Origin of the sequence: Streptomyces sp. NPDC000410, from assembly GCF_040300305.1 — a bacterium.
GTDB lineage: Bacteria > Actinomycetota > Actinomycetes > Streptomycetales > Streptomycetaceae > Streptomyces.
The window spans coordinates 1-81,777 of the sequence record NZ_JBEPDM010000033.1 but is presented as its reverse complement, the minus strand read 5'-3'; the positions used below and the strand labels follow the sequence as shown (position 1 = coordinate 81,777).

65 protein-coding genes, 2 tRNA genes and 1 riboswitch are annotated in these 81,777 nt (G+C 71.6%); of the genes, 30 read left to right on the top strand and 37 right to left on the bottom strand.

The genetic code is table 11. The features are described from left to right. Positions 1-125: 125 nt before the first annotated feature. From mycP to ABT342_RS26945, 4 genes are all read right to left on the bottom strand, one after another. On the bottom strand, positions 126-1,292 hold the full coding sequence (mycP, locus tag ABT342_RS26960) for a type VII secretion-associated serine protease mycosin (RefSeq protein WP_351579050.1): 1,167 nt from the start codon (positions 1,290-1,292) through the stop codon (positions 126-128). Further along, positions 1,285-3,186, bottom strand: a complete 1,902-nt coding sequence (gene eccE / locus ABT342_RS26955) for a type VII secretion protein EccE (RefSeq protein ID WP_351579047.1) — start codon at positions 3,184-3,186, stop codon at positions 1,285-1,287. Before eccE ends, mycP begins: the two co-directional genes overlap by 8 nt. A 161-nt stretch (positions 3,187-3,347) precedes the next feature. Continuing rightward, complete coding sequence (locus ABT342_RS26950) at positions 3,348-3,566, bottom strand: zf-HC2 domain-containing protein (protein ID WP_351579044.1); 219 nt, start codon at positions 3,564-3,566, stop codon at positions 3,348-3,350. Between the two features lie 288 nt (positions 3,567-3,854). Beyond that, on the bottom strand, positions 3,855-4,709 hold the full coding sequence (locus ABT342_RS26945; protein WP_351579041.1) for a MurR/RpiR family transcriptional regulator: 855 nt from the start codon (positions 4,707-4,709) through the stop codon (positions 3,855-3,857). Between the two features lie 153 nt (positions 4,710-4,862). Here ABT342_RS26945 and ABT342_RS26940 point away from each other — a divergent pair, with 153 nt between their 5' ends. Next, the gene (locus tag ABT342_RS26940) at positions 4,863-5,288 is read left to right on the top strand and encodes a hypothetical protein (RefSeq protein WP_351579038.1); all 426 of its coding nucleotides are present in this window, start codon (positions 4,863-4,865) and stop codon (positions 5,286-5,288) included. 278 nt (positions 5,289-5,566) lie between these two features. On the opposite strand, the gene ABT342_RS26935 is transcribed toward ABT342_RS26940, so the two are convergent. Beyond that, positions 5,567-6,955, bottom strand: coding sequence for a cystathionine beta-synthase (locus ABT342_RS26935; RefSeq protein ID WP_351579034.1), 1,389 nt, complete (start codon positions 6,953-6,955; stop codon positions 5,567-5,569). Positions 6,956-7,095: 140 nt separating this feature from the next. Between ABT342_RS26935 and ABT342_RS26930 the strand changes: the two genes are divergently transcribed. From ABT342_RS26930 to ABT342_RS26920, 3 genes are all read left to right on the top strand, one after another. Next, positions 7,096-8,169 (top strand): SGNH/GDSL hydrolase family protein, encoded by a 1,074-nt coding sequence (locus ABT342_RS26930; RefSeq protein WP_351579055.1) that lies wholly within the window; start codon positions 7,096-7,098, stop codon positions 8,167-8,169. Between the two features lie 182 nt (positions 8,170-8,351). Then, a complete protein-coding gene (locus ABT342_RS26925; RefSeq protein ID WP_351579031.1) occupies positions 8,352-9,572 on the top strand; it encodes an acetyl-CoA C-acetyltransferase in 1,221 nt (406 codons plus the stop codon). Positions 9,573-10,029: 457 nt separating this feature from the next. Further along, positions 10,030-10,893: a hypothetical protein gene (locus tag ABT342_RS26920; protein WP_502965623.1), complete on the top strand. Its 864-nt coding sequence runs from the start codon at positions 10,030-10,032 to the stop codon at positions 10,891-10,893. A 16-nt stretch (positions 10,894-10,909) separates the two neighbouring features. Here the strand turns inward: ABT342_RS26920 and ABT342_RS26915 are convergent, their stop codons facing one another. After that, on the bottom strand, positions 10,910-11,239 hold the full coding sequence (locus tag ABT342_RS26915; protein ID WP_351579026.1) for a hypothetical protein: 330 nt from the start codon (positions 11,237-11,239) through the stop codon (positions 10,910-10,912). Between the two features lie 99 nt (positions 11,240-11,338). On the opposite strand from ABT342_RS26915, the gene ABT342_RS26910 reads away from it, so the two are divergent. Then, the gene (locus tag ABT342_RS26910; protein ID WP_351579023.1) at positions 11,339-11,569 is read left to right on the top strand and encodes a DUF4287 domain-containing protein; all 231 of its coding nucleotides are present in this window, start codon (positions 11,339-11,341) and stop codon (positions 11,567-11,569) included. A 71-nt stretch (positions 11,570-11,640) separates the two neighbouring features. On the opposite strand, the gene ABT342_RS26905 is transcribed toward ABT342_RS26910, so the two are convergent. Further along, the gene (locus ABT342_RS26905; RefSeq protein ID WP_351579020.1) at positions 11,641-12,519 is read right to left on the bottom strand and encodes a Bax inhibitor-1/YccA family protein; all 879 of its coding nucleotides are present in this window, start codon (positions 12,517-12,519) and stop codon (positions 11,641-11,643) included. Between the two features lie 201 nt (positions 12,520-12,720). Continuing rightward, positions 12,721-12,802: transfer RNA gene (locus ABT342_RS26900), tRNA-Leu, on the bottom strand. A gap of 401 nt (positions 12,803-13,203) precedes the next feature. Here ABT342_RS26900 and ABT342_RS26895 point away from each other — a divergent pair. After that, a complete protein-coding gene (locus ABT342_RS26895; protein ID WP_351579017.1) occupies positions 13,204-13,974 on the top strand; it encodes an ABC transporter ATP-binding protein in 771 nt (256 codons plus the stop codon). A gap of 60 nt (positions 13,975-14,034) precedes the next feature. Beyond that, the gene (locus ABT342_RS26890; RefSeq protein ID WP_351579014.1) at positions 14,035-16,569 is read left to right on the top strand and encodes an ABC transporter permease; all 2,535 of its coding nucleotides are present in this window, start codon (positions 14,035-14,037) and stop codon (positions 16,567-16,569) included. Positions 16,570-16,663: 94 nt separating this feature from the next. Here the strand turns inward: ABT342_RS26890 and ABT342_RS26885 are convergent, their stop codons facing one another. The 17 genes from ABT342_RS26885 to ABT342_RS26805 form a co-directional block, all read right to left on the bottom strand. Then, positions 16,664-17,908: a phospholipase D-like domain-containing protein gene (locus tag ABT342_RS26885; RefSeq protein WP_351579011.1), complete on the bottom strand. Its 1,245-nt coding sequence runs from the start codon at positions 17,906-17,908 to the stop codon at positions 16,664-16,666. A gap of 128 nt (positions 17,909-18,036) precedes the next feature. Then, positions 18,037-19,353 (bottom strand): class I SAM-dependent methyltransferase, encoded by a 1,317-nt coding sequence (locus tag ABT342_RS26880; RefSeq protein ID WP_351579008.1) that lies wholly within the window; start codon positions 19,351-19,353, stop codon positions 18,037-18,039. A gap of 179 nt (positions 19,354-19,532) precedes the next feature. Further along, positions 19,533-20,918, bottom strand: coding sequence for an NAD(P)/FAD-dependent oxidoreductase (locus tag ABT342_RS26875; RefSeq protein ID WP_351579005.1), 1,386 nt, complete (start codon positions 20,916-20,918; stop codon positions 19,533-19,535). Positions 20,919-21,432: 514 nt separating this feature from the next. Continuing rightward, positions 21,433-22,347 carry a Ppx/GppA phosphatase family protein gene (locus ABT342_RS26870; RefSeq protein WP_351579002.1) on the bottom strand — a complete coding sequence of 305 codons (915 nt, stop codon included), beginning with the start codon at positions 22,345-22,347 and terminating at the stop codon, positions 21,433-21,435. A gap of 360 nt (positions 22,348-22,707) precedes the next feature. Continuing rightward, positions 22,708-23,238 (bottom strand): DUF501 domain-containing protein, encoded by a 531-nt coding sequence (locus ABT342_RS26865; RefSeq protein ID WP_351578999.1) that lies wholly within the window; start codon positions 23,236-23,238, stop codon positions 22,708-22,710. Positions 23,239-23,274: 36 nt separating this feature from the next. Beyond that, a complete protein-coding gene (locus ABT342_RS26860) occupies positions 23,275-23,748 on the bottom strand; it encodes an FtsB family cell division protein (protein WP_351578996.1) in 474 nt (157 codons plus the stop codon). A gap of 156 nt (positions 23,749-23,904) precedes the next feature. After that, positions 23,905-25,200, bottom strand: coding sequence for a phosphopyruvate hydratase (eno, locus tag ABT342_RS26855; protein WP_351578993.1), 1,296 nt, complete (start codon positions 25,198-25,200; stop codon positions 23,905-23,907). A gap of 70 nt (positions 25,201-25,270) precedes the next feature. Then, positions 25,271-27,319 carry a zinc ribbon domain-containing protein gene (locus tag ABT342_RS26850; protein WP_351578990.1) on the bottom strand — a complete coding sequence of 683 codons (2,049 nt, stop codon included), beginning with the start codon at positions 27,317-27,319 and terminating at the stop codon, positions 25,271-25,273. A gap of 210 nt (positions 27,320-27,529) precedes the next feature. Then, positions 27,530-28,165: a transglycosylase family protein gene (locus ABT342_RS26845; RefSeq protein ID WP_351578987.1), complete on the bottom strand. Its 636-nt coding sequence runs from the start codon at positions 28,163-28,165 to the stop codon at positions 27,530-27,532. Between the two features lie 3 nt (positions 28,166-28,168). After that, positions 28,169-28,303, bottom strand: a riboswitch (cyclic di-AMP (ydaO/yuaA leader). 292 nt (positions 28,304-28,595) lie between these two features. Beyond that, positions 28,596-29,567 carry a transglycosylase family protein gene (locus tag ABT342_RS26840; RefSeq protein ID WP_351578984.1) on the bottom strand — a complete coding sequence of 324 codons (972 nt, stop codon included), beginning with the start codon at positions 29,565-29,567 and terminating at the stop codon, positions 28,596-28,598. A gap of 113 nt (positions 29,568-29,680) precedes the next feature. Continuing rightward, positions 29,681-30,922, bottom strand: a complete 1,242-nt coding sequence (locus tag ABT342_RS26835) for a cytochrome P450 family protein (RefSeq protein WP_351578981.1) — start codon at positions 30,920-30,922, stop codon at positions 29,681-29,683. 9 nt (positions 30,923-30,931) lie between these two features. Then, positions 30,932-32,863: a tetratricopeptide repeat protein gene (locus ABT342_RS26830; RefSeq protein ID WP_351578978.1), complete on the bottom strand. Its 1,932-nt coding sequence runs from the start codon at positions 32,861-32,863 to the stop codon at positions 30,932-30,934. Continuing rightward, positions 32,860-33,237: a hypothetical protein gene (locus ABT342_RS26825; protein WP_351578975.1), complete on the bottom strand. Its 378-nt coding sequence runs from the start codon at positions 33,235-33,237 to the stop codon at positions 32,860-32,862. Before ABT342_RS26825 ends, ABT342_RS26830 begins: the two co-directional genes overlap by 4 nt. A 10-nt stretch (positions 33,238-33,247) precedes the next feature. After that, positions 33,248-34,225: a nucleoside triphosphate pyrophosphohydrolase gene (locus ABT342_RS26820; RefSeq protein ID WP_351578972.1), complete on the bottom strand. Its 978-nt coding sequence runs from the start codon at positions 34,223-34,225 to the stop codon at positions 33,248-33,250. A gap of 30 nt (positions 34,226-34,255) precedes the next feature. Continuing rightward, positions 34,256-34,909, bottom strand: a complete 654-nt coding sequence (locus tag ABT342_RS26815; RefSeq protein ID WP_351578969.1) for a SurA N-terminal domain-containing protein — start codon at positions 34,907-34,909, stop codon at positions 34,256-34,258. 90 nt (positions 34,910-34,999) lie between these two features. Continuing rightward, a complete protein-coding gene (locus ABT342_RS26810; protein ID WP_351578966.1) occupies positions 35,000-35,425 on the bottom strand; it encodes a GtrA family protein in 426 nt (141 codons plus the stop codon). After that, entirely contained in the window at positions 35,422-36,393 is a 972-nt protein-coding gene (locus tag ABT342_RS26805) for a glycosyltransferase family 2 protein (protein ID WP_351578963.1), read from the bottom strand. The genes ABT342_RS26810 and ABT342_RS26805 overlap by 4 nt, the downstream gene beginning before the upstream one ends. A 124-nt stretch (positions 36,394-36,517) precedes the next feature. Here ABT342_RS26805 and ABT342_RS26800 point away from each other — a divergent pair, with 124 nt between their 5' ends. Together ABT342_RS26800 and ABT342_RS26795 are read left to right on the top strand one after the other, a co-directional pair. Continuing rightward, entirely contained in the window at positions 36,518-38,941 is a 2,424-nt protein-coding gene (locus tag ABT342_RS26800; protein ID WP_351578960.1) for a YfhO family protein, read from the top strand. 22 nt (positions 38,942-38,963) lie between these two features. Next, positions 38,964-39,803 (top strand): class I SAM-dependent methyltransferase, encoded by an 840-nt coding sequence (locus ABT342_RS26795; protein WP_351578957.1) that lies wholly within the window; start codon positions 38,964-38,966, stop codon positions 39,801-39,803. 250 nt (positions 39,804-40,053) lie between these two features. On the opposite strand, the gene ABT342_RS26790 is transcribed toward ABT342_RS26795, so the two are convergent. The 3 genes from ABT342_RS26790 to ABT342_RS26780 all read right to left on the bottom strand — a co-directional run bounded on the left by ABT342_RS26790 (position 40,054) and on the right by ABT342_RS26780 (position 44,427). Continuing rightward, the gene (locus ABT342_RS26790; protein ID WP_351578954.1) at positions 40,054-41,592 is read right to left on the bottom strand and encodes a serine/threonine-protein kinase; all 1,539 of its coding nucleotides are present in this window, start codon (positions 41,590-41,592) and stop codon (positions 40,054-40,056) included. After that, on the bottom strand, positions 41,589-42,218 hold the full coding sequence (locus tag ABT342_RS26785; protein ID WP_351578951.1) for a hypothetical protein: 630 nt from the start codon (positions 42,216-42,218) through the stop codon (positions 41,589-41,591). Before ABT342_RS26785 ends, ABT342_RS26790 begins: the two co-directional genes overlap by 4 nt. Positions 42,219-42,336: 118 nt before the next feature. Beyond that, entirely contained in the window at positions 42,337-44,427 is a 2,091-nt protein-coding gene (locus ABT342_RS26780) for an N-6 DNA methylase (RefSeq protein ID WP_351578948.1), read from the bottom strand. A 268-nt stretch (positions 44,428-44,695) separates the two neighbouring features. Here ABT342_RS26780 and ABT342_RS26775 point away from each other — a divergent pair, with 268 nt between their 5' ends. Continuing rightward, positions 44,696-45,499: a DUF4190 domain-containing protein gene (locus ABT342_RS26775; protein WP_351578945.1), complete on the top strand. Its 804-nt coding sequence runs from the start codon at positions 44,696-44,698 to the stop codon at positions 45,497-45,499. A gap of 123 nt (positions 45,500-45,622) precedes the next feature. Then, complete coding sequence (locus ABT342_RS26770; RefSeq protein WP_351578942.1) at positions 45,623-46,393, top strand: hypothetical protein; 771 nt, start codon at positions 45,623-45,625, stop codon at positions 46,391-46,393. A gap of 92 nt (positions 46,394-46,485) precedes the next feature. Here ABT342_RS26770 and ABT342_RS26765 read toward each other — a convergent pair whose 3' ends face one another. Then, positions 46,486-49,863 carry a tetratricopeptide repeat protein gene (locus ABT342_RS26765; protein WP_351578939.1) on the bottom strand — a complete coding sequence of 1,126 codons (3,378 nt, stop codon included), beginning with the start codon at positions 49,861-49,863 and terminating at the stop codon, positions 46,486-46,488. Between the two features lie 85 nt (positions 49,864-49,948). Here ABT342_RS26765 and ABT342_RS26760 point away from each other — a divergent pair, with 85 nt between their 5' ends. Both ABT342_RS26760 and ABT342_RS26755 read left to right on the top strand, forming a co-directional pair. Next, the gene (locus ABT342_RS26760; protein ID WP_351578936.1) at positions 49,949-50,854 is read left to right on the top strand and encodes a hypothetical protein; all 906 of its coding nucleotides are present in this window, start codon (positions 49,949-49,951) and stop codon (positions 50,852-50,854) included. A gap of 355 nt (positions 50,855-51,209) precedes the next feature. Then, complete coding sequence (locus ABT342_RS26755) at positions 51,210-52,007, top strand: alpha/beta fold hydrolase (RefSeq protein WP_351578933.1); 798 nt, start codon at positions 51,210-51,212, stop codon at positions 52,005-52,007. A 13-nt stretch (positions 52,008-52,020) separates the two neighbouring features. On the opposite strand, the gene ABT342_RS26750 is transcribed toward ABT342_RS26755, so the two are convergent. The 3 genes from ABT342_RS26750 to mfd all read right to left on the bottom strand — a co-directional run bounded on the left by ABT342_RS26750 (position 52,021) and on the right by mfd (position 57,573). Then, positions 52,021-52,785, bottom strand: a complete 765-nt coding sequence (locus ABT342_RS26750; RefSeq protein ID WP_351578930.1) for an HNH endonuclease family protein — start codon at positions 52,783-52,785, stop codon at positions 52,021-52,023. 138 nt (positions 52,786-52,923) lie between these two features. After that, positions 52,924-54,030 (bottom strand): NAD(P)-dependent oxidoreductase, encoded by a 1,107-nt coding sequence (locus tag ABT342_RS26745; protein WP_351578927.1) that lies wholly within the window; start codon positions 54,028-54,030, stop codon positions 52,924-52,926. A 12-nt stretch (positions 54,031-54,042) separates the two neighbouring features. Next, a complete protein-coding gene (gene mfd, locus ABT342_RS26740; protein WP_351578924.1) occupies positions 54,043-57,573 on the bottom strand; it encodes a transcription-repair coupling factor in 3,531 nt (1,176 codons plus the stop codon). 204 nt (positions 57,574-57,777) lie between these two features. Between mfd and ABT342_RS26735 the strand changes: the two genes are divergently transcribed. The 3 genes from ABT342_RS26735 to ABT342_RS26725 all read left to right on the top strand — a co-directional run bounded on the left by ABT342_RS26735 (position 57,778) and on the right by ABT342_RS26725 (position 60,317). Further along, a complete protein-coding gene (locus tag ABT342_RS26735; RefSeq protein WP_351578921.1) occupies positions 57,778-58,290 on the top strand; it encodes a SigE family RNA polymerase sigma factor in 513 nt (170 codons plus the stop codon). Beyond that, positions 58,283-58,828, top strand: a complete 546-nt coding sequence (locus ABT342_RS26730) for a hypothetical protein (RefSeq protein WP_351578918.1) — start codon at positions 58,283-58,285, stop codon at positions 58,826-58,828. The genes ABT342_RS26735 and ABT342_RS26730 overlap by 8 nt, the downstream gene beginning before the upstream one ends. A 70-nt stretch (positions 58,829-58,898) precedes the next feature. Next, the gene (locus tag ABT342_RS26725) at positions 58,899-60,317 is read left to right on the top strand and encodes a DUF2079 domain-containing protein (protein ID WP_351579052.1); all 1,419 of its coding nucleotides are present in this window, start codon (positions 58,899-58,901) and stop codon (positions 60,315-60,317) included. 72 nt (positions 60,318-60,389) lie between these two features. Here ABT342_RS26725 and ABT342_RS26720 read toward each other — a convergent pair whose 3' ends face one another. Together ABT342_RS26720 and ABT342_RS26715 are read right to left on the bottom strand one after the other, a co-directional pair. Further along, entirely contained in the window at positions 60,390-62,963 is a 2,574-nt protein-coding gene (locus ABT342_RS26720; protein ID WP_351578915.1) for an ABC transporter permease, read from the bottom strand. After that, entirely contained in the window at positions 62,960-63,748 is a 789-nt protein-coding gene (locus ABT342_RS26715) for an ABC transporter ATP-binding protein (RefSeq protein WP_351578912.1), read from the bottom strand. The genes ABT342_RS26720 and ABT342_RS26715 overlap by 4 nt, the downstream gene beginning before the upstream one ends. A 366-nt stretch (positions 63,749-64,114) precedes the next feature. Here ABT342_RS26715 and ABT342_RS26710 point away from each other — a divergent pair, with 366 nt between their 5' ends. The 5 genes from ABT342_RS26710 to ABT342_RS26690 all read left to right on the top strand — a co-directional run bounded on the left by ABT342_RS26710 (position 64,115) and on the right by ABT342_RS26690 (position 69,384). Continuing rightward, positions 64,115-65,665 (top strand): MFS transporter, encoded by a 1,551-nt coding sequence (locus tag ABT342_RS26710; RefSeq protein WP_351578910.1) that lies wholly within the window; start codon positions 64,115-64,117, stop codon positions 65,663-65,665. Between the two features lie 135 nt (positions 65,666-65,800). Then, positions 65,801-66,472, top strand: a complete 672-nt coding sequence (locus ABT342_RS26705) for a hypothetical protein (RefSeq protein ID WP_351578907.1) — start codon at positions 65,801-65,803, stop codon at positions 66,470-66,472. Positions 66,473-66,483: 11 nt separating this feature from the next. Then, the gene (locus ABT342_RS26700; protein ID WP_351578904.1) at positions 66,484-67,167 is read left to right on the top strand and encodes an outer membrane protein assembly factor BamD; all 684 of its coding nucleotides are present in this window, start codon (positions 66,484-66,486) and stop codon (positions 67,165-67,167) included. 169 nt (positions 67,168-67,336) lie between these two features. After that, the gene (locus tag ABT342_RS26695; protein WP_351578901.1) at positions 67,337-67,774 is read left to right on the top strand and encodes a DUF485 domain-containing protein; all 438 of its coding nucleotides are present in this window, start codon (positions 67,337-67,339) and stop codon (positions 67,772-67,774) included. Continuing rightward, positions 67,771-69,384 (top strand): sodium/solute symporter, encoded by a 1,614-nt coding sequence (locus ABT342_RS26690; RefSeq protein ID WP_351578898.1) that lies wholly within the window; start codon positions 67,771-67,773, stop codon positions 69,382-69,384. Before ABT342_RS26695 ends, ABT342_RS26690 begins: the two co-directional genes overlap by 4 nt. 76 nt (positions 69,385-69,460) lie before the next feature. Here the strand turns inward: ABT342_RS26690 and ABT342_RS26685 are convergent, their stop codons facing one another. Both ABT342_RS26685 and ABT342_RS26680 read right to left on the bottom strand, forming a co-directional pair. After that, entirely contained in the window at positions 69,461-72,220 is a 2,760-nt protein-coding gene (locus ABT342_RS26685) for an SUKH-4 family immunity protein (protein WP_351578895.1), read from the bottom strand. A 7-nt stretch (positions 72,221-72,227) separates the two neighbouring features. Next, positions 72,228-73,205, bottom strand: coding sequence for an SMI1/KNR4 family protein (locus tag ABT342_RS26680; RefSeq protein ID WP_351578892.1), 978 nt, complete (start codon positions 73,203-73,205; stop codon positions 72,228-72,230). A gap of 238 nt (positions 73,206-73,443) precedes the next feature. On the opposite strand from ABT342_RS26680, the gene ABT342_RS26675 reads away from it, so the two are divergent. Both ABT342_RS26675 and ABT342_RS26670 read left to right on the top strand, forming a co-directional pair. Then, a complete protein-coding gene (locus tag ABT342_RS26675) occupies positions 73,444-73,986 on the top strand; it encodes a YwqJ-related putative deaminase (RefSeq protein WP_351578889.1) in 543 nt (180 codons plus the stop codon). After that, positions 73,986-74,492, top strand: coding sequence for an SUKH-3 domain-containing protein (locus ABT342_RS26670; RefSeq protein WP_502965622.1), 507 nt, complete (start codon positions 73,986-73,988; stop codon positions 74,490-74,492). Before ABT342_RS26675 ends, ABT342_RS26670 begins: the two co-directional genes overlap by 1 nt. A 28-nt stretch (positions 74,493-74,520) precedes the next feature. Here the strand turns inward: ABT342_RS26670 and ABT342_RS26665 are convergent, their stop codons facing one another. After that, positions 74,521-75,834 (bottom strand): sensor histidine kinase, encoded by a 1,314-nt coding sequence (locus ABT342_RS26665; protein WP_351578883.1) that lies wholly within the window; start codon positions 75,832-75,834, stop codon positions 74,521-74,523. A gap of 163 nt (positions 75,835-75,997) precedes the next feature. Here ABT342_RS26665 and ABT342_RS26660 point away from each other — a divergent pair. From ABT342_RS26660 to ABT342_RS26630, 7 genes are all read left to right on the top strand, one after another. Next, positions 75,998-76,072, top strand: a tRNA-Gln gene (locus tag ABT342_RS26660). A 118-nt stretch (positions 76,073-76,190) separates the two neighbouring features. Then, the gene (gene glmU, locus ABT342_RS26655) at positions 76,191-77,639 is read left to right on the top strand and encodes a bifunctional UDP-N-acetylglucosamine diphosphorylase/glucosamine-1-phosphate N-acetyltransferase GlmU (protein ID WP_351578881.1); all 1,449 of its coding nucleotides are present in this window, start codon (positions 76,191-76,193) and stop codon (positions 77,637-77,639) included. Between the two features lie 94 nt (positions 77,640-77,733). Then, positions 77,734-78,708 carry a ribose-phosphate diphosphokinase gene (locus ABT342_RS26650; RefSeq protein ID WP_351578878.1) on the top strand — a complete coding sequence of 325 codons (975 nt, stop codon included), beginning with the start codon at positions 77,734-77,736 and terminating at the stop codon, positions 78,706-78,708. Positions 78,709-78,886: 178 nt separating this feature from the next. Next, on the top strand, positions 78,887-79,483 hold the full coding sequence (locus ABT342_RS26645; protein ID WP_351578876.1) for a 50S ribosomal protein L25/general stress protein Ctc: 597 nt from the start codon (positions 78,887-78,889) through the stop codon (positions 79,481-79,483). Positions 79,484-79,571: 88 nt separating this feature from the next. Beyond that, entirely contained in the window at positions 79,572-80,174 is a 603-nt protein-coding gene (pth, locus tag ABT342_RS26640; RefSeq protein ID WP_351578873.1) for an aminoacyl-tRNA hydrolase, read from the top strand. Between the two features lie 66 nt (positions 80,175-80,240). Then, entirely contained in the window at positions 80,241-80,711 is a 471-nt protein-coding gene (locus tag ABT342_RS26635) for a hypothetical protein (RefSeq protein ID WP_351578870.1), read from the top strand. A gap of 171 nt (positions 80,712-80,882) precedes the next feature. Beyond that, the gene (locus ABT342_RS26630) at positions 80,883-81,590 is read left to right on the top strand and encodes an LAVTG motif-containing sortase-dependent surface protein (RefSeq protein ID WP_351578867.1); all 708 of its coding nucleotides are present in this window, start codon (positions 80,883-80,885) and stop codon (positions 81,588-81,590) included. The last annotated feature ends 187 nt before the right edge of the window (positions 81,591-81,777 follow it).

Sequence of the window (81,777 nt, the reverse complement as noted above, 5' to 3'; positions counted from 1 at the left end):
CGATACCCGCCCCACACGACAACGCCGGTCTCCACGAGCACAACCAGATCGTGGAGACCGACGTCACGCTCGACCCGGATTAACCAACAGCGTCCCGAGCCGGGGGCGGGCCGCCAAGGGGAGGGTCAGGCCCTGCGGGCTCCCAGCCGGGCCACCAGCACGCCCGCCGCGCCCAGCAGGGCGAGGCCCGCCAGGCCCACCAGGAGCCAGAGCGTGCCCCGGCCGGCCGACGGCGCGGTGGACGCGGCCGCCGGCTGAGGCGCGGCAGGCGCGGCGGAAGTCGTGGGCGAGGGCGGCCGCTGAGGCGCGGCGTTGCCGGATTCGCCGGGGACGACCTCCGTCACCGCCTTGAAGGGGTTCACCACACCCCAGCCCACCTGCGGATCGGGCAGCTGCCTGGCCGGGTGGTCGGCCGTCGCCTCGATGCGCCGGATGACCTGGTCCGCGGTCAGCCGCGGGTGGCGGGCCCGTACGAGCGCGGCCGTGCCGGCCACGTACGGGGTCGCGAAGCTGGTGCCCTGGTCGACCTTGTAGCCGGGGCCGCCGGTGCCGAGGCTGAGGATGTCCTCGCCCGGGGCGGCGATGTCCACGAACTCGCCGCTGCGGGAGAAGGCGGCCGGCTGGTCGTCACGCCCGACGGCGGCCACGGCGAGGACGCCGGGGTACGCGGCCGGGAAGCTGACGCCTTCCGTCCGCTGCCCCGGCTGTTCCTCGTTGCCCGCGGAGGTGACGATCAGTACGTCGTTGGCGATGGCGTGCTTCACCGCCGCGTCCAGCTGTTCGCTGCGCACGGGCGAGTTGATGGACACGTTCACCACGGACGCCCCGGCGTCCACCGCCATGCGGATCGCCTTCGCCATGCCGTTGGCGGTGCCGTCCTCGCCGTCCGTGGTCTGCCGCACCGGCAGGATCCGCACACCGGGGGCCACCCCCGCGAACTTCAGCCCCTCGGCCGGCTTCGCGGCGATGATCCCGGCCACGAAGGTGCCGTGGCCGACGCAGTCCGTGTCGCCCCGGCCGCTCGTGCCGACGGCGTCCGAACCGCGCAGGACCTGGCCCCTGAGCTGCGGCACGCTGCCGTCCACTCCGGAGTCCACGACCGCCACGGTCACGCCCTCGCCCTTGGTGAGGTTCCAGGCCTTCTGGAAGTCCAGTCGGGCCTGGGACCAGGGCAGGTCGGGCGTCGTCTGCACCGCGACGGGTGCGCAGTCGGCCGCGGCCGCCACCGGGACGGGAAGCGCGGCCGTGTACACGAGCGAGGTCCCCACGAGAACCACGGCGGCCTTACGCATGGCCGTACCCCAGCGTGGCGAGCAGCCCGTCCTCGACGGGCGTCGGCGCGATGTTCAGCACGTCCGCGCTGCCGGGGACGATGAACGCCGTGGTGTGCCTGGGCAGCATCGGCAACAGCCGCAGCGCCCCGTCGTGGAGTTCGTACGCGGCGCACGCCTCGCGGGTCAGCGGGAGCGTGAGCCGGGGCACGAGCAGCGCGTCGTACCGGCGCAGCACGTCGGTGCGGCCGGCCGGTGGCTTGGGGTGGATGCTCACGCCGAGCTGCCAGGCGCCGAGATCGGCGCGCGGGGCTCCGGTGGTGCCGGTGAACTCGTCGACGACCGCGACCGGGCTCATCGGACCGCCGGGGGGCGGTGTCGTACCGCCGGGCAGGTTGATGACCAGGTGCCGCGGATCGGTGTCCGCGGCCCGCATCAGCGCGGCCCAGGCCTGCGGCTGTGGTGTGCGCACATGCACCAGGACACCGGCGGCGAGGAGCCGGAAGACCAGCAGCAGGGCCTGCTCGCGGGGGACGAAGACGCCGAGTCGCACCGGGTCGCGGCGCAGCAGCGGGACGGTCGCCGGGGTGCCGTCCTGGCGGGTGCCGAGGACGAACCCGGCGGTGCTCAGCGCCAGTTCCGCGGGGACCGGCGCGATGCCCTCGCGTACCCGGCCGCCCGCGCGGCGGCCGAGCGGGAGCGTGGCGAGCAGGCCCGCCGCCTGGTCGCCGTCGAGCCGTTCGAGCCGCAGGCCCAGCTGGGCGGCGGCCGGCGGCAGGGCGCTGTCGGCCTGCGGCGCCGCACCCGACGTACGGACGAGTACGGTGCAGCCGCCGCCGGGCACGAAGGTCACCGACAGGCCGGTGGCGCGGGCGGGGAACGTGGCCAGGAGGTCCTGGAGTCCGGTGAGCCCGGCCGTGGCGGCCTTGAAGTCGCGTATCCAGCAGGTGACGTGGCCGGTGCCGAGCGCGTGCCAGGAGGTCCAGGTCTCCGCGGCCACGGGACGGCCCTCGTCGGAGTCGTCCGCGTGCCGCAGCCCGGCGGCCGCGGCCAGTGCCTCCGTCGCCTCGTCCTCGTCGAGGATGCGGGCCCGTAGTCCCGCGTCCTCCAGCAGTGCCACGGCCCGCACGGCTCCGCGCCGCAGCGCGCGCCTGATGCCGGGCTCACCGCCGCCGCGGGCGGCCACGGCCTCGGGGCAGGCGGCCTCGTCGAGGCGCAGCGCGACCCAGACGTTCTGCCGCAGCGGGGTGGAGTCGGCGTTCAGCTCCTGGTACGCCGCGGCGGCGAGCGGCGACGCGGCCTCGTCGCCCGCCGGTGCGGTGACGTTCTGGATGAGGATCTGTACGGAGTCGTAGGCGATGTCGTCGACCTGGAGCAGGGAGCCGAGCACGGCCGCCGGCAGGACCGCGGGCCCGGAGCCGTCCCCCGGCGCGGGCGCGAACGCGGATCCGGCCGTCGAGGCCGACGCCGACGCGTTCCAGTCCGACGGCTCGATCGCGACGAGCGCCACCCACGCGGCGCCGTCGTGGACGATGCCGAGGCGGACGCGGCTGCGGCCCTCGGCGCGTGCGACGGAGAGCTCGGGCAGCACCGTCCGCAGCGGTGCGAGCCGGTTGGCCGCCGCGCCGCCGCGCACCCTGCGGCGGGAGCGGAAGCGCATCCGGGTCAGGAGCCAGTCGTACAGCCAGCGCTGCTGGACGCGCACCGCGGTGGCGGCGAACAGCGGCACCGCGAGTGCCAGGGCGACGGGCCGCAGCCCGAGCGGACCCAGCAGCCCGACGGCCACCAGCGCCACGACCGCTTCCCAGGCGACCAGATGTCCGAGTCCCACGCCGAGCGGCGGCTTGCTCCGCCCCCGGGACGGACCCTGCGTCCGCCCCTGATCCCGTAGCTGCCCGGACGTGTGCTCTGCCACCGCACTCATCCCTGTCCCATCCCTCCGGTCGGCCCTGCCCGTACGGACGTTGCACGGACGGGGGACCCGGTGCGCTCAATCGGCGCGGAACCGCTGGACCGGGAGGACGGGACCCCCTGGTCCCGGGAGCACGGAATGGCGGAATGACGGGATGACGGGCGTTACGCGGAATCCGGGCCCGGCCCGCCCAGCAGGTCGTCCTCGGTGAGCAGCGCCAGCAAGGACGGCACCTCGGCGACGTCGAGATACGCGTACCGGCACTCCGCGCACTCGCCCAGGTGCGCGGCGACCAGCGCGTCCTCGGCAGGAGTGAGCGCGCCCATCACATAGGCACCGAGCTGCAGTTCGACATGTGCGCCCTCGTGAGGCGGGACGGTCATGGGGTCATGATGCGGGCAACGCTCAGTCATCACAAGGTGATTCCCGAGCCCGCACCGTCACGCACAGCGATCGACCTCGGTGATCCGGCCATGGCTCGCCGGCACCCGTGATCACGACCACGGTCAACAGCGGCTGCCCGCACCGGAGATGACCCGGGAGTGGCTGAGAAGCGCCCCCCGGGGCGGGTCGTAAAGAGTGGCCGATTCCCAGGGGGTGCCTTGTGGATCTTGCCGGGCGCGCGCGCCCTGGCACGGCGCCGTGATCCGGCCTGATCCACAAGAAACCCCCTACTCCACGAACAGGCCGCGCTCCGCCGCCCGCGCGTCGAACTCCTCCAGCCGCGCCTGCGCGTCCGGCAGTCCGTCGCACATCGCCTCCAGCAGCACGCGCCCCAGCAGCATCGGCGCGCACGCCGTGTCGAAGGCCAGGCCGGTGCCGACGGCCGCCGGGATCAGCAGGTCGCTGTGGGCGGCGACCGGCGCGAAGGGGGAGTCGGCGACCGTGACGACGGTCAGCCCGTTCGTACGGGCGTACGCCAGCGCCTCCACGACCTCCTTCGGGTGGCGGGGCAGGGCGAAGCACAGCAGGGCGCTCGCGCCCGCCCGCCGCGCGGCGTCGATCCGGTCGGCGAGCATCGAACCGCTCTCGTCGAGGAGCCGTACGTCCGGGTGGACCTTGGCCGCGAAGTACGCGAAGCCGCGGGCCTGCGAGGAGGCGGCGCGCAGGCCGAGGACGGGGAGGGGGCGGGAGGCGGCGAGGAGCCGTCCCGCCTTTTCGACGGGGGCCGGATCGGCCAGCATCTCGGCCAGGTGTCGCAGGTTCTCGATCTCGGCGTGCACGGCCTGCTGGTACTCGTTGAACGCGTCCTTGTCCGCGCCGCCGCCGGCGGCGGCCGGCTCGGCGGGCGCCACCTCGCGCAGATGGCGGCGCAGCGCCGGGTAGCCGTCGAAGCCGAGCGCGACCGCGAACCGGGTCACGGAGGGCTGGCTGACCCCGGCGAGCTCGGCCAGCTCGACGCTGGACAGGAAGGCCACATCGGCCGCGCGGCGCACCATGCAGTGGGCGATGCGGCGCTGGGTGGGGGTGAGCCGGTGCCCCTCGAAGAGCTGCTGCAGCCGTGCGGCAGGGCCGCTGTCGTTCATGCCGTCCCCCTTTGTCGTCCTTATTCAGCCACTCAGAACTCTGCATGACGATATGCAGGACGGGCAAGGACCGTCTCGGGGGGCGGAACCCCCTGCGAAGAGGGGGGCTAGCCCCACTGACGGCGCCCGCCCCGCTCCCTACCGTGGGGAGGTATGGAAGCCCGCGACCCTGAGCTCACGAAGGAGCTCGACGCCACGCTCCACGCCCGCCGCGAGCTGGGCCCGGAGTACGAGTCGGCGCTGATCGAGTCGTTCCTGGAGAAGGTCGACCAGCGCATGGACGCCACCGTCGACCGACGCGTCCGGCGCCGGCTGGCCGAGCAGCAGATGGCCGTCGCCCGGGGCGAGCGGCCGGAGCGCTCCGGGGAGGTCTCCGGCTTCGGCGAGCGCTTCGGCCTCGCGATCGTCACGATGGTCCTCGCGATACCGCTCTCGGCGATCGGCGTGGTGAACGCGGGCATCGAGGGGCTGTTCGTCACCTGGGCGGGCATCGTCGGGGTCAACGCGCTGCCCGTCCTCCGCGACCGGATACGGGCCGGGGGCGGCCGCGGCCGAGCCGCGTCCGACTGGGCGGACTGACGGCGACGGCTCGGCCGTAGCTTCGCAAAAGTGGTACGAGCGCGACACGTTGGCGCAGCACTCGCTTAACACGCGTCCGGCACATTGAGAGGTGTCGGCGTCACGGACTTCCGGAGCGGCTCCCGGACCTCCATGGACGCCCCGGACGCGGAGCCGGCCCTGACCCGGACCGTGTCCTTCGCGGGGACCGCCGTCGTCCCGCCCCCCGGGTGACCGGGGGTGCGGCGGTCCCCGCGCACCTCCGCCTTCCGGCCCGCTTCCGGCCTACTTGGCCGCGCCTACTTGGCCGCGTTCCGGGCGAGGAACGACAGCAGGTCCTGACGGCTCACCACACCCGTGGGCTTGCCCTCGACCAGCACGATCGCCGCGTCCGCCGCACCGAGCACGGCCATCAGGTCGCCGACCGGCTCACCGGAGCCGACCTGCGGCAGCGGCGGGCTCATGTGCTTCTCCAGCGAGTCGCCCAGCGACGCCCGCTGCGTGAACAGAGCGTCGAGCAGCTCCCGTTCCACGACGGAGCCGATGACCTCGGCGGCCATCACGTCGGGGTGCCCGGCGCCCGGCTTGACGATCGGCATCTGCGAGACGCCGTACTCGCGCAGCACGTCGATGGCCTGGCCGACCGTCTCCTCGGGGTGCATGTGCACGAGCGAGGGCAGCGCGCCCTCCTTGTGCTGGAGCACCTCGCCGACGAGCGGCTCGTCGCCGGCCTGCTCCAGGAAGCCGTAGTCGTTCATCCACTCGTCGTTGAAGATCTTCGAGAGGTAGCCGCGCCCGCTGTCGGGGAGCAGCACGACCACGACGTCGTCCGGGCCGAGACCCTCGGCCACGCGCAGCGCCGCGACGACCGCCATGCCGCAGGAGCCGCCGACGAGGAGGCCCTCCTCCTTGGCCAGCCGACGGGTCATCTGGAAGGAGTCCTTGTCGGACACGGCGACGATCTCGTCCGTGACGGTCGCGTCGTAGGCGGTGGGCCAGAAGTCCTCACCGACGCCCTCGACCAGGTACGGCCGGCCGGAGCCGCCGGAATAGACCGATCCCTCGGGGTCGGCGCCGACGATCCGGACCTTCCCCTCGCTGATCTCCTTCAGATAGCGGCCGGTGCCGGAAATGGTGCCGCCGGTGCCGACGCCCGCGACGAAATGGGTGATCTTCCCCTCGGTCTGCTCCCACAGTTCGGGACCGGTGGTCTCGTAGTGCGAACGCGGATTGTTGGGGTTGGAGTACTGGTCGGGCTTCCAGGCGCCCGGGGTCTCACGGACGAGCCGGTCGGAGACGTTGTAGTACGAGTCCGGGTGCTCGGGGTCGACCGCCGTCGGGCAGACGACGACCTCGGCGCCGTAGGCACGCAGCACATTGATCTTGTCGGTGGACACCTTGTCCGGGCAGACGAAGATGCACTTGTAGCCCTTCTGCTGGGCCACGATGGCAAGGCCGACACCCGTGTTGCCGCTCGTGGGCTCGACGATCGTGCCGCCGGGCTTGAGCTGTCCGCTCTGCTCGGCCGCCTCGATCATGCGCAGGGCGATGCGGTCCTTCACCGAGCCGCCGGGGTTGAAGTATTCGACCTTGGCCAGGACTGTCGCCCGAATGCCCGCGGTCACGCTGTTGAGCTTCACCAGCGGGGTATTGCCAACCAGACTGATCATCGAGTCGTGGAATTGCACCGTTAGTCTCCGGGATCTCCGTAGTGGTGCCGCCAGCGTATGCCGTAGCCGGGCGAGATTGGGCAACGGTCGTTACGGGGCAGTTAGCTCTTGTACGACAGCACGGACGCGGAGGTGCGGGGACGGTGTCGAGGGCGAGGGTGGCGCGGCGCATCGCGGCGGGCGCGGCATACGGCGGCGGCGGAATCGGTCTGATCGGGGCGGCCGCGGTGGGGGTGGTCCTCGCCGAGGTGCAGCTCGCGAAACGGTCGGTGGGCGGCGGGACCGCGCCCGTACCGCCGGCCTCGGACGGGCTGTACGGGACGGTCTACGGGTTCGCGGACCCGCTGCGGCTGGTCCTCCTGGGTGATTCGACGGCGGTGGGCCAGGGCGTGCGCCGGGCCGGGCAGACACCGGGGGCGCTGCTGGCCTCGGGTCTCGCGGCGGTGGCCGAGCGTCCGGTGGAGCTGCGCAACGTGGCGGAGCCCGGGGCCAGGTCCGACGACCTGGAGCGGCAGGTGGAGGAGACGCTGCTGGACCCGACGCGGCACCCGGACGTATGCGTGATCATGATCGGCGCGAACGACGTCACGCACCGGATGTCGGCGACGCAGTCCGTGCGGTACCTGTCGGCCGCGGTGCGCCGGCTGCGTACGGCGGGCGCGGAGGTGGTGGTGGGCACCTGCCCGGATCTGGGCACCATCGAGCCGGTGTACCAGCCGCTGCGATGGCTGGCCCGGCGGGTGTCGCGGCAGCTCGCTGCGGCGCAGACGATCGTGGTGGTGGAGCAGGGCGGCCGTACGGTGTCGCTCGGCGATCTGCTGGGGCCGGAGTTCGCGGCGAACCCGCGCGAGCTGTTCGGGCCGGACAACTACCACCCCTCGGCGGAGGGGTACGCCACGGCCGCGATGGCCATCCTGCCGACCCTGTGCGCGGCCCTCGCCCTCTGGCCGGAGACCGACCGCCTGGACGCCGACCGCGACGAGGGCATGCTGCCCGTCGCCAAGGCGGCGGCGGAGGCGGCGAGCGAGGCCGGTACGGAGGTCACGGGCGCCCGCGCCCCCTGGGCCCTCCTCAAGCACCGCCGTCGCCGTCGCCTGCCGACCCCGGTCTCCCCGGAGCCCTCGTCGGCGCCCGCGCCCACGGCCCACCCGGCGGAGGGTGCCGGGCTCGGACTGACCGCCCGGGTCCGCCCGCGGAGCGCCCCCGGACCGGAGGTGCCGGGCTCGGACTGACCGCCCGGGTCCGCCCGCGGAGCGCCCCCGGAAAGGGCCGGCCCCGCCCCGGGCCGAGGTCAGGCGTAAGCGAGCGCTTAGAAAAGAGGCCCGCATCACACGGTCCGTACGGTGACCTACGCGATACGTAGGGGTAACTTCCCACTCAGCCCCTCTGACAGCCGCACCCCTCTGGAGCTGTGATGCCCGAAGCCGTGATCGTCTCCGCCGCCCGGTCCCCCATCGGCCGGGCCTTCAAGGGCTCGCTCAAGGAACTGCGGCCGGACGACCTGACCGCGACCATCATTCAGGCCGCGCTCGCCAAGGTTCCCGAGCTGGACCCGAAGGACATCGACGACCTGATGCTCGGCTGCGGCCTCCCGGGCGGCGAGCAGGGGCACAACCTGGGCCGGATCGTCGCGGTGCAGATGGGGATGGACCACCTCCCCGGGTGCACGATCACCCGTTACTGCTCCTCCTCCCTCCAGACCAGCCGCATGGCGCTGCACGCGATCAAGGCCGGTGAGGGCGACGTCTTCATCTCGGCCGGTGTCGAGATGGTCTCCCGCTCCGTGAAGGGCACGTCCGACGGGCTGCCCGACACCCACAACCCCCTCTTCGCCGAGGCCGAGGCCCGCACCGCCGCCGTCGCCGAGAGCGAGGGCGCGAGCTGGCACGACCCGCGCGAGGACGGCCTCGTGCCCGACGCGTACATCTCGATGGGCCAGACCGCCGAGAACCTGGCCCGCCTCAAGGGCGTGACGCGTCAGGACATGGACGAGTTCGGCGTACGGTCCCAGAACCTCGCCGAGGAGGCCATCAAGAACGGCTTCTGGGAGCGCGAGATCACCCCCGTGACGCTGCCCGACGGCACGGTCGTCAGCAAGGACGACGGCCCGCGCGCCGGCGTCACCCTGGAGGGCGTCCAGGGCCTGAAGCCGGTTTTCCGCCCCGACGGCCTGATCACCGCGGGCAACTGCTGCCCGCTCAACGACGGCGCCGCCGCGCTCGTGATCATGTCCGACACCAAGGCGCGCGAGCTCGGCCTGACGCCGCTGGCCCGCATCGTCTCAACCGGTGTCTCCGGCCTCTCCCCCGAGATCATGGGTTACGGCCCGGTCGAGGCCAGCAAGCAGGCCCTGCGGCGCGCGGGCCTCACCATCGACGACATCGACCTCGTCGAGATCAACGAGGCCTTCGCGGCCCAGGTCATCCCGTCCTACCGGGACCTGAACATCCCGCTGGACAAGCTGAACGTCAACGGCGGCGCGATCGCCGTGGGCCACCCCTTCGGCATGACCGGCGCCCGGATCACCGGCACGCTGATCAACTCGCTCCAGTTCCACGACAAGCAGTTCGGCCTGGAGACGATGTGCGTGGGCGGCGGCCAGGGCATGGCCATGGTCATCGAGCGGCTCAGCTGAGCTGTAGCGGAGGGTAGGGGTCGCCCGGCCCTATCGCCATGCGGCTCCGCCGCGCGGCGAGGGCGGCACCTGCCCGCAGCGGTAGCGAAGCTGAGCGCGACCGACAACGCGAGCGGCTCAGCTGAGCCGTAGCAAAGCCGAACCGGGGACGGTCCCTCGGAAAGGGCTTTCTCAACCCCGTCGCGTCCCAGCCGTGACCGAATCTCCCCCAGGATGTGACCTATCTCCCGGGGGAGATTCGTTTGCCCAGGTCAGAGACATTCTGCGGGCAAACATACGACCCAAAGTCCTGTCCTTTTCGTGACGTAATGCACTGACACCTCGCGTCGGCTCACGTCAAGCTGATGTAGTAAGTCGAGGAATCCTTGCCGAACCCCGGCCGGCACCCCCGCCGACCGGACCCGGGCAAGTGAGCCCGCGAGTAGCACCTGAACCCGGGAGTACGTCAGTGAGCGCCATGTCCCTCGCCCTGCTGCTGTCCACGGCCGCTGCCACGGCCGTCGGCGCCGCTGCCCTGCACGCCACTCACGGGCTGCGCAAGCAGGTCTCAGCCCTGCGGACGGAGCTGGCCGCCGCCCGCGGCGCCGGCGCCGCCGCGTCGGTGCCGCACGCCCGCACCGCCCCCGCCGACGAGATACGCGCCGCCGTCGCCGAGGCCCTCGCCGAGGAGCGGGAGCGCGAGCTCGCCGAGGCGCGCGCCTTCTGGGCGGCGCAGGAGGCCCGCGACGCCTCCGACGGCCCGACGCTGCTGGGCGGCCTGGGCGGCTTCGGCGGTCCCGGCGAGGACATGCCGCTGTTCATCCCGCGCCAGAGCGACTTCGTGGGGATGGAGGCGATGGACCTGGAGGCGATCGAGGCGCTGGACGACCTCGCCGAGCTGGCGGGTGCCACGGAGCAGGCCGAGTACGCGGAGTTCGTCGAGGACTCCCCCGAGCTGGCCGCCGCCCGCCGCCGGCACCCCTCGCACCCGGACTTCGTCCCGGTCCAGACGCCCCAGACGTCCCAGACGCCCGCGGTCACCGACCACGAGCGCACCGCGGCCCGTCTGGAGGAGCTCGCCGAGACCGGCACGGCCCTGTCGGACGTACGCCCCGGCCCGTTGGGCACCCTCGACGTCTACGTCTTCGCCGACGGCACGACGCTCTGCATGACCCCGGGCCACCGGGAGACGGCGGAGCGCCTCGCCGAGGCGCTGCGCAGCGGGGAGGCGCCGGTGCTGCTGGGCGGCTCGGGTGTGTCCGGCGCGTACGCCCTGACGTTCTCCTGCGGCTCCGGCGAGAACATCTACGTCCTCGCCGACCGCGTGATCGCCTCGCTGTAGCGGCATCGCGCAGCCGCTACAGCAGCGCCCCGAGGCGGACCGCCGCCTCCTCGACGACATCCACGGCCTCGCCCAGCTCCTTCGGCGAGGCCGCTCCCATGCGCAGGGCCTCGGCCAAATCCGATCCCGCGAGTACCAATTGGTCCGCGACCGCGAACAGCCCCGCGTCCGGCATGATCCTCGGGTCCTCGCCCGGAGCCTCGATCCGCTGGGCGCGCACCGCCAACTCCCTGGCCAGCGCCAGCCCTTCGGCCGCGGCGCCACGCTGCAGGCGGCTCTGCGGGGCGGCCCGCAGCCGGTCGGCGATCCGCTCCACCGCGGTTGTCAGAGGGGTCGTATCAAGCACACCGCGACCCTACGCGCCGGTGCGGGACTGTTGCCAATACGCGAACGCTCAGGCACGGTGGCGTGAAGGACCACACGCGCAAAGCGTCCGGAGGCGCCGATGTCCCAAGTCTTCTCCGAAGAGACCCATCGAAATCTGCTCTCCCGCATCCCTCATTGCACCGGTCGTGAAGTGGCCGACTGGCTGCGCACCGTAGAGGAAGGCCCCGCTCTCTTCCGCTTCGAGGAGAAGGTCAGCTGGCTCCGGAGCGAACACAATCTCGCGTACGGACATGCGAAAGCGATCATCCACGAGTTCGATCTGAGGCGAGCAGCCCGCAAGCTGCTCTAGACGTTCGAGACAGGACGGACGAAGGGCCCGTACCGGCGATGCCGGTACGGGCCCTTCGTATGCCGGGTACGTCAGTCGTCGCCCTGCAGGATCGACAGCAGACGCAGCATCTCCAGGTAGATCCACACCAGGGTCATGGTGAGGCCGAAGGCCGCCAGCCACGACTCCTCGCGCGGGGCGCCGTAGGTGATGCCGTCCTCGACCTGCTTGAAGTCGAGGGCGAGGAAGCAGGCACCGAGGATGACGCCGATGACACCGAACAGGATGCCGAGGCCGCCGCTGCGGAAGCCGAGACCGTCACCGCCGCCGAAGACGGAGAACAGCAGGTTGACCATCATCAGGAGCACGAAGCCCATGGCCGCGGCCATCACGAAGCCGTAGAACCGGCGGGTGACGCGGATCCAGCGCATCTTGTACGCGATCAGCACGCCGGCGAAGACCGCCATCGTGCCGAGCACGGCCTGCGCCACCACACCGTTCGCGATGTAGGTGGAGACGGCGCTGGAGATGACGCCGAGGAAGACACCCTCGAACGCCGCGTACGACAGGATCAGCGCGGGCGAGGCCTTGCGCTTGAACGACTGGACGAGCGCCAGGACGAACGCCACGAGCGCGGCGCCGATGGCGATGCCGTACGACTTGCCCAGGCTGGCCGGGTCGACCGGCAGCAGCACCCAGGACAGGATCGCGGTGAGCACGACCGTACCGAGCGTCATGGCGGTGCGCGCCACGACGTCGTCGATCGTCATCACATTGGCACGGGCGGGCGCCTGCTGCGGCGCGCCCAGCTGGGCGTCCGCCGGCGCGTACGGGTTCGTCGCGTACGGGTTGGTCGCGTACGGGTTTCCAACGGCGGGGCCCCCGGCCTGCGGCTGCTGCGCGTTGAAGCCGGCGTAGCCGTTGTCGCGGCTGAACCCCCGTCGCGAGAAGACCGGGTTGCTGCTCCTCATCTCACTCCTCCATGGCCACCCAGCGCGGCCTTCCCACAAGAGTAATGCGAGGGCAAAGGGAACGGCCTAGTGCTGGGGGAGGATCTTTCCTGGATCGTGACAGGTCGCCCCGGGGCCCGGCGGCCCGGCATGCCCGGCAAAAGGCGCGAGCAGGCGTTCAAGTATTCAACGATTCCTGCTCGCGCCGCCGACCACAAGACGTGCCCGGAGCCGGACTCGAACCGGCACGGCCCGAAGGCCAGCGAGGTTTAAGCTCGCCGTGTCTGCATTCCACCATCCGGGCATGGCACGCGGCTCCGCGTTTGACACATGAGCCTATCCGGGCAGATCCCCCGAACAGCGGAACGCTGACCCGATGTTGTCTTATTTTATTGACGTCTGAGGGTGTGTCAGCACAGGTAATGAGCAGATTGCACATGCCGCGCCACGCCCCACGCCACCCCGCCCCCACGCCGGGGAATGACGGAAACTCGCCGCCCCGTCACGTGGCGGATCCCGGAAGCGGTCCCGGATGCGATCCCTGAGCGGACCCCCGGGGCGCCGTCATACCAAAGGAGGACAGGGGAAGCCCGCCGTCCGACCCAAGAGGGCCCCCGGAACGAGCTTCGGGACGGACGATTCGGCGTGGGGCGGGCAGCACGATGGGGTGGTCCCTGAAGAACACCGCGACAGGAGAGTCGTCTCGTGACCACCACCCCCATCGCCCGCCGCGCCACCGCGGTGGCCGCCCGTGCCACGGATCTTTCGAAGGTCTACGGACAGGGCGAGACCCAGGTGGTCGCCCTCGACCGGGTCACCGTGGACTTCAACCAGGGCGAGTTCACCGCGATCATGGGCCCGTCGGGGTCCGGCAAGTCCACGCTGATGCACTGCGTGGCCGGCCTGGACAGCTTCAGCGCCGGGTCCGTGCGCATAGGTGAGACCGAGCTCGGCTCGCTCAAGGACAAGCAGCTCACCCAGCTGCGCCGGGACAAGATCGGGTTCATCTTCCAGGCGTTCAACCTGCTGCCGACGCTGACGGCGCTGGAGAACATCACGCTGCCGATGGACATCGCGGGCCGCAAGCCCGACAAGCAGTGGGTGGAGCAGGTCATCGACATGCTCGGGCTCTCCGGGCGGCTGAGCCACCGGCCCGCCCAGCTCTCCGGCGGCCAGCAGCAGCGCGTCGCCGTCGCCCGCGCGCTCGCCTCCCGGCCCGAGATCATCTTCGGTGACGAGCCGACCGGAAACCTGGACTCCCGCTCCGGCGCCGAGGTGCTGGGCTTCCTGCGCAATTCGGTGCGGGAGCTGGGCCAGACCGTCGTCATGGTGACGCACGACCCGGTGGCCGCCTCGTACGCGGACCGTGTGATCTTCCTGGCGGACGGGCGGATCGTCGACCAGATGATCGCCCCCACCGCCGACGGCGTGCTCGACCGGATGAAGGCCTTCGACGCCAAGGGCCGGACCAGCTGATCCGCTGATCCGCTCCCCCGCCACCGACTTCCGGCCCACCCCACAGGACTGACTCACACCATGTTCCGTACCGCCTTGCGCAATGTGCTCGCGCACAAGGCCAGGCTGCTGATGACCGTACTCGCCGTCATGCTCGGCGTGGCCTTCGTCTCCGGCACCCTGGTCTTCAACGACACCCTCTCCAACGCCTTCCGCAACCAGTCCGCGAAGAGCTACGACGACATCGCCGTCGCCGTCAGCTCGTTCGCCGACCAGAACGACCCCAAGGCGCAGCCCGGCCTCTCCGAGCAGACCCTCGACAAGGTCCGCTCGCTCGACGGCGTCACCGCCGCGCACGGCCGCGTCAGCGGGTTCGCCGGGGTCGCCGACCCCGACGGCAAGCTGATCGGCGTCGGCTGGTCCAACAAGGGCGCGAACTTCGCCCCCGGCAAGGACGGCAAGGACCCGGCCTACACGTTCACCCAGGGCTCCGGCCCGGTGCAGGACACTCAGATCGCCCTGGACAAGGAGACCGCGGCCAAGGGCCGGTACCAGGTCGGCGAGCAGGTGCGCGTCGCGACCAACGGGCCGGTGCGGGAGTACACCCTCAGCGGTGTCTTCACCACCCTCGACGGCGCGGTGAACGCCGGCGGCAGCCTGGTCCTCTTCGACACGGACATCGCCCAGAAGCTGTACCTGAAGCCCGGCTACTTCCAGGACATCACCGTCTCCGCCGCCCCCGGCGCCGACGCCGCGAAGATCCGCGACGCCGTCGTGCCGCTGCTGCCCGACACCGCCGTGGCCCAGACCGGCCAGGCGCTCGCCGACCAGCAGGCCAAGGAGATCGAGGAGGGCATGAGCGCCGTCACCCAGATCCTGCTGGGCTTCGCCGCCATCGCGCTCTTCGTCGGCATCTTCCTGATCTCCAACACCTTCACCATGCTGGTCGCCCAGCGCACCAAGGAACTCGCGCTGATGCGCGCCGTCGGCGCCTCGCGCAGGCAGATCACGCGCTCGGTGCTGATCGAGGCCGCCGTGGTCGGTGCCGTCGCCTCGGTGATCGGTTTCGCCCTCGGTCTCGGCCTGGCGACCGGACTGCGCGCCGGGATGGCCGCGTTCGAGATGAAGGTGCCGAGCGGCCCGCTGGTCATCTCGGCGACGCCGGTGCTCGCCGCGCTCGGTGTCGGCGTGCTGATCACGATGTTCGCCGCCTGGCTGCCGGGCCGCCGGGCCGCGAAGATCCCGCCGGTGGCGGCGATGAGCAGCGTCCACGCGGTGGCCACCACCAAGTCGCTGGTCGTGCGCAACTCCATCGGCGGGGCCATCGCGGGGCTCGGCGCGGCGGCGATCCTGTGGGGTGCCGCGACGGGCGGCGACGGCGGGCGGCTGCTCGTCGGGGCGGGCGCGTTCTTCGCGCTGATCGGTGTGATCGTGCTGATCCCGCTGCTGTCCCGGCCCGTCATCGCGCTCGTACGGCCGCTGCTCGTCGGCGTCTTCGGGGTGTCCGGCAAGCTCGCGGGACAGAACGCGGTGCGCAATCCGCGCCGTACCGGAGCCACCGCCTCCGCGCTGGCGATCGGTCTGACGCTGGTCACCGGGCTGTCGGTGCTGGGCGTCACCCTCGGCAAGGCCATCGACAAGATGACCACGGACAACATCAAGGCCGACTACATGGTCTCGATGGCGAACGGCGGGGCCCTCGACCAGTCGGCGCTGCGCGCCCTGGAGAAGGCGAAGGGCGCCTCGGCGGTGTCGCCGCAGCAGTCCGCGTACTTCGAGCTCGAGGACGACGACTTCGTGTCGGCCTCGGCGGTCACGCCGGGCGCCATCGAGCAGGTCCTGAACGTCCAGGTCACGGACGGCAGCATCGACTCGCTCGGCAAGGGGCAGCTCGCGGTCGCGGAGAAGACGGCCAAGAGCAAGGGCTGGAAGGTCGGCGACGGCGTCCCCGTCACCTTCAACGACAAGAAGAAGGCGACGCTGACGGTCGGCGCGATCTACAAGGACAGCGAGTTCCTCTCGCCCGTCCTCGTGGACACCAAGATCGCGAACGCGCACGAAGCGAAGCCGTACATCATGCAGATCTTCGTGAAGATGGACGGCGGTCAGACCGCCGCCAACGAGAAGGCCCTGGTCAGCGCGCTCGGTGAGAACCCGGCGATCACGGTGATGGACCAGAAGGACATCCGTGACCAGTTCGGCGGCTTCATCAACATGATGCTGAACATCATGTACGGCCTGCTGGCGATGGCCCTGCTCATCGCGGTGCTGGGTGTGGTCAACACGCTCGCGATGTCGGTCTTCGAACGGCAGCAGGAGATCGGCATGCTGCGCGCGATCGGCCTGGACCGCCGCCGCGTCAAGCGGATGGTGCGGATGGAGGCCGTGGTCATCTCGCTCTTCGGCGCGGTGGTCGGCATCGGCCTCGGGGTGTTCCTCGGCTGGGCGGTCGGCCAGACCGTCAAGAGCTCGATTCCGGGCTACGAGCTGGTTCTGCCGTGGGACCGGATCGGGATCTTCCTGGTCCTCGCGGGGCTCGTCGGTGTCCTGGCGGCGATGTGGCCCGCGCGCAGCGCGGCGAAGCTGAACATGCTGAACGCCATCAAGGCCGAGTAGCCGGACGGCCGGTCGGACGTTCCCGTGTCCCCGGCCCGGCCGCCCCAGTGGCGGCCGGGCCGGGGACTCGTCGTATCGGGAGGTTTCCCCCGCGTCAGCTGCCCGTGCAGTAGTTCATCAGCTTGGTGTGGTTGGCCTTGTACTGCTCGTGGAGCGCCGCGTTGTCGATCTTCAGCAGCGTCTCGTCGTTCTGCCGCAGGGCCTGGTACGAGTAGTTGTGGCTGCCGGTCCAGACGATCTTCTTGCCCGCGACGCCGTCGTACGTGCCGTTGACGAGCAGGTACTTGGAGTGGAGCCCGATGTTGCCCTCGCGCCCGGACGGCGGGGTCTCCCAGCACTCCACGCGCTGGGTCAGCTTGCCGGAGATAATGTCCTCGACGGCCTTGCCCATCGAGTTGACGCCCTCGCCCCCGCCGTTCGGGTCGTTGTCGTGCGCCAGGATGACGGAGCAGCCGGCGCTCTTCATCGAGACCAGCTTGGTGGCGATCTGCTCCCGGTAGAACAGATTGGCCGCGATCCGCACCTCGGTGCCCGCCGCGCAGTCGACGTTGTCGAGGATCAGCTTGACCGTGTCCGTCGAGGGGTCGGTCTTCGGGGTGCCGGTCGCCTCCTTCCGGGGGAAGAAGTACGTCTTGTACGCGGGATCGGTGGCGCTGGTCGGGGTCTTGTAATAGTCGCCCGTGCCCGCGCCGGAGGCGTAGGCCACATGGTCGGCGAAGTAAGCCTGGTAGATGTCGTAGAGGCCCTTGTCGACGATCGTCACGGCGTTGTTGAAGAGGCGCTCGCGCTGGAAGGTCGACAGGTTGGCCGAGGTCTGCACCACGACGTTGTCCGCTCCTCCGGTGTGGGAGAAGAGGAAGAACTTGTTGTGGTTGATCGCGTAGTCGGGCGCGCCCGTGGAGGTGGTGAGCACCCGGGTGCCGATGCAGCCCCGGTCCTGACCGCAGTCGAGGGCCCAGGACGGCTTGGTGCGGTCGGTGCCGAGCCCGGCGGCGAGGTTCTCGTACTCCCCGCCGTCGGTCACGGTGCTGGACGACTTGTGGTCGACGACGACCTTCACGGAGACGCCCCGCGTCTTGGCGGCGATCAGCGCGTCCCGGACCGGGTTGTCGGTGAACGTGTACATCGACACGCTGATGCTGCTGCCCGCGGGCGCGTCGTCGATCAGCGAGACGAGGTAGTCGCGGATCTTGTCCTGCTCGGCGGTGGTGCCCGACGGGTCGTTGAAGACGGTGCCCGTGGTGACGGTGACGGCGGCGGAGGCGGTGGTGGGCAGGAGCCCGGTCACGAGACCGGCTGCGGCTGCTCCTGCGAGCAGCCATGAGGTGCGGCGGTGCACTTGGTGGATCCCCCTGACGAGCTACGGAATCGCCATGGCATTCCCATGACAATCCGGGCCGCGAAAGGCGGGGTGCGGCGCGCATCTGGCGCGGCACCCCGCCAGGACAAGCCCGGGGATCGAACGTATCAACGACGGACGGACTCACTCCAGTTACGTGTCCGCAGGGGCAGCCCCGAGCCTCCCTGCTCCGGGGTCTTCACGGCGAGGACCTGGTTGACGCCGATCCGGTTGCGTTCGAAGGACACGGCGGACGCCGCCATGTACAGCCGCCAGACCCGCGCACGGCCCGGCGAGGCGAGCCGTACCGCCCGCTTCCACCCGGCCTCCAGGTTCGCCACCCAGCCGCGCAGCGTGCGCGCGTAGTGCTCACGGATCGACTCGACGTCCCGGACCTCGAAGCCGGCGTCCTCCAGGATCGACACGGTCCGCCCGAGCGGCGCCAGCTCGCCGTCGGGGAAGACGTACGCGTCGATGAACTCGTCCACGCGGTAGACCGCTTCGTCCGGCTCCGGGCGGCGGGAGATCTGGTGGTTCAGCAGCCGGCCGCCGGGCCGCAGGAGGGCGTGGAGCGCGTCGGCGTACTCGCGGTAGCGCTCCGAGCCGACGTGCTCGGCCATCCCGATGGACGAAATCGCGTCGTACGGGCCGTCCTTGACGTCCCGGTAGTCCTGGACGCGGATCTCGATCCGGTCCGTCAGCCCCTCCTCGGCGATGCGCTTACGGGCGTACGCGGCCTGCTCGCGCGAGAGCGTGATGCCGGTGACCTGGGCGCCGTACTCCCTGGCCGCGTGGATGGCCATCGAGCCCCAGCCGCAGCCCACGTCCAGCAGCCGGTCGCCCTCCTTCAGCGCCAGCTTGCGGCAGACGAGGTCGAGCTTGTCGCGCTGGGCGTCCTCCAGAGTGCCGCCGTCCTCCCCCTCCCAGTAGGCGCACGAGTAGACCATCGACGGGCCGAGCACCAGCTCGTAGAAGGCGTTGCCCACGTCGTAGTGGTGACTGATCGCCTGCCGGTCCCTGACCTTGGTGTGCAGCGGCCCCTGGCGCCTGCGCACCTCCTCCGCGGGCGGCGGCAGGGGCAGCCACACGCGGGGTCCGGCGAGCTGGAGGAGCTCCCGGGCCGCGGCGCGCAGCCGTGGGTCGCGTACGGGACGGAAGGCGGGGCCGTCGTCGTGCGGGCGGTCCCAGATCAGCCCGGCGAGCCCGTCGAGGGCCTCGTACAGGTCCCCCTCGACGTCGATCTCCCCGGCCACCCAGCCCCGGGCCAGACCGAGTTCGCCCGGCTTCCAGAGCAGCCGGCGCAGGGCGCGGCGGTGCCGGATGACGAGGACGGGGGCGTCGGGCGGTCCCGATTCGCTTCCGTCCCAGGCGCGGACGCGTACCGGGGGCGGGGCCCCCAGGAGCTCCTCGGCGAGAGTGGTGAGCCGCGAAGCGGCATCGGCCATGGCGCACACCTCCGTGATGGTGGATTGACGGAAATGCCCAACACCACGTAAACACCGTCGGCGTGCGGAAACAGTCCCCTGAGCGGGTAAATCCGAAATGGGGTACGCCGGTACGCCGAAGGGACCGTCCGCACCACGGATGGCGGACGGTCCCTTCGGAAGGATCGCGCTATGAACGCTTAGGAGGCCTTGGCCTTCTCCGGGGCGGCCTTCGCCGCCGTCGGGGCCGGGGCCGGCTTGGCGGCCTCGTAGAACTCCTCGCGCGGCGACTCGATCGCACCGAGCGAGACGACCTCACGCTTGAGGAACATCGCGAGCGTCCAGTCGGCGAAGACGCGGATCTTGCGGTTCCAGGTCGGCATGGCCATGCCGTGGTAACCACGGTGCATGTACCAGGCCAGCCGGCCCTTGAGCTTGATCTTCATCTTGCCCATGACGATCATCGCGACGCCCTTGTGCAGGCCGAGACCGGCGACCGCACCCTTGTTGGCGTGGCTGTACTCCTTCTGCGGGAAGCCCCGCATGCCGGAGACCACGTTGTCGCCGAGGATCCGCGCCTGGCGCAGCGCGTGCTGGGCGTTCGGCGGGCACCAGGCGTTCTCGACACCGGCCTTGCGGGCGGCGACGTCCGGGACCTGCGAGTTGTCGCCCGCGGCCCAGATGTAGTCGGAGCCCTGGACCTGGAGGGTCGTCTGGGTGTCCACGTGGCCGCGCGGGCCGAGGGGCAGGCCGTAGCGGGCGAGCGCCGGGTTCGGCTTCACACCGGCGGTCCACACGATGGTGTTGGAGTCGACCTCGAGGCCGTTCTTCAGCACCACGTGGCCGTCGATGCAGGAGTCCATCGAGGTGTTGAGGTAGATCTCGATACCCCGGCCCTCGAGGTGCTCCTTGCCGTACTGGCCGAGCTTCGGCCCGACCTCGGGAAGGATCTTGTCGGCGGCGTCGACAAGGATGAAGCGCATGTCTTCGCGCTTGATGTTCTTGTAGTACTTGACCGCGTCGCGGGCCAGGTCCTCGACCTCGCCGATGGTCTCCGCGCCGGCGAAGCCGCCGCCCACGAAGACGAAGGTCAGCGCCTTGCGGCGGACCTCCTCATCGGTCGTCGAGTCGGCCTTGTCGAGCTGCTCGAGTACGTGGTTGCGCAGGCCGATGGCCTCCTCGATGCCCTTCATACCGATGCCCTGCTCGGCGAGGCCGGGGATCGGGAAGGTGCGGGAGACCGCGCCGAGCGCGATCACCAGGTAGTCGAAGGGCAGCTCGTAGGCCTCGCCGACGAGCGGCGCGACCGTGGCGACCTTGCGGTCCTGATCGATGGTGGTGACCCGGCCGGTGAGTACCTCGGCCTTGGGCAGCACGCGTCGCAGCGGTACGACGACGTGCCGCGGCGAGATGCTGCCGGCGGCGGCTTCGGGCAGGAAGGGCTGGTAAGTCATGTACGACCGCGGGTCGACGACCGTGACGGTCGCCTCGCCGTAGCGCATCTTCTTCAAGATGCGACGAGCTGCGTACAGGCCTACGTACCCACCGCCTACTACGAGGATCCTGGGACGCTCCGTGGTGCTCATGCCATCGAGTATCCACCCCCCCAGGAGGGGTCGCTCGTGAGCCCCTTCACAAGCACCTGCGGACCCTCTGCTACACTCCGCCGCCCACGTGACCCAGGTCATGGCGCGGATCGGGGACCGGCGTGTAACAGGGAACGTTGTCAACCCCGTCTGAACTGGCCGCACGGCCGTAACCGGAAGCTGGACCAGCGCCTCTCCGCACCCGTGCGTGACCCGGCGGGCACATGCGGGAGTGGGGTCGAGCGGGCCGAGTTGGGCACAAAAAGAGGCCCGGAGGGCCGTCTGATGGCACTTTCGACGGTCGACAGGGCCCTTTTCCTTGTGAAGAACTTCACGAACTTTTTCGCGGGAGTCGCTGTGAGGTGCCTCTCAGGACCCGTGGAGAGGCCTGAGAGGGCTCTGAAAGGGCTGTGAAAGGGCTCCGCGGGGCCCTGGGCGGCGGCCGTGGCAGGGCACGGCCGCCGGGCGGCGCCCGCAGGGCGGCCGCCGGTCCCCGCTAGGGACCTCTCCGGCCCTAGGCGATCGACCAGGCGATTCCGTCCAGGATGTCGTGCTCGCTGACCACGACCTCCTCGATGCCGATCCGCTCCATGATCTCCAGGAGGACCAGCGCCCCGGCGGCGATGACGTCCACCCGCCCCGGGTGGATCACGGGGACGGCGGCGCGCTCGTCGTGCGTGGCGGCGAGCAGGCGGGCCGTGACGTCGGCGACCTGGGCGCGGGAGATCCGGGAGTGGTGGATGGTCTCGGAGTCGTACTCCTCGAGCCCCAGCGCGATCGCGGCGACGGTGGTCACCGAGCCGGCCAGGCCGACCAGCGTCTGCGCCTCGCGGATCGGGACGGTCTTCTCGGCGAGGTCGAGCGCGGCCTTGATGTCGGCGCGGATGGCGGCGACCTCGTCGGCCGTCGGGGGGTCGTGGCGGATGTGCCGCTCGGTGAGCCGTACGCAGCCGATGTCGACGGAGCGGGCCGCCTCGACGTGGGCGTGCCCGACGACGAACTCGGTCGAACCGCCGCCGATGTCGACGACCAGGCGCTCCTCGTGCCCCGGGAGCTCCTTCGTGGCGCCGGTGAAGGAGAACTCGGCCTCCTGGTCACCGCTGATCACCTCGGGCTCGACGCCCAGGATGTCGACGACACCGCGCACGAAGTCGTCCCGGTTCTCGGCGTCGCGGGACGCGGAGGTGGCCACGAAGCGGATGCTCTCGGCGCCGTACGCCTTGATCACCTCGGCGTATTCGCGGCACGCCGCGAACGTCCGCTCCAGCGCCTCGGGCGCGAGGCGGCCGGTCCTGTCGACGCCCTGTCCGAGCCGGACGATCGTCATCCGGCGGTCGAGGTCGACGATGTCGCCCGTCTCAGGGGCGGCGTCGGCGACGAGGAGGCGGATGGAGTTGGTGCCGCAGTCGATGGCGGCGACTCGGGTCATGGCGTGGCGCTCCTTGGGCCTTGTGGTGGCGATGTTCTTTCCCCTCCCTGCCCCTTCCCGCAACTGGGGACTCCGCCCCAGCCCCCGCGCCTCAGACTCCCCCTACGCCCTGGCGGGCGCGGGGGGACCCCAGCGGGGCTGAAAGGTGCGGGGCTGCGCCCCTTACGTCTGGCGGGCATGGGGCCGCTGCGCTGCGACGCATGGGTGCCGGGGCCGGAGCCCCACCCCGCCTGGGGTCCCCCCATGCCCTCAGGGCATAGGGGGGAGCAGGGGAGATCGCAGCTCGGGGCCGGAGCCCGGGCCCCCGCGTTGCCGGGTGGGGGCCGGGGCGGTGGCCCGGATGGGCCGGGATGGGTGGGGCTATTCCGCTTCGTCCGTCGTGGGCGAGACGCACGGGCCCTTCGCCCACCATTCCGGCAGCACCGCGATCGCCTCGTCGCCCAGGGGGTTCACTCCGGGGCCCGCGGCCAGGGAGTGGCCGACCAGGACGTGGAGGCACTTCACGCGGTCCGGCATGCCGCCCGCGCTCGGGAAGCCCTTGAGCTCCTCGATCCGGTCGCGGCGGGCGATGTAGTCCTCGTGCGCCGCGCGGTACGCCGCCGCCAGCTCGGGGTCCGTCTGCAGGCGCTCGGTCATCTCCTTCATGACGCCGTTCGCCTCCAGCGTGCCGATGGCGGAGGCCGCCCGCGGGCACGTCAGGTAGTACAGCGTCGGGAAGGGCGTGCCGTCCTCCAGCCGCGGGGCCGTCTCGACCACGTCCGGGTTACCGCACGGGCAGCGGTGGGCGATGGCCCGCAGACCGCGTGGCGGGCGGCCGAGCTGGTCCTTGAACGCGGCGATGTCGGCCTCGGTGGGCGGGGTGGGCTCGGTCTGCGGAGGGGGCTTGTCCATGTATACGTACGTCTCTTTGTCGGTGGCTCAATTGATTCACTGGCGGCGTGTGTCGGCACGGTCGACGCCGTCCCACACGTTCGAGTACCAGGGACGGTCCGCGGCATCGTCCTCGGCGCGGGGCGGCTCGCCGACCCGCGGGTCGATCATGGTGTAGCCGGTCTCGCCGGGCAGGACCATGTGGAGGTGCTCCCGCGCGAGCCGCATGACGTACGCGTCGTCCTGGAGGCGCGCCTTCTCGTCGCGCAGCTCCTCGACCCGCTTGCTCGCGGCATCGGCGAGCCGCTTCTGTTCGGCGATCTCGTTCCGCTGGGACACGTACTGCCGCATCGGATAGGCGAGCGCGACGATCAGCGAGCAGACCACCAGCGCGAGGAAGGCCGCCCGGCCGGTCAGCCGGGAGCGGCGCGCCTGGCGGCGGGTCTGCGAGCGGTAGACGCGGGCGGCGGTCTGCTCACCGAGCAGCCGCAGCCTGGTCGCGGTCGAGAACCGGTCCCGGTCCCGGGCCATGTGCGCGCCTCCCCTTTACGTACGTACGTCCCCGGACACGGTACGGGACCGCGGCCGGGGACGTACGGACGACAGGGCGTCAGACGGTGATCAGCCCTCTTCGCGCTCGTCAGTCCGCGAAGCGACTGTGCTTGTCAGTCCGCCAAGCGACTGTGCCTACTGGTCCGCAAAGCGGAACCGCGGGAACGCCGAGCGGCCCGCGTACACCGCCGCGTCGTCGAGGATCTCCTCGATGCGCAGCAGCTGGTTGTACTTGGCGACGCGCTCGGAGCGGGCCGGGGCGCCGGTCTTGATCTGGCCGCAGTTGGTGGCGACGGCCAGGTCGGCGATGGTGACGTCCTCGGTCTCGCCGGAGCGGTGGGACATCATGCACTTGAAGCCGTTGCGCTGGGCCAGCTCGACGGCGTCGAGGGTCTCGGTCAGCGAGCCGATCTGGTTGACCTTGACCAGCAGGGCGTTGGCGGCGCCCTCCTCGATGCCGCGGCCGAGGCGCTCGGGGTTGGTGACGAACAGGTCGTCGCCGACGAGCTGGACCTTGCTGCCCAGCTTGTCCGTGATGACCTTCCAGCCGGCCCAGTCGTCCTCGAACAGCGGGTCCTCGATGGAGACGAGCGGGTACGCGGAGACGAGCTCCTCGTAGTACTCGGTCATCTCGGCGGCGGAGCGCTCCTTGCCCTCGAAGAGGTACTTGCCGTCCTTGTAGAACTCGGAGGCGGCCACGTCGAGCGCGAGGGCGATGTCCTGGCCGGGGGCGTAACCGGCTTCCTTGATGGCCTCGAGGATGAGGTCGAGGGCCTCACGGTTGGAGCCGAGGTTCGGGGCGAAGCCGCCCTCGTCGCCGAGGCCGGTGGACAGGCTGCGGGCCTTCAGCACCTTCTTGAGGGTGTGGTAGACCTCGGTGCCCCAGCGCAGGGCCTCGGAGAAGGACTCCGCGCCGATCGGCGCGATCATGAACTCCTGGATGTCCACGTTGGAGTCGGCGTGCGAGCCGCCGTTCAGGATGTTCATCATCGGAACGGGCAGCAGGTGCGCGTTCGGGCCGCCGAGGTAGCGGAAGAGCGGGAGGTCGGAGGCCTCGGACGCGGCGTGGGCCACGGCCAGGGAGACGCCGAGGATGGCGTTGGCGCCGAGGGAGCCCTTGTTGTCGGTGGCGTCCAGGTCGAACATCGCCTGGTCGATCAGGCGCTGCTCGGTGGCGTCGTATCCGACGAGCTCCGGGCCGATCTGCTCGATGACGGCGAGGACGGCCTTCTCGACACCCTTGCCCAGGTAGCGGTTCTGGTCTCCGTCACGGAGTTCAATGGCCTCGAACGCTCCGGTGGAGGCACCGGAGGGAACGGCAGCACGGCCGGTGCTGCCGTCGTCGAGGCCGACCTCGACCTCGACCGTGGGGTTGCCTCGGGAGTCCAGGATTTCCCGGGCTACGACGACGTCGATGGACGGCACGAGCATTCTCCTTCTGGGATGTGACGCTGACGGTGCAGGGTCGGTCGCGTTGGCCTTGCGACATGAGCGTCTCTAATCAGCTAAGCGATCCTATGCCAGACGTAGTGTCTGACGCGGGATGTGTCCATCGTGGAGGGGTGGCGTGGGCGTGTGGGTGGAAACCGGCGCCCAGTGCTGCTCCTCGCGGCCATTGGCCGGATGGGGTTCCCCCCGGACGAAGTCTGGGGGAGTGCGTGCTGATCGTTATCACGCCCTGGTGCCGGTGGGCTGCGCGAGGCAGCCGGGTCCGGTCCGTGTGAGCGTGTCCCTCCGGACGCTGGCCTGCCGGACCCGAGGGGCCGGAAGGGGAGGGTGCCCCGCGTCGCCTGGGCGCGGGGCGTGTGGAGCGTGGCCGGGTGGGTCCGTTCTTGGACCGGTCCCGGCTGGCCTCGTCGGCAGCGGTGACGACCGCGCCGACTTCGAGTCTGTCCACCACCGAGCGGATGACCATGGCGCCACTGGCGCGGTCGGTGACGGTCTTGGCCTGGTGGGTCAGACCACGTGCGGCGATACGTTGCCACGCGCCCGCATCGCGGTCGCCCTGGTAACGGCAGCCGGGGCAGATGGCCCATTTCCAGCCGGGCGTGGTGGGCCGGTCGGGGGCCTTGCGGTGCCGCAGCGGGGTTAAGCATTGCGGGCAGTGCTTGGAGGTGTTCGTGGCCGGGACCGTCACCACGGCGACACCCAGCTCGGCGGCGAGGTGCCGCATGCGTTCCACGATCTGCCCGCGCACCTGCTGAGACAGGCGGGTGTTCATCGTGCGGCCCATGCCCCGCGCTTCCATCGAACGCAGGTCTTCGATGTAGATCACGCTCGCCGAGGCGGCTATGGCCTGATCGACGGCCCAGCGGGCGGCAGACCAGGCCAGGGCGTCGTTCAGATTCGACCGGCGCTCGGACATGTGCCGAATCTCGTCGGCCAGGACCGCGTGCTTCGCGGTCAGTGTGTGCCGCTCGACCCCGGCGATGAGCCGCTGGTACTGGTCGGCCTTGGCGTGCAGGTGCTCGCTCTCCCGCCGTAGCCGGTGCTGCTTGGCGAGGACACCGGCGGTCCGGAACATGGCACCGGCACCGAGGGCGGTGATCCGCCCGTCGTCGTGCAGCCGGGCAGCACCGGCGGACAGCAGGGTGTTCAGTCCCCAGTCCACACCGAGCGCGACCGTGTGCCCGGTACGGGCTGCCTTCGGTACTGGGTGGGTGTAGGCGAGATCGGCCCGCACCCGGCCGCTGTCCAGACGCAGCGTGGGCAGGTGCAGCACCGCACCGGGCGGGATGGTCGGTGGCAGGCTGATGGGGCAGGCGACCCACGTCCAGTCCCCGTACGAGGCCGGGTCGGGCCGGGTGGGCAGTTGCAACCGCAGCAGCGCGCGGCCCGGCTCGCCGGCGCGTTCGATGGTGGCCTGCTGCCCGTCGCACGCGGACAGCAGCAGCATGCGGGCGATCGCCGGTGTTCCCTCCGCCTCGAACACATCGGCCGGCATCCGGCCGTGCCTGCGGGCGAATGTGGCGATCTGCCGGGTACGGGACGTGATCACACTGGACGGCAGATGCCGCCCATCCGGCACCGCATCACGGACCGCGTCCCATTCCTCAGCAGTCCGCTTCGCCGAATCAGCGGGCCAGGACGCGATGACCCCGACCGTCAGGTCAGCGCGCCACTTCGCCGAGCGGAGCGTACGCCCGGCCTGCTCCTGAGCCATCCGCACGATCCGGTCATTGACCCTGATGCCCTCGGGCGGTGCGATGGTCCAGCCAAGGCGGCGCAGCGCCATCCACGCCTGTGACGGCAGCGTGCGGCCGCCCGCGTCCACACCGGATGCCAGGACATCCACATCGTGCGTGCTCCAGTGCGCGGCCAGCAGCTCGGCGGCCATGGTGGACACGAGAGCAGTGGCCCATCCGACGCGCTCCGCGAGCACAGCCGATGGCAGGAGTTCGCCGGTTTTCTCGTCCAAGCCGGTGCGCAGCCAGCCACGGGCGCACGCGGTCCGGGCCGTCTGCCCTGCGGCGAGCGGCACCTTCCGGCTCCCCGCCGACCGGGCCATCGCGACCATCACCCTTCCGTGCCACTGGAGCTGTACTGCCATCCGATCAACGACACCCGCGAACAAAGGTCACACATTCGATCCGCGAATCCCCATACGGGGATACGCACCTCACACGGGATGAGGCGGCCGACAGCATCCCAGGCGACCTGCCCTCACCCGGACTCCGTCCGGAAACCCCGGCCCGGCGCTCATGGGGGGGAAGGGGCGCGCCGGGCCGGGGTGGCTGAGGGGGCCGGAGTGACTGGGGGGTCAGCTCAGGTGGAGCAGCTGGCCCGGGTAGATGACGTTGGCGTCACCGACGACGTCCTTGTTCAGGTCGAACAGCTTCTTCCAGCCGCCCTCGACCTTCTTCGCCGCGGCGATCGTGGCGAGGGTGTCGCCGGCCTTGACCTTGTACTCGCCGTCGCCCTTCTTGACGGCCTTGGCCGGGGCCGCCGCGGCGGGGCGCTCGGAGCGGGTGGTCGGGGCCTCGGCGCGCTGCGGGGCGGGCTCGGCGGTGTACGCGGCGTTGGACAGGCCCACGCCGCAGTGCGGCCAGGCACCCTTGCCCTGTCCGGCCAGGACCTTCTCGGCGACCGTGATCTGCTGCGACTTCGACGCCTGGTCGGCGGAGGCGGCGTACGCGGTGCCGCCGTACGCGGCCCAGGTGGAGGCGGAGAACTGCAGACCGCCGTAGTAGCCGTTGCCGGTGTTGATGGACCAGTTGCCGCCGGACTCGCACTGGGCGACGGCGTCCCACTCGGAGGAGGTCGCGGCGTTGGCGCCGCCGGCGGCCATCAGCGGGGCGACGATCGCGGCGCCGGTGACACCGGCGAGCGTGGCGAACCGCGAGGTCCGCCGGAGAACGGTCGGGCGGCGGCGCTCGCCCTTGCCGGAGAACAGCATGGAGATTCCCCTCACCGACGCCTGCGAGGTGAGCTGTCGGGTTCGGGCCCGTGAGTTGCCCGGCCGCGCGAACGTGCTCGCGCGGCTTCACCCCGAGCCGCCCCGGCCCTCAACGGGCGGGTGCGGCGCTTACCTTGGGTCCCCCGCTCCTGCCTACGGCGCGTGACGCGTCGACCGTTCCCTTCGACCGACGGCAGGATTCGGCGTGACGGTCGACGGGGCCCGCGATGGCGAGCGGTTCAGACCGTAGACACAGCTCTCCCCGATGTTCAAAGATGAACATCGGGGAGAAAACGCCCTTAACCACCTTGGGGAGATGTCCGTTTTCGCAGGTGAGAGGCGGGACGACCGGACCGGGCGGGCATAACCCGCCAGTTGGCCGGAAGAGACCCATATCTCACTTGCGCAGAAGCGGACATAAGCCCTCGAACTACTTCGGCTTCGACTCCGACTTCGACTCCGGCGCAGCCACCGGCGACGGCTTCTCCTTCAGGCCCAGATCAAGGCTCTGGCCAGGGAGGATGAGGTCGGGGTCGGAGCCGACGACCTCGGCGTTCGCGCCGTAGAGCGCGGACCAGCCGCCGGGGACCTTGTTCGCGTCCGCGATCGTCCACAGGTTGTCGCCGGGGCGGACGGTGTAGTCATCTTCGGTGGCGGCCGCCTCTCGTGCCGGTGTGTCACCTCGTGAGGCATGACGCCCGGATTCACGCTCGTTGACCGAATTGCCCGCCTCATCCTCATTGGTGGCCGGGGTGCCGCGATGCTTGCCGGAACCGGTGTCGCCCGCCGCCGGGGCGGGCGTGACGGACTCGGCAGGCCCGGCCGACTCGGTCAGCTCGGTCGACGCCGGATCCGACGGCTTCCCCTTGGGCTTCGCGGGCGAGGCCGATGCCGAGGGCGCGTCCGACGCCGGGGCCGAAGGCGCAGCCGCCGCGTCGGCCCCTTCACCGAACGAGGGCGCCTTGACGTTCTCCTTCGGGAGAGGCAGGACACCGGAGGTGTCGGCCGGGTCGACCGAGGGCTTCGCGCCCGGCACGAGCCCGGTGATCACCGCACAGCTGGGCCACGCCTCCTTGCCCTGCGCGGCGAACACCTTCTCGGCGACCGCGATCTGCTGCGAGCGGCTGGCGAGGTCGGCGCGTGCCGCGTACTCGGTACCGCCGAAGTCCTCCCAGGTCTCCTGCGAGAACTGGAGTCCGCCGTAGTAGCCGTTGCCGAAGTCGGCACTCCACATTCCGCCGGTCTCACAGTCCGCGACACGGTCCCAGGTGGTGGCGTCGGCGGCGGATGCCGAACCGGCGCCGAGCAGCGGGATGGCGATGGCCGATCCGGTCACCCCTGCCGCGACGACAAGTGCGGGTGCCTGACGGGGGCGACGATGCCGACCATTCCCGGAGCGCATGCGGTGGGCCTTTCGTGTGACTGCTGAGTCGTCGGTGAACGTAGCCGTATTCGAACACCGGTCACAAGTCGATGCAGTCCAGATAACGCGAAAGTCACAGAGTTGACTGACCGTCAGTAACTTGGCGGCGTGAACTCAACGGGCAGAGTGCGCAATCCACGCATAATGAGGCCGCCTCGCCAGCGCAAATCGGAAGGATCGGCTGCAAGTCGCAAGTCGGGCAACCTGGTCAGCAACGTCGCGAGCGCGGTCTGCCCTTCCAGCCGCGCGAGCGGGGCACCGAGGCAGTAGTGGATGCCGTGCCCGTATCCGAGGTGCTGGTTGTCCCTCCGGGCCAGGTCGAGCGTGTCCGGGTCGGCGAACCGGTCCGGATCCCGGTCGGCCGCGGCGAGTACGACGAGGACCGGGTCCCCCGCCGCGATGTCCTGCCCTCCGAGCGTGAGCGGCTCGGTGGCGAACCGCCAGGTGGCCAGCTCCACGGGCCCGTCGTAACGCAGCAGTTCCTCGACGCCGGTGGCGAGCAGGCCGCTCTCCCCGGCCGCGAGGGACTCCTGGAGCCTGCGGCGCTGCTCCGGGTGGCGCAGCAGCGTGTACATCCCGTTGCCGATGAGGTTGACCGTCGTCTCGAAACCGGCGAAGAGGAGGATGAACGCCATCGCCGCGGCTTCGTTCTCGGTCAGGTGCTCGCCGTGGTCGGAGGCGCGGATCAGTCCGGAGATGAGGTCGTCCGCCGGGTTTTCGCGCTTTCGGTGGATCAGCTCGGCGAGATAGCCGCGCATCTTCTTCACCGAGCGGGCCACGCCGCCGCGCGGTCCGCCGCCGTGCCGGATCATCATTCCCGCCCAGTCCCGGAAGTCGTCCTGGTCCTCGCGCGGGACGCCGAGCATGTCGCAGATCGCGTAGATGGGGAGCGGGAAGGCGAACTGGTGGATGAGGTCGGCGCTGCCGTCCTCGGCGAAGTCGTCGATCAGCCGGTCCGTCAGTTCCTGTACGCGCGGGGCGAATTCGGCGACCCGGCGCGGGGTGAACGCCTTCGAGACCAGGCGGCGCAGCCGGGTGTGGTCGGGCGGGTCGATGTTCAGCAGATGCGTCATCAGCTCCGCCTTGCGCTCCCCCGGGATGCCCGTCTTCCCCTTGGCGTGCGCCGGCTCGTCGTGATGCGCCGGGTTCTTGCTGAGCCGCTGGTCCGCGAGGGCCTGCTTGGCGTCCGCGTACCGGGTCACGAGCCAGGCCTCGACGCCGCTGGGCAGGGCGGTCCTGTGTACGGGCGCGTGCTCGCGCAGCCAGGCGTAGGCGGGGTACGGGTCGGTGGCGAACTCCCAGGTGAAGAGTTCGGGGGCGGGTGTGTTGCTCACGCCCCGACGTTATCCGGGTCGCTCCGGGTTCTCGCCGAGGGCCTTCCTCGCACCCGGGTGGCCCATGTCCGCGGCCTTGCGGTACCAGTCCCGGGCCTCGGCGTCCTTGCCCTCCGCGGCCAGCAGCAGGGCCAGGCGGAAGGCGCCGTAGGCGTCGCCGAGCTCGAAGCCCCGGCGGTACCAGGCGCTGGCCTCGACCCGTGCACCCCGGTTCTCCAGAAAGACTCCGAGGTGCGTCGCATCCAGGCTCCTTCCCTTCTGCGCGTCGTCCCGGTAGCACTCCTCCTCCACCTCGATGGCCTGCCTCCCGTAGCGGGACATCGCGTATACGGCCCGCTTGTCGCCCGCTTCGACGGCACGGCGGAACCAGATCTCGGCCGCCTCCCGCTCGTCACTGGCGTGGTGCAGCGCGCCGTAGCTCGCCGCGACCGCCGCGTACCCGGCCTCGGCCGCGCCGTCGTAGTAGGTGAACGCCGCGTCGTGGTCCCCGGCCCCGAAGTACAGGTCCCCCAGATGGTGCGCCGCCTCCGGGTTCCCCGCCTGCGCCGACACGCCGAGCCAGTGCTTGGCCCGCTCCCGCAGCAGCTTCCCCAGCACCAGCGCCGCGTCCGCGTCACCCGACCGCGCCGCGCTCTCCAGATACGGCTCGGCCTCCCTCGTGTCGCCGCGCGCGGCGAGCCGCTTGCCGACCTCACCCGCGGCGGCGGTGTGCCCGGCGTCGGCGGCCTTGCGGAGCCACTGCTCGTCGCTGTCGAGCAGGCCGAGGCTGTACATCGCGGCCGTGTCGCCGTTCTCGGCGCGCGCCAGGAAGTCGACCCGGGCCGCCGCCGCGACCGCCGCGTGGTCGTACGCGTCGTCCTGGTCGGCCGTCACGAGCGCGATGCCCCAGACCGTGTCGGGCACCGGCGGCACCTCCGGCGACCGCAGGGCGTCCGCGACCAGCGAGCCGAAGGCCCGGTACGTCCCGTCCGTCTCCCCCGGTACGAGGAGCCCGGTCACCCCGTGGCGTACCGCCACCGCCCAGGCGAGGGCGTCCTCGAAAGACTCGCTGCCCGGCTCGGGGCCGTACCGCTCATGCACCTCGCGCAGCAGGCCGAGCGACACGGGGCCGGTGATCCCGCAGCGGGCGAGGTCGACGGCCGCGCGGACGAGGAGGTGGCCGCGGGGGTGCCCGGCGGGGCGGTCGGCGTGGAGCCACTCGTCCCAGAGCTCGGGTCCGGTCGCCAGGTATTCCGTGACACTCCGGTCGCCGCGCCGGCTCACGGCGTCGTCCAGGCGGGGGTCCCCCTGATCCCGTGCCTTGGCCAGCTGCCTGGGCGTCCATTCATTGCTGACCGCGACACGCCTGGCGGCGCGCAGCACGCGCCCGCCCGTCAGAGCGCCGAAACGGTGCTTCTCGTACGCGGCGTCTCGCATGGTGGCCAGGACCGGCACCCGCAGCTCCGTCAGCCGGGCCAGCAGCCCCGCGCTCAGTCCGTGCTCGCTCAGATGGTTCTCCAAGTCGTCGAGCCACAGGAGGTAGGCCCCTTTCCGGCCCCGTAGGAGGGTAGGAAGGCTCCGCAGGTCCGCGCCGGGTGGCGGGACGCAGACCCGGTGCTGGGGAAACTCTTGGATCAGCGCGATGAGAGCGGTCGAGGTCTTTCCGGACAGGGGCTCGCCGGTCACCAGATACAGGCCCGCCGCGTCGGCGCTGTCGGCGATCAGCCGACGCAGATCCAGGTCGACCGGCCGTTCGACATGAAGTGCGTAGGGCTCCTCGCCGGGGAACTGCCGGGTGGGATGCATCCCGAGGGCGACCGGGAACACCCCGACGCCCTTGGGCCAGTCCTTGAGGTCGGGCAGCCCTCCGCCCGGCACCGGACCGAAGTGGTTGTGCTGCACCCCGCTGCCCTGCACCGGCCCGTGGAGCGTGTTGCCGTGGAGCTCGACGTGGTCGCTCACCGGTTGATCTGCGTGCCCTTCGCCTGGAACGCCCCGTGGAAGGTGTTCCCGTGGATCTCGATGTGGTCGCCCGCGTACGTCGCGGCCGGTCCCCCGAACTCCTCGACGATCGCGCGCAGTTCGGCGACCGCCTCCGGGTCCTGGGCCAGTGCGCGCCGCAGCCGTACCTTCCACTCGGTCTCGAGCTCCGCCGGGTCCTGCTCGCCGGACGTCAACTCGTCGCGCGCCGCGTCGAGTTCATCGCCGACCTCGCCGCCCGAGCGGCGGAACAGCGCCACGACCCGCGTCTTCAGACCCGTCCACGCGTCCGTCACCATCGACTCGACGAGTACGGTCGCCCCCGATGCGGCCAGTGCCGCCAACTCCGCTTCCACGACAGCCACGTTACTCGCCGGGGGCGACCTCCGCCGCGCGGATCGCGTCCCGGTACGCACGGGCCGCGGCCCGCAGCGCCGCCTCCGGGTCGTGGCCGTCGGCCTCGGCCCGTACGGCCATGGTCAGCAGCTCGTAGCCGATGCCGTCGCCAGAGGGCATGGGCACGGCGAGCCCGGCCGTCCGCACGCGCGAGGCGAGCTTCGCGGCGAGGGCCAGGCCCGGCTGGCCGAGCGGGATGCCGTCCGTCACGGAGTCCCGCTGCTTCTCGACGGCCTTCGTGCGCAGCCAGTGCTCCTTGACGTCCTCCGGGGTCTCGGCGTGGGCGTCGCCGAAGACGTGCGGGTGGCGGTGGATGAGCTTGTCGACGATCGTCCCGGCGACGTCGTCGATGGAGAACGGCTCCTCGGCATCCTCCTGCGCGATGCGCGCGTGGAAGACGACCTGGAGCAGGACGTCGCCGAGCTCCTCGCGCAGCTCGTCGCGGTCGCCGTCCTCGATCGCCTCGACGAGTTCGTACGCCTCCTCGATGCCGTACTTGGCGAGGCCCTTGTGGGTCTGCTGCGAGGACCACGGGCACGCGCGGCGGATCCGGTCCATGACCTGGACGAGGTCGAGGAGGCGGGCGCCCGGCAGGTCGTAGGAGCCGGGGAGCAGCTCCAGGTCCGGCATCTGGACGCGGCCGGAGCCGGCCATACGGGCGAGGCCGTCGGTGAGGGCCTGGTCGCCCTCGCCGGCCGCGAGGACCACGACGGTTCCCCCGCCCGCGCAGGAGTCGACGAGCTCCTGGGCGGTCGGCGCGGCGATCTCCACACCGACGCCGGCCTCGCGCAGGTACGGCAGCTGCGGATGGCCGCCGTCCGCGCACAGGACCCGGTCCGCGTCGTGCAGCGTCTGCCACGCGGGCCAGGACAGCAGTCCCGGCGCGACGCGGTGGCTGGCGGTGAGCAGGACGATACGGCCGGGCTCGACGGGGGTCTCAGCGTTCACCCTTCGACCTTACGTCCCGCCGGGGATCGGCTAAGCCCCGGCCTGGACGGCCTCCGGGTCCTTGCTGACCTGGGTGATCCAGGGGGCCTTGTAGTCGCCGAGCTGGATCTTCTGGTCGTCCCACGTGCCGTAGCGGGGGTTCACGTCGATGTCGAGGTCCTTCGACGCGGTGGTGAGCGCGGCGCCGACCTTCTGCTGGCCCTGCGGGGTGCCGAGGTCGGCGTCCAGCGCCTTGGCCAGCTTGGTCAGCAGGACCTCCTCGCGGACGGCCTCGTCGATCTGGCCCGGCGAGACGCCGCGCTGCTGGAGCAGCATCGCGGCGAGCTGCTCCTCGCCTCCGGACTGCCGCACGGCGGCCGCCCGCGCGTCCTGGATCTCCCTGCGGGAGACGGTCACCCCGGCATCGTCGGCGGCGTGCGCGAGGACCCGGTCGAGGATCAGGCCGTGCAGCTTGGCCCGGCTCAGCAGGCCGGTGTTCTCGATCAGCTGCGTGGACTGGGGGGACTCCCGCTGTGCCGCCCGTACGTCCCGCACCTGCGACTGGAGCGTGGCGATCTCGATCCGGTCGCCGCCGACGACGGCCGCCGCGCCCGGGTGGGCGTCGTTGCCGCAGGCGGTGAGCAGGGGGGCCGCGGCGACGAGCGCGGCGGACAGGGCGAGCGCGGTGCGACGGCGGCGGTGCAAAGGAGCCTCCCGGCGTGCGGTGGTGATTGTGCTTCGTTGCACAAAGACCTTGCGATGATCGATGGTAGGCAGTCGAAGTGGCGTGGGCCACTACTTCGAAGCCACTGATTCGGTCAACGATTCGGGAGTGGATCCGGGTGCGCCCCGCTCCGGCCGCAGCATGATGACGCGGGAGACGATAAAAGTGACCGGAACGGCCGCGGCCGCCGCGACGAGCGGTGACCAGCGGTCGCTGTGGCCGCCGACGTCGACCAGGAGGTAGACGCCACCGGTGGTGATCACGAAATTGGCCGCGTTGGTGAGCGGGAACAGCAGGAACTTCCGCCAGGTCGGCCGGGTGCGGTAGGTGAAGTACGCGTTCAGGAAGAACGAGCCCGTCATGCTGAGCGCGAAGGCGACGACGTGCGCGGCGATGTACGGCAGCCAGGTCAGAAGCAGCAGGTAGCAGCCGTAGTACGTGCCCGTGTTCACCGCGCCGACCAGCGCGAAACGGAAGATCTGCGCCTGGACCGTCATCGGCGTACGAGCTCTCCCTCTTCCTCTCGCCGCGGCGTCCGCACATTGGTCGACACATTGGTCGACGCCACCAGATAGTGCGGCCGGCGCTTCACCTCGTAATAGATACGGCCCACGTACTCGCCGACCACGCCCAGCATCACCATCTGCACACCGGCGAGCGCGACGACCGTCACCAGGAGGGTGACATAACCCGGGGTGTCGACGCCGTTCACCAGGGCGACCCCGACAATCCACGCCGCATACGCCATCGCGACGGACAGCAGCAACAGGCCGAGATAGACCGCGGCCCGCAGCGGCTTGTTGTTGAAGGAGAGCAGTCCGTCGAGCCCGTAGTTCAGCAGTTTGCCGAAGCTCCATTTGGAACGGCCCTGCTCACGCACCGCATTCTCGTACTCGAACGTCGTCGTGCGGAATCCGACCCAGGCGAAGAGGCCTTTGGAGAAGCGGTTGTACTCGCTGAGGCCGAGGATGGCGTCCACGGTGCGGCGGGACAGCAGCCGGAAGTCGCCGACACCGTCGACGAGTTCCACGTCGACCAGCCGGTTGATGAGCCAGTAGTAGGCACGCGCCGTGAGCGTGCGCGTGACCCGGTCGCCCTTGCGGGTGCGACGGGCGATGACCTGGTCGAATCCCTCCTCGTGCAGGCGCAGCATGCGCTGCACCAGCTCGGGCGGATGCTGGAGATCGGCGTCCATGATGACCACGGCGTCGCCGCCGGCGTGCTGCAGTCCGGCCAGCATCGCGGACTCCTTGCCGAAGTTGCGGCTGAAGGAGACATAGCGGGTACGGGAGTCGGACGCGGCGATCTCTTCGAGGAGAGCGAGCGTACGGTCCTGACTTCCGTCGTCGACATAGACCAGCTCGAATTCCTGGCCGATGAGGACGAGTTCCTTGGTCACATGCTCATGGAAGCGGTTGATGATCTCCTCTTCGTTGAAGCACGGGACAACAATCGAGATCAGCACGGAAGAACAACAGCCGATGGGCGTGTCCGGAACGGATGGGGCATGTGGCGGGCAGACGACCATCAAGTGAACTGGGTTCACGACGGCTCGAATTCGCGATCGGCCCTGGCATATTCGAAGAATCATGCCGAACTACCGATCCCGCGCGAGCGCCCTCGCCGCTCTGATCACCACGGTGGCCGTATGCGCCGGTGACGCCGTCGCCCGCGGCTTCCCCTTCGGCTCGCACACGCGCAGCGTCAACGACCTGGGAAACCAGTTCGTCCCGTACCACGCCCATCTGTGGGACCTGCTGCACGGCCGGGCCGACGGCGGGCTGCTGCTCAACTGGCGGTCCGGCTACGGCACGAGCTTCCTGCCCGATCTCGGGACGTATCTGACCAGCCCGCTGTCGCTGCTCGTCGGGCTCTTCCCGCGCGAGGACATCGATCTCGCGGTGTACGTGGTCACCGTGCTGAAGATGGCCTCGGCCGCGGCCGCCATGGCCTGGCTGCTGCCGGCGCTCCGGAAGGCCGACGGCCGCTGGTGGGTGGCGGCGGTGCTCGGCGCCTCGTACGCGCTGTGCGGCTGGTCGGTCGTCGAGGCGTCGTACAACCCGATGTGGCTGGACGGGCTGGTCGCCTTCCCGCTGCTGTGCCTGGTGGGCGAGTGGGCGCGTACGGGACGGCGGCCCGTGACCGGGGCGCTGATCGTGGCGGTGGCCTGGATCGCGAACTTCTACACCGCGTACATGGCGACCCTCGGTGCCGCGCTGGTGCTGGTGTGCCGGCTGCTCCTGGACGAGGAGACGGACGTACGGGGCCGGCTGCGGGTGCTCGTGCGGGCCGCCGGGACCACGCTCCTCGGGATCGGGCTCGCGACACCCGTGCTGCTGCCGGTGTTCCTCGGCTCGAAGCACGCCCACCCGGGCTGGACCCGCGCGTTCGCGCCGGCGGGCTGGACGGACGTGTTCGCCCGTACGCTCCCGGCGACGTACAGCTTCTTCACCCCGGCCCTCTTCCTCGGCACGGGTGCGCTGCTGCTCGCCGCCTCGCTGCTCTTCCACCGGGGCGTGCCCCGGCGCGAGCGAAGGTGGTGGACGGCGCTCACGGTGGCGGTCGCGGTGTCGATGCAGTGGGGGCCGACGCATCTGGTCTGGCACGTCTTCGCCACCCCGAACGGCAGCCCGTACCGGCAGTCGTTCGTCCTCGCCGGGATCCTGGTGATCGCCGCGTGGGTGTGCGTCGCGCACGAGTGGCCGGGGCGGCGGGCGCTGCTCCGCGGCGGCGCAGTGCTGGCGGTCGTCGCGCTGGGCGCGGCGACGAGCGATCTGATCACCGGGTGGACGTTCCCGCTGTTCCTGGCCGGGCTGGCCGGGGCGGTGGGCGGGCTCGTCCTGGCGAGGCGGCAGGGTCACGTCGTCGTGGCCGGGCTGCTGCTCGCCGGGGCGCTGGTCGGGCAGGCGGCGGCGACCACCGCGTACGCCGACCGGCAGCGGCTCGGGCGGCTCGACGACTATCCGGCGTGGGGGCCCGCGCACAGCGCGCGGGCCGAGGCCGTGGCGCGGGCCGACGGCTGGCCCCGCTACCGCACCGACCCCGGGCGCGAACAGCTCACCGGCAACGATCCGATGCTGGTGGGCGGGCAGGGCGGCGCGTACTACAGCAGCCACACGCCTGCCGTGCTCACCCGCACCATGGCCGCGCTCGGCGCGGGCTGGACCTCGCGCGGGCGCAATGTGCAGAGCCTCGACAACCCGGTCACGGACGCGGTCTTCTCGGTGGGGGCGCGGGTGCGGTCGGCGGACGGTGGCGTGGAGGTGGTCCGCCGGGCCGAGGTGCCGCCACTGGTGACGGTGCGTACGGGGGCGGCGGAGCCCGCCTACGGCGACTCGCCCTTCCGCAACCAGGAACTGCTGCTCGGCGCGCGGGTGTACGGGGAGCCCGTGGACGGGATCTGCCCGGCGGGCGACGAGGTCTTCCTGTGGGCACCGGACTTCGCGGGGACGGCGCGGCTGGGTGCGGGCAAGCCGGTGAGACTGACCGGCGGGCTGCCCAAGCGGCGGGCGCCGATGACCTCGCTCGGGGTGTCGGACGGGGGGCCGGGCTCCCGGATCACGTTCGGGGCCGCCGCCCCGGGCGCGTGGAGCGCGGGCTGCCTGGACCGCGGGAAGCTGGCCGCGGCCGTGGCGGGGCTGAAGGCGACGGGCGCGGTGTCGGTGGAGGTCGGCGACAGCGGCGTACGGGCGCAGCTGCCGCCGGGGGCGACGGGGACGGCGGTCCTCGCCGCGCCCCGGATCGCGGGGTGGAGCTGCGGCGGGCGGCCGGCGGGCGATTACCTCGGGCTCGTCGCGGTGCCGCTCGACGGGACGAGCGGGGTGGTGGACTGCTCCTTCCGGCCGCCGGGGCTGCGGGCCGGTGCGACGGCGGGCGGGGCGGCGCTGCTCGTGCTGGTGGGGGTGGCGGTCCGGGGGCCATGGGCGCGTCGGCGTCGGCGTCTTCGTCTTGGTCGGCGTACGGCCACCAAGACTTCACCCGTACAGCACCCGGCGGTGGCCCCCGCACCATGATCGACGGCGTACGCTCCCGGCCATGCCCTCCCTCCTGAGCAACCGTCTCGCGAAGCGGATGCTGCGTCCCGCGTTCACACTCGTCGAACAGCGCCTGGAGCGCGCCACCACCGCCCTTCAGGCCGACCTCGACGCGCTGCACCACGAAGTGGCCGATCTGCGCAGGCAGAGCTACGGGCTCGGGCTGCTGCTCGACCAGGCCGGGCGCGACGGCCACCGGATGCCGACCGCGACGCAGCTGGACGCGCTGGTGCGGGAAGTGGTCACGGTGACGGGGGCGGCCGACGCGGACGCCCGCCGCGACCTGACCGTCGCCTACCGCACGGTGGTGGCGCTGGAGGCTCTCGGGGTGGGCCGGATCGCCGGCTCCACGTCGGACGTGTGCGGGAAGCTGGCGGCCGTTCCGCTGCTGGCCCCGCCGAACGGGGACGTGCTGGAAGTCGGCACGCTGCACGGGCTGTTCGCGTGTGCCCTGCTGCGCATGCTGCACCGGGCGGACCTCGCACCGGGTCTGACGATCGTCGACCCGCTGGCGCGCGAGGACGTCGTCCGCGCCAACCTGGCCCTGGGCGGCGCCGGTGCGGCCGCCGAGGCCCGCGTGGAACGGGACCGGGCAGGGGTCCCCGACCGCCGGTACGGCGTCCTCGTCCTGGCGGGCGACCCCGCCGCGGCGTCCGTGCTCGCCGACCTGAAGTGGGCGGAGGAGCTCGCGGCGGAGGGGGCGGTGGTGGTCCTCGACGGCCACGGTGACGCTGCGCGGCCGGGGGTGAACGAGGCGCTCTCCCAGCACCTGGGCGGTGGCGGGGCGCGCCTGCGGCTGGTGGGGCGGGTGGCCGGCACGGCGTTCTTGCGGGCGGGCTGAGGCAACGGAGCGCGGCGGGTGGGGGCGCCTGCGGCGGGCCTCTTTCCCCTACCCGCCCCTTCCCGGAACTGGGGGCAAGCCCCCAGACCCCCGTACGGCCTCCGGCCGTGTCCTCAAACGCCGGACGGGCTGGACTTACCAGCCCCTCCGGCGTTTGAGGAGCGGGGTCTGGGGCGGAGCCCCAGTTCGGGAAGGGGCGGGGTGGGGAAAGGCCCGCCGCAGGCGCCCCCCACCCACCCGCACGCCCCTGCTACCCGGGACGGAATTGGCGCTGGCGGTCCAGGACCCGGCGGAGTTCCAGGGCCTTCGGGTGGGTCGGGCCGTACATGCGTTCCGTGTCGTAGAGCAGCGTCTGCAGCTGCTGGTGGCCCGCCGCGTGGTCGCCCATCGCGAGGAGCAGGTGGGCTATGCGGTGGCGGATGTCGAAGGCGCGGGACTGGTCCGCGCCGGTCGAGCGGGGGTCCGTGTAGTACGGGAGCACCGCGCGGTACTCGGCGAGTGCGGCGGCCGGCTCGCCCAGTTGGTCCAGGCACTGCGCCGCGTCGTAGCGGAACTGGAGGGTCTGGGGGTCGGCCGGGCCCGCCTCGGCCGCGCGGTCGTCGGCGAGGCGACGGAGTTCGGGGAGGGCGCGGCGGTACTGGCCGTCGTCCATCAGCGTCGTGGCGTACTGCTTGCGCAGGATGCGGACGACCGGCGAGTGCTCGCCGTGCTCGGCCGCGGCGGCCGGGAGGATGCTGCACAGGATGTCGACGGCCCGCGTGATGCTGCCCTCGCCGAGCAGCCGCTTGACCTCGTCGACGGCGGCCGCGACGTCCGGCCGGTCGGCGGGCGGGTGGTGCGGGACCGGCGGCACCGGCGGCACCGGCGGCACTGGGGTGGAGGCGCGGTCCGGCCAGGGGGCGTGCGGGCGCAGGAAGGGGCGCGTGGGGTCGAGCGGGCCGGTCGGGACGCCGCGGCTCGGCAGCAGCGGGGCCAGCTGCTCGTACACCTCCTGCGCACCGGCCGGACGGTGCTGCGGGTCCTTCGACAGCAGCCGCAGGACGAGGGATTCGAGCTGCTCGGGGATCTCGGGGCGCAGCTGACGGACCGGGAGCGGCGGCTCGTACAGGTGGCGGTGGAGCACACCGAGCGCGGTGGAGCCCGCGAAGGGCACGTTGCCGCTGAGCAGTTCGTGCAGGAGGACGCCGAGCGCGTACAGGTCGGTGTACGGGCCGACGGCGCCGCCCATCGCCTGCTCGGGGGCCATGTAGGCGGGGCTGCCGATCGGGGAGCCGGTGTGGGTGAGGCGCGTGGTGTCGGTGTCGAGGACGGAGGCGACACCGAGGTCGAGGACGGTGACGGTGCCGTCGGGCTTCACCATCACGTTGCGCGGCTTGAGGTCGCGGTGGACGATCGGCACGGCGTGCACGGCGCCGAGCACCGCGCACAGCTGCGCGGCTATGGAGACCGCCCACGGCCAGGGGTACGGGTCGTGCTCGGCGAGGTGGTCGGCGAGGTCCGCGCCCTCGACGTACTGCATGACGAGGTAGAGGTCGTCGGCGTCGCTGCCCGCGTCGTGCACGGTGACCAGGCCGGGGTGGGTGACCTGGGCGGTGACCCGGCATTCGCGGACGAAGCGGCGGCGCATCTCGTCGGCGGCGGTCGCGGCGGCCATGTGGTCGGGGCGCAGCAGCTTCACGGCGACACGGCGGTCCAGGCGCTGGTCGTAGCCCGTCCAGACCTGGCCCATGCCGCCCTGGCCGATGACGGTGGAGAGTTCGTACCGCCCGGCGATGATCCGTCCGTTCACCGGCCGCCGTCCTCACGGGGGTCCTTGTTCTGCCGCAGGATGTCGCTCAGCTCGTCGAGCTCCGCGCGCACCTGGTCGATGCGGCGGGGCGGTTCAGGGGTGACCGGGGCCGGTGCCGGGGTCGGGGGCGTGGCCGGAGCGGGCGTGGGTGCGGGGGCGGGTGGCGGCGTGGCCGGCGTCGCGTACGGGTTGGGCATGGCCGGCGGCGGATAGCCGTAACCCGTCACCTGCGGAGACTGCGCGTGCGGCTGCGGGTGCGGGTGCGGGACGAACCGCTCGTAGTACCGGGTCTCGGCGACCACGTAGTAGGCGATGACCCCGCCCATCACGAGCATGACCCAGGACAGGAAGGTGATGGCGGTCGCGTCGCTCATCTCCGTGTCGTCCTCCGGCACGGCCACGCCCAGGAAGATCAGGAGACCGACGTTGGCCAGGAGCGTGGCGCAGAACAGCATCCAGTCCAGCGGCTTACGGGTCACGATCGCGAGCCGCAGCATCGGCACCCAGGCGAGGAAGCTGCAGCTCACCACCGTCAGCATGATGAGGACCACGCGCAGCGCGACCATCGTGCCGTCGGCGGGGCGCCCTGCCGGTCGAGGCGGGTAGCCGTAGCCGTGGCCGTGCATGCCTGCTCCTGTGTACTGACGAGTGATCGGGACGGACGAGATCCGAGCGTATACACCGACACCGACAATCGGCCCAGGGTTGTACCGAACCGTTGTTGAACAGATCACGCCTCCGCGCTCAGGCCTCGACGGTGCCGTCCGTCAGTCCGTCGTACAGCCCCTGCACCAGCTGCTCGCCGAGCCGGGACGCGAGGCGCAGCGCGTCCTCGAACGCGGCCAGCGCGCGGAACCGTTCCCCGTACCGCTGCTGGTCGGCGAGCGGCAGCCGCGGCAGTTGGAGCCGGCGTACGTCGAGCCGGGTGGCGGTCGAGGCGTAGCTGCTGGCCTGACGCTGGTTGGCAGTGCCGCGCAGGAATCCGGCGAGGAACCAGGGGTCGAGCGCGTCCGGGTCGGGGCGCAGCAGCTGGAGGTTGCGGCCGAGCGCGGCGCCGGCGGTCGCGTCGTCGATGACGCGGGCGGCGGTTCCCCCGCCGAGGACGGGGACGACGACGTCGCCGGCCTGGACCAGGACAGGCTCCTCGGCCGCACCGGAGCCGGATCCGGAGCCCGCGCCGTGGCCGGGCCCGTGGCCGTGACCCGGGCCGTCCGGGAGTGTGCCGGAGGGGGCGGTGCCCGCGAGGACGTCGTGTTCGGTGAGCACGGGGGCCGGGCCGCTGCCGGTGCCGCCCGTGCGCAGTTCCAGCGCTCCGGCCCGGACGAGCTCGCCGACCGTGGTGCCGGTCCAGCGGCCCGGGCCGGCCGTCGCGGGCTGTGCGGGCGGCGGGGTGAGGTCGCCGGTGAGCCGCAGGGTGTCGGTCAGCCGTTCGCGTACGCCGGTGAGTTCGGCCGCGCTTCCGCCCGCGGCCGGGGGCGGAAGGTGGCGGGCGGGGGCCAGGTCGACATCGTCGTCGAGGAGTTCGATGACGGGGACGGCGCGGCTGGTGCCGGGTTGTTCCTCGGCCTTGCCGTGCCGGTCGAAGGGCTGCCAGGCGTCGAGGACCGCCGTGTGCACGGCCTGCCAGTCGACGCTGTCGCGGCCGCCGCCGGGCGCACCCAGTTCGGCCGTGTCGACGAACAGCAGCTCGGGGGCGGGGCGTTCACCGGCGGCCGGGCGGCGCAGCACCCAGAGGTGGAGCGGGATCCCGTACGGCGGCGCCGCGCCGGCGGGCAGGGCGACGACCGCGCGCAGCGCGCCACGGCGCAGCAGATCGGCGCGGATGCGGCGGCCGGAGCGGCGGGAGGCGGCGGCGGGCGGCATCAGCAGGACGGCCGCGCCGCCGGGCCTCAGCCGGGCGAGCGCGTGCTGCACCCAGGCCAGTTCGGATTCGGTACGGGCCGGGAACCCGTACTCCCAGCGGGGGTCGTAGGCGAGTTCGTCGTGGCCCCAGTTGCGTTCGTTGAACGGCGGGTGGCACAGGACCGCGTCGGCCGTGAGCTGGGGGAACGCGTCCTCGCGCAGGGAGTCGCCGGGGCGGGCGCGCACCTCTGCGTCGCAGTGCAGGGCGAGGCGCAGCGCGGTGAGCGCGGCGAGGTCGGGGTCGGTGTCCTGGGCGTACAGGGCGGTGGGCGCTCCGGCGGCGCGCAGGAGGGCGCCGGTGCCGCAGGCCGGGTCGAGGACGGTTCGCGCGGGGCCCGCGAGCGCGGCCATCAGGGCGGCCGGGCCGGGCGGTGTGAGCGTGTACTGCCGGGGATTGGCGTCGAGGTGACGGCCCAGGAGGAACTCGAACGCCTGGCGTGCGCCGGTCTCGGCGGCCAGCTCCGCGACGCCGCGCAGCAGGAGGGTGGACGACCGCAGGGCGGGGGTTTCCGGGGTGGGCACCGCCCGTTCGCCCGGCGGGCCGAACCGCGGGGCCAGCACCGTTTCCAGCGCGCCGGGCAGCATCTCCGCCATGCGAGCGTCGGACACCGCGGCCAACTCCAGCCAGACGGTGGGCCGGTCGCGTACGAGCAGGAGGGTGCAGCCCGCGTGGAGGAGGGCGGTGACGGCGCCCGCCGGGTGTCCCGACAGCTGCTGCCAGACCCGTTCACGCAGCGGGACCTCCGCCAACTTGCCCTGGTCGCGCAGCCACTGCTCCACGTCCGCGAGCGCGAAGGAGGGGCTGGTCTCGGTGCCGCCGACGGGCTTGGGGAAATCCGGGTGTCTGCGCCGCCAGTTGCTGACCGCGGCGCGGCCGACCCCCGCGAGCCGGGCGATTTCGGCAGCGGTCACTTCTGCCGCGTTCTCCGGCACGTGGCGGCCTCCCTGGTCTGTGAGGTGAGCGGTGAACGGTTCCCCGTAAGTGCTGATGTGCACGTGCTGATGTGCACGTGCTGGTGTGTCACCGAGCATACCGACACACGCAAGGGAGACCACTTCACAGCGTGAGCCGGATTGATCGCCGTAAACAATGTTGACTCGGTTCACAACCTCTGATGTTATTACCTCGTCGCCACACGGGACTGACAGACAGTCCTGGCAACACCTCTCTCATCTACGCCCGTCCCCGGAGGACACACCCATGTCCCAGTACACGCAGCACCCGCAGCAGCCGCCGTACGCGGAGCCGGCGCGCCCGGCCCGTAACGGTCTCGGCACCGCCGCCCTGATCCTCGGCATCATCGGCGCCGTCGCCGGCATCTTCATCATCCTGTTCTGGCTGTCCGGCGTCCTCGGCGTCATCGGCCTCATCCTCGGCCTCGTGGGCCTCGGCCGGATCAAGCGCGGCGAGGCCACCAACAAGGGCGTCGCCATCACGGGCGTGATCCTCAGCGTGGTGTCCCTGATCCTCGCCGTGGTCGGCGCGGTCGTGACGTTCAAGGCCGTGGACGACGCCGTCGACGAGTTCAAGAAGGACGTGTCCAGCTCCTCCTCCTCGAAGCCGGGCAGCGACAAGCCGCTGGAGAAGGCCAAGGACGGCGAGAGCGTCGCCGGCAAGGCGCTCGCGGGCGGCGACTCGGCCGAGTACCCCGACAAGCTGATGGTCACCGTGTCCGAGGCGAAGCCGTACACCCCGGGTGAGTTCGCCATCGGCCACACCAAGGGCAACAAGGCCTACAAGGTCACCGTCGTCATCGAGAACGGCGGCACGGAGAAGTTCGAGGCCGCGCTGCTCTCCGGCGACGCCCGCGCGGGCAAGGACGGCGTCGAGGCCGAGAAGATCTACGACGACAAGGTCGGCGAGCCCCTGACCGGCACCATCCTGCCGGGCAAGAAGGTCACCGTGGAGTGGGCCTTCGACGCCCCCGCCGACGCCAAGAACCTGACCCTCGAGGTCAACCCCGGCTTCGAGTACGACGCGACGATCTGGGACCTGAAGCTCTGATCCCGGTCTGAAGCTCTGGGCTCGGACCGAGGCTCCGGCCTCGGCCCGAAGCTCCCCCCACCGGCTCCCCCGGCCGTCTCCCCCAACCGCCCCCCAGCAGTCTCGATCCCGGAGAAGACCCCCATGTCTGCCACCACTCTGGTCCGGCTGAAGCGCGTCGCCCTCACCACGTCCCTCTGCACCGCCACCGCACTCGGCCTCGCGGCGTGTCTCCCCACCGGGCAGGACGACGCCCGCCCGCGCCCCACGAACACCGGTCCGTACGCGGATCTCTCGGGATCCGACGTGCTGAACAAGGCCGTCACGGCCACCAAGAAGGCCACGTCCCTGAAGATCGACCTCGAGATGCAGACGGCCGACGGCAAGGTGGCGGCGTACATGGCCGTCGACACCAAGGGCGACTGCGCCGGAACGATGTCCATCGGCCCCACGGGCACGATGGAGATCGTCAGGACCGGCGACAAGGTCTACGTGCGGTCCGACGAGGCGGCGATACGCCAGGAGGTCGAGGGGGAGTCCAAGGAGGTCGTGGACGCCGTCCTGGAGAAGATGCTCGGCAAGTGGGTCGAGAGCGACATGAAGGACCCCGACGCGGCGACGATGGCCGAGTTCTGCGACCTCGACACGCTCCTGTCCGACGTCGAGGCCAACGACAACATGGCCAAGAAGGCCGGGGAGTCGAAGGTGGACGGGGTCCCGACGCTGGCGGTCACCGAGTCGGACAGCGGGGTGAAGTACACGATGCACGTCGCCACGAAGGGCGTGCCGTACCTCGTCAAGACCCAGGCCGTCGGCGGCAAGGAGCCGTTCACGATGAAGTTCTCGGACTTCAACAAGCCGGTCCCGGCGCGGAAGCCCCCGGCGAAGGACACCGTCAAGCTCGATGACCTCTAGGTCGTGGAGGCCCCGCGAGGAACAGCGCGCGGGAAAGCCGGGGAGGCCGCCGGAGGGGTGCGGCCTCCCCGGCTTTCCCATGTCCGCCGCGGTTACCGCAGTCGGTCCAGCGCCCGACGGGTCCGCTCGGTCCGCGGGTGCTCCGCGCCCAGCACATCGGCCTGCCGCGGCAGCAGCGCGGTCAGCAGCTCCGCGGCCTGTGCCGCCCGCCCCGAGCGCCCCAGCAGATCCGCGAGCCGCGCCTGCGTCGTCATCGTCTGCGGATGCCGCTCACCGAGCCCCGCCTCCTCCCCCGCCGCCAGGACCCCGCGCAGCAGGGCCTCCGCCTCGTCCCACTCGCCCGCGCCGCCGGAATCCGCCAGCAGCTCGCCGAGCGCGGATGCCGCGGCCAGGGTGTCCGGGTGCCGGTCGCCGAGCACCCGCGCCCTGTCGTCCCGTACACCACGCATCAGGTCCACGGCGGCCGCGTACGCGCCCTCCTGCCCCAGGACCGACGCACGGCCGTAGCGGGTGGTGATCACCTCGGGATGGTCGGCGGTCCCGTACCCGGCCAGCCGCTCCTCGTACAGGGCGTCCAGTTCCGCCAGGGCGGTCTTCGTGTCCCCGAGCTCGGCCTTCAGCATGGCCATGTTGTAGCGCGAGATCAGCACCGTGGCGTGGTCCGCGCCGTTGATCCGCCGCTGGTCGCGGATCAGCTCCTCGTGCAGCGCGAGCGAGCCCTCGGCATCGCCCAGCTCCCAGCTGAAGCGGGCGATGTTCAGCCTCACGATCAGCGTGTTCGGGTGGTCGGGACCCCGGTGCCGCCGCACGTCCGGAAGAAGCTCCCGGTAGCCGTCGAGGGACTCCCTCAGCCGCCCCGCCTCCCCCAGGAAGCGGCAGATGTTCATTCTGCTGAAGACGACCTGATCGTGGTCCTCCCCGAACACCGCGATCCGGTCGCGCAGCAGCTCGTCGTGCATGGCGAGCGCGTCCCGCGGCCGGCCGAGACGGCCGTACCAGTAGGCGATGTAGTGGCGGCTCTCCAGCACGTCGGCGTCCCGCTCGCCCAGCGCGGACCGCTGGTCCTCCAGCAGTTCCTCGTGCAGGCGCAGGCCCTCGGTCATGTCACCGCCCCGGCCGGTCCAGTACGCGATGTGGTGGCGGGTGGCGAGGGTGCGCCGGTCCTCGGGGCCCAACACCCGGAGCTGGTCCGTCAGTACGGCCCGGTGCAGCGCGACCGCGTCGTGGAACTCGGCCAGTTCACCGGTGGCGTAGGCGATACGGTGCCGGCTCTCCAGGATGTCCGGGTGGTCCTCGGGCAGGACGCGTCGCTGCACCTCCAGCAGCTGCGCGTACAGGTCCCGGGAGGCCCGGTACGCACCGGCCTTGCCGGTCCAGTACGCCGCCCGCTCACGCGCCCTCAGCTCGACGGGGGTCTCCGCCCCCGGGTGTTGGGCGAGGCGCCCCGACCAGGTGGCCCACCGGTCCCGGTTGGCGGCGGCGGAGGGGTGGGCGCGGCTCTCCAGGCTCCTCAGCAGCCGCTCGTAGAGCGCCTGCGCGGCCTCCTCCCCGTCCGCCGCCCTGGCGGCGTGCCACAGGTGGAACGGCTCGGCCTCCTCGGCGTAGGCGTGCAGGGGGTCGTCCGCCGTGTGCTGATCCATGGGGGCCATTGTGGCCAGCGCCTCCGCCAGCGCCTCGTGGCCCGACGGCACGTCGAGCTCCTCGGTGACGTACTCCACGAGCGTCTGGTGGTGCACACCGAGGAGCTCGCCGGCCGTGGCGTGCTCCGCCCGCTCCAGCAGACCGGGCAGCACGTCGAGGACCTGGTCGAGCTCCGTGTCACCGTCCGGGCCGCCGAGGCGCCCGGCCGCCTCGGCGAGCAGCGTGCGGGGCAGACCGGCGCCCAGCCCGGACGCGGCCAGCACGACGACGACACTGTCGACCCAGTCGTCGTTGCCGTCGGGGGCGGAGGAGCGGGCCCCGTCGAGCACCTTCTGGTACACCTCGCCGTACGAGACGGGCCGGTCGCCCTCCAGCGGCCCGAAGCTCGCCAGCAGCCGGACAATCTCCCAGTTCCCGGCCGCCTGGGCCAGGATGTGCTGCTGCCGGGTGGTCCCGCGCGCGGTCAGATAGCCCGTCAGCAGGCTTTCCTCGGCCTTCGGCGCGACCGGCGCGCGGTGCCACCGCGCCGGCAGCCGCACGCCCTCCCGGGTCGTGACCACCGCGCCGAACCACGCCGGGGCCAGCTCGTCCAGGATCCCCAGGGCCTGCGAGACGTCGGAGCGGCCCACCGTGTCGAGCTGGTCGAGGCCGTCGATGACGACCCGCACCGGACGAGCGGGCGGTTCCATCAGCCCGAGGGGTCCCGCCACATCGATCTCGGCGCTCGGCTTCGCCTTGTCCTCGCGCTTCAGCTTCGCCTTGTACGCCTGGGCCGCCTCGGCGAACCCGGGCAGATAGAGCGCGAGCTGCCGGGCCACCTTCCGCATCACCCCGCGGCCGTTCGTGCCCCGGTCGGTCAGCCTGATGAGCGCGTGCACGGGAGGACCCTCCCCTTTGGGCAGCAGCTCGGGCCGGCACAGGGCGGCCGCCAGCGTCGTCTTCCCGGTCCCCATCGCGCCGACCACGGCCACGAAACGGTGCCGACCGACCGACGCGGCCAACTCGTCCAGCCCGCCCGGTGACTGGAAGAGCCTCAGCCGCCCGAGGAGTTGCTGGTTGTCCTCGCCGGCGGCGAGGACGCTCAGGGTGGCGTCGTGCGCCACGTTCTTCGCGAGCCAGGGACCGTACAGGTCGGCGGAGCCGGTCCGGCTGCCGTCGTACGAGACGGACTGCGGGTCCTGGCGCACCAGGGCCGGGCCGACGAGCCGGCGCAGCGGCACGGTGTGGAGCTTGTCGAGCAGCCGGACGTGCCCGTGGCGCATCACCTTGTTCAACGCGAGCGAGAACTGCAGCCCGTAGGCCGGACGTGCGTCCGACGAGGTCAGGACCTCGATCTTGCGGCCCGTCTGCATGGCGGACGGGAACCACTCCCGCGCCGCCGCCTGGGCGGCGTGGCCCGCCATGCACGTGTCGATCAGGACGGTCAGCTCCCTGATTCCGCCGTGCCGCAGCAGCAGCTCGCGGAGCACCTCGGGCACCGGCAGCGCCGTGTCGGGCCCGGGGTCGGCCGGTGTGGAGGTGACGGGGAAGAGGAACTCGCCCTCCCGTGCGGCGTGTCCATGGCCGACGAAGCCGACCAGGAGCGACGCCCCGGCGCCCGAGGCCCCGGCGAACGCCTCGGTGAGGGCGGCGGTCACATCGGCGGGCTCCGCCGGGGCGCCGAGCAGCCCGTCCCCGTAGGCCGGGACGCAGCCGCCCCTGCGCGGGTCCAGGAGATGATCCCTCAGCTCCAGGGCGCAGGGCTCCAGCAGATCCAGCCGCTGCCGGGCCGTCACCTCCCTGGCGTCCCAGTGCGATGCCACGACCAGTGCTCTGCGCTCGTCTCCCATACGTCTCATTATCAACAACCCGCTTTCTCCAACTCGCGCCCTTCGCCGACAATTTGACGAACACCCACAGGAGAGGCGGGACGCAGTGGCCGAGGTCGTACTGGTGCATGGGATCGGTCCCCAGGGGCAGACCGAGGAGGAACTCAGGACGGACTGGACCGCCGCGCTCGTACGCACCCTGCGCGCGCACGGCCACGGCGGGCACGCCGACCGGCTGGAGACGGGCGGGACGTCCGTCGCGATGGCGTACTACCGCGACCTCTTCGCGCGCTACGCGCCGAAGGACGACCTGGACGTCCCGTTCCCCGAGGAGATGGCCCTCGTCGCCGAGATGACGGGCGAGGACATCATGGACAACATCAGCCGGAACGCCTCCGATCCGGCGGATCGCGACGAGGCCGCCCGCGAGCTGGACTGGCTGCGCGCCGAAGTGGGCCCCGAGCAGGGCCCGTTCGAGCCGGTGCGCCTGGTCATCTCCATGATGGGACGGCTCGGGCCCGTCTCCCGCTCCGGCTTCGCCACGCTCAGCCGGTTCGGGATCTTCTACCTCGGCCAGGTGGCCGCGTACCTGGACGACGAGACGGTGCGCGAGCGGGCGATCGAGTCCGTGCTGTCCCAGGTGACACCGGACACCAAGGCCGTGGTCGCCCACTCGCTGGGCACGGTGGTCGCCTACGAGGCCCTGCACCGGCTCGACCAGCCGCTGCCGCTGCTCCTCACGTTCGGCTCACCGCTGGGGATGCGGTCGATCATCCACAAGCGGCTGCGTCCGCTGCCGCTGCGCAGCCCGGACCAGGTGAAGCGCTGGGTGAACGTCGCCGACCGCGACGACTTCATCGTCTCCGCGCTCAAGCTGAAGAAGCTCTTCCCCGAGACGGAGGACGTGCTGGAGCCCACCGTGCTGGTGAAGAACTCCAACATCGATCCCCACGCGGCGACGCAGTACCTGGGGCACCGTGAGACGGTCGAGCCGCTGGCGGGCGTCCTGTGAGGTGCTGCGGCCTCGTGTACGGCCGCCCGGCAACGGCTCACAGTCACCGTCTGCCGCGCGCCGGGCACGGGGCTTCGTCACCCGCAGCTCTTCGGGGTCCGGTGCGGGAAACTCTGCGAAACCAGGGGCGCGCAGGATGGGCACCCCACCACGGATGTCCGTGAGGAGCGCCCTTCGGTTCCCGCGGTAGGACACCTCGTCGCCCACCTGGGGCGTCCGCGCAGGCGAGCAGTCGCCGTCGCAGTTCGGCAAGGCGGTGCGGGCAGTCCCAGATCGCTGATGCCCCGGGACCGGCTGCTCTCGTACGGTCCGGGCAGCCGGTGGAACGTCAGTGCTCCTGCGTAGCATCTGCGCCATGCGTGAGTTCTTCATGGTGGACGGGCGAAGACTGTCGTACCTGGACTTCGGCGGTCCGGGCGCTCCGCTTCTGGCCCTGCACGGGCACTACAACGAGGCGTCGGCGTTCGCGCCGCTGGCCGAGGCGCTGTCGCCACGGTGGCGGGTGATCGCGCTCGATCAGCGCGGGCACGGCGAGTCCGATCGTGCTCCGCGTTACGAACGGGACGACTACGTCTCCGATGTCGCCGCCTTCCACCGCCATCTGGGTATCGGGCCGGTGGCGCTGCTGGGACACTCCCTGGGCGGAGTGAACGCCTACCAGTACGCCGCCCGGCAGCCCGATCAGATCTGTGCGCTGATCGTCGAGGACATCGGTGCGGTCGTGGACTGCGACTGGCGGTTCACCCTGCGCCTGCCCAGGCACGCGCCTTCACGGCAGGAGCTGGCGGCCGCGCTGGGCCCGGCCGCTCCCTACCTGGAATGCGCCGTCCGCCGGTCGGCGGACGGCTGGGGGTTCTCGTTCGACGCCGAGGACACGGTGGCGTCCCAGAAGGCGCTCAACGGTGACCACTGGCAGGACTGGACGGCCGTGGCTTGTCCCACTCTTCTGATCCGCGGGACGGACAGCGATGAGCTGACAGCCTCTCACGCTCGCGAAATGATCAACCGTCGCGCCGGCCAGGCGCACCTTGTCGAACTGCCCGCCGGCCATGTCGTTCACCACGACGCTCCGGCCCGGTTCGCCGATGCTGTCCAGAGCTTTCTGCCCGACCCCGATTGCTCCCGGCGGGCCGCTGGGCAAGCAGCGCGGTAGCGCGATACCACGGTCAGCCGCCGCACTGGGCCAGCATCGTCCTCTTGTCCGGGGCCGTCACCGGGAGCTCGTACTTCTCCGCCACTTGCGCGAACCGCACCACGTAGGCGCACCGGATCGCCCTGTTCGGCGGCAGCCAGGACGCCGGACCGGAGTCCCGCTTCGCGGAGTTCGTGGGACCCGAGACCGGCAACAGGTTCAGCACGTCGTTGGCCAGCCGCCGCCGCTTCTCCTCGCTCCAGCGAGCCGCTCCCAGCTGCCAGGCGTACGACAACGGCACCACGTGGTCGATCTGCACCTCGGTGGCCTTCGCCTTCTTCCAGGAGATGTCCTTGCCGGTGTACGGGTCGTACAGCTCCATCGAGACGACCACGCAGTCGGAGCCGGCACGGAACCGGACGTTCTGGCCATGGAGTCTCAGCAAGTCGTTCCGCGTGTCACAACCGTTCCTCGCGAGCGGCACCCCGTCGGCCGTGTCCATCCACGCGTAGCCGAACTCGCGCCGGGCGTAACCGGTCTTCGGACCGCGGCCCTTGACCCGGGTCCTGCCGATGAGTTCCCTGGCCGTCGCCTCGTCCGCCTCGGACGCTATGGGCGCGAGGCCCGGCTTCGTACCGTCCGGGTTCGTCAGCGGGCTGACACCCTGTCCGGTGGCCGGGCCGCCCGGGGCGCCCGGGGCGCCGTTCCCGTCGCCGGCCGTGCAGCCGGTCAGGAGGACGGTGGCTGCCGCGAGAACGGCGGCGGCGCGGCGTGAGGACGTACGTATCGAGGCAGGCACCCCAGGATCTTAAGGACCTGGCTCGCCACGCCTCCCAGGGCACCACAGGATCTTGAGGACCCGGCTCGCCACGCCTCCCAGGGCACCACAGGATCTTGAGGACCCGGCTCGCCACATCTCTCAGGGCACCCAAGGACCTTAAGGACCCGGCTCCCCACTCCCCTCGGCGCGCCGCAGCGGGATCGCCACCGGTACGCCGTCCGGACGGCCGGCGAGCAGGGCCGCGATGTGGTCGGCGCAGTGGAGGGCCGCCGTGGCCATGGCGCTGCGGGTCATCCCGGCGACGTGCGGGGTGAGCAGGGCGTTCGGCAGGCCGAAGAGCGGTGAGGAGAAGGCGGCGTGCTCGTGCTCGAAGGTGTCGACGGCGGCGGCCGCCAGCGGGTGCGCGGGGTCGCGGAGCGCGTCGGCCAGGGCCTGTTCGTCCACGATGCCGCCCCGGGCGGTGTTCAGCAGGATCGCCCCCGGGCGCATGAGGGCCAGCTCCGCACGGCCGATCATCCCCCGGGTGTGCGCGGTGAGGGGCAGGTGCAGGGAGACCACGTCGCTGGTCGCCAGCAGTACGGGCAGAGACCGCGCCGAGGCCTCGGCCGGGCGGCGCGAGAGGGCCTGGACGTTCATGCCCAGCGCGGTCGCCCGCTCGGCCAGTGCCCGGCCGATGCGGCCGAGCCCGGCGATGCCCAGGGTCAGCTCCGACAGCGCCCGCGCCGGTGCGGCCGGTGCGCGCCAGTCGCCGTTGTGCGCGGTCGCGTTGTGCGCGGGGAGGTCCCGGGTCAGGGCGAGCAGTTGGGCCAGGGCGAACTCGGCGACCGCGACCGCGTTGGACCCCGGGGTGTGGGTGACGGCGACACCGTGCCGAACGGCGGCGGCCTGCTCGACGTGATCGGTGCCCGCCCCGGCCCGGCCGACGACCCGGAGCCGGTTGGCCAGCCGGGGGTCGGTCGCCGCCGTGAAGAACGCGGCGCGCAGCGGCACCCCGGCCCGGGACTTGACCGCGTGGTAGCCGCGCCCGTCCCGGACGGTCTCGGCGATCAGCGCCGACTCGTCGAAGGGATCGAAGTCGGTGAAGTCCACCCGGCCCGCCCAGGCGGCCCGCGCCCCGGCGGGATCGGCCACCCGCCGGAGATTCAGCGTGAGCGCCAGCCCATGGCCGAGCAGCCGCTCCAGCTCCCGGCCGAGCAGCTCGCCGGGAGCCACGTCCAGCAGCAGGACCCGGCCCCGCTCCGTCCCGTTTCCCCCCTCGGTCACCGAGACGCCGCCCTACGAGCCCAGGATCGTCGTCAGGAACTCCCCGGTCCACGCCAGCAGTTCCCGCCCCACCACCGGCTTCCCGCCGATCTTCCCCGTCGTCGGGCGCGGCACGAGGACCTGGTGGACCGCCGGCTTGATGACCGTACGCGGGTACAGGCGCTTCAGCCGCAGCTCCTGCGACTCCCGCAACTCCACGGGAGCGAAGCGGATGTTCGGACCCTGGAGGACGATCTCGGCGACGCCGCAGGCGCGGGCCAGCATGCGCAGGCCGGCGACGAGGAGGAGGTTCTCGACGGGCTCGGGGAGCTTGCCGTAGCGGTCGGTGAGCTCCTCGCGGACCGCCTTGATGTCCTCCTCCGTGTTGGCGGAGGCGATCGCCCGGTACGCCTGGAGGCGCAGGCGCTCGCCCGGGGCGTAGTCGTGCGGGACGTGGGCGTCGACCGGGAGCTCGATCTTCACCTCGAGCGGGGGCTCCTCCTCGACGCCGCCCTCCAGCGAGGCGCGGTAGTCGGCGACGGCCTCGCCGACCATGCGGACGTACAGGTCGAAGCCGACGCCCGCGATGTGGCCGGACTGTTCGCCGCCCAGCAGATTGCCGGCGCCGCGGATTTCGAGGTCCTTCATCGCGACGTACATGCCCGCGCCCATCTCGGTGTGCTGGGCGATGGTCGCGAGCCGCTCGTGGGCGGTCTCGGTGAGCGGCTTCTCGGGCGGGTAGAGGAAGTAGGCGTAGCCCCGCTCCCGGCCGCGCCCGACCCGGCCGCGCAGCTGGTGCAGCTGGCTGAGGCCGAAGTTGTCGCCGCGCTCGACGATGAGGGTGTTGGCGTTCGAGATGTCGATGCCGGACTCGACGATCGTGGTCGAGACGAGGACGTCGAACTTCTTCTCCCAGAAGTCGACCACGACCTGCTCCAGCGCGCTCTCGCCCATCTGGCCGTGGGCGGTCGCGATCCGGGCCTCCGGCACGATGTCGCGCAGGCGGGCCGCCGCCCGGTCGATGGACTCGACGCGGTTGTGGATGTAGAAGACCTGGCCCTCGCGCAGCAGCTCGCGGCGGATCGCCGCGCCGATCTGCTTCTCCTCGTACGGGCCGACGAAGGTGAGGACCGGGTGCCGCTCCTCCGGCGGGGTGGTGATCGTCGACATCTCGCGGATGCCGGTGACCGCCATCTCCAGGGTCCGGGGGATCGGGGTCGCGGACATGGTCAGTACGTCGACGTTGGCGCGGAGCTTCTTCAGCTGCTCCTTGTGCTCGACGCCGAAACGCTGCTCCTCGTCCACGATGACCAGGCCCAGGTCCTTGAACTTGGTCTCGGAGGAGAAGAGCCGGTGCGTGCCGATGACGATGTCGACCGAGCCGTCCCGCAGCCCCTCCAGCGTCGCCTTCGCGTCCGTGTCCGACTGGAAGCGGGACAGTGCGCGCGTGTTGACCGGGAACTGGCTGTAGCGCTCGGAGAACGTGCCGAAGTGCTGCTGCACGAGGAGCGTCGTGGGGACGAGGACCGCGACCTGCTTGCCGTCCTGGACCGCCTTGAAGGCGGCCCGTACCGCGATCTCCGTCTTTCCGTAACCGACGTCGCCGCAGATCAGGCGGTCCATGGGGACCGTCTTCTCCATGTCCTCCTTCACCTCGGCGATGGTGGACAGCTGGTCGGGGGTCTCGGCGTACGGGAAGGCGTCCTCCAGCTCCCGCTGCCAGGGGGTGTCCGGGCCGAAGGCGTGGCCGGGGGCCGCCATCCGGGCCGAGTAGAGCTTGATCAGGTCGGCGGCGATCTCCTTGACCGCCTTCTTCGCCCGTGCCTTGGTCTTGGTCCAGTCCGCGCCGCCGAGCCGGTGCAGGGTGGGGGCCTCGCCGCCCACGTACTTGGTGACCTGCTCCAGCTGGTCGGTCGGGATGTAGAGCCGGTCGCCGGGCTGGCCGCGCTTGGCGGGGGCGTATTCGACGAGCAGGTACTCGCGGGTGGCGCCCTGGACGGTGCGCTGGACCATCTCGATGTATCGGCCGACGCCGTGCTGCTCGTGGACGATGTAGTCGCCGACTTCGAGGGTGAGCGGGTCGATCTGCTTGCGGCGCCGGGTCGGCATCCGGGCGCCGTCCTTGCCGGCCGCCTTCTGGCCGGAGAGGTCGGTCTCGGTGAGGACCGCGATCCTGAGGCCGGGGTCGATGAAGCCGTAGTCGATCGAGCCGGTCGAGACGTGGACGACGGACGGGGAGATCTCGCCCAGGTCGGCGTCGAGGCGGGCGGCGATGCCCTCGCCGCCGAGGACCTCGACGTAGCGGGCCGCGGGTCCGTGGCCCTCGGTGACGAACACCGTGCGCCAGCCGTCCGCCAGCCAGCCCTTGGTGTCGGCGAGGGCTCTGGCCGTATCGCCCCGGTACGTCTCCGGCGCGTGCATCCCGAGCTTCAGCGTGTCCGCATCAAGGTCCTCGTCCGCCGCGAACGGCGAGACCGACCACCACATCATCCCGAGCTCGCGCGCCCGGTCCCGGACGTCCGCGATGCCCCACAGCGAGGCCGCGCCGACGTCGATCGGAGCCTCGCCGCCACCGGCGCTGGCCGCCCACGAGGCCGCCAGGAACTCCTGCGACGTGGCGACGAGATCGGCGGCCCGGGTGCGGACCCGCTCCGGGTCGCAGACCACGGCCATGGACCCGGCGGGCAGGACGTCCAGCAGCAGTTCCATGTCGTCGACGAGGACCGGGGCGAGGGACTCCATGCCCTCGACCGCGATCCCCTCGGCGATCTTGCCGAGCAGTTCGCCGAGTTCGGGGTGGGCCTCGGCGAGGGCGGCGGCCCGCTCGCGCACCTCGTCCGTCAGCAGCAGCTCACGGCACGGCGGCGCCCACAGTCCGTGCTCGGCGACCTCCAGGGAGCGCTGGTCGGCGACCTTGAAGTAACGGATCTCCTCCACGTCGTCGCCCCAGAACTCCACCCGGAGCGGATGCTCCTCGGTCGGCGGGAAGACGTCCAGGATCCCGCCGCGCACCGCGAACTCGCCGCGCTTCTCGACCAGCTCGACCCGTGAGTACGCGGCCGCCGCGAGCCCCTCCACGACCTCTTCCAGGTCGGCGCTCCCGCCGCTGCGCAGCGACACCGGCTCCAGGTCCCCGAGGCCCTTCACCTGCGGCTGCAGCACGGAGCGTACGGGCGCGACGACGACCGACACCGGACCGGCGGTCGGGTCGTCCTGCGCGGGGTGCGCGAGGCGGCGCAGCACCGCGAGCCGCCGGCCCACGGTGTCGGAGCGGGGCGAGAGCCGCTCGTGCGGCAGGGTCTCCCACGACGGGTACTCGACGACCGTGTCCGGGTCCAGCAGCGAGCGCAGCGCCGCCGCGAGGTCCTCGGCCTCCCGCCCGGTCGCGGTGACCGCGAGCACGGGCCGCCCGGCCTGGCGGGCCAGCGCGGCGATCGCGAAGGGCCGGGCGGCGGGCGGCCCGACGAGGTCGACATGAGGCCGGTGGCCGTCGGTGGCGGCCTTCACCGCTTCGGTGAGCGCCGGGTCACGGACAACGGCGTCAAGAAGACCGTGCAAGCTCATGAAGGGCATCCATCCGGGGAGAGGGCAACGCGAATAGCCCGACGCGCCTGGGGTCCCCCATGTCGAAGACCAGGGGCGGGGCCGGGGGCCGGGGGTCTCCAGCGTAAACCCAGCACCTTTTGCGGTGCGCGGGTAAACCGGGTGGCCGCCCCGGGGCGTATACCCCGTGAGATCTCACCACCCACCACCATTGCGGAGCCGCTTGTGACCGTCGAGGAGTTCGAGGAGTTCTACGCGCACTCCGTGAAACGGCTGGTCGGGCAGGTGTACCTGATGACCGGCGACCTCCATGAGGCGCAGGACGTCGTCCAGGAGGCGTTCGTACGGGCCTGGGGACGGCGGTCGAAGCTGCGGCGCGACGCCGGGCCCGAGGCCTGGATACGCACGGTCGCCTGGCGGCTCGCGGTGAGCCGCTGGCGGCGGCGCGGCCGGGCGGCGGAGGCCTGGCGGCGCCATCAGGGGGGCCGGGTTCCGGCCGCTCCGGAGCCGGACGCGGGGGCCGTGGCGCTGGTCGCGGCGCTGCGGCGGCTGCCGGAACGGCAGCGGCGGGTGGCCGTACTGCACTACGTGTGCGACCTGTCCGTGCAGCAGGTGGCGACCGAGACCGGCATAGCCGCCGGAACCGTGAAATCGCACCTGTCGCGGGCGAGGGCCGCGCTCGCACCCCATCTCGACGACTCGATGGACTCGATCATTCCGGAGGAGCACGGTGTCTGACTCTTACGAGCGCTACGAGCGGTCCGCGCCGGACTACGAGCGGTCCGCGCCGGACTACGAGCGGTCCGCGCGGGACGAGGCGCTGGCCGAGGCGCTCAAGCGCGCCGCCTCGGCGGGCGGGAACCGCGCGCTGCCCGCACCGGCCGCCCGGCTCTCGGCCCTGGGCGCCCGGCGCCGGGCCCGTACGCTCGCGACGGCCGCCGCCTGCGCGGTGTGCGTGCTGGCGGGCGGGGCCACGATCGCGGCCGTCGGACTGACCGCCACCGACCGGCCCTCGGGGCCGGCGGCGCCCGCCGCGCCTTCGGACGGCCTGCCCAGCGGGTCCCCGTCGCCGTCCCCGTCCCCGTCGGGAATTCCGTCGTTCCCGTCGTCGTCCCCCTCCACGTCGTACCCGCCGTCGACCGCGACACCGACCGCGATACCGAGCGGGGCAACGAGCGTGACACCGAGCCTGCCGCCGAGCGTGACACCGAGCGCGACACCGACCCGGTCCCCGGCCTCCCCGGCCTCCTCGGTCAGCCCGAGCGCCGCCCGCTGACCCCCGCCGGACGGTGCCCGTGCAAGAAGTGCTCGCCGCCCCGCCCCGAAGCGGGCCGGCACGCCCGCTGATGCCCCGCCACCCCGAGCGGAAGTGGGCCGGGCCGTACGCCCTCGCCGCCCTCCTCTTCCTCGCGTACGCAACCGTCTCCGTCCTGCGCTTCCGCCGCCTGGAGACGCTCTCCTGGGACCTGGGGATCTTCGAGCAGGCCATCCGCGGCTACGCCCACCTTTCCGCCCCCGTCGCCGATCTGAAGGGCCCGGGGACGCACATACTCGGGGACCACTTCAGCCCGGTGACCGCGCTGCTCGCGCCCGCCTACCGGCTGTTCCCCACGCCCGTCACCCTGCTCGTCGCCCAGGCGGCGCTGTTCGCGCTCTCCGCGATACCGGTGACCCGGGCGGCCTCCCGCCTGCTGGGCCGGGGCGCCGGGCTCGCCGTCGGTGTGGCGTACGGGCTGTCGTGGGGCGTCCAGCGGGCCGTCGACTTCGACTTCCACGAGATCGCCTTCGCGGTCCCGCTGATCGCGTTCGCGCTGGAGGCGCTGCTCGCTCGCAGGTGGCGGGCCGCCCTGCTGTGGGCGGCGCCGCTGGTGCTGGTCAAGGAGGACCTCGGGCTGACGTGCGCCGCGATCGCGCTGACCGTGGCGTGGCGGGCGCGCCGCACCTCGCCGAGGACCGTGCGGTACGCGATGGCGGTGGGCGCGTTCGGTGTCCTCGCCACCCTGCTGACCCTCACGGTCGTGATCCCCGCCTTCAACACCACGGGCGGGTACGACTACTGGTCCAAGGTCGGTGGCGGCGGCAATCCGCTCACCACGGCCGTCGGCACCAAACTGGGCACCCTCGTCTGGGTGTTGCTGCCCACGACCGGGCTGCTCGCGCTGCGCTCCCCGCTCCTGCTGGTCGCGGTGCCCACCCTCGCCTGGCGGTTCCTCTCCTCCGACGACCATTACTGGGGCACCGACTGGCACTACAGCGCCGTGCTCATGCCGGTGCTGCTCCTCGCGCTCGCCGACGCCGTGGACACGGCCCGCCGCAGCCCGCGGCCCTGGCTGCGTACGTACGCGCATCACGCACCGGCCTGCGCCGCCGCGGCCGCGCTCGCCCTGACCACGAGCCTGCCACTGGCGGCGCTCGGCGACCCGGCGGCGTACCGCAAAACCCACCGGGTGACGGAGGTCGAGGCGCTGCTGGAGCGCATACCCGACGACGCGACCGTCGAGGCCAACGTCGGCCCGATCAGCCGGCTGACCTCCCGCTGCCGGGTCTTCTGGATCGGCGACCCGCGCAACCCCGCCCCGGACTTCATCGCCCTCGACATCAGCTCCGGCTGGGTCGAGGACCCCGAGGCGTACGCGGCCGACCTCCATCCGTCCGCCCGTTACGGGCTCAGGGGCGCCGCCGCCGGCCACGTACTGCTGAAGCGGACGGACAGCGGACGGACGGACACCGGACGGACGGAGAGCGGAACGGGTCCGGCCCGGTGAGCGTGGAGGACGCCACCGGGCCGGAGCCACCATCGTACGCAGCGGCTCAACGCCACTCCGTCGCCTACTCCGTCACTCCGTCGCGATCGCGTTCAGGACGTTCATCCGGCCCGCCCGGAACGCCGGTATCAGCGCCGCGAACAGCCCCACGAAGGCCGAGCCGACGAAGACCGTGAGGATCGTCGGCCACGGAATCTCCAGCACCTGGAGGCCCTCCAGGGCCAGCAGCTTCTGGGCCGCCGTGCCCCAGCCCATGCCCAGGCCGAGGCCGAGCAGGGCGCCGAAGAGGGCGATGACCACGGACTCCAGGCGGATCATCCGGCGCAGCTGCCTGCGCGACAGGCCGATGGCGCGCATCAGGCCGATCTCACGGGTCCGTTCGACCACCGACAGGGCCAGGGTGTTCACCACGCCGAGCACCGCGACGATGATCGCGAGCGCGAGCAGACCGTAGACGATGTTCAGGAGCTGGCCGATCTGGTCCTTCAGGTCCTGCTTGAAGTCGGTCTGGTCCAGCACCTTGTACTGGGGGTACGCGGCGAGCGACTTCTTGAGGGCCTCGTAGGCCGCCGCCTCCTCGCCGTCCCGCGCCTTCGCGAACATGATCAGGCTCTTCGGCATCCGCTCGGCGGGCAGGTACCGCGCGGCGGTCGTGATGTTGGTGTACATCGCGCCCTTGTCGACACTGGTGTCGTCCGAGGTGATCGCCGCGACCTTCAGCTTCGCCGTCTCGCCGCCACGGAACGCGACGGTGAGCGTGTCGCCGGTCGTGATGCCGTACTCCTTGGCGAAGTCGTCACCGACGGACATGGCGTCCTTGCCGTAGGCCGCCGCCAGCTCGCCCGAGGTCGTCTCGCGCCGCAGGTCCTGCGGGTACGTCGGTTCGGCGGCGGCCAGGACCTTCTTCACCGTCTTCCCGTCGGGGGTGGTCAGTTCGACGGGCACGATCCGGTATTCCGTGACGTACTCGACGCCCGGCGCCTTCTCCACCGCCGCTTGCGCCTTCGGCGTGATCGCGAGGCCCTGGGGCGACTGCACGATGAAGTCCGCGCCGACCGACTTGTCGAGCTCGTCGGTCGCCGAGGCGACCATCGAGGAGCCGACCACCGACAGGCAGGCGACGAGTGCGAGGCCGATCATCAGGGCGGCGCCGGTCGCACCGGTGCGGCGCGGGTTGCGCAGCGCGTTGCGCTCGGCCATCCGCCCGACCGGGCCGAACATCCGCAGGACGAGCGCGCTGATGACGCGGACCACAACGCCCGCGAGGAGCGGGCCGACGACGATGAAGCCGACGAGGCTGAGGACTATGCCGAGGCCGAGCCACAGGGAGCCCTCGGCCGCCTTGTCGGCGCGGGCCGCGACGACAAGCGCCGCGCCGCCCGCGCCGGTGAGGAGTACGCCGAGGACGCCCCGTACGAGACCGGCCCTGCCGTCCGCCGGGGTACCGGCGTCGCGCAGCGCGGCCATCGGGGAGACCTTGCCGGCCCGGCGGGCCGGTATGTACGCGGCGAGGACGGTGACGACGATGCCGAGGGCGAGCCCGACGGCCGGGGTCGTCCACTTCACGGTCAGGTCGGCCGTGGACAGGTTCATGCCCGTGGCGGACATGAGCTCCATCAGCCCGATCGCGAGGCCGACACCGGCGCCGACACCGGCGAGCGAGCCGACGACGCCCAGCAGCAGGGCCTCGACGAGGACCGAGCGGTTGACCTGCTTGCGGCTCGAACCGATGGCCCGCATCAGGCCGATCTCGCGGGTGCGCTGGGCGACCAGCATCGAAAAGGTGTTGACGATGAGGAAGATGCCGACGAGGACGGCGATCCCGGCGAAGCCGAGCATCGCGTACTTCATGACGTCGAGGAAGCCGCTGACGTCCTCGCGGCCCGCGTCGGCCGCCTCCTGCTGGGTCTGGAGCTTGTACGGGCCGGTGGCGACGGCCGCCACGTTCTTCTTCAGCTGTTCGTGGCTGACGCCCGGGGCGGCGGTGACCGCGATGTGCGTGAACGCGTCGGTCTTGCCCAGGAGCTGGCGCTGGGCGGTGGCGGTGTCGAAGTAGACGACGGCCGCGCCCGGGTTGGTGACCTTGAAGGAGGCGATGCCGGAGATCTTCGCGGTGAAGTCGCCGGTGACGGCGATGGTGCGCAGCTCGTCGCCGAGCTTCAGCCCGTGCTTGTCGGCCGTGTCGGCGTCGACCATCACCTCGGTGGGGCCGCGCGGGGCGTTCCCGGAGGTGATCTCCATCGAACGCAGCTCGCTCCGCGTCCAGTTGACCGCGATCGTCGGGGCGCCGTTGCTGGAGCCCATGTTCTTGTTGTGCGCGTCGACGACGGTCACGCTCAGCGAGACGACGGAGCCCTCGGCGGACTTCACTCCTTCTGCCTGCTCCACCCGCTGGACGAGCGACGCGGGCAGCGATTCGGGGCGGCCGGTCCCCGGGATCTCATCGTCCATCGCGGCGCTCTTCGGGCTGACGGTGACATCGGCCGCGGTCTGCGCGAACAGCTTGTCGAAGGTGGTGTTCATGGTGTCGGTGAAGACGAGCGTGCCGGACACGAACGCCACCGAGAGGAGGACTGCGACGGCGGAGAGCGCCATGCGTCCCTTGTGGGCGAGGAAGTTGCGCAGGGAGGTCTTGAGGACGGTCACGAGGTCCGTCCCCGGGCGTCGAAGTCCTTCATGCGGTCGAGGACCTGGTCGGCGGTGGGGTGGAACATCTCGTCGACGATCCGGCCGTCGGCGAGGTAGAGGACGCGGTCGGCGTACGAGGCCGCCACCGGGTCATGGGTGACCATGACGATCGTCTGCGCCAGTTCGTCCACGGACCTGCGCAGGAAGCCCAGCACCTCGGCACCGGCGCGCGAGTCCAGGTTTCCGGTCGGCTCGTCACCGAAGATGATCTCGGGCCGGGCGGCCAGGGCGCGGGCGACGGCGACGCGCTGCTGCTGGCCGCCGGAGAGCTGGGTGGGCCGGTGCTTCAGCCGGTCCGCCAGCCCGACCGTCTCCACCACCTGGTTCAGCCAGGCGGCGTCCGGCTTACGGCCGGCGATGTCCATCGGCAGCGTGATGTTCTCGAGGGCGTTGAGCGTCGGCAGCAGGTTGAACGCCTGGAAGATGAAGCCGATCCGGTCCCGGCGCAGCTGGGTGAGCTTCTTGTCCTTGAGCTTGGTGATCTCGGTGTCGTCGATGTGGATCTCGCCCGAGGTCACGGTGTCGAGCCCGGCGAGGCAGTGCATCAGCGTGGACTTGCCGGAGCCCGACGGGCCCATGATCGCGGTGAACTGCCCTCGCGCGATGTCCACGTCGACGTCGTCGAGCGCGACGACGCGCGTCTCGCCGGAGCCGTACGCCTTGACGACCTGTCGCGCTCGCGCGGCTACGGCCGTACGCCCTCCAGTGCCCCCGTGCCTGGGGATGGTCACAGCCGTTGTCACCGTAAGTCTCCTATGTCCGTGGATGAGGTGAAGATCGGGTCGGGATGCTTCGAGTCTGATGGGAGTGCGGTCCGGGCGCCCTGGTGCCTGGCGCAGTCTTCGACCTGGGGTTTTCCCCACCTCGCCGCACCGACCAGCCCCACCCCCGCCGCCGTGGAGCGCTGTAGGACCAAGTTAAGGAAGGGCCTTGGTCCTTCTCGTCCTCCAGCGGGACGAGCCCTCCCCGGCCGGAAGTAAGGAGTAACCCCTAGGGGACTCGGCCGCCGGACCCCCTACGGACCGCCCCTTGGACCGACCCTCGCGCCGCGCGAGCCGCGCGTGAGACGGTGTCGCGCACGGAGATAGGTGCATAGGGAAGGGATCTTCATGGGCGGGGGAAGCGATACAGGCACGGCGGCGGGGGCCACCTCCGCCATACCCGGGGCGGGCAGCCGCCGCGGCCCGGTCGTCGCCGCGCTGATGACGGGCATGGCGCTGGTCGCCCTCGACAGCACCGTCGTCTCGACCGCCGTCCCGCAGATCGTCGGGGACCTGGGCGGGTTCTCGGTCTTCTCCTGGCTCTTCTCCGGCTATCTGCTCGCCGTCACCATCACCCTCCCCGTCTACGGGAAGCTCTCCGACACCTTCGGCCGCAAGCCGGTCCTGATCGCGGGCATCATCCTCTTCCTCGTCGGCTCGCTGCTGTGCGCCTCCGCCTGGAACATGGCCTCGCTGATCGCCTTCCGTATCGTCCAGGGCCTCGGCGGCGGCGCGCTCCAGGGCACGGTGCAGACGATCGCCGCCGACCTGTACCCCCTCAAGGAACGCCCCAAGATCCAGTCGAAGCTCTCCACCGTGTGGGCGGTCTCGGCGGTCGCGGGCCCGGGGGTCGGCGGGCTGCTCGCCGCGTACGCCGACTGGCGCTGGATCTTCCTGATCAACCTGCCGCTGGGCGCCCTCGCGCTGTGGCTGGTCGCCCGCCATCTGGTAGAGCCGGTACGCGAACGGGGCCCCCGGCCCCGTATCGACTGGTCCGGCGCGCTCGCCATCTTCCTCACCGGCACCCTGCTGCTCACCGCCCTCGTCCAAGGCGGCGTGGCCTGGCCCTGGCTCTCCGCCCCCTCGCTCGGGCTCTTCGCGGGCAGCGCGGCGGGCGCGGCCCTGACCGTGTTCATCGAGCGGCGGGCCGCCGAGCCGATCATCCCGGGCTGGATATGGCGCCGCCGCACCATCGCGGCGGTGAACCTGGCGCTCGGCGCGCTCGGGCTGCTGATGGTCGCGCCGACCGTCTTCCTGCCGACGTACGCCCAGTCGGTCCTCGGGCTCGGGCCGATCGCCGCCGGATTCGTGATGTCCGCGATGACCCTGAGCTGGCCGGTGAGCGCGGCGTTCTCCAACCGCGTCTACAACCGCATCGGCTTCCGGCAGACCGCGATCATCGGCATCACCGCGGCCATGCTGGTCCTGCTCGCGTTCCCGCTGCTGCTCCCCTACCCCGGCGAGCCCTGGCAGCCGGCGCTGATCATGCTGCTGCTCGGGGCGGCACTCGGGTTCTTCCAGCTCCCGCTGATCGTCGGCGTCCAGTCGACCGTCCCCTGGTCCGAACGCGGCACCACCACCTCGTCCGTCCTGTTCTGCCGCCAGGTCGGCCAGAGCCTCGGCGCGGCGCTCTTCGGCGCGCTCGCCAACGGGGTGCTCGCCGCCCGGCTCGGCGGCTCCGGCAATCTGGACGCCGTCGCCCACACCCTCGGCTCCGCCCCCGCCGAGCACCTGCGGCGGGCCGTCGCGGAAGCGGTGGACTACGTGTACGTCGGGGCGGCGGGGGCGGCGGGGCTCGCGCTGCTGGTGCTGGTGTTCCTCGCGCCACGGAGGTTCCCCGTGATCCAGGAACTCCAGGAACCCGCACGGGACGAGGAGCCGGCCGAGCGCGGCCTGTGAGACCTTCGTAAGTTTCGGTCACTCACCAGTCATAATCCGTCACAATCCGTCATGCGCACGCCCCCCCAACGACTACGGTGAAAGCGGCGCGCGACACCTCACACAGCACGGACGACGACGGGGGAAGTCAACTCGATGGCATGGGACGAGTGGGAGCAGGCCAAGACCGCGGCCGCGAATCGGTCCGAGACGGACCGGATGCGGCTGAACCAGCTTCCGGCCGAGGACAAGCCGTCGAGCGGCCCGGGCGGCGGAAGCGGGGATCTGGTCGTCCACGACGATGTACTGGGCGCACTGGGCGACATGGCGCGCTCGCTGCGGGACCAGGAATTACAGGATCTTCTCGATGAGACGCGCGTCGAGGCCATCGGCAAGGAGTTCGCCGACGACAAGGACCAGCGGAAACTGGAGCTCGAAAAGCAGGGTGAGTGGCGCAAGTTCGCGGCCGGGGCCGTGACCGGCGCTGGCATCGGCATCGGCGTGGCGACTGCCATGATCGTCCCCACCGGCGGAGCAGCGCTGATAGCCGTCCCCATCGCCATCGAGACGGTCGGCGGCGCCGCCAACGCCGCGGTCGCCGCAAACACACTCCAGTGGATCAAAGACAACGAGCTCGACAACCGCGACGAGGCCCTCACGGGCATCGCCAAGGCCAGGGAAGACGGAACAAACAACGCGATGATCCCCCTCATCAACTACAAAGAAGCACAGGGGATGACAGCGACGGAATTCAGAACTTGGCGTGCCGCCACCGAGAGCGCATACAACAACGGCGGCAAGCTCAGCGACACCAGTGACGCCGGCTGAGGCTGGTGGCCATGAGAAGGTTTGCCACGCTAGCGACTCTGACCGCCATACTCCTGAGCGCCTCCGCCTGCACCACTGACAAGAACGCGGACGAAGAGGCCACCCCCGACGACTCCACCTGCAAGGAACTCCTGGGCGAGTCAGGGCTGAACTGGCTCGAAGACCGCACGGGCGGCAAAGCACGCCTGAAGGTGAAGGAGGACCTGAAGAGCGCACGTGCGCTGTTCTATAGGCAGGTGGAGAACGAGTACCCGGAGGCCAGCAAGTACCCCATGTTCCGGAAGGCCACTGTGTGCCGGTCGAGGACCGGCGCCACGAACCCCCAAAAGGAGCTCGAAATCCGGGTCGGACCCTCCTTCTTCCCCTTCGACACTGATTTCGATGAGACTTCCAGAAGCGGCGAGAAGACCATCGAGACACCGGTGAACTCCGATGTCAAGCTCGTGCTCGGGAAGGACTGGGACAGGTCGACCACCCTCTACCGCGTGTACGTCACATGCAAGATCCCCGGTACGCCCGCACAGCAGGCGAACGAGATCCCGATCGAGGGGACCATGACCGACACACTCACCGGCGAGACCAGCCTCCGGGTCCACTACACCCACCTGCTGCAGTCCGCCAAGGTCATGGCGGACAACTTCGGCTGTGAGAACAAGCCGGTCGTCCCGGCCGAGCCCCCCGCCTCCGTGAAGTAGCGCCGCGCGTGCGGTGACGGCGGGCCCACCGGCCCCGCCGTCACCGCTCACGCTCCTTCATGTGACCCGACCGTTGCCGAACCGACATACCTTCCAGTCGGTAACCCCTTACGCCGGACCCCTACCGACAAGTAACGTACGCGCTCCTGCCCCCGCAAGGAGCCGCACCATGTCGTCGTACGACCACTTCTTCCCCGAACACGCACCACCCCCGCCGCAGGAACCGGAACCGGACGGCGATCTGCACCGGCTCCGCTCGGGCTACCGCAGACTGCGCCGCGTCGCGACCTACACCGCGCTCGGGTACTTCGTGCTCTTCCTGGTCCTCTCCGGCTACGCGCCCGAGCTGATGACCGAGCAGATCACCGGCGGCCTCACCACCGGCCTGCTGCTCGGGCTCCTCACCCTGCCCGTCTCCCTGGCCGCGATCGCGCTGTACGAGCGGATCGCACGCCGTCGGGTCGACCCGCTGGCGGCAGCGATCCGGCACCGGGCCGAGCAGTCCGCGCAGGCCACCCACACCGCTCAGGCGCCCGCGTCCCGCCACGGCCGCACCGCAGCCGCACCCGCCGCGTGGGAGTGGACGACGGGAGGCACGCGCGCATGACCGGCTTCAACTCCGACGCCCAGACCATGTCGTTCGTCGCCTTCATCTCCGTCATCACGGTGACGCTGCTGCTGTGCGTGATGACCGGGCCCGACCGGGACGACCTGGGCGAGTTCTACACCGGCTACCGCTCGCTCTCCCCCCTGCAGAGCGGCCTCGCCATCGCCGGTGACTACGTCTCCGCCTCGACGGTGCTCGCCACCATCGGCGTCATCGCGCTCGTCGGCTACGACGGACTCACGCTCGCCCTGAGCACCGTGCTCTCGCTCGTCCTCATGATGTTCCTGCTCGCCGAACCGGTGCGCAACGCGGGCCGGTTCACCATGGGCGACGTCCTCACCCGCCGCACCCCGGGCCCCGCCGTGCGGATCACCGCCTGCGCGGTCACCCTGGCCGCGCTGCTGCCGCTGGTGATCTTCCAGCTCGCGGGCGCGGGCGATCTGCTCGCCGTCGTCCTCGGCTTCGACTCGGACGGCTTCAAGACGGGGTCCATCATCTTCCTCGGGGTCCTGATGATCGCGTACGCGGCGATCGGCGGGATGAAGGGCACCGCGTTCATCCAGATCGTCAAGACCGTCGTCCTGCTCGGCGCGGCCACCGCCATCTCCGTACTCGTCCTGAACCGCTACGACTTCAGCCTGCCCCGGCTGCTCGAAGCGGCTGGGAAGGGCAGCGGGGCCGGGGACGCGTATCTCGCCTCCGGACTGCAGTTCGGAGGCGACCAGCTCGACATGATCAGCGCGCAGCTGACGGTGGTGCTCGGCGCGGCGGTCCTGCCGCACATCACGATGCGCATGTTCACGTCCCGCAGCGCCACCGCCGCGCGGCGCTCGATGTCCTGGGCCGTGTCGACCGTCGTCGTGACCTGCCTGCTGCTCGCCGTGATCGGCTTCGGAGCGGCCGCGATCGTCGGGCACAAGGGGCTCGTGGCCGCGGACCCGCAGGGCAAGACCGCGTTCCTGCTCGTGAGCCAGGCCCTGCTCGGCGCGGACGCGTCCTTCGGCGAGACGCTGATCTTCACCGCCGTGGCCACGGCGATCTTCCTCACGCTGCTCGCCTCCGTCGCCGGCATCACCCTCGCCTGCGCCAACACCATGGCCCACGACCTCATCGCGCACGGCCTGCGCCGCACCAGGCTGAAGCACTCCACCGAGATGGCCGTCGCCCGCGGGTCGGCGGCGGGCGTCGGGCTGGTCGCGATCGGCCTCGCGGCCGTCACCCGGGAAGGGAACCTCCAGGCGATGGTCACCCTGTCCTTCTGCATCGGCGCCTCGGCCGTGGCCCCCGCCCTCGTCTACAGCCTCTTCTGGCGCCGCTACACCCGTACGGGCCTGCTGAGCACCCTCGTCGTGGGCACCATCGCCGCGATCGTCCTCATGACCGGCAGCAACCTGGTCTCCGGATCCCCCCAGTCGGCCTTCCCCGACCAGGACTTCAACTGGTTCCCGTTCACCACGACGGGCCTCGTCTCGGTGCCGCTGGGCTTCCTGGCCGGCTGGCTCGGCACGGTCCTGGCTCCGCGGGACGCCTCCGCCGGGCGCCTGCGGTACGCGGCGGTGGAGCCGACCATCCTGGCCGGTGCGCCGGCGCCGCCACGGGCCGGAGCCTGACGGAAAAGCACCGGGGCGCCCGGCCCGCGCGTTCGCAGCGCGGGCCGGGCGCCCCTTTGATCGTGCGTAAGGACCGCTAGAGCAGCCCGTCCCACATCTGCTCCAGCAGCACCGACCACCAGCTCTCCGGCGACGACAGCGCCGCCGGGTCGAGCGCGGCGAGCTGGGCCTGGAAGTCGACCGTCCAGCGGCCCGCCTGCTCCGGGTTGAGCCCGAAGCGCAGCCGCCACATCCGGCCGAGCAGGGCCAGGCAGCGTGTGAACTCCGGCAGCCCGCTGTTCACGAACTGCGGTGCCACCGGCTGGCCGCCCGGACCCGACTCCACCGGGACCGCCACGATCTGCGCGGTGCCGTACTGGACACAGATGGCGCGGCCGAAGTCGCTGCCCACGACGAGGTACGAACCGGCGTCCGAGGCCGGCTGCACCTGTCGCTGCGCGGCCAGTTCGGCCAGCGTGGGCACCACCGGCTGGGCGGGCTGGGCCCAGAAGAACGGACCGAAGTCGGCCGGGAGCCCCGCCCACACGAGGGTGCGCGCCACGATCTCCGGCACGCCCTGGCGGGACACCGCCCGCTGGTCGAACCGGCAGATGCCCTGCGGGCCGAACGCCCCCACGAGCTCCTGCGCGATCCCCTCCGGGGGGATCGGCGGGACGGGCTGGACCGGCGGCAGCGGTGCGCGCACCGGCGCGGGGCGTGCCGGGCCGTCCGCGACCTGGTGCAACTCGCCCTGGTGGGTGAGCAGTTGCTGCATGCCGCCCTGCCGGCTGGCGTGGTCCTTGCCGTACGGGGCGATGTTGGTGATCCGCGCCTGCGGCCAGGTCTCCCGGATCATCCGGGCGCAGTAACCGCCGGGCAGCTCGCACGACTCCAGCTCGGTGTGCAGCTCCAGCACCTGCTGCGGCGGCACATTCATGGCGCGCAGCTCGTGCAGGATCTGCCACTCGGGGTGCGGCGTGCCGGGGGCCGAGCGGCGGATGAGCTGGGCCTCCGAGCCGTCGGGCGCGCGGTAGCGCAGCACGGCCTGGTAGCCGGGGCCGACGGTCGGCACGGCGGCCGGCGGCTGCTGCGGATAGCCGTACGCCGACGGCTGCGCTCCCGGTACGGGGCCGGGCGCGCCCGGAGGCGCCCCCGGCGGCGGGACCTGGCCGGGACCTGCGAGCATCGTCGCGGCGTGGTGGACGCCGCCGCCGGGAGGACCGGGAGGCTGCGGCGCGCCCGGTGCGGCACCGGGCGGACCCGGAGGCTGCGGCGGCTGCGGCGCACCGGGACCGCCCAGGCCGCCGGGGCCGGGCTGGGCCAGCATCGTCGCGGCATGGTGGACACCGCCCGGCGGAGTACCGGGCACACCGGGAGGCTGCGGCGGCTGCGGCGCACCAGGACCAGCCGGACCACCCAGGCCACCCGGGCCGGGCTGAGCCAGCATCGTCGCGGCATGGTGAACACCGCCCGGCGGAGTACCGGGCACACCCGGAGGCTGCGGCGGCTGCGGCGCACCAGGACCAGCCGGACCACCCAGACCGCCCGGACCCGGCTGAGCCAGCATCGTCGCGGCCTGGTTCACGTCGCCGGGAGGCTTCGGCCCGTCCGGGCCGAGCTGGGAGACCAACTGCGTCGGTACGTAACCGCCGGCCGGAGCGCCCGGGGGCGGCGTCGTGCCGGGCCTCGCGCCGGGGACACCGGGCGGGGCGGGCGGCGGCGGTGTCGTCGGACCGCTCCCCCGCGAGGCCCTCGGCGGCAGGGCGGCCTTGCTCGTCGCGGCGTCGGCGATGTCACCGGCCCCGCCGGGCGGCCGCGGGCCACCGGGCGCCTGCGGGTCGAGCGCCGGAGCGATCGCGGTCTTCGGCAACTGGCTGCCGCCCGAGATCAGCGCGGTCGGCGCGTCCGCGCCCACGAACGGCGGCGGGGTGTCGTCGTCGTCCGACCCGGACAACGGCGGCGCGAACACGGTCTCCGGCAGCGCCACGGACCCGTCGCCCGCCGCCCCGCCGTTGGTGTCGGTCCCGGCCCACGGGGTCGCCCCCGCGGGTACGCCGTCCGAGGCGGTCGGCTCGTGGTCCCCGCCCCCGGCGGCGGGCCAGTCGCTCCCGCCCACCGAGGAACCCGTGGACCCGGCCCCGGCCCCGGAATCCGGCCACGCGCCACCGGCGACGTGCGAGCCACGCCCACTCGTGTCACCGGCCGACGCACCGCCACCCGTCGAGAACGCGGACCCGGCCCCCTGCGCGCCGCTCACCGAGCCCGGCGCGGCCGACGCATCGTCCGAGACGCGCGCGCCGGGCCCCTGCGGACCGTCCACCGAAGCCGTCGCGGGCACACCCGCACCCGCCGACGAACCCGTACCGCCCGCCGCGGGCACACCCGCGCCGCCCGCCGCAGGCACACCCGCACCCGCCGAACCCGAACCGCCCGTCGCAGAGGCGCTCGCACCCGCGTCCGCACCCGAACGCCTGTCCGGAATGCCCAGCTTGTCCGCCGCGTCCTGGAGCCACTCCGGCGGTGTCAGCAGGAACGAGGTCTGGTTCAGATCGATCCGCTCGGGCGGCTGCGGCGCCGGGGACTCCGGCGCCCCGTCCGGAGTGCCGTACTCCTCCTCGTACCGACGGATCACCTCACCCACCGGCAGGCCGGGCCACAGCGTGGCCTCCCCGCTGTCCCGGGCGATCACCAGCCGCTGGCTGCCGCCGTCCGACGTCGGGCCCTCCGGGCGGTCCTCCGCCCACACCACGAAGCCGAGTTCGAACTCCCGCACCCGCACCTCGCGGTGCTGATACGCGGGCACGTCCCCGTTGACCCACTCTTCCGCGCGCTCCTGCGCCTGCGCGAACGTCACCATCGCGAGCTCACTCCCCCACCGGGACGGCGTGCGCGAAGCCGCCGTCCACCATCAGGTTCGCCACCGTCTCCAGCTCGGGCGGATTCCCCGCCAGCCGCGACAGAAACGCGTCGAAATCCTCACCGCACGGCAGCAGCAGCCGCTCCACGCGTTCGTTCACCGACCAGCCGTCCTGGTCCCGCGCGTCGTCGTACGCGCAGAACCACACCGAACCGGTGTCGCCGCCGCGGACCTTCACCGCGAGCAGCCCGCCCTGGACGAAACCGACGCCCAGGTAGTCCTTCGTCAGATGGTCCCGCAGACACTTGTTGGCGTACACCAGATCGTTGACCGCCGCCTCCTCACGTACCGTGAAGAACGGCTGGTCGATCAGCAGCCCCAGCTCCGCGTCCAGCGCCGCGCCGACCGGCGCGCAGCCGCCGGCCGCCTTGAGGAACGAGCGGTAGGCGCCCGGCAGGCGGAACCCCAAGTCCTCCTCCACACCGAGCAGTTGCCGCTCGGTCACCGACAACGCGGTCTTCGGCAGGCCGAAATGCGCGGGCCGGGTCTCCTGGAGCGGACGCGTGCCCCGCTTGGTGTGGTCGACCGCCGCCGTCGTCATCCCGGCGTGGTGCCGCAGCAGCGCCTTCACCTCGACCGGCACCAGCTCCAGCCGGCGCCCGCCCGCGACGTGGTGCCACGTCCAGCCGTGCGGGGTCGCCACCGCCGGGATGGTGTCCCACAGGTCGTGGCCGTCCGCGTGCAGCGCGGCATTCGCCGATACGTAGTCGGTGAGCCGCAGTTCGTCGACGCCGAAGCCCTCCGGGGGCTCCGCGATCTCCGCGGCGGCACGCGCGTACGGCGAGAAGTCCGGATAGCCGTTTTCGTCCACCCGTACACCCATGGGGTGACGGGCGGCGCGGACCGGGTCCGGGAAGTGCACGACCTGCCCGGCGTAGGCCGCGTTCGGTGGCGCGGCTTGCTGCCCGAGCCGACCTGTCGTCATGGCGGTAGCCCCCTGCTGCGTCTGGCTGGTTCACCACAGCCTATGCGGTGGGGCAACAGGCGGTACCGCCCCTCCGTTTCCGTAACGAACGGTCACAATCGTGTGACCCTCTGCCCAGGTGAGCAACAGCCGACACACCACATCGACACACATCAGCCACCCCGCTTCCTTACCCGCCGCCCCATTTGGCAGGCTGTCACCCCGCAACCCGGGGGGCTTGTGTAGGGAGGGAATCACTATGTACACGGCACCGCACACCTCACCGTCGGTCACCGCGGGTGATCCGCGGCTCAGCTGGAGCGGCGCGGAGGCCGCCGGCCGGCCGCCCGTGCTCGGCTTCCGCCGCGACGGGATCCTGCCGACCGTGGCGGCGGCACTGTCCGTACGCGGTGAGACCACCCTCACCTGTACCGCGGGCCGCGGCGACGACCCGCCCGCGCTCCACCCCCTCGTCGAGGACTTCCTCGCCACCCTCACCAGCGGCCAGCGCGAACGCTTCACCGGGCGCTGTCCCGAAGCGATCCTGCTCTCCCGGCACCTCAGCGCCACGGACGCCGCGCGCTCCAAGCGCGCCCAGCGCAAGCCCCTCACCCACGGCGAGGCCAGGCGTTCCCTCAAGTCCGCCAAGCTCACCGCACGTCATATCCGCGAGGGCGGCGACCCGCTGCACGGCAGCTACGCGGCCCCCTGCCGTTCCTGTACGGCGATGCTCGCCCACTTCGGCGTGCGCCCCGTCGACCCGGCCCCGGCCCCCGCCCCGCACCAGACCGAGAACGGCTGATCTTGTACGAGCACAACACCACCCGCTTCCCGGTCGCCGTCGACGCCGCACTGCGCGACGCCGGCTGGCAGCCCGGCCGCTGGGACATCAAGCAGGCCGAACACTGGGCCGACACCCTGCGCGCCTACGTCTCCCCCGGCGGCCACCGCCACGCCGTCTTCCCCGCCGCCGTCGAGGCCTGGGCCGAATTCGGCGCCCTGACCGTCACCTCGCCCGGCCCCGGCCGTCAGATCGCCCCCTCGGTCATCCGCTTCGACCCTCTCGCCGGACTCCACCTCGCCCGCACCCTCGGCGACCTCGGCCGAGCGCTGGAGACCGAGCTCACACCACTCGGCGAGGAAGCGGACGCCCAGGCCGTCCTCGCGATCGACACCGAGGGCCGCGTCTACAGCCTCGACCACACCGGCGACTGGTACCTCGGCCCCGGTGTCGACCAGGCCCTCGCGACGCTGATCACCGGCGCTCAGCCGACCCGGCTCACCACCGCGCCGCCGAAGACTCCGTAACCCCGGGCAGCCCCGGCGACGTCAGGCCTCAGCCCGCGGCCTCCGGCAGCACCGCCGACACCCGGAAACCGCCCGCCTCCGTCGGCCCCGAGACGAACACCCCGCCGAGCGCCGAGACCCGCTCCCGCATCCCCGTCAGACCGTTCCCGCCGCTCGGCAGGCCCGCGTCCGAGGCACCCCGCTCGCAGGGGCCGTTCTCCACCTGCATCGCGATCTCCGCCTCGCGATGCGCGACGCGCACCCACGTCCTCGCGCCCGCCGCGTGCTTGTGCACGTTCGTCAGCGCCTCCTGCACCACCCGGAACGCGGCCTGCTCCACCTCCGGCCGGTACGCCCGCGCCTCCCCGTGCACCGACAGCTCCACGGCCATCCCCGCCTGCCGCGACTGCTCGACCAGCCGCTCCAGATCCGCGAGGCACGGCCCGTCATCGGCGGCAGCGGCGGTGGCTGCCGCCGCGGCGGCAGCCACCGCCGCCAGCGGGACCGGCTCCGCCGACGGGCGCGGGGCGGTCTCGTCGCCGGCCCGCAGCACCCCGAGCATCTCGCGCAGCTCCGTCAGCGCCTGGCGCCCCATGTCCCCCACCAGCGCCGCGTTCTTCACCGCCTTCTGCGGGTCCTTCAGCGCCACCGCCTGCAACGCGGCAGCGTGCACCACCATCAGGCTCACCCGGTGCGCCACCACGTCGTGCATCTCCCGCGCGATCCGGGTCCGCTCCTCCGTACGGGCCCACTGCGCCCGCTGCTCCGCCTGGTCCGCCAGCAGATCCAGCTCCTGCTCCAGGCTGTCCGCCCGCTCGCGCAGACTCTCCATCAGCCGCCGCCGCGCCCCGATGTACAGCCCGAACAGCAACGGCGGCGCCGTCACCCCGATCGACATCACGAGCGACACCACCGGCACGTACCAGGGCCCCGGGTCGAAGTCCGCCTGCGCCACGTCCTGCCGCGTCCGTACGAACGTCACGATCAGCGTGCCAGCGAGCGACAGCCCCGCGAGCGCCACGGTGACACGGCGGGGGGCCTCCGACGCGGCGAGCGTGTACAGCCCGACGATCCCCATCAGGAAGCCCATCTCGGCCGGTGTGACCGCGAGCGAGACGAGCACCACGGTGGCGGGCCACCGGCGCCGCAGCACCAGCGCCGACCCGGCGATCACCCCGAAGAGCACCCCGACCGCCACCGGCAGTCCGGACCGCTCCGCGAACCAGATCCCCTCCGCGCCGCACTCGGCGGCCGACGCCAGCCCGAGCCCCACGTCCAAGGCGGCACTGCGCCGCCGTCCCCACCACAGCCAGGTCCGGGCGGTCACGCCCGCAGCGGCCTGGTGTGCCCCCGTTGTGGTCATGTCTTCCAGACTACGGAAGGGCGCGAACGATTTTCCGGCGACTCCGTCAGCGCGGATCGTGACGATCCGCCCACGCAACCGTCGCACGGAAGGGGCTTGGTACGGCATAGTGTTGGGTGCCGATCCGACAACCCGGCCTCATGTCCGGTTCCATCGGATTTATTCCCCCGTGGTGTAATTGGCAGCACCGTGGCTTTTGGTGCCATTTGTTCGGGTTCGAGTCCTGACGGGGGAGCCACCTTTACTCGGGCACCGCGTGGGTCCTGACCTCTCTGGTCAGGACCCGCACTCATTTCGTCCTCGAAAGCCCCCGGTATCCTGCGGGTGTCCACCACCCGAAGCCGAAGGGCATTCCCGTGAGCGCCAACCGCCCGGCCGCCGTCGTCGTCCTCGCAGCGGGTGAGGGCACCCGCATGAAGTCGAAGACTCCCAAGGTCCTCCACGAAATCGCCGGGCGCTCGCTCGTCGGACACGTCGTGTCCGCGGCCCGCGAGCTGGAGCCCGAGGAGCTCGTCGTGGTCGTCGGCCACGCGAGCGAGCAGGTCGAGGGACACCTCACCGAGCACTACGCGGGAACGCGGACCGCGTTCCAGGCCGAGCAGAACGGCACCGGCCACGCGGTGCGGATGGCCCTCGAAGAGCTGGGGCGTACGCCGGAGGGCACCGTGGTCGTCGTCTGCGGCGACACTCCCCTTCTCTCCGGCGAGACGCTGACCGCGCTCGCCGCGACGCACGCCGCCGACGGCAACGCGGTGACCGTGCTGACGGCCGAGGTCCCGGACTCGACCGGGTACGGGCGGATCGTGCGCGACGCCGCGAGCGGCGCCGTCACGGCGATCGTCGAGCACAAGGACGCCACCGACGCCGAGCGGGCGATCAACGAGATCAACTCCGGGGTCTTCGCGTTCGACGGCCAGCTGCTCACGGACGCGCTCGGCAAGGTGCGCACGGACAACAGCCAGGGCGAGGAGTACCTCACCGACGTCCTCGGCATCCTGCGCGAGGCGGGCCACCGCGTCGGCGCCTCGGTCGCCGCCGACCACCGGGAGATCCTGGGCATCAACAACCGCGTACAGCTGGCGGAGGCCCGCCGGCTGCTCAACGCCCGCCTGCTGGAGCGGGCGATGACCGCCGGCGTGACGATCGTCGACCCGGCGTCCGTCCTCGTCGACGTGACGGTGACGTTCGAGCGGGACGCGGTGATCCACCCGGGTACGCAGTTGCTGGGCGCCACGCACATCGCGGAGGACGCCGAGGTCGGCCCGAACACCCGGCTGCGGGACACGACCGTGGGCCGTGGCGCCCGGGTGGACAACACGGTCGCCGAGAGCGCGGTCATCGGCGAGTCCGCCTCCGTCGGCCCGTACGCGTACCTGCGCCCCGGCACCAAGCTCGGCCTGAAGGCCAAGGCGGGTACGTACGTGGAGATGAAGAACGCCACGATCGGCGAGGGCACGAAGGTCCCGCACCTGTCCTACGTCGGTGACGCGACGATCGGCGAGTACACGAACATCGGCGCGGCCAGCGTGTTCGTGAACTACGACGGCGAGGCGAAGCACCACACCACGATCGGTTCACATTGCAAGACGGGCTCGGACAACATGTTTGTTGCGCCTGTCACAGTCGGGGACGGCGCGTACACCGCCGCCGGATCCGTCATCACCAAGGACGTGCCGCCCGGTTCACTGGCCGTCGCCCGTGGGCAGCAACGGAATATCGAGGGCTGGGTGGCCCGTAAGCGTCCGGGAAGCGCGGCCGCCCAGGCCGCCACGGAGGCGGCCAGGCAGGTCCAGAACGAGAACTGACCGGAAACAGGTGCGTCAATCTCGGCGTACCGTGATACGTGCACGTAATTTCGGCTGGCTCGTGGCCGGATAACTCGTCTGAGGAGACAGTGCTGTGACCGGGATCAAGACGACCGGCGAGAAGAAGCTGATGCTCTTCTCCGGCCGCGCCCACCCCGAGCTTGCCGAGGAGGTCGCGCACCAGCTGGGCGTCGGCCTGGTGCCGACGAAGGCTTTCGACTTCGCCAACGGTGAGATCTACGTCCGCTTCCAGGAGTCCGCGCGCGGCGCCGACTGCTTCCTGATGCAGAGCCACACGGCTCCCATCAACAAGTGGATCATGGAACAGCTCATCATGCTGGACGCTCTGAAGCGGGCCTCCGCGCGGAGCATCACCGTGATCATCCCGTCCTACGGCTACGCCCGGCAGGACAAGAAGCACCGCGGCCGTGAGCCGATCTCGGCCCGCCTGATCGCCGACATGCTGAAGACCGCGGGGGCCGACCGCATCCTCACGGTCGATCTGCACACCGACCAGATCCAGGGCTTCTTCGACGGCCCGGTGGACCACCTGTCCGCGCTGCCGGTGCTCGCCGACTACGTGGGCGCCAAGGTCGACCGCTCGAAGCTGACCGTGGTCTCCCCGGACGCCGGCCGGGTCCGGGTCGCCGACCGCTGGTGCGACCGGCTGGACGCGCCGCTGGCGATCGTCCACAAGCGCCGCGACAAGGACGTCGCCAACCAGGTCACCGTCCACGAGGTGGTCGGTGAGGTCCGGGGCCGCGTCTGCGTCCTGGTCGACGACATGATCGACACCGGTGGCACCATCTGCGCCGCGGCGGACGCCCTGTTCGCGCACGGTGCGGAGGACGTCATCGTGACGGCCACGCACGGCATCCTGTCCGGCCCTGCGGCGGACCGTCTGAAGAACTCCAAGGTGAGCGAGTTCGTGTTCACGAACACGCTGCCGGACCCGGGCGACCTGGAGCTCGACAAGATCACCGTCCTGTCGATCGCCCCGACGATCGCGCGTGCCGTGCGCGAGGTCTTCGAGGACGGCTCGGTGACGAGCCTCTTCGAGGAGCAGTAAGCACGCGGACCTAGATCCTTTTGGGTGCGGCCTCCCCGCCGAGTAGACTGTCGAAGTTGCTCGGCGAGGGAGGCCGTACTTTTTCGGTACGGCGGTCCGTTATCGACGCGCTCTTCGTAGCAGGCCAGTCGTGGCCGGGTGACCAGCCACATTCCCTTTCTGCTTACGAGGAGTGCTCATGTCCGAGGTGAAGCTCGCCACCGAGACCCGTACCGAGTTCGGTAAGGGTGCCGCCCGCCGCGTCCGCCGCGAGAACAAGGTTCCCGGCGTTCTGTACGGCCACGGCACGGACCCGGTCCACGTGACCCTGCCGGGCCACGAGCTGCTGCTCGCCCTCCGCACCCCGAACGTCCTGCTGGCCCTGGACATCGAGGGCAAGACCGAGCTCGCGATCCCGAAGGCCGTGCAGCGCGACCCGCTGAAGGGCTTCCTGGAGCACGTCGACCTGCTGCTCGTGAAGCGCGGCGAGAAGGTCAACGTGGACATCCCGGTCCACACCGAGGGTGAGCTGGCCGCCGGTGGCAACCTGCTGGAGCACGTCCTGAACGCGCTGCCGGTCGAGGCCGAGGCCACCCACATCCCCGAGGCCGTCACCGTCTCCGTCGAGGGCCTGGAGGCCGGTGCCTCCGTCCTCGCCAAGGACATCACCCTGCCCAAGGGCGTCTCGCTGGCCGTCGACGAGGACGCCGTCGTCCTCCAGGTCCTGGCCGCGCAGGCCGAGGAGCCGACTGCCGAGGGCGCCGAGGCCGAGGGTGCGGAGACCGCCGAGGCCTGAGCCGTACGCTCTGCTTGACGGGGTGGCGGGCCGCCTGGCCCGCCACCCCGTTTTTCTCTGTACGGGACTCAAGGAGACGACGACGCTCATGACGACGGATGCGACCGCGACCGCCCCCTGGCTGATCGTGGGGCTCGGGAACCCCGGACCGGGCTATGCGGCGAACCGCCACAATGTCGGCTTCATGGTGGCCGACCTGCTCGCCGGGCGGATCGGCGGAAGCTTCAAGCGGGCGGCCAAGGCGCAGGCCCAGGTGCTGGAGGGCCGGATCGGTCCGGTGGGGCCGGCGAACCGGCGGGTGATCCTCGCGAAGCCGATGTCGTACATGAACCTCTCCGGCGGCCCGGTCGTGGCGCTGCGCGACTTCTACAAGGTGCCGACGGCGAACATCGTCGCGATCCACGACGAGCTGGACATCGACTACGGCGTGCTGCGGCTGAAGCTGGGCGGCGGGGACAACGGGCACAACGGCCTGAAGTCGATGACGAAGGCGATGGGCGCGGACTACCACCGGCTGCGCTTCGGCATCGGGCGCCCGCCGGGGCGCCAGCAGGTGGCGGACTTCGTGCTGAAGGACTTCTCGGCGACGGAGCGCAAGGAGCTGGACTACTTCGTGGACCGGGCGGCGGACGCGGTGGAGTGTCTGGTGACCGAGGGCCTTGAACGCGCCCAGAGCACGTACAACTCCTGACAACACCGACTAAATCGCTGGTCAGAGGTTGACCGAGCGCGGTCGCGTGCCGAAGGATCGCGCCCCATGAAGCGGAACTCCTCCGGCCGGATACTCGACCACGGCCGTCGCGCGGCCATGGTGCTGGTCGCCCTGCTCCTCCTCGTCGCCGGAGCCTGGTCCTCCTGGGCCACGGCCCAGCACGTCCTGCTCTCCAAGGGCCGCGAGCACGGGATGCTCACCGTCGCCGACTGCGGCGAGAAGACCTGCACCGGCCGGTACGACCCCGAAGGCCCCGCGGCGTCCCGCACCGGCATGACCATCGAGCGCTCGGTCGCCGTCACCAAGGGCGACACGCTCACGGTCGTCGTCAAGCCCGGCACCGACCAGGTGGTCCGCACGGGCTGGGGCGGCGCCCTCCACGCCTGGCTCCCCCTGGGCGGAGCCCTGCTCCTGGCGGCCCTCGTCATCGGGGGCGGCCTGCGGCTGACCCGTATCGCGTGGGGCACGGCGGCGGCGGGCGGGGCGCTGCTGGTGGGGGCCTTCTTCGCGCTCTGACCCGCCAGGGCACCGCGGGAGCGGCGAAGTCACCCGATCGTTACGGGGACCAATGGGGCAAGTGGCGGCGCTAGGTACGGATGCCTCACCGCGTGTATTGACGGCCCGGCCGCGCCGACAGGAAGCTGAGCCGCCCCCCACGGCATCCCCTTCTCCTGTGTTGGACTGCCCATGCGCATGCTCACTTCCACCGGCGCGCTGGTGACGGCCGCGGCCTGCTCGCTGCTGCTCGCCCCTTCCGCGCTCGCCACCCCGCCCGGCGACAACGGCACCGTCAAGATCCACGATGCCGCGACCGGCGAAGAACTCCGCAAGAACGAGCCGCACGTCTGCACCTTCTACCTCGACGCCTTCGGTTTCGACGCCGGTCAGCAGGTCGACTGGCGGATCGAGGCCTGGGCCCCGACCGCCGACGTGAAGGGCAAGGAGGCCGAGTCCGGCTCGCTGGCCCTCGACGCCTCCGGTCACGGCCGGACCGCGGACCTGTCACTCCCCGACGGCCACTACAAGCTGTTCTGGACCTTCGACGGCGAGCACGGCAGCGCCAAGCACAAGGTCTTCTGGACCGAGTGCGATGCCGACGACGGGAAGCCGGGCGAGAAGCCGGACGACAACCCCGGTGACAAGCCCGGTGAGAAGCCCGGTGACAAGCCGGGCGAGGAGCCCTCGGCCGAACCGTCCACGCCGGCGAACGAGAAGCCCTCCACGCCCGCGGACACCAAGCCCACCCCGGCTCCGACCGTGAACGGCGCCTCCGGCGACCTCGCCGAGACCGGCAGCTCGGCGCCCGTGGGCGTGCTTTCGGCGGTCGCGGCCGCGCTGGTCGCGGGCGGCGGCTACCTGGTGATGCGCCGCCGCAGGGCTCAGCAGGAGCGCTGACGGCCGTAGGGGCTGCCGACCGGCCCGAACCGGCCCGGTCGGGGCGAAGCCCCGCCGGTGGGCGGCAGAGGTCCGGACCCTAGCCCCGGAATTCCTTCGGAACCCGGAAGACCGCCGGCCCCCCGGGGTCCGGGCGCGGCCGCGCGCCAGGGCGGGGCGGGGCCGGGGGCGCCGACCGGACGGCGGC

Excerpts from the sequence above, each read along its gene's own strand:
- mycP (WP_351579050.1), bottom strand. The coding sequence starts at position 1,292 with ATGCGTAAGGCCGCCGTGGTTCTCGTGGGGACCTCGCTCGTGTACACG.
- ABT342_RS26950 (WP_351579044.1), bottom strand. The coding sequence starts at position 3,566 with ATGACCGTCCCGCCTCACGAGGGCGCACATGTCGAACTGCAGCTCGGT.
- ABT342_RS26945 (WP_351579041.1), bottom strand. The coding sequence starts at position 4,709 with ATGAACGACAGCGGCCCTGCCGCACGGCTGCAGCAGCTCTTCGAGGGG.
- ABT342_RS26940 (WP_351579038.1), top strand. The coding sequence starts at position 4,863 with ATGGAAGCCCGCGACCCTGAGCTCACGAAGGAGCTCGACGCCACGCTC.
- ABT342_RS26925 (WP_351579031.1), top strand. The coding sequence starts at position 8,352 with ATGCCCGAAGCCGTGATCGTCTCCGCCGCCCGGTCCCCCATCGGCCGG.
- ABT342_RS26920 (WP_502965623.1), top strand. The coding sequence starts at position 10,030 with ATGTCCCTCGCCCTGCTGCTGTCCACGGCCGCTGCCACGGCCGTCGGC.
- ABT342_RS26910 (WP_351579023.1), top strand. The coding sequence starts at position 11,339 with ATGTCCCAAGTCTTCTCCGAAGAGACCCATCGAAATCTGCTCTCCCGC.
- ABT342_RS26905 (WP_351579020.1), bottom strand. The coding sequence starts at position 12,519 with ATGAGGAGCAGCAACCCGGTCTTCTCGCGACGGGGGTTCAGCCGCGAC.
- ABT342_RS26890 (WP_351579014.1), top strand. The coding sequence starts at position 14,035 with ATGTTCCGTACCGCCTTGCGCAATGTGCTCGCGCACAAGGCCAGGCTG.
- ABT342_RS26880 (WP_351579008.1), bottom strand. The coding sequence starts at position 19,353 with ATGGCCGATGCCGCTTCGCGGCTCACCACTCTCGCCGAGGAGCTCCTG.
- ABT342_RS26875 (WP_351579005.1), bottom strand. The coding sequence starts at position 20,918 with ATGAGCACCACGGAGCGTCCCAGGATCCTCGTAGTAGGCGGTGGGTAC.
- ABT342_RS26870 (WP_351579002.1), bottom strand. The coding sequence starts at position 22,347 with ATGACCCGAGTCGCCGCCATCGACTGCGGCACCAACTCCATCCGCCTC.
- ABT342_RS26865 (WP_351578999.1), bottom strand. The coding sequence starts at position 23,238 with ATGGACAAGCCCCCTCCGCAGACCGAGCCCACCCCGCCCACCGAGGCC.
- ABT342_RS26860 (WP_351578996.1), bottom strand. The coding sequence starts at position 23,748 with ATGGCCCGGGACCGGGACCGGTTCTCGACCGCGACCAGGCTGCGGCTG.
- eno (WP_351578993.1), bottom strand. The coding sequence starts at position 25,200 with ATGCTCGTGCCGTCCATCGACGTCGTCGTAGCCCGGGAAATCCTGGAC.
- ABT342_RS26850 (WP_351578990.1), bottom strand. The coding sequence starts at position 27,319 with ATGGCAGTACAGCTCCAGTGGCACGGAAGGGTGATGGTCGCGATGGCC.
- ABT342_RS26845 (WP_351578987.1), bottom strand. The coding sequence starts at position 28,165 with ATGCTGTTCTCCGGCAAGGGCGAGCGCCGCCGCCCGACCGTTCTCCGG.
- ABT342_RS26840 (WP_351578984.1), bottom strand. The coding sequence starts at position 29,567 with ATGCGCTCCGGGAATGGTCGGCATCGTCGCCCCCGTCAGGCACCCGCA.
- ABT342_RS26810 (WP_351578966.1), bottom strand. The coding sequence starts at position 35,425 with ATGACGGTCCAGGCGCAGATCTTCCGTTTCGCGCTGGTCGGCGCGGTG.
- ABT342_RS26800 (WP_351578960.1), top strand. The coding sequence starts at position 36,518 with ATGCCGAACTACCGATCCCGCGCGAGCGCCCTCGCCGCTCTGATCACC.
- ABT342_RS26795 (WP_351578957.1), top strand. The coding sequence starts at position 38,964 with ATGCCCTCCCTCCTGAGCAACCGTCTCGCGAAGCGGATGCTGCGTCCC.
- ABT342_RS26785 (WP_351578951.1), bottom strand. The coding sequence starts at position 42,218 with ATGCACGGCCACGGCTACGGCTACCCGCCTCGACCGGCAGGGCGCCCC.
- ABT342_RS26775 (WP_351578945.1), top strand. The coding sequence starts at position 44,696 with ATGTCCCAGTACACGCAGCACCCGCAGCAGCCGCCGTACGCGGAGCCG.
- ABT342_RS26770 (WP_351578942.1), top strand. The coding sequence starts at position 45,623 with ATGTCTGCCACCACTCTGGTCCGGCTGAAGCGCGTCGCCCTCACCACG.
- ABT342_RS26765 (WP_351578939.1), bottom strand. The coding sequence starts at position 49,863 with ATGGGAGACGAGCGCAGAGCACTGGTCGTGGCATCGCACTGGGACGCC.
- ABT342_RS26755 (WP_351578933.1), top strand. The coding sequence starts at position 51,210 with ATGCGTGAGTTCTTCATGGTGGACGGGCGAAGACTGTCGTACCTGGAC.
- mfd (WP_351578924.1), bottom strand. The coding sequence starts at position 57,573 with ATGAGCTTGCACGGTCTTCTTGACGCCGTTGTCCGTGACCCGGCGCTC.
- ABT342_RS26725 (WP_351579052.1), top strand. The coding sequence starts at position 58,899 with ATGCCCCGCCACCCCGAGCGGAAGTGGGCCGGGCCGTACGCCCTCGCC.
- ABT342_RS26710 (WP_351578910.1), top strand. The coding sequence starts at position 64,115 with ATGGGCGGGGGAAGCGATACAGGCACGGCGGCGGGGGCCACCTCCGCC.
- ABT342_RS26705 (WP_351578907.1), top strand. The coding sequence starts at position 65,801 with ATGGCATGGGACGAGTGGGAGCAGGCCAAGACCGCGGCCGCGAATCGG.
- ABT342_RS26700 (WP_351578904.1), top strand. The coding sequence starts at position 66,484 with ATGAGAAGGTTTGCCACGCTAGCGACTCTGACCGCCATACTCCTGAGC.
- ABT342_RS26695 (WP_351578901.1), top strand. The coding sequence starts at position 67,337 with ATGTCGTCGTACGACCACTTCTTCCCCGAACACGCACCACCCCCGCCG.
- ABT342_RS26690 (WP_351578898.1), top strand. The coding sequence starts at position 67,771 with ATGACCGGCTTCAACTCCGACGCCCAGACCATGTCGTTCGTCGCCTTC.
- ABT342_RS26685 (WP_351578895.1), bottom strand. The coding sequence starts at position 72,220 with ATGGTGACGTTCGCGCAGGCGCAGGAGCGCGCGGAAGAGTGGGTCAAC.
- ABT342_RS26680 (WP_351578892.1), bottom strand. The coding sequence starts at position 73,205 with ATGACGACAGGTCGGCTCGGGCAGCAAGCCGCGCCACCGAACGCGGCC.
- ABT342_RS26675 (WP_351578889.1), top strand. The coding sequence starts at position 73,444 with ATGTACACGGCACCGCACACCTCACCGTCGGTCACCGCGGGTGATCCG.
- ABT342_RS26665 (WP_351578883.1), bottom strand. The coding sequence starts at position 75,834 with ATGACCACAACGGGGGCACACCAGGCCGCTGCGGGCGTGACCGCCCGG.
- ABT342_RS26645 (WP_351578876.1), top strand. The coding sequence starts at position 78,887 with ATGTCCGAGGTGAAGCTCGCCACCGAGACCCGTACCGAGTTCGGTAAG.
- pth (WP_351578873.1), top strand. The coding sequence starts at position 79,572 with ATGACGACGGATGCGACCGCGACCGCCCCCTGGCTGATCGTGGGGCTC.
- ABT342_RS26635 (WP_351578870.1), top strand. The coding sequence starts at position 80,241 with ATGAAGCGGAACTCCTCCGGCCGGATACTCGACCACGGCCGTCGCGCG.
- ABT342_RS26630 (WP_351578867.1), top strand. The coding sequence starts at position 80,883 with ATGCGCATGCTCACTTCCACCGGCGCGCTGGTGACGGCCGCGGCCTGC.